The organism is Sphingobium cloacae, assembly GCF_002355855.1.
GTDB classification, from domain to species: domain Bacteria; phylum Pseudomonadota; class Alphaproteobacteria; order Sphingomonadales; family Sphingomonadaceae; genus Sphingobium; species Sphingobium cloacae.
Window position 1 is genome coordinate 2,153,256 of record NZ_AP017655.1, and the last position, 111,459, is coordinate 2,264,714.

A 111,459-nucleotide genomic window follows, 5' to 3' on the forward strand; every position below is an offset into this window, starting at 1 on the left:
AGCGGCATGACGCCCAGCCACGGCCCGCGTTGATGGCCGACGACGGCCAGCCGCACGTCATGGCCATTCCCGGCATGGCGGAGCGCCGCGTCCATGAACCAGTCCTGCGCGAATATGTTGGCGGCGCCGGCCTGGGCGGAGAGCGCCGCCCAGCACGCCCGGTCGCCTGCCGTCAGATCGGCGTGACGCAGCATCCGCACAAGGGGCCGCCGGGCGCCGGCCGCCGCCCATGCGTCACCATCGCCGATCCGGAACGCGCCGTGGGACAGAAAGGTCACAGCAGCCGCGCCTTGCGAGCCATGCGGCACCCGAGCGAGCGCCATTTCGAAGCCCTGGGCCATGCGGGCACGCCGCTGGCCGGCAGACCCCAGCGCCGCAGGATCGGATCGATCCGCATGGCGTCGCCCACCGACTGGCTCCAGCGGCTCTGCCAGGTGATCGACAGCGAGATGGAGGGCTCCGCGCCCGCCTTCACCCAATGCGGCGACGCGAAGGGGACGAACAGCGCATCGCCGGGCCGCAGGTGGTGGACGTTCGCTTCCTCCTCATAGGCGTCGTTCCAGGGCAGCAGATTTTCCGCCCCGCTATAATAGGCCTCGTGCCGGTCGTGCGGCAGCCAGGGCGGCGCGGGCGGATAGGTCGCGAAATGCTTGTCGCCCGCGATCTGGAACAGGATGTTATATTCGCAGTCGAAGTGAAACGGGGTCAGCGTGCCGGGCGAGGAAATGAAGATGAACCCCCTGACCGTCAGACCCGGGCCGGTCGCGGGCATGATCGCGGGCCCGATCTGATCCATCAACCCGTCCAGCAGGTCGCGATAGGCGGGCAATTGCTCGACGAAGCGAAGCATGACCCAGTTGCCGCGGCTCCGGATCGACCGGATGACGGTGGCGGCATCGCTGTCGTCCGACCGGTCCATCGCGAATTCGCCGCCGTTGACGGCATGGGCGATCCGGCGCTCCACAAATTGCGGCGGCATTTCGAGCGCCGCTTCCGCCAGCGCCTCGAAAGACAGGAGCGGATGGCCGGCCATGCCGTGCCGCAACATCGTGGGCGACAGGGGATAGGCGCTGGCGAGAGGTCCCAGGCTGGACGAGGCGAGGAAGGACATGGCGGCGACTCTTCAGCGGCGAACGGGCGATCGCCTCACCGTTGCCGTTGAAGGTTGAAAATCCCGTTAAATAAGGGACGGATAGTCTGCAACAGCCACCGAAACGGCCCGTTTTCCGTGAACCGGACGAACCATTCCGCCCGCCGCATGACAGAAAATGGTCGAGGATAGGAGCGAACCGTCGCGACGCGGACACGGACGGGCATCCCTGTTTGCGCGCCCGTTTGCGCGCCACCTGTGCCCCGAACATATATGAGAGGGGCCGCCGGGCGCAACGCCCGACGGCCCGTCATTGACATGGTCAGCGGCCGGATGTGCCGCCCAAAAGGTGACGTTGTTCGCGCTTGTCGTCCGGTGGAGACGGGGGGCGGCCTGTCTGTCGGCTCCCCTCAAGTCCCTGCTGTCCGGAAAGGTCGACGCCGGTGGCGTCTCTCAGCGGCGCGTTCCCCGAATGGACTTGACCGACCCCATTGCTGAACCATGAGACATCGGATCACCTCCTTTCGCTTGTTGAAGCCCGCGTGGCTGGTCGAACCGGCCACGAAGCGATTTGTGAATCAGACCGGGCGAAGGATCAAGGCTTGTATTATTCTTTTTTCGAATCATACTCGTTCGTCCGCGCCGAAAACCGGACGGCGCGGACCATCAGCGCAAATCCCTGACAATTCAGCCGCGGCAATCCTCGATCACGCGGGAGACTTCCGCCCAGTTGGGCAGGATGAGCGGCGGCTGGCCCGCCACCTCCACCGCAAACTTGCCCCGGCTGTAGGCGATCTGGTCGAGCGCGGGATCGCTGGCGGCGCGGATCGCGACCGTCTGCGGCGTGACGGTGGTGGAAGGCTGCGCGGGCCACGCCATCGCGCCATAGCTGGTGCGGATCGTCATCGTCCCCTGCGCCGCGCCGGGACGGGCGACGCTGATCCGCCGGGACGCGGTGTCGCAGCGGATGGAGAGGAAGGGCGCGGCTCCCCCCGCGCCATAGGCGGCGAGGGTGCCGCCCGTTTCGGGGCGATACGTCCAGTTGCCGGGCGTCACGGGGCGGTCGTGCCATTCCATCGCGGCGGGCGCGGGGGCCGGTTCGGGCGCAGGCGCGGGAGGGGGCGCGGGAGCAGGCGCGGGCGGCTGTTGCGGCGGCGCGACGCAGGAGGCCAGCAGGACGAGGAAGGGCGCGGCGGCGGGAAAGGAGGGATGAAGGCGCATCGTTCCTCCATGCCCGAGGCGGGCTTTGGGCTCAAGTCCCCTCGCGGACGCGCGCGCAGGAACGCGGCGCTTGCCGAAAAGAGGCGGCGGGGGTCGAGCGGAGCTTTGCGTCCGGCCGCAAATCCGCTTATGACGGGCTTCACGATGCCAATGCCAAGGACACCCATGAAATCGGCTTTTCTACAGGGCGCGGTCGCGCTCGGCGCGCTTGCGCTCATTCCCGCCACCACCGCCGCGCTCGCCGATGCCGACGCCAGCAGCTACAAGGCGCTCGACGAATTCATGGACGTGTTCCAGAAAGTCCGCACCGACTATGTCGAGAAGGTGGACGACGAAAAGCTCATCAAGGGCGCGATCGACGGGATGCTGGCCAGCCTCGATCCGCATAGCAGTTTCCTCGACGCGCGGGACTTCCAGAATCTGCGGACGCAGACGGAAGGAAGCTATGGGGGCCTGGGCCTCTCGGTCACGCAGGAGGACGGCGCGGTCAAGGTGATCGCGCCGACGCAGGATACCCCGGCCTGGCGCGCGGGGATCAAGGCGGGCGACTATATCACCCATCTGGACGGCGCGCTGATCTATGGCGGCACGCTGGACGAGGCGGTCGACAAGATGCGGGGCGCGCCGGGCACGCAGATCAAGCTCACCATCGTGCGCCCCGGCCGCGACAAGCCCATCGACCTCACCCTGACGCGCGAGATCATCCAGCTCAAGCCCGTGAAGTGGGAAGTGAAGAACGGCGTCGGCATCATCAACATCATCAGCTTTTCCGCCAATACCGGCGCGGACGTGCGGCAGGCCTTCCGCAGCATCGACACGTCGCTGGGGCATAAGCCGACCGGCTATATCCTGGACCTGCGATCCAATCCGGGCGGCTTGCTGGACGAGGCGGTGGCCGTCAGCGATTCCTTCCTGGAGCGCGGCGAGATCGTGTCGCAGCGCGGCCGGGCCAAGGGCGACATCGAACGCTATTACGCCAAGCCGGGCGACGACGCGAAGGGGCTGCCGGTGATCGTGCTGGTGGACGCGGGATCGGCTTCGGCCTCGGAGATCGTGGCGGGGGCGTTGCAGGACCAGCATCGCGCGCTGGTGATGGGCGAGCGGAGCTTCGGCAAGGGGAGCGTGCAGACGATGCTGCCGCTGTCCAACACCACCGCGCTCAAGCTGACGACGGCGCGTTATTACACGCCTTCCGGCCGGTCGGTGCAGGAAGGCGGGATCGAGCCGGACATCAAGGTGCCGCAGCTTTCCGACCCCGACTACAAGAACCGGCCGAAATTCCGCGAGAGCGACCTGCGCCGTCACCTGATCAACGAGATCAAGACGGACAATGCCGCGCTGGAGGAAGACATCAAGGACGATCCCCGCTTCACCGCGACGGCGGAGGAACTGAAGAAGAAGGGGATCGAGGACTTCCAGCTCGACTATGCGCTCAAGACGATCGCGCGGCTGGCGGCTTCCCCGCACACCGCCATCGCGCAGGCGCAGGCGGCGGCGGCGGGAAAGAAGCCGGGAACGCGGTGAGATGGGGGCCGGAGCGCCCAGGGCGGGCGTTTTCGACATGATCCAGCGTCACCGCTGAAAAAAGCGGCACGGCTTTCACCGGCGGCCCCATCCGCCAACCGGGCCCCCCTGTTTCGAGAATATCATGCCAAGATTGAAGGACAAGATTTGCGTCATCACCGGTGCCGCGCGGGGCATCGGCCACGCCATCGCCGCGCGATTCCATGAGGAAGGCGCATCCGTCATCGTCACCGACCTGGAAGAAGCGTCCGGCACGGCGGCGGCGGCGGAGATCGGGTGCCGGTTCGAGAAGCTCGACGTGCGCGAGGAAGCCGACTGGCGGAGGCTGGCGGAAATGGTGCCCGCCGCCGACGTGGTGGTCAACAATGCGGGCGTGACGGGTTTCGAGCGGGGGATGGCCGCCCACGATCCCGAACATGCCAGCCTTGCCGACTGGCGCGAGGTTCATCGCGTCAATCTGGACGGCACATTTCTGGGCTGCCGCTACGCGATCGGGGCGATGAAGGCGCGGGGCGCCGGGTCCATCATCAATATTTCCTCACGCTCCGGACTGGTCGGGATTCCGGGCGCGGCCGCCTATGCCTCGTCCAAGGCGGCGATCCGCAATCACAGCAAGACCGTCGCCCTGTATTGCGCGCAGCAGGGCTGGAAGATCCGATGCAATTCCATCCACCCCGCCGCCATATGGACGCCCATCTGGGAACCGATGCTGGGCAACGGCCCTGACCGGGAGGCGCGGATGCAGGCTTTGGTGGCCGATACGCCGCTGAAACGATTCGGGATGCCGGAGGAAGTGGCCGCCCTTGCCGTGACGCTCGCGTCCGACGAGGCCGGCTATGTCACCGGGACGGAAGTGCATATCGACGGCGGGTTGCTGGCGGGGTCGTCGGCCTCGCCGGGCTGAGATTTGTCCATGACCATCACGCAAGTTCAGCATGACGAAAGGCGCGCCACGGTTTAAGCGGGGCTCATGAAGTTTCTGCCTCTCGCCCGCGCGCTGGCGCTGATCGTTCCCGTCCTGTTGCTCGGCGGGGCCTATGCCTCGCAATATGCGGGCGGGCTGCATCCGTGCGAGATGTGCTGGTGGCAGCGTTATCCGCATATGGCGGCGATCGTGCTGGCGCTGATCGCCTTTGCCGCCAGGGGACGGCCGGGCGTCAGCGCGGCCTTCGTGGCGCTCGCCGCGCTCGCCATCGGGGCCAGCGGCGGCATCGGCGTCTTTCATGCGGGGGTCGAATATGGCTGGTGGCAGGGGCTGACGGCCTGTTCCACCAGTCCGGGGGGCGGGAGTTCGGCCGACATCATGGACCGGATCATGGCCGCGCCGATCACGCGATGCGACGTCGCGCCGTGGAGCCTCTTCGGCATTTCGCTCGCCGGGTATAACGGGCTCTTGTCGCTGGCAGCGATGGTCGCCATCTTGGGACTGTTGAGCCGCAAGGGAGCGACGGCATGAGCGCAGCGAAGGATTTCCCCCGCCCCGGCCGGAAGGTGAGCGATAAGGCGCGCGCCTCCATGCTGCGCGTGGATCAGGCGGGCGAGTTCGGCGCGACGCGCATCTATGCCGGGCAACTGGCGGTGATGGGCGACCGGCATCCCGACGCCCGGCTGATCGCGGGCATGGCCGCGCAGGAGGAACGCCACCGCAGGACATTCGACGCGATGATCGCGCAGAGGGGCGTGCGGCCGACGATGCTGGCGCCGGTCTGGGACGCGGCGGGATTCGCGCTGGGCGCGGTGACGGCGGCGATCGGGCCGCGCGCCGCCATGGCCTGCACCGCCGCCATCGAGACCGAGATCGACCTGCATTATGCGGAACAGTTGCGGCAATTGGGCGGGGACGACCCGGAACTCTCCACGCTCATCGCGGATTTTCAGGCGGAGGAGGCCGAGCATCGCGACACGGCTCTGGCCCATGGCGCGGAGCAGGCGCCGGCCTATCCCCTCTTGTCGGGCGCCATCCGCCTGGGCTGCCGTGCCGCCATCGCGCTGTCGAAGCGCATCTGAGAAGGACGCTGATACGATGATGAAGACGCCGATGTTCGCCCTTGCCGCGCTGACGATGGCAAGCACCGCCATGGCGCAGAGCGGCCCCGCCGATCAGGCCGCGCCCGCCGCCGCGCCGGACAATGAGAAAGTGAACCTGGTCATCGTCTATGGCGACGACCCCTGCCCGCAAAGTTCCGGCAGCGACATCGTGGTGTGCGCGCGCAAGGGCGAGGAGGAACGCTATCGCATCCCCGAACCGCTGCGCGGCGATCCGAACCAGCCGAGCCATCAGGCGTGGGGCGAGCGGGTGCGGTCGATGGAATATGTGGGTCGCAGCGGCACGGAAAGCTGCTCGCCGGTCGGCGGCGGCGGCGCGACGGGATGCTTCGCGCAGCTGGCGCGGCTGGCCAAGGCCGAGCGGCAGCAGGCGGACAATGCGAGCTGGAAGGACCTGGTCGAGGCGGAGCGCGCGCGGCGGCTTTCCACCATCGACGCGGACAGCAAGGCGATAGAGGAACAGGCCGTGGCGGAGGAAAAGGCGCGCGCGGCGGACACGGCCGGGGAACCGACGGGCGGCGCGCCGGACCGGCCCTGAGGCGGCGGCCCTGACGGGAGCGGCGGGACCGCGCCGTCACAGGACGGCTTCCTCCATGGGGCGTAGAGGGAAAGACAGGGGCGTAATGGAAGGATTTGCGTGATGCGTTTTCGTGCCCTGTGGCCCTCCCTCCTGCTGATGGCGGGGACAGCCGCGCAGGCGGCCCCTCCCCCGCCCCCGGTGCCCGCCGATCCCCCGCAAAAGATATTCAACCTGATCGTCTATGGCGACGATCCCTGCCCCAAGGGCGAGGGCGACGAGATCGTCGTGTGCGCGCGCAAGCCGGAATCCGAACGCTATCGCATCCCCAAGAAGATGCGGGAAAAGCCCGCTCCGGCGGGCGGCCCCGGCTGGGGCAGCCAGGTCGCGACGATGGAGCAGGTGCAGCGGCAGACCCTGCCGGGAAGCTGCTCGGCGATCGGCAGCAACGGCTTTACCGGCTGCACCGCCAAGATGCTGGAGCAATGGTTCGCCGAACGGCGGATGCGGGAGTCCAAGGGGGAACCTTGAGGGGGGAGGTCGGTCAAGAGGGGACATTCAATCTCCGTTCGGGCTGGGCGAAGTAGAATCTTTCCACCGAACGAAGTGAGGTGTTGCCTTCGACTTCGCTCAGGCTGACCCTTCGACAAGCTCAGGGCGAACGGGGGTTGGCATCTAAGCCGCGACAGTCCGCTAACCACCCAAAAGCCGCCATCCCGTCCCGCCGGGCGCGAAAATCTTCTTGCGACAGGCGCGGATCGGGCACAGAATCGCGCTGGAAGGACGCGGCGGGAGATCGCGCCCGAAGAGGAGGAGCCCGACCCATGAGCAGGCTGGTCCACCATCTGACGCTCTACGCGGCCTATCACCGCCATCCCCATAATGTCGCGACGCACATGGTCGGCATCCCGATGATCGTGATGGGCGTCGACATCCTGCTGTCGCGGCCGGTGCTGCCCGCCGATCCGATCCCGCTGACGCCCGCCATCGCGATTTCGACGCTGGCGGCCTTCTATTATCTGCGGCTCGACGCCATGCTGGGGGCGATCATGACCGCGCTGCTGGCGGTCGGCTGCTGGGTGGGGCTGGAGGCCGCCCGGATGCCGACGGGACCGTGGCTGGCGGCGGGCGGCGGGCTGTTCGTCGCGGGATGGGCGCTGCAACTGGTCGGCCATGGCTATGAAGGACGCAAGCCCGCCTTTCTGGACGACATGAGGGGGCTCATCATCGGGCCGCTGTTCATCGTGGCGGAAATCGTCTTTGCCCTGGGCGCGCGGCGGGCCGTCAGGCAGGCCGTCGAAAAGCGGCTGGCGAAACCCGCCGAACGACGCTTGCCACAGTGACGCCGCTGCCCTAAAGACGCTTGCGTCATCTGGGGAGTAGCCAGCCGTTGCGGATGCAGCGGGCCGTTCGTCAACATATTCGGTCGAGAGGCCGTGGCGGACGGGACAAGCGGGACAGGGTTTCCCGCCTGTCGGGCGAGACCAATGGCATCGCATCTTCCCTGTCCGGCCGGGCGGGAGGAGGCGGTGGCATTGCGTCTTTCACTTTCGCCCGGCCCCGGAAAGATCGAATGGACGCTCTTCTTACTTCCTCCGCGCTGGTGGCGCTCGCCGAAATGGGCGACAAGACGCAGTTGCTGGCGATGCTGCTCGCCACGCGGTTCCGCAAGCCGGTGCCGATCATCCTGGGCATCCTCTTCGCGACGATGGCCAATCATTTCCTGGCCGCGCTGCTCGGGCACTCGATCGCGGGCGTGCTGACGCAGGACTGGTTCCGCTATGCGGTGGCGGCGAGCTTCATCGCGATGGCGGCCTGGACGCTGATCCCCGACAAGATCGACGAGGACGCGCCGCTCAAGGCGCCGTCGAAGGCGGGCGTGTTCGTGACGACGCTGGTGGCGTTCTTCCTGGTCGAGATGGGCGACAAGACGCAGGTCGCGACGGTGGCGCTGGGCGCGCGCTTCGACAGCCTGCTGGCGGTGACGGCGGGGACGACGCTGGGCATGATGATCGCCAACGTGCCCGCCGTGCTGTTCGGCGAGGTGCTGGCGAAGAAGGTGCCGATGCGCGCGCTTCAGATCGGGGCGGCGCTGCTGTTCCTGTTGCTGGGCCTGTGGATGATCGCGGATTTGCAGGGGTGGATCTAGGAGGGGTCGCCCTGCGCGAGGTCGAAGGGCACGGCCGACCGTAGGGAAGCCCCTTCTACAAGCTCAGGACAGGCTTCGACTTCGCTCAGCCCGAACGGGGTGAAGGAACGGCAACAACTGCCTCAAACCCGCCCTCGCGCCATCCGTTTCGACACCGGCGGGGAGCCGAGCGGGCGGGCGGGTTTGCGCCGGATGCCGCAAAGGCGGTTGTCAGCGGGCGGCGGCTGATGCAAGGGGAGGATGAGCAATCTTCCCCCACTTCAGACAGACATGGGACGCGTGATGAAGGACAGTCTGGTTACCCTGTTCGGCGGCGGCGGCTTTCTGGGCCGCCAGGTGGCGCAGGCCTTGCTGGAGCGCGGCGCGCGGGTGCGCGTGGCGCAGCGCGACCTGGCGGGCGCGATGCGGGTGAAGCCGCTGGGCGGGCTTGGCCAGACGCAGTTCGTCGCGGCCGACATCCGCAAGCCCAAAAGCGTCGCGCTGGCCGTGGCGGGCAGCGATATCGTCGTGAACCTCGTCGGCATCCTCAAGGGCGATTTCGACGCGGTGCACCGGCAGGGCGCGGAAAATGTGGCGAAGGCGGCGGCGGAGGCCGGCGTCAAGGCGCTGGTCCATGTGTCGGCCATCGGCGCGGACGCGCACAGCCCTTCGGCCTATGGCCGGTCCAAGGCGGCGGGCGAAGCGGCGGTGAAGGCGGCTTTCCCGAACGCGACGATCCTCCGGCCCTCGATCGTCTTCGGGCCCGAGGACCAGTTCCTCAACCGCTTCGCCGATCTGATCCGCATGGCCCCGGTCGTGCCGGTGATCGGCGCGGAGACGAAGTTCCAGCCGGTGTTCGTCACCGATGTCGCCAACGCCATCGCCCATGCGGCGGCGGAGCCGGGCGTGCATGGCGGCAAGACCTATGAGCTGGGCGGGCCGCAGGTGCTGAGCATGATGGAACTGAACGCGTGGATCGCCAGGGCCATCGGGCGGGAGCGCAATCTGGTGGCGGTGCCCGCGCCGGTCGCCTCGCTGATCGCGGCCTTCGGCTTCCTGCCGGGCGCGCCCATCACGAAGGACCAATATGCGATGTTGCAGAAGGACAATGTGGTGGCGCCGGGCGCGGAAGGGCTGGCGGCGCTGGGCGTTGCGCCGACGCCGATGGCCGCGGTCGCGGAAGGCTGGCTGGTGCGCTATCGCCGCCACGGCCGCTTCGCCGGGCGCGCGAAGGCCTGAACCGCCACCGTCGACGGAGCGAAAGCCGCGCGCGACCGGCCGCCCGCCGGGCGCTTTGCGGGCGGCGCGGTCTGCGGCAAGGTGCGCGGCGCACCATCATCCTGCCCTTTCCCCAAGAAACGCATCTGATCGAGGACCATAGCGCCCCATGGACATGCATTATCTGACGGTCATCCTGCTCGGCATCGTCGAGGGGCTGACCGAATTCCTGCCCGTGTCCTCGACCGGGCACCTGATATTGGCGAGCGAGCTGCTGGGCTATGACGCATCGACATGGGCGATGTTCAACGTCGTCATCCAGCTGGGCGCGATCCTGGCGGTGGTGGTGCTGTACTGGCGGACATTCTGGGCGGTCGCCACGGGACTGCTGCGGCGGGAGCCGGTCAGTTGGCGGTTCGTGCGCAACCTGCTGATCGCCTTCATCCCGTCCGCCGCGATCGGGCTGGCGCTGCACGACTATATCGAGGTGCTGCTGGGCGCGCCCAAGGTGGTGGCCTGGGCGCTGATCGTGGGCGGCGTCGCGATCCTGTTGATCGAGCGGATGGTGAAGACGCCGCGCTATCACGGCATCGCGGACATTCCGGTGATGCAGGTGATCGGCATCGGCTTCATCCAGTGCATTTCGATGATCCCCGGCGTCAGCCGGTCGGGCGCGACGATCATGGGCGCGCTGACGCTGGGCGTCGAGCGGCGGACGGCGGCGGAGTTCAGCTTCTTCCTCGCCATCCCCACCATGCTGGGGGCGAGCACGCTGGAACTGCTGAAGAAAGGTGACCAGATCACCAGCGGCGCCGTGGGATGGGGCAGCATCGCGCTGGGCTTCGCGGTGTCCTTCATCGTCGCGCTGCTGGTCATCAAATGGTTCGTCGGGCTGGTGTCGCGGCACGGCTTCGCGCCCTTCGCCTGGTATCGAATCGTGGCGGGCGCGGCGGCGCTGGTCTGGCTGGGGATGAGATAGGACCGATACGGAACTAAAATCCTGTCCCATCTTGCGATAGGTTCTCATTAAAGACCGATAACGGGGATTTTTAGGTAACATAAGCTGACCTATATACCAGAATCCGCGTGACTTCGCGCGGCGATGCGCCTATGTGCGCCCCTGAACCACTTTCCAGGGGCGACTTATGGGTGACAATCCGATGCTGAAGTTCGTGGGGACGGGCCAGGCCTATCCCGAAAAGCGGACGGCCCAGGATCGCGCGGACGATTTCATGGAAATCAGCCGCAGCTTCATTCTGGACAGGGCCGAGGAACAGGCGTCGCGCTGCTCGCAATGCGGCGTGCCCTATTGCTCGACCCATTGCCCGCTGCACAACCATATCCCCGACTGGCTGCGCCTGACGGCCGAGGGACGGCTGCGCGAAGCCTATGAGCTTTCCAACCTCACCTCCACCATGCCGGAAATCTGCGGCCGCATCTGTCCGCAGGACCGCCTGTGCGAAGGCAATTGCGTCATCGAATTTTCCGGTCATGGCGCGGTCACCATCGGCAGCGTCGAGAAATTCATCACCGACACGGCGTGGAAGGAAGGCTGGGTCGAACCGATCGTCCCCGGCGCGCCCACCGGCCAGTCGGTCGGCGTGATCGGCGCGGGTCCGGCGGGGCTGACGACGGCGGAATATCTGCGCGTCGCGGGTTATGAAGTGCATGTCTACGACCGGCACGACCGGGCGGGCGGGCTGCTGACCTACGGCATCCCCGGCTTCAAGCTGGAAAAGGACGTGGTGATGCGCCGCATCCAGCGGCTGAAGGACGGCGGCATCGTCTTCCACCAGAATTTCGAGGTGGGGCGCGACGCTTCGCTGGAGGAATTGCGGCACAGGCATGACGCGATCCTGATCGCGACCGGCGTCTACAAGCCGCGCGGCATCAAGGCGCCGGGCGTGGGCGCGCCGGGCGTGGTGAAGGCGCTGGATTACCTGACCGCCTCCAACCGGGCGGGCTTCGGCGACGCGGTGCCGGGCCATGAGGACGGGTCACTGCTGGCGACGGGCAAGAATGTCGTCGTCATCGGCGGCGGCGACACGGCGATGGACTGCGTGCGCACCGCCATCCGCCAGGGCGCGAAGTCGGTGAAGTGCCTTTATCGCCGCGACCGGGACAATATGCCCGGTTCCCGGCGCGAGGTGGCCAATGCCGAGGAGGAAGGCGTCGAGTTCGTGTGGCTGACCGCGCCGCTGGCGTTCGAGGGCACGGAACAGGTCACCGGCGTCAAGGTGACGAAGATGCGGCTGGGATCGCCCGACGCATCGGGCCGCCGCGCGCCGGAGCCGGACCCCGGCAGCGAGCATGTGCTGGAGGCCGATCTGGTCATCAAGGCGCTGGGCTACGACCCGGAAGAACTGCCCCGGCTGTTCGGCGCGGAGGACCTGTCGGTCACGCGCTGGGGCACGCTGCGCGTCGATCACCGCACGATGATGACCAGCGTGGACGGCGTGTTCGCGGCGGGCGACATCGTGCGGGGCGCTTCGCTGGTCGTCTGGGCGATCCGCGACGGGCGCGACGTGACGGAACATATGCACCGCTACCTCAAGGCGCAGGCCAAGGTCGCGGCGGGGGAAAGGGTCGCGGCATGAGGAAGATATCGTTCTGGATCGCCGGGGCGGCGCTCGCTCTTGTCTCCCCCGTCCTTGCGCAGGAACCGGCGGCGGCCGATCCCGCGCGGGTCGCGGCGGCGCGGCCGGTGGTGGACAAGGTGTTTCCCGTCGGCACCTATCGCCGGATGATGGGCGAAACCATGTCCAAGATGATGGACAGCATGATGGACGGCGTCATGAAGATGCCGCTCGCCCAGCTCGCCCGCATCGGCGGCGTGCCGCAGGAGAAGCTGGCGGACCTGAGCGACGCTTCCATGGCGGAGATCGGCGCGATCCTCGACCCGCATTTCCGCGAGCGCACGAAGAAGGGCATGGACGCGATGATGGCGTCCATGGCGGACATGATGAACGGCATCGAGCCGCAGGTGCGCGACGCGCTGACCCGCGCCTATGCCCGCAAGTTCGACGGACGGCAGCTGGGCGAGATCAACGCGTTCTTCGCGACGCCGACCGGCGACCTCTACGCCCGCGAGTCCATGATGATGTTCATGGACCCGGAGATCATGCGCGAGATGCAGGCCTTCATGCCTGAGATGATGAAGAAGATGCCCGACATCGCGGCGAAGGCGGAAGCGGCCACCAAGGACCTGCCCCCTCCCCGCACGATCGCCGACCTGTCGCCCGCCGAGCGCGACCGGCTGGCGAAGCTGTTGGGCGTGAAGGCGGGCGACCTGCATGACGGCGCCGCCCCCGCAAGCGACGAAGGGACCGAATGATGACCGACCAGACCCGCTTCATGGCGAGCCCGCAAGAGCGCGCGCGCATCGCTGCCGAGGGCATGTACCATCCGGAGATGGAAGGCGACGCGTGCGGCGTGGGCCTGGTCGCGGCGACCGATGGCCGTCCCAGCCGCCGCGTGGTGGTGAGCGCGATCGACGCGCTGAAGGCCGTGTGGCATCGCGGCGCGGTGGACGCGGACGGCAAGACCGGCGACGGCGCGGGCATCCATGTCGACCTGCCGGTGCGCTTCTTCGACGACGCCATTGCGGATTCGGGCCACAAGCCGCTGCCCAACCGGTTGGCGGTCGGCATGATCTTCCTGCCCCGCACCGACCTGTCGGCGCAGGAAACCTGCCGCACCATCGTGGAAAGCGAGATCATCGAGGCGGGCTACACCATCTATGGCTGGCGCCAGGTGCCGGTGGACGTGTCCGTCATCGGCGAGAAGGCGCAGCGCACCCGCCCGGAAATCGAGCAGATCATGATCGCCGGGCCGATGCCCGAGGAACGCGACCAGGGCGAGTTCGAAAAGGACCTCTACCTCATCCGCCGCCGGATCGAGAAGAAGGTGATCGCCGCGCAGATCCAGGATTTCTACGTGTGCAGCCTGTCGTGCCGGTCGATCATCTACAAGGGGCTGTTCCTGGCGGAATCGCTGTCGGTCTTTTACCCCGACCTCACCGACGAGCGGTTCGAGAGCCGGGTCGCGATCTTCCACCAGCGCTATTCGACCAACACCTTCCCGCAATGGTGGCTGGCCCAGCCCTTCCGCACGCTGGCCCATAATGGCGAGATCAACACGATCCGCGGCAACCAGAACTGGATGAAGAGCCACGAGATCAAGATGGCCGCGCTGGCCTTTGGCGAGCATAGCGAGGACATCAAGCCGGTGATCCCGGCGGGCGCTTCGGACACCGCCGCGCTCGACGCCGTGTTCGAGGCGATCTGCCGCGCCGGACGCGACGCGCCGACCGCCAAGCTGATGCTGGTCCCCGAGGCATGGCAGAAGGACAAGGGCGACCTGCCCCAGGCCCATGTCGACATGTATGAATATCTCGCTTCCGTGATGGAGCCGTGGGACGGTCCCGCCGCGCTCGCCATGACGGACGGACGCTGGGTCGTGGCCGGCGTGGACCGCAATGCGCTGCGGCCGCTGCGCTATACGCTGACGGGCGACAACCTGCTGATCGTGGGTTCGGAAACGGGCATGGTCGTGGTCCCCGAAACCACCATCGTCAAGAAGGGCCGCATGGGCCCCGGCCAGATGATCGCCGTCGACCTGCTGGAAGGCGAAATCTACGACGACCGCGCGATCAAGGACAAGATCGCGGGCGAACGGCCCTATGGCGAACTGATCAAGGATTTCATGGCGGTCGGCGACCTGCCGGACGCGCCGGACGCCCTGCCCGCCTGGGACAAGGCGGACCTGACGCGGCGGCAGGTCGCGGCCAACATGACGCTGGAGGACATGGAACTGATCCTCAGCCCCATGGTCGAGGATGCGAAGGAAGCCATCGGCTCCATGGGCGACGACACGCCGCTGGCCGTCATTTCCGACAAGCCGCGCACGGTCAGCCATTTCTTCCGCCAGAATTTCAGCCAGGTCACCAACCCGCCGATCGATTCGCTGCGCGAACGGCATGTGATGAGCCTGAAGACGCGCTTTTCCAACCTGAACAACATCCTGGAGGAAGGCGCGCAGAAGAATAACGTGCTGGTGCTGGATTCGCCGGTGCTGACCGCTTCGGAATGGGCGCGGCTGAAGGCGCATTTCGGCCCCGCCGTGGCGGAGATCGACTGCACCTTCCCGGCGGAGGGCGGACAGGAGCAGCTTCGCGCCGCGATCGCCCGCATCCGCGAGGAAGCCGAGCAGGCCGTGCGCGAAGGCCGGACCGAGATATTCCTGACGGACGAACATGTCCGCGCGGACCGCATCGCCATAGCAGGCGTGCTGGCGGCGGCGGCGGTGCACACCCATCTGGTCCGCAAGGGGCTGCGCAGCTACGCATCGATCAACATACGCTGCGCCGAAGCGCTCGACACCCATTATTTCGCGGTGCTGATCGGCGTGGGCGCGACCACGGTGAACGCCTATCTGGCCGAAGCCAGCATCGCCGACCGCCATGCGCGCGGCCTGTTCGGCGACCTGGCGCTGAAAGATTGTTTCGAGCGTTACCGGGTCGCCATCAACGAAGGCCTGCTGAAGATCATGTCCAAGATGGGCATCGCGGTCATCAGCAGCTATCGCGGCGGCTATAATTTCGAGGCGGTCGGCCTGTCCCGCGCGCTGGTGAACGACCTGTTCCCCGGCATGCCCGCCAAGATTTCGGGCGAAGGCTATCAATCGCTGCATTACAGCGCGAAGCTGCGGCACGAGGCGGCCTATGACGCCGCGGTGGTGCGGCTGCCGGTGGGCGGCTTCTACCGCCAGCGCAACGGGGGGGAGAGCCATGCCTATTCGGCGCAGCTCATGCACCTGTTGCAGACATCGGTCGCGACCGACAGCTATTCGACCTATCTGCAATTCTCGCGCGGGGTGCGGGACTTGCCGCCGGTCTATCTACGCGACCTGCTGGAGTTCAACTTCGCCCGCGAGGCGGTGCCGATCGACGAGGTGGAAGCCACCACCGAAATCCGCAAGCGCTTCGTGACGCCGGGCATGTCGCTGGGCGCGCTCAGCCCCGAGGCGCATGAAACGCTGGCCATCGCCATGAACCGCATCGGCGCGAAGGCCGTCAGCGGCGAAGGCGGCGAGGACGCGAACCGCTTCAAGCCCTATGAGAATGGCGACAATGCGAACAGCGTCATCAAGCAGATCGCGTCCGGCCGCTTCGGCGTCCATGCCGAATATCTGGGGTCGGCCGAGGAGATCGAGATCAAGGTCGCGCAAGGCGCCAAGCCCGGCGAGGGCGGCCAGCTCCCCGGCTTCAAGGTGACGGAGTTCATCGCGAAGCTGCGCCATTCGACGCCGGGGGTGACGCTGATCTCCCCGCCGCCGCACCACGACATCTATTCGATCGAGGATCTGGCGCAGCTCATCTACGACTGCAAGCAGATCAACCCGCGCGCGCGGGTGTGCGTGAAGCTGGTCAGCCAGGCGGGCATCGGCACCGTCGCGGCGGGCGTGGCGAAGGCCCATGCCGACGTCATCCTGGTCGCGGGGCATGTCGGCGGGACCGGCGCGTCGCCGCAGACTTCCATCAAATATGCGGGCACGCCTTGGGAAATGGGTCTGTCGGAAGCCAATCAGGTGCTGACGCTGAACGGCCTGCGCCATCGGGTGAAGCTGCGGACGGACGGCGGGCTCAAGACCGGGCGCGACATCGTGATCGCCGCGATCCTGGGCGCGGAGGAATTCGGCATCGGCACGCTCAGCCTCGTCGCCATGGGCTGCATCATGGTGCGCCAGTGCCACAGCAACACATGCCCCGTGGGCGTGTGCGTGCAGGACGAGCGGCTGCGGGCGAAGTTCACCGGCACGCCGGAGAAGGTCATCAACCTCATGACCTTCATCGCCGAGGAAGTGCGCGAGATATTGGCGCGGCTGGGCTTCCGCAGCCTCGATGAAGTGATCGGGCGGACGGAGCTTCTGAAGCAGGTCAATCGCGGCGCGGAGCATCTGGACGACCTCGATCTGAACCCGATCCTCGCCAAGGTGGATGCGCCCGACGAGCAGCGGCGCTTCAGCCTCGGCGCATGGCGGAACGAGGTGCCCGACAGCCTCGACGCGCAGATGATGAAGGACGCCCGCGCCGTGTTCGAACGGGGCGAGAAGATGCAGCTCACCTACACGGTGCGCAACACGCATCGCGCCGTGGGCACGCGGCTGTCGGCGAAGATCACCGAGAAGTTCGGCATGTCGGCGCTGGCGGACGGGCACCTGACCGTGCGCCTGCGGGGCAGCGCGGGGCAATCGCTGGGCGCGTTCCTGTGCAAGGGCATCACGCTGGAGGTCTTCGGCGACGCCAACGACTATGTGGGCAAGGGCCTGTCGGGCGGCACCATCGTGGTGCGCACGACCGTCTCCAGCCCGCTGTCGAGCAAGGACAACACCATCATCGGCAACACCGTCCTCTATGGCGCGACCAGCGGCAGGCTGTTCGCGGCGGGTCAGGCGGGCGAGCGTTTCGCGGTGCGCAATTCGGGCGCGCAGGTCGTGGTCGAGGGCTGCGGCGCGAACGGCTGCGAATATATGACCGGCGGCACGGCGGTGATTCTGGGCAGGACCGGCGCGAATTTCGGCGCGGGCATGACGGGCGGCATGGCCTTCATCCTGGACGAGGACGGCAGCTTCCCGGATCAGGCGAACCCGGAAAGCATCGTGTGGCAACGACTGGAAAGCGCCCATTGGGAAGCGGAGCTGAAGGCGCTGATCGCGCAGCATGCGGTGGCGACCGACAGCAAATGGTCGAACACGGTGCTGGACGACTGGGACCGCTGGCGGCGCGCCTTCTGGCAGGTGTGCCCGAAGGAAATGGTGAGCCGCCTCGCCCATCCGCTGAGCGACGCGCCAGCCGAGGTGGTTGCGGCGGAGTGAGGCTTCAGGGCTGACCGGCGACGGCCGGGGCCAGGGTCGGGCGGACCCTGACCGGAAGCGATTCCGGGGATGCGGCGGGCGAAGGTTCTTCTCCCGCCGCGAATCTTTCCGCCGCGCGCGCCAGGCGGCGCGCGGGCGACGGCGGCGTTTGGACCGGCGGGACGGCGGCGTCATCGGACGCCATATAGTCCTGCACGACGGGATCGCTGCTGCCGTGGATCATGCCGTCCGGGTCCCATGCGCCCTGATCCGCCCTCATCTGCCGCTCGGCCAGAGTGGGGCCGCAGCCGGTGCAGCGAATCACCTCCGGCCCCTTTTCGGTTTCGGCCGCGAGCGGGCTGTCGAGCGTGTCGGGGAGCTCCGATGCCTGGGCCTCCGCCAGCGCCGGCGATCCCGGCGGCGTGGCGGCGAAATGGCCCAGTCCCATGCCCAGCAGGACCGCCGCGCCGATGGCGCCGCCGCCCGCTATCCAGAAGCCTCCCGCCATCGTCGCACCTTCCCGTCGCCTGCTTCCGCCAATCGTAACGCTTATGCAGATCGGTTGTTGCATGGGAACAAAGCCTTTGCTAATGGCCGCCTCCTACCAAGGCACCGGCCCCGCCGGTTCCCCGGAAATGTGCGGTCGTGGCGGAATTGGTAGACGCGCAACGTTGAGGTCGTTGTGGCCGAAAGGCCGTGGAAGTTCGAGTCTTCTCGACCGCACCAGCATCCTTTGAAAACAAAGGATAATTCCGGGGGTTTTCGCCAATTTGGCACACTGCCATCTGCGGACCGTTTCATAGCTGCGACTGATAGCCGGCGAAGCGGTTTACTGCTCACCTCATTTGGCGCGATTTGGCGCGGGCGGCCGCCCCTCCCCGGCGACGGCTCACTGCTCGTTTGTGATTTGGTCGCCAGGCCTCGGCTTCACCCTTGGTGTCGAAGGTCGCTGTTGCTGGTAAGGTCCGTGGACAATAGGGATTGTCCTATTGGCTGGGTTGTGATTCCAGCTTCCCTGGTTCGCCGTGGCACGATCTGTCCTGCGGGTTTGGCAACGGGAGCAGCGCCTTCAGACGGTTTCGGCGCTGGGTGCGGGTGGCGTGTCCGGCCGGCTTCAGAAATGCTCTCAGCGAACGGACGGCACGCCGCCCGCAACGCCGATCGACGCCGAAAATAGCGAGGCCCGGTCCTGCGCGAGCAGTCCGGGCCTCATTCCCTCTCCAAAGCGTAAACGGGTCAGCCGTCGTAGTCGCCGCCGATATTCTGGTTGCGCGGCGGCGCGGCGGCGGTCAGGCGCAGGGCCTCCGCCGACTGGGCGATGGAACCGATTTCGTCCGGCGTGTCGTCATCGTCGATCTGCACCTTTTGCAGCGAACCGACGAGCGAATCCTGAAGATCCACGGGCAGGACGGTTTCCTCCGCGATCTCGCGCAGGGCGACGACCGGATTCTTGTCGCGGTCGCGATCGAGGGTCAGTTCCGCGCCGCCGGAAATCTCGCGCGCGCGCTGCGCGGCGAGAAGGACGAGATCAAAACGGTTGGTAACCTTGTCGACGCAATCTTCGACGGTAACTCGGGCCAACAGGGCCTCCTGAACAAGGAATGAGAGTCGTGAAAGGCGCGCCTAACAGCCTGCCGCGCCGGAGTCAATGAAAGCGTGGCGCGGCTCATGGCGCGGCGGGACCAGCCGACCGCCGTTTCCGGCGATTTGCGGACAAACGGCGGGCGGGTGTCTGGAACAACCTATCATGAAAGTGCGCCGTCCGAGCCCCCTTCCCCCCTCTCAGGAGCCGTCGCGCGACCCCGCCGCTCTGGCCAAGCGCGGCGAATGGGGGCATGAAGGCGGCATGGCGACCCACCAGCACGCCCCGCCCGCGCAGGACATGGACGGCATCCGCCTGACGCTGGACGGCAATCAACTGCGCGTGATCGACCAGGGTCCGGCGCTGCGCGATGCGCTGGTCGCGTTGATCGACGGCGCGCGCGCCAGCCTGAAGCTCTATTATTATATCTTCGCGACGGACGGGAGCGGGCGGCTCGTGCTGGAGCGGCTGGTCGCGGCGCGCGCACGGGGCGTGGCCGTGACGCTGATGATCGACGCCTTCGGGTCGAGCGGCACGCCGACCGCCTTTTTCGCGCCGCTGGTCGAGGCGGGCGGACGCTTCGGATGGTTCGGCGCGCGGCGCTCCACCCGCTACCTGATCCGCAACCATCAGAAGATGGCGATCGCCGACGACCGGCGGCTGCTGATCGGCGGCTTCAACGTGGAGGACAGCTATTTCGGGCTGCCGCAGGAGGATTGCTGGCACGATCTGGGCCTGATGATCGAAGGGCCGCAGACCGAGGCGATGGTGCGGTGGTACGGCCAGCTGTGGCGATGGGTGTCGACCCGCAAGCAGAGCTTCCGCCTGCTGCGCGGGCTGGTGCGCCATTGGGGCAAGCGGTCGCGGCGGCAGGACGGATCGCCTTTCCACTGGCTGATCGGCGGGCCGACGCAGCGGCTGAGCCCCTGGGCCACGGTGGTGAAGCGCGATCTGGAGACGGCGCAACGGGTGGACATGGTGGAAGCCTATTTCTCGCCGGGCCGCGGGATGCTGAAACGGATCGCCCGGGCGGCGCGGCGCAAGGGCGCGCGGATCGTCCTGCCTTCCCGGTCGGACAATGGCGCGACGGTCGCGGCGGCGCGGCTGCTCTATGGACCGCTGCTGCGCCGGGGGGTGGAGATTTTCGAATATCAGCCGTGCAAGCTGCACATGAAGCTGATCGTGATCGACGACGCGGTCTATATCGGGTCGGCCAATTTCGACATGCGCAGCCTGTTCCTCAATCTGGAGGTCATGCTGAAGGTCGAGCATGCGCCCTTCGCCGAGGCGATGCGCGGCTTCATAGCGCGGCGGACGCAGGACAGCCGCCGCATCACGCTGGAAAGCCACAAGGCGCAGCGCGGGCTGCTGACGCTGGCGAAACAGTGGATCAGCTATCTGCTGGTGGGCGTGCTCGACTATACGGTGACGCGGCGGCTCAATTTCCGCGACCCGAACGCGGATTGACCCCCGTCAGCCCAGCGCCTCCGTCGCGGGCGTGTAGGGCAGGTCGAGATCGTCGGCCACGGCCCGATAGGTCACCTTCCCGTCCCAGACATTGAGGCCCGCGAGCAGATGGGGATCGCGGCGCATCGCTTCCCGCCAGCCGAGATCGGCGATCCGCAGCGCATGGGGCAGCGTCACGTTGTTGAGCGCATAGGTGCTGGTGCGCGCCACCGCGCCGGGCATGTTGGCGACGCAATAATGGACGATGCCGTCGATCACATAGGTCGGTTCGGCATGGGTGGTCGGGCGGCTGGTTTCGAAGCAGCCGCCCTGATCGATGGCGACGTCGACCAGCACCGCGCCCTTCTTCATGGTCTTGAGCATTTCGGCCGACACCAGCTTGGGCGCGGCGGCGCCGGGGATGAGCACCGCGCCGATCACCAGATCCGCGTCCGCCACGCATTCGGCGAGATTGGCGCGGTTGGAAAAGCGCGTCTTCGCCCGCGCTTCGAAATATGTGCCCAGCCGTTCGAGCACCTGCGGATCGCGATCGAGCACGGTGACGTCCGCGCCCAGCCCCGCCGCCATCTGCGCCGCGTTGAAGCCGACCACGCCGCCGCCGATCACCGCGACCTTGGCCGGAAGCACGCCCGGCACGCCGCCCAGCAGCACCCCGCGCCCGCCATGCGCCTTTTCCAGCGCGGTCGCGCCCGCCTGGATCGACATGCGCCCGGCGACCTGGCTCATGGGCTTGAGCAGCGGAAGGCCGCCGCCGCCGTCGGTCACCGTTTCATAGGCGATGCAGACCGCCCCCGACGCCATGAGATCGCGGGTCTGTTCCGGGTCGGGCGCGAGGTGGAGATAGGTGTAGAGGATCTGGCCGGGGCGCAGCATGGCGCGCTCGTCCGGTTGCGGTTCCTTGACCTTCACGATCATCTCCGCCGCGGCGAAGATGTCGGCGGCATCGGAAACGATGCGCCCGCCTGCCCGTTCATAGAGCACGTCATGCGCGCCGATGCCCTCGCCCGCGCCGCTTTCCACCAGCACGTCATGGCCGTGGGCGGTCAGTTCATGCACGCTTTCCGGCGTGAGGCCGACGCGATATTCGTGATTCTTGATTTCCCTGACGGTGCCGACGATCATGACCTTGCTCTCCGCTTTCCCGGCATGGACCATGCCGGACCTGCCGCGCATATAACGCAAAAAGCGGGGGCCGATCGATTCAATATCGGCTGGCGGCGGCGCCGGGGCCGATGAGGCCGGCGGCGCCCTGCGGAAAGACGGCCTTCATCCCCGGCCGGCCATTCTCCGTTGCTGCGCCGCCTGCGGCGCGGCGTGCAGGATGCGCGCATAGCGATGGCCGAGGCGCGTCAGTATTTCATAGGAAATGGTGCCCGCGTCCCGCGCCACATCCTCGATCCCCTGATGCGGGCCGAGCAGTTCGACGGGCGCGCCGGGATAGAGATGCTCTTCGGGCACGTCGGTCACGTCCAGCGTGATGCTGTCCATCGACACGCGCCCGGCGATCGGCGCGCGATGCCCGGCGATGAAGGCGCTGCCCTTGCCGGAAAGATGGCGGGGCCAGCCATCGGCATAGCCGACCGGGATCGTCGCGATGCGGGTCGGGCGATCCGCGACGAAGCTGAGGCCATAGCCGACGCCGGCCCCCGGCGGGATGGTCCGCAGCTGGACGATGCGGGTGTCCAGCGTCACGACCGGGCGCATCGGATTGACGGCATGCTCGTGCGGCGCGCCGCCATAGAGGGCGATTCCCGGACGCGCGATGTCGAAATGGGCGGGACGGCGCTGCATCGCGCCGCCCGAATTGTCGAGCGAGCGGGGCAGGCCGGGGAAAAGCGCGCCGATCCGTTCGAACGCCGCGAGCTGGCTGCCGTTGGCGGGAGCATCCGGATCGTCGGCGCAGGCCAGATGGCTCATGAGGAGGACGGGCTCGACGCCCTCCAACCGTTGCGGCTGCGCGATCAGCGTCTGGACCTCATCGGGGGAAAGGCCAAGACGCGACATGCCGGTGTCCACCTGAAGCGCGGCGCGCCATGTCCGGCCCGTGGCCCTGGCGAACGCAGCCCAGCCTTCGATCTGCGCAAGGCAGTTGAGGACCGGCACGGCGCCGATGGCGGCGCAGGCCGGCTCCCCGCCCGGCATGAGGCCGTTGAGAATGTAGAGTTGCGCGTCGGGTGGCAGGATGCCCGCTTCGCGGATCGCCTCCGCCTCGCCCAGATGGGCCACGAAGAAATGACGGCATCCCGCGTCCGCCAGCGCCTGCGTCACCGGAACCGCGCCCAGGCCATAGGCATCCGCCTTCACCACCGCTCCGGCGGTGGCGGGCGATACCGCGGCGCCGATCGTCCTCCAGTTCGCGACCAGCGCGTCCAGGTCGATATGCAGCGTCGCATAGGCATGATCTGGGGTCTGTTCCGGCACGGCCATTCCGATTCCTTCCTCGACCAGCAGGATAGGTGAAAGATCGTCGAATGAATACGCGATCTGCTGGACGATGTAGCGCTTATCCCTATAGGATCGATCGCTATCCGATTTTTCTGGAGAATTTCCATGGAGCTTGACGGGAAGGACCGCGCCATCCTGCGCCTGCTGCAACTCAATGCGCGGCTGACCCATGCGGAGATCGGGGAAAAGATCGGCCTGTCCCCCTCCGCCTGCCACCGGCGCGTCAAGCTGATGGAGGCGAACGGCGTGATCCGCGGCTATACCATCGTCACCGGCGGGACAGGCGACAGCGACGGCAAGGTCAATGTCCTGGTGCAGGTGACGCTGGAGCGGCAGACCGAGGATTATCTGTCGCGCTTCGAACGGGCGGTGCGGGAGTGCCCGGAAATCCGCGAATGTTTCCTGATGGCGGGATCGGTCGATTACTGGCTGCGGGTCGAGGCCGTCAACGCCACGGCCTATGAGCGCATCCATGGCGAGATATTGTCGCGCCTGCCGGGCGTGACGCGGATCAATTCCAGCTTCGCGATGCGCGACGCGCTCCGCCACCGGCGGGACGGCGGTTGATCCAGATCAGCGAGATTCCTGCGGAACGTCCGCGCCCCCGCATCGTTCTAACCATGCTCATCCGGCACCGAGGAACGGACAGACAGGACCCTGCGTCCCGGTCGCGATTTCCGGCGCGGGGGGCATGAACGGTTTCCCACGAAACTGGCCGGAGTCGAATATCGGATCATAGCATCAGCCAGCGATCGTCCGCCCCCGGCTTTCCCGATGGAAAGCCGCCGCGGATGGCGTCGGCCAGGGGCCGCTATCGACGACGGGCCAGGAATGTTCCTGTGAGGATTTCTGGATGAAGATCGCGCAAATCGCTCCTCTGGCCGAAAGCGTCCCGCCGAAACTTTATGGGGGGACGGAACGGATCGTATCCTATCTGACCGAAGAACTGGTGCGGCAGGGCCATGACGTCACCCTGTTCGCCAGCGGGGATTCGTTGACCGCCGCTGAACTTGTCCCCATCACGCCCATGGCGCTGCGGCTGAACGGCAAGGTCGTCGATCCCATCCCCTATCATATGATGCTGCTGGAAGCGGTGATGCGCCGCGCCGACACGTTCGACGCGCTGCATTTCCACATCGACATCCTGCACATGCCGATGGTGCGGGACTGTCTGGAGCGGACGGTGACGACGCTGCACGGGCGGCTGGACCTGCCGGACCTGCCCGCTTTCTACCGCACCTTCCCGCACCATCCGCTGGTGTCGATTTCCGATCACCAGCGGTTGCCGATGCCGCCCGTCAACTGGGCGCGCACCATCCATCACGGCCTGCCCGCCGACCTGCTGCCGCCGTCATGGGGGCCGGGCGAGGGCTATCTGGCGTTTCTGGGGCGCATTTCGCCCGAAAAGCGCCCCGACCGCGCGATCCGCATCGCCGCCCGGTCCGGCCTGCCGCTGCGCATCGCGGCGAAGATCGACAATGTGGACCGGGCCTATTGGGAAAAGGAGATCGCGCCCCTGGTCGAGCGCTACCCCAATGTCCGCTTCATCGGCGAGATCAACGAACGGCAGAAGGCGCAATTCCTGGGACAGGCGCGGGCGCTGGTCTTCCCGATCGACTGGCCCGAACCCTTCGGCCTCGTCATGATCGAGGCCATGGCCTGCGCCACGCCGGTCATCGCCTTCCGCTGCGGATCGGTGCCCGAGATCATCGAGCACGGCGTGTCCGGCTTCATCGTCGAGAGCGAGGACGAGGCGGTCGCGGCGGTCGCGCGGCTGGACGATCTGGACCGCCGGCGGGTCCGCGCCGCATTTGATGCACGTTTCACTGCGCAGCGCATGGCGAGCGACTATATATCGCTCTATCGTGGCCTACCCGGCGCCCGGATGGAAACGCCCCCCCTGTGGCGGCCGCGCGGGGAGGAAGCCGGTCTGCAAATCGTCGCATGAGGAAAAGCCATGGCATCATCCGTCCAGCCGCAAACCGATGACAGGATGAAGGCGGGGCTGGAACAAAGCCTGTCGCAGATGAACACCCAGTTCTTCATTCCCGCCACCGCTTCGCTGCACGAACGCCGTCCGCGCACATTGAAGCATGGCGACAGCTTCGCCGTGTTCGACCATAGCGGAGACGCGATTTCCGGGCCGGGCAGTCCGGAGGGCCTCTATCATCGCGACACGCGCCACCTGTCCCACCTGTTCCTGACGGTGAACGGGCAGCGCCCGATCCTGCTGAGTTCGAGCCTGCGGGACGACAATACGATGCTGACCTGCGACCTCGCCAACCCCGACTTCATCGGGCCGGACGGCGCGGTGGAGGTCGAGCATGACCTCATCCACCTGCGCCGCAGCCGCTTCCTGTGGAAGAGCGCGGTCTATGAGCGCATCACCATCCGCAATTTCGACAAGCAGGCCCGCGGCATGACCGTGGGGATCGGCTTCGACGCCGATTTCCGCGACCTGTTCGAAATCCGCGGAACCGTGCGCCTGCGGCGCGGCACGATGCTGGAGCCGGAGATACAGGCCGATACCGTGTGCCTGCGCTATCGCGGACGCGACGAGCTGGAGCGGGTGACGCAGATCGAGTTCGATCCCCTGCCCCAATCGCTGACGGCGGGCGAAGCCCTGTTCGACATCGCCCTGTCGCCGGGGGAACGGTGCGCCATCTTCATGCGGATCGGCTGCATCGCCGAACAGGCGGAAGAGGAGCTTCCCAAGCGCTTCCTCAAATCCCTGCGCGAAGCGATGCAGGGATCGCGGCAGGCGCTGACGCGCGGAGCCTCCATCCGGTCGTCCAACCAGCTGTTCAACGAAGTGACGCGCCGGGCCGTCGCGGACATCGCCATGCTGTCGACGGATACGGAATACGGCCCCTATCCCTATGCCGGGATTCCGTGGTTCAGCACGATCTTCGGCCGCGACGCGATCATCACCGCGATCCAGACGCTCTGGCTCGATCCGGCGATCAGCCGGGGCGTTCTGGGCTATCTGGCGGCGCACCAGGCGACGGGCTTCGATCCGGCGGCCGATGCCGAACCGGGCAAGATCCTGCATGAAGTGCGCCATGGCGAAATGGCGGAACTGGGCGAGGTGCCGTTCCGCCATTATTATGGCAGCATCGATTCGACGCCGCTCTTCGTGATGCTGGCGGGCGCCTATCTGGAGCGGACGGACGACCTGTCCTTCCTCCGGACGATCCGGGATCATATCGACGCGGCGCTGAACTGGATCGACGCCTATGGCGACAGGGACGGCGACGGCTTCGTCGAATATGGCCGGCTGACCGACGAGGGCCTGGTCAACCAGGGCTGGAAGGACAGCCATGATTCCATCTTCCACGCCGATGGAACCATCGCGCAGGGGCCGATCGCGCTGGCGGAGGTGCAGGCCTATGTCTTCGGCGCATGGAACGCGGCCGCGCTGATCTTCGGCCGGCTGGGGGATGCGGAACGGGCGGAGCATTACAGGGAACGCGCGCAATGGATGCGCGAGGCGTTCGATACGGCCTTTTTCGACGAGGCGCTGGGCACCTATGTGCTGGCGCTCGACGGGCAGAAGCGGCCCTGCCGGGTCCGATCTTCCAATGCCGGGCATGTGCTCTTCGCGGGGCTGGCGCGGAAGGATCGGGCGGCCGACGTGGTGCGATCGCTCATGGCCCCGGCCTCCTTTTCCGGCTGGGGCATCCGCACCATCGCCTCGACCGAAGCGCGCTACAATCCGATGAGCTATCATAACGGATCGATCTGGCCGCATGACAATGCGCTGATCGCGGCGGGCTTTTCGCGCTATGGCCATCGGCAGGAGGCGGCGCGGATCTTCGAGGGGCTGTTCGCCGCCGCCACCTATGTCGACCAGATGCGGCTGCCCGAACTCTTCTGCGGCTTTCCCCGCAGGCGGTCGCAGGGGCCGACCTTCTATCCGGTCGCATGCAGCCCGCAGGCCTGGTCGGCCGCCGCCCCGCTGTTCCTCATCCAGGCGAGCCTGGGGCTGCGCTTCGACACCGACGCGCATCAGGTGCGGCTGATCGAGCCGACGCTGCCGGGTTTCCTCGACACGCTGACGCTGCGCGGCCTGCCGGTGGGCGAAGCGAAGATCGACATCGAATGCGTGAACATGGCGGGCAATGTCGTCGTCAAATCCTCCCACGGCGCGGACGCCAGGGTACTGGTGCTGACCTGAGCCGCGGCGTCGCGGCGCTCACGCGCTCCTGCGCGATGGCCTCGCGACAGTCCGGTACACCTGCATCAGCCGGTCGAAATGCGCGTCCTCGTCGAACCGCGATTGGACATCCGCATAGGCGGCCTTGCCAAGAGCGCGGCACAGTTGCGGATCATCCCACATGCGCCGCAGCTGCCGCGCCAGATCGGCGGCGTCGCCCGGCCTGAAATGCAGGCCGGTCTCCCCTTCCCGCACCGTGTCGGTCAGGGCCCCGATGCGGGACGCGATGACCGGCACGCCATGCGCCATGGCTTCGGCGGCGACGATCGCAAAGGTTTCGAACCAGAGGCTCGGCACCACCAGCGCGCGGGCGCCGCGATAGACCTGCGCCAGCATGTCGGCGTCCCGCGTGATCGTCGCCGGAACCCCCTGCCGCACCAGCGGGGCCGGATCGCAGCCGGCCGGGCCCGCGACATGAACGGGCACCTGCGCCATGCGGGCCGCTTCCAGAAGGATGTCGAGACCCTTTTCCGGGACGAAGCGGCCGGCAAAGGCGAAATATCCTCCCTTCGCCGGATCGACCGGGCGCGGCGCGGCGGGGATGACGCATTCGTTGATGCTGATCCGGTCGAGGGGGATATGGGCGCGTTCATGCAGCCAGTCCCGGCTGAACGGGGTCAGGACGATGAACCGGCTGACATGACGGCGATAGAAATCGCGCCGGGCCGCGAGGGCATGGCGCAAGGCGAAGGCGGCGCTTTCCAGCGGATTGTTCCGGCAGTCGCGCAGCAGCGCATGGTGCGCCCCGCGATCGGTGCAGCGGGTGCACAGGGTTCGTCCGTCATGATGCGTGGCGACCGCGCAGGTGATGCGGAAGTCGTAGCAGCTATGGACGACCGGGATTCCCGCGCGCGCGCAGAGTTCGAATATCCACGGGCCGATGAGCGGATAGAGTTCATGCGTATGCACGATGTCGGGCCGGTCCCGGTCCAGCCGCGCGGCGAAGGACCGCAGCGCGCCCGGCGCGTACAGGCCGTTGGCGAAGGCCGTCAGCCGGCCGCGAATCCCGGGCGGCAGCGCGCGGCTGTCCCGTTCGAAGCAGTCGACCGACAGGCCGCGCCGCCGCGACAGGGCGATGGTGGAGTCCCACGCATTGTCCGAGCCCCCGCCGCCCCGGTGGCGGTTGAAGACATGCAGGATCTTCATGCCGTCCTTGCAGGGAGGTCCGGGGATGCAGCGAACCGGTCGGGCCGGTACATTTCGCCGATCCGGTCGGATGACGGGCGGGTCCGCGACGCCTTGAGGTCGAGCATCCGCCGGAACAGGCCCGCATAGCCATCCACCACCGCATCCCAGCGGAAGGCCGCCTCCGCGCGGGCCTGCGCGGCGCGGCCCAGGGCGGCGCGCCTGTCGGGGCGGGCGTCCAGATCGGCGAGGATGGCGGCGAGGTGACCGCGCGCCTTGCTGAAATAGGGATTGTCCGGGCCGACATTTTCCCGATGGAACACCACGTCGATGGGGACGCAGGGCGCCCCCCAGTGCATCGCGCGCAACAGGCTGGGATTGGTGCCGCCGACCTCATGCCCGTGCAGATAGGCGGCGCAATGGCGGTAGAGCGCGTTGAGCGCGGCGGATTCGAAGACGCCGCCGACGCAGCGCACCTGTCCGTCATCCTCGGCCGCGACGGCACGGGCATAATCGCTTTCATAGGGGACCGATCCCACCACGACCAGCGGATGCTTCACACCCGACAGGCGATATTCGCGGATGATATGGTCGACATTGTTTTCCGGCTCCATCCGGGCGACCACCAGATAATATTGGCCGGGCGTCACGCCGAACCGGGCGAGCGCCGCAAGGTCCGGCGCATCGCCGACTTCGCCGGAATAGGGAATATAGGTGGAGCCGGCCCGATATTCATCGCGATAGTAAAGCTGCATCGCCCGGGAATCGGTGACCAGCCATGACGCCAGCCGCGCGCTCACCCATTCCGACCATTTATAATAGCGCTGTTGCAGCGGACTCCATTTGCGCCTTTGCCAGCCCAGCCCGTCGGTGTGGATCAGGACAGGGACGCCGCGCAGCCTGAGCGGCACGATGAAGGGACCGTTGCCGGGGTCCACCACGAAGACCAGATCGAAACGGCGCAGGCTGGCGTCCAGAACGGCGAGATTGCTGTGGACGATGCTTTCGAAGCTCTTGCCGCCGGGCGCGGGCAGGTAACGGCATCGCACGCCTTTGAAACGCGCGGGCCTTTCCTCATAATATTGGTTCCGGCAGTAGACGGTGACGTCCATGCCGTGATCGCGCACCAGCCCGACGGCCAGTTCCTCCACCAGCGTGCTGAAACCGCTGTAGCGGGCGGGGATGCCGCGATCGCCGATGATCGCGATGCGGAGCGGGCGGGATGCGTCAGTCATGGGGCTTGAACCCCAGCCAGACATCCTGCGTCATGTCCGCGGCGGCATCGGGCGGAACCTGCTCCACCTGTTTGAAGCCGGCCAGCAGCGTGTTCCGCACATAGGCGGGCGGATGGATGGCGAAGAACCATTTCTTCCCTTCCCTGAACCGCCTTTGCGTGACGATCCGGCCGCTATCATAGGCGTCGGCCTCGTCCCTGCGCGTGAGCAGATAGCGATAATGGTCGCCATGGGTGGTCGCGATCATCATGCCGCCGGGCTTGAGCACCCGATAGAGTTCGCGCGCCCAGGCTTCGTGCATTTCCTCCGACAAATGGGTGAAGACCGAGAAATTATAGGTCGCGTCGAAACTGTTGTCCGGAAAGGGCAAGGGCGGGGCGAGGCCGTTCAGCGCGAACTCGATGTCGGGAAGGTGGTCGCGGCACCAGTCGATCGTCGCCGGATTGTAATCGGTGCCGACGATGCGCGGCGCCCGGTCCGGCATCAGCGCCGCCATGTGCCGGATCAAACGGCCGGGACCGCAGCCCCATTCCAGGATGGCGGGCGCGGGATGGGCGGGCAGCCTTTCCCGGATGAGCCGCGCGAACAGCCCCGCATGGCGCAGCCCCATATCGTGATAGTCCGCCCAGTCCACCTTGTTATAGGCGTCGAAGGCCAGGTCGGCGGGCGGCACCGCGAAGTCGGGGCGGCTCGCCAGGAAAGCGCGATTGCCGCGCGCCGCCTTCGCGCTCTTGTGCAGGAAGGTCATGCGATCGAGCACCGGCAACAGGCCGAGAGACCGGGTGGCGCTGATGATGTGATATTTCATGAAAGGACGCCTTTCTTCTGGAAAGAACCGATCATTGTTCGAACAGCCGCCGCGCATGGGCGCGATCCTGTTCGACGATGGCGAGGAGCGGGAAGGGAGAATCGGGCTGCGTCAGCCGGAAGCGGTTGGCGCGGTTCTGGAGGAGGTCGAGCACGACCGCCGAGGCGATGCCCGATCCGATCCCGACGACGATGGCGGCGACCAGCAGCAGCTTGGTCCGGGGCGCGTCGGGCTTGTCGGGCAGGGACGCGCCTTCCACCACCTGGATGGCGGACGGCGCGGACTGGGCCGTCGCCGCCGTCACCGCCGCCGTCATCAGCTTGTCCTGCAACGCCAGATAGGTCTTTTCCAATATGTCATGGGCGCGGCTGAGGTCGTGGCTGTCCTTCATCTTCTGCGGGATGCGGTCGATCTGCTGGCGGCGCGCCTCGACTTCGGCGGAAAGCGCGACCAGGCCCGCCTTGTCCGCCGCCAGCTTCGCTTCCAGCGCGGCCTTGCGGGCGCGCAACGCGTCATGGCCGCTGTTGCGGGCGATGTTGGTTTGCTGCACGCCCTGTTGCGGCTCGGCCGCAAGCTGCTTTTCGATGGCAGCGATCTGGTCGTTCATGTCGCGCACGTCCGGGGAGTCCGGACGGTAGCGGAGCAGCATGGAATCGCGCGCCGCGACCAGCTTCGCCCTTTCCTGCCGCAGCGCGGCGGCGACCGGATTGTCCTGCACCAGCCGCGATGCGACGATGGTGCTGCCTTCGCGCGCCAGCTGCCCCGCGACGACCGACAGTTCCCGCTGGGTTTCGGCGATGGCGACGCGTTTGTCGTCGACGCCCTGCTGCTGCTGGAGGAGCTGGCCGACCTCGATCTTGTCCTTCTCGAACATCAGCAGCATGTCGTTCTGCGTGTAGTAACGCTCCATCCGCTGTTCGAGCGCGCGCAGGTCGCGGTGCGCCCGTTCCGTTTCCGCTTGCAGGGCGGCATAGGCCTGATGCGCTTCGTCGGCGAAGCGGCGGCGGCGCTGGGCGATGTAGGTGGCGGCGACCTTGTCCGCGATCTCAGCGACGCGGGGCGAAGGGCCGCGCACCGTCAGCAGGCCGATATTGCTGTCGGCCACCGGGATCATCGCGACGCCGGTGCGGAAATCGTCGAGCGTGCGCGCGCGGTCGACCTCTTCCTGCGTGGGGACATAGCGGGACGGTTGGCGCGGGCGCAGGAAATCCTTGGTCGCGCGCCACGCCTGCCCCGGCCAGGACTGCGTCCACAGATAGGTGAGGTAGCGCAGCGGCGGATGGTAGACATCCTCATAGCGCAGATCGAGATCGGATATGACCTGCTTCAACACCGGGCCGGAGGTCAGCAGCACCCTCTCGTCCTTGAGCGCGTTGCGGCGGAAGACCGCCCAGCTGTCGTAGAAGCTCTCGCGCTGGCGGTCGTCGTCCGGCACGGCGGACAGCGTGACGCTGGCCGAATAGACCGGCGGCCAGACGAGGATGTAGAGCGTCACCAGCGCCAGCGTCAGCGCCGTCACCGCCACGATCAGCCGCCGGTGCCCCGCCATCGCCAGCCGCACGATCCGCCCCGCGCGGCGGAAGTCGAAACTGTCCGCTTCCGGGCGGTAGGGCACGGCTTCGGCATGTGGCGCGGAGGCCATCGGCAGGGCATGCGGATCAGTCACGGTTGATTTCCTGCAACAGCCGCAACTGCACATAGGGCGCAATGAGCTGAGTCAGGCCGCCCAAGGGCGCGTTGACATAATTCTGGATGAAGCGGCCGAACCGCGCGGCGCCGCTTTCCTGCACGACGATCACGTCGTCGGGTTGCAGCGGCAGGTTCTGGAGCGTGAAGAGCAGGCCCGCATGGCCCTTCGCCTGCGTGTGCAGGATATGGGCGGTCAGATGCCCCGCATCGTCCAGCCGGATGAGCGCGACATTGCCATGCGCGGCGGCCTTGCCCAGATCGCCCGCCAGCACGATCGCCTGCGCGGCGGTGGGCGCGTCGCGCAGGGGAACCGCGCCGGGGCGGTTCACTTCCCCGGCGACGAAGACACGGGCCTCGCGCGGATTGGTGACCGCCACCGTGACCTGCGGATCGATGACCCGTGGCAGCAGCGCCTGCCGCACCGACCGGGCCGCGTCCATCGGCGCAAGCCCGGCAAGGCGGATGTCCCCCGTCTTGGGCAGCGTCACCATGCCGTCCGGGCGGATGGTGGCGGTGCGGGACAGTTCGGGCATCCGGTCGACCAGCACCTCCACCATGTCGCCCGGCGCGAGGAGATAGGCCCGCTCATAACGCGCTGTAGAGCGGATGACATCGGGCGCGGCGGCGACGGTGCGCGCTTCCTTCAGGCTGCCCGCGCAGGCGCACAGCAGCATCAGCGGCGCGGCAAGGACAAGATGTTTCAAGACGACGTTCCTTCCGTGGGAAAGGCGCGGGGCGGGCGGAGGGAAAGGCGCGCGCGCATCCACCAGGCGCGGGGGGACAGCGGATTGACGGCGCAGGCGTGGCGCACGGCCTGCCGCGCCGCGCGGACATCGCCCTCTTCCAGCCGCATCTGCGCCCAGGCGCGGTGCAGCCGGGCGACGATGGCGCGCCGCCGCCGTTCGGGCGCGCCCCGATAGCGCCGCCGTTCCAGGATGCGCAGCATCGTCCCCACGACCGCCGGATTGTGCATCAGGCCCAGCGTGTTGCGGAGCGACCCCGCATGAAAGCGGAAACCGACGAGCAGGTCGGGATCGAACCAGCCCGTCGCCCCGACATCCCCCAGCCGCGTGAAGATATTGAGTTCGAACGGGAAATTGCCGTGGCAATCGGCATCGACGAAACCGGACGCATGCAGCGCCGCCGTGCGGAACAGCGTGCCGGAAATGGGGGTGAAGCCGCTTTCCATATGGGTGTCGAGCACCGGGAAGGGTCCTGCTTCGCGGCGGCACCGGCCGTGCCGGCGGTGATAGTCCATCGTCTGCGGCTGGGACGCGCGGCCCGTCTCGTCCAGCAGCCAGGGATTGGCGACGAACAGCGCGCAGCCGGGCGAAGCGTCCAGCGCCGCCACCGCCCGTTGCAGATAATAGGGGGCGAGCAGGTCGTCGTCGTGGAGGATGCAGAAATATTCGGCGTTCCCCGCCGCCGCCAGCAGATAGCGGCCCTGCCCATATTCGCCGCGATTTTCCGGCTGCTGCACGAAGCGGAAGCGCGGATCGCCCAGGCCCTCCACGAAGGCGCGGACCTCTTCCCCCGCGCCGCCCGGAGAGCAATTGTCGCTGACGACGGCGCGGAACCAGGCGAAGGATTGGATACGCAGGCTTTCCACCGCGTCCCGCACGAAATCGGGGCGGTTATAGGTGGGGATGCCGACGAAGACGCGCTCAGAAAAAATGGCGGTGGTCCCTGTACCAGAGGAAGGTCTGCCGGAGCCGTTCGTCCAGCCGCGCGGCCGGCGCCCAGCCGAGCTTTTCCGCCGCGAGGTCGGACGAGAGATATTGCGCCTGGATCTCGCCATGGGCGTTGTTGCGGACATCGGGTTCCAGATCGGCCCGCCCCGCCGCCGCCAGCGTCCGCCGGGTAAGGTCGAGCACGCTGACCGGCTCGCCCGTGCCGAAGTTGAAGGCGCGCCCGACGATCCCCGCGTCGCCCATATGCTCGCCCAGCAGCAGATAGGCGCGCACGATGTCCTCCACGAACACATAGTCGCGCACCGGCGACCCGTCCGAGCGGATCACCGGGCGCTCCCCGTCGATGGCGGCGAGGCAGGTGCCCGGCACGATGCGGTTGACGTTGAGGTCGCCCGGCCCGAACAGGTTGCCGCATCGCGTGATGGTGACGGGCAGGCGGTAGCTCTGCGCGTAGGACAGCGCGATCAGGTCGGCGCAGCTTTTCGACACGTCATAGGGATGCCGCCCCTGCAAGGCGAAGTCCTCCCGATAGGGCAGGACTTCATGGTCGCCATAGGCCTTGTCGGAGGAGGCGACGACGATGCGCTCGACGGTCCCCACGCGCCGGCACGCCTCCAGCAGCACCCATGTCCCCTTGATGTTCGCCTCGAAGGTGGAGAGGGGATTGCGGTTCGCCACGCCCACGATCGCCTGCGCGCCGAGGTGGAAGACGGTGTCCACGGCATATTCGTTGATCGCGCGCTCGATCACGTCATAATCCTCCAGCGCGCCGCGCACGACCTTGGCCCGGCCGGCGAGATCGGTCGACTGGAAGCGGGACTGGGGCACCATGTCGCGGACCAGCGCGACGACCTCCGCCCCCTGCGCCAGCAGTTCGGCGACCAGCGATCCGCCCAGAAAGCCGGTCGCGCCGGTGACGAGGCAGGTCTTGCCCTTCCAGAAGCTCATGCCGCGCGCTCCTGCATCGGGGCCGCGATCCATGGCAGCGGCTGGCCTTCCGCGATGACCTCGTCCATTTCGACCACGTCCTTGTAGAAGTCGAAGGACTTGAAGAAACCGTCATGGCGATAGGTGAAGGCTTCGCGCCGGGCGATCATCGGCGGGATGATGTCCCGCTCCAGATTTTCGCCGTTCCAGTCGTCGAAGATCGCCGGCTCCATCACCATGAAGCCCGCGTTGATCCAGTAATCCTGGATCAGCGGCTTTTCGACGAAGCGGTCGATGGCCCCGTCCTCCGCGACCGACAGCACGCCATATTGCGAATACATGGGGACGGAGGTGATCGTCAGCCGCGCGCCATGGCCGCGGTGGAAGGCGATGACATCGTGCAGCGACACGTCCGACAGCCCGTCGCCATAAGTGGCGATGAACGGACCGTCGATCAGGTGGCGGCAATTATAGATGCGGCGGCCGGTATCGGCTTCCTCACCGGTATCCACGATCTCGATATGGGCGCCGATGTCCTTCCCCTCGAAATAATCGTGGAGGACATCCTGCCGGTATCCTGCCGCCAGGATGAATTCATGAAAGCCCTGCCGGATGAAATTCTTGATGACATGCACCAGCACGGGCGTTCCGCCGAGCGGCAGCATCGGCTTGGGCAGATAGGTGGTGAAGGGGAAGGCCCGGATGCCTTGGCCCCCGCAGAGTATGACAACCTTCATCTGGCGGTTCCTTTCATGGTGCGATCGAACTGTTCGAGGGGAAGGGTGGCGATGCCGATGCCGAATTCCGGGCCGCTGAAGCCGCGCCGGATCAGCGGCGCGAGCTTTGCGTTCGCCACATGGCCCGCGAACCAGAGTTGCAGGTCGGTTCCGTCGACCAGCGGCGCGGGCGCGAGAATCTCGCCATCCGTCCAGTCCGTGCTTCGCCGGGTGAGGACGGGCGCCTTGTCCTCCACGAACGGCGCGTCGCCATCCGCCGAGCGGGCATGATGGATCGCCGCCTGCTGCCATTCGGGGTCCGCGCCCTTGCGGACATGGGCGACCGAATAGAAGAGGTCGATGCCGCCGTCCCGCGCCAGCGCGGCGGGGGAGGAATAGCCCGCATAGCCCTGCGCCGCCGGATAGAGCGGCCCCTGCCGCAGCACCTGGCGCGGCGCGCTGAACCGGACGCCGTCGGTCGAGGTGACAAGGCCGATGGACTGGAGCGGCGGCCCGCCTCCCTCGCGCCCGCCCACGGCGGAGAAATAGAGGAACAGCCGATCGCCCAGCACCGCCAGCCCCGGCTCGCCCACCAGATAGCCGTTCCAGTCGGTCGCGCCGCCCGATGCCCGGAGCAGCGTCCATTGCGCGATCCGCCAGTCGATGCCGTCCGGCGATATGGCGAGGCCGATGGCCATGGGCGAAGGATCGGGATCGGGGTAGATGCCGGTGAAGGCCATCCAGTAACGCCCGCGAAAGCGCGCGACGCTGGGCGTTTCGATGCTGGCATAGGGGCCGCCCTCCGGCGACAGCAGCGGCGTCGCGGGCGAGAGGGTCCAGCGCCGCCCGTCGGGCGAGGTGGCGCGGAACGGCAGGACGGGCGGCTTGAACGGCTCGCCGGTGCTGCTGGTCATGTAGAGGACATAGCCCTCGTCCGTCCGCAACAGGCTGGGATCGTTCCACAGCGCTTGCGGACGCAGCGATCCGGCCGGGATCACCGGCGCATGGCGGCTGACCGTCCATCCCGCCGCGGCGGGCGGCGGTTCCGGCGCGGGATCGGCCGCGCCGCAGCCGGCCAGCAGCGCCGCGAGGGCAAGGGAGACACGGCCGCGCATCAGAAGGCGTTCCGGTCGGCAAAGGGCACCAGCACGGTGCGGGCGAGGATCTTGAGGTCGAGCCAGAGCGACCAGCGGCGCAGATATTCGATGTCGTGGACGACCCGCTGCTCCATCTTGTCGAGCGTTTCGGTCTCGCCGCGCCAGCCGTTGATCTGGGCCAGGCCGGTGATGCCCGGCTTGATCTTGTGCCGCACCGAATAGCGGCGGATGACCGGGCGGAAGGATTCGTCGAGCGCGATGGGGTGCGGGCGCGGCCCGATGACGGACATATTGCCCCGCAGCACGTTCAGGAATTGCGGCAGCTCGTCGATCGAGGTCCGGCGCAGGAAGCCGCCGACCCGCGTGATCCGGTTGTCGCCGCGCCGCGCCTGCACGAAATGGTCGCTGTCCGACACATGCATGCTGCGGAACTTCCAGATGCGGAAAGGCTTGCCGTCGAGGCCGTAGCGAAGCTGGCGGTAGAAGACGGGCCCCGGCGAATCGAGCTTGATCGCGACGGCGACGATGGCCGTGACGGTCAGGAGGAACGGCAGCGCCAGCAGGGTCAGCGCGATGTCCTCGATCCGCTTGACGATGCGCGAATAGCCTTCGAACGGGGATTCGACGACGCTGACGACGGGCTGGCCGTACACATCGTCCCAGCGCGCGCCCACCAGGTCCAGCCGGAACAGCGGCGGGCAATAATAGATGGAGGCGGTGGTGTCGCCGAAACGGTCGATAATGGCCTTGATGCGCTGTTCGGCCGCCATGGGCAGGGTGACGTAGATGCGGCTCACCGCGCCCTGCCGCGCCAGATCGTAGAGCGCGTCGACCGACCCGCGCATCTGGTCGGCCGGGATGGCGGCCGTCCGGTCGTCGCCCGGCTGCCGGTCGTCGAACACGCCCAGCGAGCGGATGCCCATCCAGCGTTGCCGCGCGAAGACCGCTTGCAGGCGTTCGGCGGTCTCGGTCGCGCCGATGAAGGCGGCGTTGCGGTGGTCGTGACCGAAGGCGCGATAATAGCGCAGCCCCATGCGAACGGCGAGATGGAACAGGATAATGGCGGCCAGCGCGGCGGCATACCAGGCCGTCATGACCGGCAGCCATTCGGAAATCCGCGCGAAGGGAAGGTCGCCCAGCAGCCAGAACAGGCCCAGCAGGGCGAGGAAGCTGATCGTCCAGTAGGAGCCGAGGTCCGCGATCTCGTGCCGGAGGCGCACGACCCGCCAGGACCGGCTGAGATGGAAGAAGGAGGCGGTGAATTCCAGCACCGCGACGCATAGCAGCGCATCCACCACGGCTTCGCGCGGAGAGGGCCAGACCGCCCGCACGCACAGCAGCATCGCCAGCACGATGAGCAGCGTGTCCACGATCCGGCACAGCCGGACGAGGATCGCTCCATATTGCTGGAATATCCCGCTCGTCCTGAAATCCGCGTCCGACCCCTGTATCGGCATCCCTCAACCACTCCCAGACGTACCTTTTGCGTAATCGAGTACATAAAATATGTATTTTACGCAAAATATAGGTGAGAAACTCTGATAATATTCATAACTGAATTTTCGAATCACATTCTCATCTTACCTCACACCAGAAGCTAAAACACATTTAGTAACCATATTCTTACCGAGTGTCCGTTTTTGACACATTCGTTTTTACATGTGTTGATCGGTAAGAATGCGGAAAGTAATATATCCTATCCCATCAATACTTGATTCGACGAGTATTCGTCATTTCCGCCTTGGTTAAAGCGCGGAATAAAGCGTGAAAGGGAGCGTCGATCCCCATGTTATGTGCGTTGGGCCTGCACCGGGTGAACCCCGCGGTCGTGTGGAATGAAGGCGTCGGATTTTCCCGCTGCCTGCATTGCAGCCGCGAACTCGTGCGCCGTGCGGACACGCCATGGTCGCGGGTGCCGCGCGGCTACAGGATCGTGTGGCGCGCCGCGCGGGCAGCAGGAGCGGCCCGCGATCCGCTGCGCGCGAACGCGAATTTTCATGCCGCCGCCTGGCGCGGCGCGGCATCGCGGAAACCATCCGCGCGCCCCGCCGCCACCGATTCGCGCGATCGGACCCCGCCGCGAATCATCCGCCGCGCGCTGGGAGCCGGCGCGGCCCTTATGCGGAAAATACGAAAAATCGGAACGGCGGCGGACCGTTCGCTGGGGGCGCTGGCCCCGCCGCGGGAGGTGGCGTCGCGCAGCTATCGCTATCTGGTGCGGCGCGTCGCGGGGGAAAGGCGCGGCACACCGCTCCGCACGCTGCTCGTCAGCGCGGTGTGCGGCATGGGCACCGCCAATGAAGCGATGCTGATGCTGTCCGCGATCATGCAGGACGAGCTGGGCGGAAGGCTGCTGATCGTCGACGCCACGCTGGCCGAGGACGGGATCGGCACGGTGCTGGGCGTGGATGGGCAGCCCGGCCTGTCGGAGGCCTGCGCGCACGACCAGTGGGCGACGCTGGAGATGATCCATGCGCTGAGCCGCCCTTCCCTGTTCATCCTGGGAGCGGGACTGCGCCCCGGCGCGAGCCGTCCGGAGGACATGGCCGCCATCCTCCCCTTCCTGGCGGAGCGTTTCGACCATGTGCTGATCCAGCAGCGCGCGATCACCGCCGATACGCGCAACCTCGCCATGGCGGCCCGCGCCGATTTCGTGCTGGTGCTGGCGGAGGAAGGGCGGTCGCGCATGGACAGCCTTTCCGCCGCGCGCACCGCCTTCCGGTCGAACGGCATCCACGATCTGGGCCTGATCCTGACCGTGCCGCCCGCGCCGGGCGACGACAGTCGGCAAGGGGGACGGCATGACGCCTGACGGGCGCGCGCTTTTCCTGTCCCACGACCGTTCCGGGCGACGACAGTCGGCAAGGGGGGCGGCGGTCATCGCCTGCCTGGCGGCGGGCGCCGGCGCGCTGACGATCGTGGCGGGGGCGACGGCCGGGCGGGGACCCGCGCTGATGGCGTTCGCCGCGGCCGGAGGAACGGCGGCGCTGTGGGCGTGCGGCAATCTGCGCCTCGCCTGCCTGTGGGGCGTGGGCCTCACCGCGCCGCTGGGCATCGCCAAGCGCTTCCACCCCATGCCGCACATGGGCGGCGCGGGCGCCTATTCCATCGAGATCGTCGACTTCTTCCTCGTCGCCCTGGCCCTCTTCCAACTGCGCGACCGGATGCGGGGCGAAGGGCGGCTGCGCTTTCCGCCCGTGGCCGCGTGGTGGAGCGCGATGATCGCGCTGGGCCTGCTGTCCGCCGTCGTCGCGCCGATGCGGCAACTGGCGCTGATGGAGACGGCGCAGATGGCGAAATCGCTCGCCCTGTTCCTGCTGCTGGTGAACGAGCTGGTGCGGGTGCGCAAGTTCCTGCACCTCTTCGCCGCCCTGTGCTGCGGCCTGCTGCTGCAATCGGCGGTCGGCATCCTGCAATTCGCGAAGAAGGGCGACATCGGCCTTCAGATGCTGGGCGAGGCGACGATGACCACGCTCGAATATGCGAACAAGGCCACGTATATGGACGGCGGCGCGACCTTCCGCATCGGCGGGCTGCTGGGCCATCCCAACATGCTGGCGGGGTTTATCGCCCTCGTCGCGCCGATGCTGCTGGCCATGCTGATGACGCGCCTTTCGCCGCCCCGCAAGCTGGCGGTGGCGGGGGTGCTGGGGACGGCGCTGCTGGCATTGCTGCTGACCCTGTCGCGGTCGGGCTGGCTGTCCTTCGCGCTGGCCGCGCCCATCGTCATCTTCCTCATGCTGCGCGACCGGCGGTCGCGGCGGCGCGCGATGGCGACGGCGGCGGGGACGCTCGTGCTGGGCCTGGCCGCCGCGCTGGCGGCCGCGCCCGCCATCGTGCGCCGCTTCACCCAGAGCGATCCCGGCGCGGTCGATTTCCGCTGGGAATGGATGGGCGTCGCCTGGGGCATGGTGAAGGACCATCCGCTGCTGGGCGTGGGCCTCAACAGCTTCGTCTATCATCTGCCCGGACGCACCGAATATGGCGGCGCGGAAGGGCTGACCCGGACCTTCGGCGCGAACTGGCCGGTGGTGCACGACATCTATCTACTCATATGGGCGGAACAGGGCACGATCGGCCTCGCCTGCTTCCTCGCCATGCTGGCGACGGTGCTGCTGACGGGCCTGCGCAATGCGCGGGATTGCGCCGACCCGCTGCTTCACGCGCTCAGCATCGGGGCGATGGCGGGCATCTGCGCCAATATGGTCGACGGCTTCGGCAGCTTCTTCCTGCGCCAGATGCCCGGCGCGCGGCTGTTCTGGATCGCCGCGGCGATCATCGCCGCCGCCCGCTGCTGGCAGCGGATGAACGGACCGCGCGGCGGGGCAGGGGCAAGGCCATGAGCGGAGCCAGCCTTTTCCGCAACAGCGCCGCGCTGGTGGCGGGACGCATCGCCCTCTCGCTGCTGCGCATGGTCGCGGCGCTCTGCGTGGCGCGGCTCGCGGGGGCGGAAAGCTTCGGCGCCTATGCCCTGCTGCTCGGCATCGTCGCCCTGTTCGAATGGCTGGTGGATTTCGGCCAGACCGATATCGCGGTGCGGGACGCGGCCCGCGATCCGGACCGGCGCGATACGCTGCTGGCGGCCCTGTCCCGCGCGAAGCGGATGCAGGGGCTGGCCGGGGCGGCGGCGCTGCCGCTGATCCTTGCCGTCATGGGCTATGACGGGCCGGTGATCCTGGCGGGCTGCGCGGGAAGCGTGGCGATCGGGGCGAGCGCCCTGCTGCAACCGGCCCGCGCGGCGCTCCGCCTCGCCCTGCGTCCGGACCGGGACATGGCGGCGGAGCTGGCGGGCACGGCGGCGATGCTGCCGCTGCTGGCGCTGGCGAGCCTGATGCGGGCGCCCCTGCCCGTCCTCATCGCGACCTTCGCGCTGGCGCGGCTGGCGCAGGCCGCGCTGGCGATCCATTGGGCGCCGCCATGCCGCGCCGCAGCGCCCGCATCGGCGCGGCATCTGGCGCGCAGCGCGCTGCCGCTGGGCGTCGCGGGCCTGCTGGTGGTGCTCTATGACGCGCTCGCGCCGCTGTTGCTGGCCCATCTGCTCGATCTCAAGGCCGTCGCGATCTATGCGGCGGCGGCGCGGTTCATCTTTCCCATCCTGATCGCCGTGCAGGCCATCAACACCGCCTTCTTCCCCGTGATCGCCCATGGCTGGCGGCGCGATCCCGCCGGAATGGAGCGGACGCAGCAGGCCGCGCTGCTGCTTTCCGTCGCCGTCTCCGCGCCGCTGTTCGCGGGCATCCATGGCGGGGCGGACTTCCTGATGAGCCTGATGGGCGGCGATTTCCGGAGCGGCGCGCCGCTGCTGCGGCTGATGGCTTGGGTGCTGCTGGCGCGGGCGGTCACCACCGCCATGTCGCCGCTGATCGTCGTCGCGGGGCGGCAGGGGCGGGCCATGCTGCTGACCCTTGCGTCGCTTGCGGCGCAGGTCGTCGCGCTGTTCGTGCTGGTCCCGCGCCTTGGCGTGATCGGCGCGGGCGTCGGCTATCTGCTGGTCGAACTGCTGCTGGGCAGCCTGGCGGTCTCCTGGATGGGACAGGCGGTTTCGGGCGCGCGGATCGACTGGCGGCCGGTCGCCGCCCTGCTGGCCGCAGCGGCGCTGGCGGTCCGGCTCGTCGACGCCACGCCGCTGGCGGGCAGCTTCCCCGGCGGCGTCGCGGCGGGGACGCTTTCGCTGGGCTTCATCCTCCTGCTCGCGCGGCTGATGCGGCGGAGGATGGCGCCGGTCTGGCGGGACCTGCGGCGGCGTCGCAGCCTGGCGGGAGACGGCGCATGAGCCCCCCTGCCCTTCCGCGCATCGCCATCGCCTGTCCCGGCGTCGGGCTGGTCCAGCGCGGGTTCGAGCGCCTGTTCCGCGACCTGTTCGACGAGATGCGCGGCGAATTTCCCATGACCCTGTTCAAGGGCGGGGGCGATCGGACGGCGGAGGAGGTCGTCCTTCCCTTCCTCGCGCGCGGGGGGCGGGCGATCCGCTATCTGCCGCTGCACCGGCTGATGGGGCGCACGCCCATGCATGCTGAATGCCTGACCTTCGCGCTGGCGATGCTGCCGCATATCGCCACAGGCCGCCATGACATCGTTCATGTGATCGACCCGCCGCTGGCGCGTGTCCTGTTCCATCTGCGCCGGGCGCTGAGGCTGAAATTCCGCATGCTCTATACGGAGGGGACGGCGATGCCCCCCGCCGACTATCCCCCCTGCGATCATCTGCACCAGATTTCGCGGGCCACGCTGGCCGACGCCGTGGCGAAGGGGCACCCGTCCGATCATATGAGCCTCGTCCCCTGCGGCTACCGGCCGGAGCGGTTCGCGACATCGCTCGACCGCCGCGCCCTGCGCGCGCGGCACGGCATAGCACCCGACCGCTTCGTCATCCTGTCGGTCGCCGCGCTCAATCGCGGGCACAAGCGGACGCACCATCTGATCGACGAGGTGGCGCGGATGAAGGGCGATCCGCTGCTGTGGCTCGACGGCAGCCTCGACCATGGCGATCCCGACCTGCCGGATTATGCCCGCACGCGGCTGGGGGAAAGGGTGCGGGTCACCCATGTGCCTTCGGGCGAGGTGGGCGCATTGTTCGCGCTGGCCGACGTCATGCCCCACGCCGCGACGTTCGAGGCGTTCGGCCTCGCCCTTGTGGAGGCGGCGGCGGCGGGCCTGCCGGTCATCACCCATGACGCGCCGCATTTCCGCTGGCTGCTCCCCAATCCCGCCTGCTGGATCGACATGCGGCGACCCGGCGCGCTGACGGCGCTGCTGGAGCGGCTGGCCGCCGATCCCGACGAACGCGCCCGCCGCGTGATGCGCGACCATGCGCAGGCCCGCTATCGCTGGTCCGCGCTCCGCCCCGCCTATGCCGATCTCTACCGGAGCCTGATGCCATGACCGCCCCGCGCCTCGCCATCGTCATCGTCAACTGGAATGTGCGCGACCTGCTGCGCGATTGCCTGAACGCCATCGCCGCCAGCGAGGGGCTGGAGCCGGGCGAGGTCGAGACCATCGTCGTCGACAATGCCTCCGCCGACGGCAGCGCGGCGATGGTGGCGCGGGAGTTCCCCTGGGTCCGCCTGATCGAGAGCGGCGGCAATCTGGGCTTCGCGAACGGATGCCAGCTTGGGTACGAAGCGACGGACGCGCCGTTCGTCATGCTGCTCAACCCCGACACGGAGGCGGACCCGGACGCCATCGCGTCGATGCTGGCGACGATCGGCGGCGATCGCGGCATCGGCATCGTGGGATCGCGGCTTCGCAACAGCGACGGCAGCTTCCAGCGCGCATCGGGCGGCGCCTTCCCGACGCTGCGCAACCTGGCGTGGAACTATCTGTTCCTGGGGCTGATGCTGCCCCGACGCTGCGCGCCGCCCGCCGTCTATCTGGACGACGATCCGCCCGGCGTCCGGCGCATCGACTGGGTGTCGGGCGCGTCGCTCACCTTCCGGCGGGAGGCGGTGGGGCCGCGCATCTTCCATCCCGAATTCTTCATGTTCGGCGAGGATATGGAACTGTGCCACCGCGTCGCGCGCGAAGGCTGGCAGGTGCTCTATTCGGCCCGGCAGACGATCACCCATCATCACGGCCAGAGCTTCGCGCGCCAGCGCTCCATGGAGGTGCTGGCCAGCGTCTACAAGGGGCCGCGCTTCTTCTTCCGCCGGGAGCGCGGCGTGGCGGCGCGCATCGCCTATGACGCGATCCTCTTCACCGGCTACGCCAGCCGCTGGGCGATCTTCAGCCTGCTCGCGCTGGTCCGGCCGGGGCGCGACTATGGCGCGATGGCGCGCTTTTCCCGCCGCTATCTGGGCGCGATGGCCCGCACGATCCTCAACGAACGTCTCGATCTCCAAGGAAAGGAATGGGCGCGATGAACAAGGGAGTGAAACGAATCCTCGTGACCGGCGGGGCAGGATTCCTGGGGTCGCACCTGTGCGACCGGCTGGTCGCCGACGGGCATGAAGTGCTGTGCGTCGACAATCTCTTCACCGGATCGAAGAGCAACCTCACCGGCCTGCTGGGGCGGGACCGCTTCGAATTCATGCGGCACGACGTCACCATCCCGCTCTATGTCGAGGTGGACGAGATCTACAATCTCGCCTGTCCCGCGTCGCCGCTGCAATACAGCATCAACCCGGTGCAGACGACCAAGACCAGCGTGCATGGCGCGATCAACATGCTGGGCCTCGCCAAGCGCACGGGCGCCAAGATCCTCCAGGCGTCCACCAGCGAGGTCTATGGCGACCCGGATGTCCACCCCCAACCGGAGGAATATTGGGGTCATGTGAACCCCATCGGACCGCGCGCCTGCTATGACGAGGGCAAGCGCTGCGCCGAAACGCTGTTCTTCGACTATCATCGCGAAGGCAGCGTGCGGATCAAGGTCGCCCGCATCTTCAACACCTACGGCCCGCGCATGGACCCGGCGGACGGGCGCGTCGTGTCCAACTTCATCATGCAGGCATTGGCGGGCCAGCCGATCACCATCTATGGCGACGGCCAGCAGACGCGATCCTTCTGCTATGTGGACGATCTGGTCGACGGGCTGGTGCGGCTGATGGACAGCGGCGAAGCGGTCACCGGCCCCATCAACATCGGCAATCCCGGCGAGTTCACCATATTGGAGCTGGCCGAGACGATCCTGCAACTCACCGGATCGCGATCCCCGCTGGTGCGCAAGCCCCTGCCGATGGACGATCCCCGCCAGCGCCGCCCCGACATCCGCCGCGCGCAGGCCGATCTGGACTGGGCGCCATCGGTCACCCTGACAGAGGGGCTGAAGCGGACGATCGACTATTTCGCGGCACTGGCCGCGGCCCCGGAGGTCCGGCGGATCGTGGCGGCGGACACGATGCCGCCGGCCGCGATGGGCGACATCCTCCTTCCCGTGGCGCGGCCCGAAACGCCGCCCGCCGTCTGGACCCGCTGATGGAGCGCCGTTTCATGGACATGACCGTGCCAAGCCTGATCCCGGCGGTCCGGCGGAGCGACGCCCGCGGCTGGTTCGCCGAGACTTATTCGGAGGCCGCCTTCGACCGTCTGGGCATTTCCTGCCGGTTCGTGCAGGACAATCATTCCTTCTCGCGCGCCGCCTACACGCTGCGCGGCCTGCATTTCCAGGCGCCGCCCCACGCGCAGGCGAAACTCGTCCGGTGCATCAGGGGCCGCATCTTCGACGTGGCGGTGGACATCAGGACCGGATCGCCCAGCTACGGACAATGGCTGGGCGCGGAACTGAGCGCGCGCAACGGCCACCAGCTTTTCGTGCCCGCCGGTTTCGCCCACGGCTTCCTGACGCTGGAGGAAGATTGCGAGATCACCTACAAGGTGTCGGACATCTATGCGCCCGATTGCGAAGGCGGGATCGGCTGGGACGACCCCGCCATCGCGATCGACTGGCCGATGCCCGCCGGGATCATGCCCTATCTGTCGCCCAGGGACGCCTTCCTTCCGCCCCTGTCCGAAATCGCGACGCCCTTCTTCTTCGACGGCGGCGCGCCGCTGGCGCAGAACGGCGTCGTGCACGGACCCCGGCAAGGGAGCGGCCCATGCGTATCCTTGTAACCGGGGGCGCGGGCTTCATCGGATCGGCGCTCATCCGCCACCTGATCGCGAACAGCGGGCATGAGGTGCTCAATCTCGACAAGCTCACCTATGCCGGGACGCTTTCGACGGTGGCGGGGGTCGCCGCCAATCCGCGATACCGCTTCGTCCAGGCCGATATATGCGACGGCGCGAAGGTGGCGGAGGCGATGGCGTCCTTCCGCCCCGACATCGTCACGCATCTGGCGGCGGAAAGCCATGTCGATCGATCCATCGACGGGCCCGACGCCTTCATCCGCACCAATATCGTCGGCACGTTCCGGATGCTGGCCGCCGCGCGCGATTACTGGAGCGCCCTCAAGGGCGAGGAGCGGGATCGCTTCCGTTTCCATCACATCTCCACGGACGAGGTCTACGGCTCGCTGGGCGATACCGGCCTGTTCACCGAGGACACCGCCTATGATCCGCGCTCGCCCTATTCCGCGTCGAAGGCCGGCGCGGACCATCTGGTGAGCGCATGGGGCCACACCTATGGCCTGCCGGTCCTCATCACCAACTGCTCCAACAATTACGGCCCCTATCATTTCCCGGAGAAGCTGATCCCGCTCATGATCGTCAAGGCGCTCGCGGGGGAAGCGCTGCCGGTCTATGGCGCGGGCGATCAGGTGCGCGACTGGCTGTATGTCGACGATCATGTCCGCGCGTTGCAGGCCGTGTTCGAACGGGGGACGCCGGGGCACACCTATAATGTGGGCGGCGACAGCGAGAGGCGGAATATCGAGGTGGTGCGCGCGGTCTGCGCGATCCTCGACCGGCTGCGGCCCGGGCCGGACGGCAGCCATGCCGACCGGATCGTCCATGTGGCCGACCGTCCGGGGCACGACCGGCGCTACGCCATCGACGCCGCCCGCATCCGGCGCGAGCTGGGCTGGGAACCGCTGGAGAGCTTCGAAAGCGGGCTGGAAAAGACCGTGCGCTGGTATCTGGCCCATGAGGAGTGGTGGCGCGCCATCGTGCGGGACCGCGATTCCGGGCGCCGGCGCGGGCTGGCGGCCTGAGGGGGGAGGAGGCAGCGACGATGCGGACCATCCTCGTCACCGGCGGCGCGGGGCAGCTGGGCACCGCGCTGCGCGCCCTGCCCCTGCCGCAGGGCTGGTCGATCCATGCGGCGGACCGGACGACGCTCGACCTGCGGGACAGCGACGCGATCGGCCGCTTCATCGCGCGGGGCCACCACGCCGCCGTCATCAATGCGGGCGCCTATACCGACGTGGACGGGGCCGAAACCGACGTGGTGGAAGCATGGCGCATCAATGCCCTGGCCCCCGCCGCGCTGGCGGCGGCCTGCGCGGAGGCGGGCATCCCGCTCGTCCATGTGTCGACCGACTATGTTTTCGACGGCGACGGGGACCGGATGCGCCAGCCGCACGATCCGGTGCGGCCGCTCGGCGTCTATGGCGCTTCGAAGGCGGCGGGGGAAATGGCGGTCACAACGGCCGGGGGGCAGCATGCGATCGTGCGGACGGCGTGGCTCGTCTCCGCCCATGGCCATAATTTCGTGCGGACGATGCTGCGCCTCGCCGCCGAAAGGGACAGCATCGGCGTCGTTTCCGACCAGCGGGGCAGCCCGACCTCCGCCGCCGATCTGGCGCGGGCGCTTGCCGCCATCGCCATGGGGCTGGCGCTCGATCCGGAGGCGCCCGCGGGCATCTATCATTTCAGCAACCGTGGCGCGGTCAGCTGGGCCGATTTCGCCCGCGTCATCCTGGCGGGATCGGCGGCACGCGGCGGTCCCCGCGCAAGGATCGAGAATATCGCTTCGTCCGCCTATCCCATGCGCGCGCGCCGTCCCGCCCGTTCGCTGCTCTGCACGCAGGCGATCGAGCGGGATTACGGCATCGTGCCGCGTCCGTGGGAGGAGGCGCTGGACGAGATATTGGATCAACTGATGGGGAAGAAGCTATGAAGGGCATCATTCTGGCCGGCGGATCGGGCACGCGGCTCTACCCGGCCACCCTCGCGGTGAACAAGCAGCTGCTGCCCGTCTATGACAAGCCGATGATCTATTATCCGCTGTCCGTGCTCATGCTGGCGGGGATACGCGACATCCTCCTCATCTCCTCGCCGGACTATCTGGACAGCTACCGCCGCCTCTTCGGCGACGGCACGACATGGGGGCTCCACATTCATTATGCCGAACAGCCCAGGCCGGAAGGGCTGGCGCAGGCGTTCCTGATCGGGGCCGACTTCATCGGCGACGATCCGGTCGCGCTGGTCCTGGGCGACAACATCTTCTTCGGCGCGCATCTGACCACGCTGCTGCGCAATGCGATGGCGCGAACGCACGGCGCCACGGTGTTTTCCTACAGGGTCGACGATCCGGAACGCTATGGCGTCGTCGAATTGGGTCCGGACGGCCGCGCGCTCAGCATCGAGGAAAAGCCCGCACATCCCAAGTCGAACTGCGCGGTTACGGGCCTTTATTTCTACGACAATCGGGTCGTCGATTTCGCGCGCCGCCTCATCCCTTCCGAGCGGGGCGAACTGGAGATCAGCGACATCAACCGCCTCTACATGGAAACGGGCGATCTCCATGTCGAGCAGATGGGCCGCGGTTATGCCTGGCTCGACACAGGCACGCATGACAGCCTGATCGAAGCGTCCGAATTCGTCCGCACCGTCCAGAATCGGCAGGGCATCCAGATCGCCTGTCTGGAGGAGATCGCCTATCAGCAAGGATTCATCGACAGGGCGCAGGCCATCGCGCGCGGCGAAGCCTTCGCCAAGACCGCCTATGGCCAAGCCATCATCATGGCCGCCCAGGGTCGATGAACCGGTCCTCGGAACGCGAGGATGGCGTCGCCATGCGCGCCGGTCCTTTGACGCAAGGGGCCGCGAAAAGACGGGCGTCAGCGGCAGCCGATATATCCGGCCCCTTGCCGAGCCTCAAAACGACCAGGTCAGCGCGGCGCGCGCCACGCTGTCCCGGGCGCCGCGCGGCAATGCGCCGCTATAGCCCAGGTTCAGGCGGAGAGCGGGAGTCAAGGCGGCGTCCAGGCTCAGTTCGCCGACCAGACTGTCCTGCGCGATCCGCGCGCCGGTGATGGTGAACCGCCTGCCGCCCAGCGCGGCCTCGATCATGCCGGTTCGATCCCCGAAGGCATGCTGCCAGGCTGCCGAAGCCCGCAGCGAGAGCGAGGCGCCGCCGAGCGGGATGGCCGTCCGGCCGCGAACGCCCATCGTCGTGTAGCTGGTGCGCAACCTGTCCCGCGCCAGATCCAGCGCGGCGACATTGCCGGCTTCCCGGCTGCTGCCGACGCTGAGCGCGACATGGGTCAGGCCGACAAAGGGCTCCAGCGCGCCCTCGTCGAAATCGACGCGATAAGCGGCTTCGGCAAAGGCCTGCATCGTCGTGGCGCGATAGCGCGACTGCACCCCTTCCTGAAATCCGTTGAAGGTCACGAGGCGTTGCGCCGCCACATCCTGCCAGCCGAATATCAGCCCGCCGCCAAACCCCAGCGGGCCGCTGGCGCCACCGGCATAGACGCCGGCATGATAGCCATCGATGTCCGCATTGCCGCGCCCGTGCAGTGCGTCGCGGTGGTGGCCGCCGAGCATGCCGATGCGGAAACCGCCGGGCGTCTGGGCCTCGACACCGGCGAGCGTCCCCATCATGTCCCCCGCGAGCGTCGAAACGCCGGAATGGCCCGTCCAGTGCCGCGAGCTATCCAGCACCTGCCCCCACATGGCAAGGCCCGGAGCCGTCCGGCGGGTGCGCAACTGGTCGAGCGTGGCTTCGCGGGAAAGCCGGCTGTTTTCGATCAGGGCGGTCCGCAACGAGGCATGAAACTCACCGGAGAGACTGTCGAACGCCTGACGGGCGGTGGCGGCGTCGGCCGTCACCACGGCATCATAGGCCCCGTTGTCCGACGACAGCGATTCCAGCGCGGCCGCGGTCGCACGCTGGTTGTCGGTGGCGGCGACCTGATCGAAGCGGACGTCGTTGCGCTCCAGCGTCAGCGTGACGGCATGGGGCGTGTAGCCAAGGCTGGGCGTCAGGAAGGCGAAGGTCGACCTCACATCGTCGAACCGGCCCTCTATGCCGCCCCGGGCGGTGAGGATCGTGTAAGTGGCGCGCGGACGGTAGGCGCCGTTCGGGCCGACATGGGCGACCGTGCCGGCCAGCGTGGCTTTCCCCAGCACATCGATGCGATCGCTGGCGGCGCCGGTCGGATCGACTTCGACCTCGTAGCGCGCGCCGGACGCGATCAGGAGGTCACCCTGCACCGTGAGCGTGCGGATCGACGGTCCCGGCGCGATGCGGCCGCCCGGATCGACGCGGACGGAACCCATGCTGCCATATCCGGCCAGCGCCGCATCGGCCGCGACCGTCAGCCTGCCCCGGATGGCGCCTTCCACCGTCAGCGATCCGGCGCGAACCAGCGTGTCGCCCGTGAAGCCCCGGGAATCCGTGCCCAGCGCCAGATTGCCCGCCCCTGCCTTGACGAACCGCCCCGATCCCGCAAGCCTGCCGAGATAACGCGTGTTGGAGGCGCTCGCAAATTCGATCGATCCCTTCGGATGGAGCGTCGCATCGCCGATGAACCGGCCCGCATTGGTGAGAAGGCGTCCCTCCTCGACCGTCCAGTCGAGGCTGCTCCTGCCCGTCAGCGTGAGATCGCCGGCCCCGCGCTTCACGAGGGAGCCCGCCACGCCGTCCAGCGAGGCGATGTCGCTCCTGAAGGTGCCGTTTCCGCGCTGGTCGAAAATCACGGTCCCGGCGTTGGACAGGTCGCCGCGGATGGAGCGCGCGTCGCCGACGAGGGAGCCCGCCTCGACATCGATACCGAATGTCCGGTCATTGTCGCCCGACAGGATCAGCGTGCCGGCATCGCGCTTCACCAGAACGCCGCCGCCGGTGATCCGGGAGGCGATCTCCACCGTGACGCCCGACGAAGCGGCACTGCCGTCGCCGACGCGGATCACGGTGCGCCGGCCGCCCGACAGCGTCAATGGATCGCCCGACAGCCGGTAGCCGGACGTGGCGAACTGCATCCCGCCGGTCGAGACCGCGCCGTTCGCGTCATCGATCAGCACATGCCCGCCCCGGCCGGCGAAGATGGCGAAGTCGCCCGGCCCGGCCGGATCGTTATGCGCGCCGTCCGAGCCGGTCCAGCCCAACGTGCCGTTGGCCCAGACGCCGGGGCCGCCATCGACCACGCCATTGCCGTAGCGGGTGGCGTCGCCGCCGTCCCAGAAACGGAGCGCACGGTCGCCGGTCGCGGCCACGATATTCACTTGCCCCGGCGTCGCGGTCTGAACCGAAAGCGTGCCGCTCCCCTGACCGGGCGGCAGCGCACCGATTTGCAGCCCATTGTCCGTCAATTGCCCGCCATAGCTGAACAAGCGGTAGACGCCCTGGCCGAGCGGCAGGTTGCCGCCGATATTGAGCGTGCCGTCCAACGTCAGATCGCCTTCCACGGCGAATAGCGGCGGCGCGTCCGTCCCGGCGAAAACGGCGTCGATGACCGCGCCCGGACCCAGCGTCAGGCTGGAGAAGCCGAGCGTGCCGCCAGCCGAGCCGACGAGGCGTCCGCCGGAATCGACCCTGGCCGCGCCCACCCGGCCCGCACCGGAAAGCACCCCATGGGAGCCGACCGAAAGACTGCCGCCCAACGCGCCGTCGACGCGGAGCGCCGCGCCCGCCACCCGCGTCTGTCCCGTGAAGCCGCCGGACTGGCCGGTGAGGACGACCATGCCTTCTCCCGCCAGATCGAGGGCGCCGCTTCCCGACAGGGCATAGTGATAGGCCGCCTCCGTGTCGGACGGGCCGCCGGTGAGCGTCAGCTTTCCGGCGGCTCCGATGGCCATGTTGCCGCCCAGCCTCGCGGCCGGCGAGACGAGCCGCCCTTCCTCGATCCGCCAGTCGAGGCTGCTGCCGCCGATCGTGAGCGCGCCCTGGCCGCGCTTGACCATCAGGCCCCAGCTGCTGAACAAGCCGCCGATGCCGCCGGTGAAGGTGCCGTCCTCCTTCTGGTCGAAAATCACGGTGCCGGCATTTTCCAGCTCGCCGCGGATCGATCGGGTGTCGCCGATCAACGTCCCGGCATCGACGCGCGTGCCGCCCGTATAGCTGTTGTCGCCGGTCAGGATCAGCGTGCCGAAATCGTTGAACAGCAACCCGCTGTCGCCGGTCAGTTCCGCGTCTATCCGGGTCGTCACGCCCGGACCGGGACGGATCGACGTATAGGCTCCGCCGTCGAGCCGCAGCCGGCCGCCCGTCAGGCGATAGCCATCCGTCAGGAACTGCATGCCGGTGATGGACGGCGCCGTCAGGGAATCGTCGATCGTCACGGTTCCCGCGGCGCCCTGGAACAGGACGAAGGCCGGCACCGGCCGCATAGGGCCATTGACGGCGCCCTGGGCATCGGTCCAGCTGGGATCATGGGCATTCCAGCGCCCCGATCCGCCGTCGACGACGCCATTCTCGTGCAGGGCGGGATCGCTCCCATCCCAGAAGCGGAGCGATGGCCCCGCGCCAGCCTGCGCCTCGATCGTCTGGGCGCCCACGGGGACGGCCATGACCGCCAGACCGATTCCGATACAATATAGACCGGAACAGGCACGATGACCTGCGGCGTTCCGGTCAGCTGTCCAAGCGCGATTCCCCTGCGTCACGAGCGCCCCCCCTCTTGTGGGAGGCACACAAGGCGTCCTGGACGCGTCTCCACTCAATTCATTTGCGTCGAAACGTTAAGCAGATGGGCGCGATGGTGAGGGCATCGGGCGATCCCCCGGCGGTAAGCGCCGCCACTTCCGCCGCGCCATCGCGGCAACGCCGAACCGGGGCATGACGGATCAACGCCGCGAACCCGTGATGTAGTCCGACCGATTTCAGGGAGAAATGGTGCTGCCGGTGAGGATTGAACTCACGACCTCAGCCTTACCAAGGATGCGCTCTACCACTGAGCTACGGCAGCACTTAATCGTCGCGCGGCCCCTTATCGGACGGCGGAGCCGGGCCTATGGCCGTGCGTGGGCGGCTTGTCAAGGCGGCTTGCGGCGCGCGGGGCAATTTGCTTAAGCGCCGGTCATGAGCAACGGACAGGACGAACGCAAGGCGCGATTGGCGCAGGCGCTGCGCGACAATCTGCGCCGCCGCAAGGCGCAGGCGCGCGCCGGGACCGCCGCCTCAAGGCCAGCCGATCGCGACCGCGACGGCGATGCCCAGCGCCACGACGAAACCGACTGACAGGGCGGACCTGTTCATAACGGCGCGCAGGCGGCCTCCAGCCAGTCGAGCGCCGCGCCGTCCAGTTGCGGCCCGACCACCTCCAGCACCTTCGCATGATAGGCGTCGATCCAGCCGCGCTCCTCGCCGCTCAGCATGTCCGTCGCGATCAGGTTGCGGTCGATGGGCGCGAAGGTCAGCGTCTCGAAACCCAGCACTTCCTTTTCCGCGCCGGGCACTGCGCGTTCCTCGACCAGCACCAGATTTTCGATGCGGATGCCATATTCGCCGGTCTTGTAATAGCCCGGCTCGTTGGAAAGGATCATGCCCGCCTGCAACGGCTCGTCGCCGCCGCCGAAGGTCGCGATCCGCTGCGGCCCTTCATGCACCGACAGGAAGCTGCCGACGCCATGGCCGGTGCCATGGGCATAATCCAGCCCCTCCGCCCAGAGATATTGCCGCGCCAGCGTGTCGAGCTGCCCGCCGCGCGTCCCCTTGGGGAAGACCGCGCGGGCGAGCGCGACATGGCCCTTCAGCACCAGCGTGAAGCGGCGCTTCATCTCCTCGCTGGGCGTGCCGATGGCGACGGTGCGGGTCACGTCGGTCGTGCCGTCGCGATATTGCCCGCCCGAATCGACCAGATAGAGCGAATCGCGCTCGATGGGCCGGTTGGTCTTTTCCTCGACGCGGTAATGCACCACCGCGCCGTTCGGCCCCGCGCCGCTGATCGTGTCGAAGGACAGGTCCTGCAATTCGCCGGTGTCGCGGCGGAACGACTCCAGCTTCGCCGCCGCGCCCAGTTCATCGACGCCGCCCCTGGGCGCTTCCACCGCGATCCAGTGCAGGAAGCGCGACAGCGCCGCCCCGTCGCGGCGTTGCGCGGCCTTGTGCCCGGCGATCTCGACCGGATTCTTGATCGCCTTGGGCAGCACGGCCGGATCGCGCAGCGCCAGCACCTGCGCGCCGGCTTCCTCCAGCCCTTCGAAGATCGCCGCCACCGCCCGTTCGGGATCGGCCACCACCGTCCTGCCCGCAAAGCCTTTCAGCGCATCGGGAAAAGCGGCGCGGTCATGCACCCGCACGGCGTTGCCCAGATGCTTGACCACCGCCTCGTCGATCTTCTCCGGTGCGACATAAAGGTCGGCGGTCGCATCGGCGTTCACGACGGCATAAGCCAGCGCGACCGGCGTATGGTCCACATCCCGCCCGCGGATGTTGAAGGTCCATGCAATCGAATCGAGCGCGGAGAGCACCACGGCATCGGCCCGTTTCGACGCGAGCCAGTCCGCCATCTCCTGCCGCTTCTCCGCCGCGCTCTTCCCGGCATGACGGTCCTCATGCACCACCAGCCTCGCGGCGCTGGGCGCGGGGCGGTCGGGCCAGACGGCATCGACCGGATTGCTGTCCACCGCCACCAGTTCCGCGCCGCGCTCCGCCAGCGCCTCGCTCGCCGCCTTCACCCAGGCGCGGGTGTGCAGCCACGGGTCGTAGCCGATGCGCCCGCCCTGCGCGGCGTGCTGGCCCAGCCATTCCGCGACGGACGTCTGCGGCACGCTTTCATATTGCCAATACGCGCCGTCCACCTGCTCGCGCACCTGCAAGGTATAGCGCCCGTCGACGAAGATCGCCGCTTCCTCCGGCAGCACCACGGCGCTGCCCGCCGACCCCTGAAAGCCGGTCAGCCAGGCGAGGCGCTGGGCATAGGCGCCGACATATTCGCTCATATGCTCGTCGGTCAGCGGCACGACGAAACCGTCCAGCCGGTCGCGCGCCAGTTGCGCGCGCAGGGCGTTGAGACGGTCTTCATAGGTGGACATTGCAGCTTCCTCGTCTATCGGCCCTTGGCAGAGGCCGCAAAGCCGACAACATAGAGGGCGGCGGGCGCTTATGCCAGCATCCGCCGCCGCAACGAAGAAGATGGAAGCTGAATGACCACGACCACGCAGCCCGCCCCCATGCCCCCTCTCGCCGCCCGCCGCCCGCACAGCTTCACCCGCCACGGCGTCACGGTGGAGGATGATTGGGCTTGGCTGCGCGATCCGGGCTATCCCGATGTGAAGGACAAGGATGTCCTCGCCTATCTGGAGGCGGAGAACGGATATTTCGAGCAGGCCATGGCCCCGCACAAGCCGCTGACCGACGCCCTCTTCGCGGAGATGAAGGGGCGCATCAAGGAGGATGACAGCTCCGTCCCGCAGAAGGACGGGGATTATATCTACTGGCGCGCGTTCGAGGTCGGGGCGCAATATCGCAAATGGTATCGCAAGCCCGTCGCGGGCGGCGCGGACCAGTTGATCCTCGACGAACCCGCGCTGGCGGAGGGGCATGACTATTTCCGCCTTGGCGCGATGTCGGTCAGCCCGGACGGACGCTATCTCGCCTATGCCATCGACAATGACGGCTCCGAACGGTTCGAGGCGCGGATCAAGGACCTTACCACCGGCGAAATCCTGCCCGAAGTGATCCCCGGCACGCTTTCCTCGCTCGTCTGGACCAGCGACAGCAGGGGGCTGCTCTACGGCCTCGCCAATGAGAATTGGCGGACGGACAATGCGCGGCTGCACTGGCTGGGGCAGGACGTGGAAAGCGACATCGAACTTTTCCATGAGGATGACGAAGGCTTCCGCGTGTCGGTGGGCCTCACGTCCTCGGAAAAATGGATCGTCATCGCGACCGGCGACCATGTGACGACCGAAGCATGGCTGCTCCCCGCCGACGATCCGACCGCCAGGCCCCTATTGGTATCGGCGCGCAAGCCCGGCCGCGAATATGATGTCGATGAGCATGAAGGCACGCTCTACATCCGCACCAACGACGCCCATCCCAATTTCCGGCTGGCGAAGGCGACCCTTGCCGCGCCCGACCAGTGGGAAGAGGTGATCGCGCCGGACGATCATTTCTACCTGACCGACTTCACGCTGTTCAAAAACTTCTACGTCACCGAAGGGCGGCAGGACGGCCTCGACCAGATCGAACTGCGCGATTACGCCACCCACGCGCCCCGACGAATCCCCTTCCCGGAGGCGAGCTATTCCGCCTCGCTCGACGACAATCCCGAATATGACGTGACCAAGCTGCGGATCGGCTATGAATCGATGGTCACGCCCGACACCATCTACGACTATCATCTGGCGACCGGCGACCTCGAAGTCCTGAAGGTTCAGGAAATCCCGTCGGGCTATGACGCGGCCCGCTACGAGACCGAGCGCCTCATGATCCCCGCGCGGGACGGGACGCCGATCCCCGTCTCCATCGTCTATCCCAGGGGGCTGCCCCGCGACGGCAGCGCGCCGCTGCACCTCTATGGCTATGGCGCTTACGGCATCGCGATGGAGCCGGGTTTCTCCACCACGCGGCTATCGCTGCTGGACCGGGGCTTCGCCTTCGCGCTGGCCCATATCCGGGGCGGGGACGATCTGGGCCAGCAATGGTATCTCGACGGCAAGCTCGACAAGCGGACCAACACGTTCAACGATTTCGTGGACGTGGCCAGGGGCCTCATCGAACGCGGCTATACCGCCAAGGGCCGGATCGGCATCTCCGGCGGATCGGCGGGCGGCGAGCTGATGGGCGCGGTCATCAACTCCGATCCGGATCTCTGGGGCGCGGTGGTGGCGCATGTGCCCTTCGTCGACGTGCTCAACACCATGCTGGACGAGACGCTGCCGCTGACGCCCGGCGAATGGCCCGAATGGGGCAACCCCGTAGAGGACAAGGCGGCGTTCGAGACGATCCGCGCCTATGATCCCTATGGCAATGTCCGCGCGCAGGACTATCCGCCGCTGATGGTGACGGCGGGCCTCAACGATCCGCGCGTCACCTATTGGGAACCGGCCAAATGGGTGGCGAAGCTGCGCGCGGCGAAGACCGACAGCAACCTCCTCATCCTCAAGACAAACATGGGCGCGGGCCATGGCGGCAAGTCGGGCCGCTTCGAAAGCCTGCACGAAACGGCGGAGGAATTCGCCTTCATCCTCTGGCAACTGGGCGTGGCGGAGCGGTGAGCGCCTTGCCCTTTTCTCCGTTCGGGCCGAGCCTGTCGAAGCCCCGTCCCGCGCTTGCCGAAGAGCCCAGGACGAACGGAGAAATCTGATGTCCTCCACCTACACCACGCAGATCACCGCGCTCGCCGAGCATATCGACATGCTCGGCCATGTGAACAACGCGGTCTGGGTGCAGTGGATGGAGCAGGTCGCGACCGAGCATTGGACGCGCGACGCCGATCCCGCCCATCTCGACGCCTATGTCTGGGTGGTGACCCGGCATGAGATCGACTATCGCGGCAATGTGAAGGAGGGGGAGGTCGTCACCGTCCGCACCTGGATAGCCGAACCGCCGCGCGGCGCGCGCTTCGACCGGCTGATGGAATTCACCGGCCCGGACGGCAAGGTGAAGGTCGCCGCCAGATCCACCTGGGCGATCATCGACAGGGAAAGCGGCCGCATCCTGCGGGTCCCGCCGGAAGTCGCCGCGCCCTTTCTCGATTAGGGAAGCGTGACGGAAAAAGCGTCCTCGATCGTCCGTTCCGTCGCCACATCCTCCCGTTCGGCGGCCTGCCGCGCCCACATGGCGGCGTAGAGTCCGTCCGCGCGCACCAGATCGGCATGGCGGCCCCGCTCGACGATGCGGCCCTGATCCAGCACGACGATCTCCTCCGCATCCACCACGGTCGAAAGCCGGTGCGCCACGATCAGCGTCGTGCGGCGGCGGGCGATGGAGCGGAGCACTTCCTGTATCTCCGTCTCCGTCCGGCTGTCGAGCGCGCTGGTCGCCTCGTCCAGCACCAGCACCGGCGGGTCCTTCAGCAAGGTGCGCGCGATGGCCACGCGCTGTTTTTCGCCGCCGGAAAGCTTGAGGCCGCGTTCCCCAACCCGCGTGTCATAGCCCTGCGGCAGGCCCATGATGAAATCGTGGATGGAGGCCGCCCTCGCCGCCGCCTCGATCTCTTCCTGCGTCGCGCCTTCCCGGCCATAGCCGATATTGTAACCGACCGTGTCGTTGAACAGCACCATGTCCTGCGGCACGATGCCGATGGCGGCGCGCAGGCTCTGCTGCGTCACCCCGGCGATGTCCTGCCCGTCGATGGAGATACGCCCGCCCTGTATGTCGTAGAAGCGGAACAGCAGCCGCGCGATGGTCGACTTGCCCGCGCCCGAAGGCCCGACGATGGCGAGCGTGTGCCCGGCGGGCACGGTGAAGCTGACGCCGTGCAATATCTCCCGTTCCGGGTCGTAGCCGAAGCGGACCTGATCGAAGCGCACCTCGCCCGCCTCGACATGCAGCATCGGCGCGCCGGGCGCGTCGGCGATCTCCGCCTGCGTGTCGATCAGCCTGTACATTGCCTCCATGTCTATGAGGCCCTGCCGGATCGTGCGATAGACCATGCCGAGCAGGTCCAGCGGGCGGAAAAGCTGGCTGAGCAGCGTGTTCACCAGCACCACGTCGCCGGTCGTGAACTGCCCCTTGCTCCATCCCCAGACGGTATAGCCCATCGCCCCCGCCATCATCAGATTGGTGATGAGCGACTGGCCGATATTGAGCCAGGCGAGGCTGTTCTCGCTCTTGACCGCCGCATTGGCATAGCGGCGCATGGCGGTGGCGTAGCGGCTGGCCTCGCGATCCTCCGCGCCGAAATATTTGACCGTCTCGAAATTCAGCAGGCTGTCGACCGCATGGGCGACGGCATTGGTGTCGAGGTCCACCATGTCCCGGCGAAGCTGGCTGCGCCATTCGGTGATGATCCGCGTGAACCAGATGTAAAGCCCGACCATGACCAGCGTCGCGACCACCAGCCCCGGCCCGAACTTCACGAAGAAGATGATGCAGACCGCCGCCAGCTCCAGCACCGTGGGCGCGATGTTGAAGAGCAGGAAATAGAGCATCGTGTCGATGCTTTTCGTGCCGCGCTCCACGATCTTGGTGACGGCCCCGGTCCGCCGGTCGAGATGGAAGCGCAGCGACAGGCGGTGGAGATGGACGAACACGTCGTCGGACAGGCGGCGGCCCGCTTCCTGCCCCACGCGTTCGAACACGGCGTTGCGCAGATTGTCGAACAGGACGGACCCGAAACGCGCGCCCGCATAGGCGGCAACCAGCGCGACGGCGAGCCCCGCCGCCGGTTCCATGCCGGGCACCATGCGGTCGATCGCGGCCTTGTAGGCGAAGGGCATGGCGAGGCTGACCAGCTTCGCCACCAGCACCAGCGACAGGGCGATGGCGACACGGCGGCGCAGCGCGGGCGCGTCGGCGGGCCAGAGATAGGGCAGGAAGCGGCGCAGCGTGGCCCAGACGGGCGGGACAGGCGTGGCGCTATCGGGAGAAGAGGGAGGCATTGGCTGCTATGTAGGATGAAATGCGCGCCGGTCCAGTGAAGAAGCCGGATTCAGGGCGTGGCGCCCGTCCCTGCCCTGCCTGCCGCGTGCCCGGAATGATGCGTCAGCGCTGCTCGCCCTGCGGGCACTGGCCGGAACGGCTTTCTTCCTTGCCCGCGGTGAACCAGCGCGTCTTGTCGGTGGCGGCCGCTTCATCGAAATAGCAGACCTGCGCCGCGCCGGTGACAGGGTCGATCAGCGTCACCCATTGATGCGGGCCGCAATTATGCGTCTCGCACGTCCATGCCGCGACCCTGCCGTCGATCATCTCGATCGGGCTGGACGGCCCTTCGGCGGCGAGCACCCATTTGCGGACCTTGGCGTCAGGCACCGCCGCTTCGATGGCGGACTTGACGGCGGGATCATCGTTCCAGCTATGCGCTCCTACCTTGTCGAACGGATATTTGCCGACATAGCGGGAGAATGTGTCCGCCGCCGGAGCCGTCGCGCTTTCGTTGGCGGCGGCGACGGCATTGACGACCTCGGCCCCGGCCATGTTCACGGCATTGGCGGCCGTGTTTTCCGGCGCCTTTTCTCCGCCCGAACAGGCGGCGAGCAAGGCCGTGATGGCCAGAAGTCCGGTAAGGATCGTGCTGCGGTTCATGGACGCTTCCCCCTGTCTGTCGCTGCACGATGATGCGCATTCGCGATGGGCGAGGCAAGAGGGACCGTGGCGTCAGGACGAAATATGCGCGCGGAACCAGTCGGCCAGTTCTTCCTCGGACAGATCGCCCGCAGCCAGTTCCATGAAGGCGACGACCAGTTCGGCATCTGTAGCGTCCAGCACATAGCCGTTCAGCATCAGGAAGGTTTCGCTGACGACCGCCGCGATTCGCTTGTTGCCATCGACAAAGGCATGGTTGCGCGCAAGACCATAGGCATAAGCCGCCGCAAGGGCAGCGACATCCGGATCACCATAGGCCGTCAGATGTTGCGGCCGGGCCATGGCGCTTTCGAACAGACCTTGATCGCGGATCGCATCGCCACCGCCGCCATGTTCGGCGATCTGTTCGGCATGGGCTGCGCGCGCCACGGCGAGCGTGACCCAGATCCAATCGACCTGCGCCATTATTTCGCGAGTTCGCGAAGGGCCCGCTTGCGGCGCGCCATGACTTCGCGCGCGGCTGCCATCTGCGCCTCGAAATCCGGCTCGGCGGCAGAAAGTTCGATGCCGCGCGCTGTGAGCACGACAGAAAGACTCTCGCCCACCCCGGCATGGAGATGGGCGAGGAGTTCCTTGGGCAGGATGACCCCGGCGCTGTTGCCGACCTTGGTGATCTTGAGCGGAATGTTCATACCGAAGTTATAACATATTTTCCGCCCCGATCAATCATGCTCCCGCCCGCCGGCGCCCATATAGAGTTCGCTGCCGGTCTCGCGGAAGATTTCGCTCATTTCCTTCATGCCTGCCTCGGCTTCTTCCGCCGCGAGGAAGGTCGTCGCGGGCTGGTTCTGCTTCGCCGCGAAGTCACGCACTTCCTGCGTGATCTTCATCGAACAGAATTTCGGCCCGCACATGGAGCAGAAATGCGCGCTCTTCGCTCCCTCGGCCGGAAGCGTCTGGTCATGATATTTCTCCGCCGTGTCGGGGTCCAGCGACAGGTTGAACTGGTCGCGCCAGCGGAACTCGAACCGCGCGCGGCTCAATGCATCGTCGCGGACCTTGGCGGCGGGATGGCCCTTGGCAAGGTCGGCGGCGTGGGCGGCGAGTTTGTAGGTCACCACGCCCACCTTCACATCGTCGCGGTCGGGCAGGCCCAGATGCTCCTTGGGCGTGACATAGCAGAGCATCGCCGTGCCGTACCAGCCGATCATCGCCGCGCCGATGCCGCTCGTGATATGGTCATATCCCGGCGCGATGTCGGTGGTGAGCGGCCCCAGCGTATAGAAGGGCGCTTCGCCGCAGGCTTCGAGCTGCTTGTCCATATTCTGCTTGATCTTGTGCATGGGCACATGGCCCGGCCCTTCGATCATGACCTGCACATCCTGTTCCCAGGCGCGCTTGGTGAGTTCGCCCAGCGTGTAGAGTTCGGCGAACTGCGCCTCGTCATTGGCGTCGGCGATGGAGCCGGGACGCAGGCCGTCGCCCAGCGAATAGGCGATGTCATAGGCCTTCATGATCTCGGTGATCTCGTCGAAATGCTCGTAGAGGAACGATTCCCTGTGATGGGCGAGGCACCATTTCGCCATGATCGACCCGCCGCGCGACACGATGCCGGTGACGCGCTTCGCCGTCATCGGGATATAGGGCAGGCGCACGCCCGCATGGATGGTAAAATAATCCACGCCCTGCTCGGCCTGCTCGATCAGCGTGTCGCGGAAGATGTCCCAGGTCAGGTCCTCGGCGATGCCGCCGACCTTCTCCAGCGCCTGATAGATGGGGACGGTGCCGATCGGCACGGGCGAGTTGCGGATGATCCATTCGCGCGTGTCGTGGATGTTGCGGCCGGTCGAAAGGTCCATCACCGTGTCCGCGCCCCAGCGGATCGACCAGACCAGCTTGTCGACTTCGCTCGCCACGTCCGAGGCGACCGCCGAATTGCCGATATTGGCGTTGATCTTGACCAGGAAGTTGCGGCCGATGGCCATCGGCTCCGATTCCGGATGGTTGATGTTGGACGGGATGATGGCGCGGCCGCGCGCGACTTCCTCGCGCACGAATTCCGGCGTCACATAGTCGGGGATGGACGCGCCCCAGTCCTGCCCGTCGCGGACATATTCGGCGAGGCGGGCGCGGCCCAGATTCTCGCGCTCGGCGACATATTCCATCTCCGGCGTGACGATGCCGCGGCGGGCATAGTGCATCTGGGAGACGTTCGCGCCGGGCCTGGCGCGCAGAGGGCGCTGGACGAGATTGGGGAAGGGCTGGACGCCGCCGCTGCGATCCGGCCCCTTGAGGCCGTTATCTTCGGGCTTGATCTCCCGCGCGTCATATTCCTCCACATCGCCGCGCCCCACGATCCAGTCGCGGCGCAGCGCGGGCAGGCCCGTCATGATGTCGATGCGGGCATCGGGATCGGTGTAAGGGCCGGAAGTGTCGTAAACACGGACCGGCGGCTCGCCGCTGCCCGGCTCCAGGTCGATCTCGCGCATGGCGACCTTGAGCGGGCCGACATGGATCTTGCGGCTGCCGCGAATGGGTCCGGTGGTGACGCGCATTTCCGTGCGGGCGGGTATGTCGGCCATATGTGTTCCTTTCAGACGAGGACGGTCGCGCGGCCGGTGAGGCCCGCGTAGAAGAGCAGGATGCCCAGGATCAGCGCGAAGGCCGCCCAGGCGCGGGTGAAACGGAAGGACCAGTCGCCGACTTTCATCAACGGGCCGGGCACCGCGATCAGCAGCGCGCCCTTGATGAGCGCGATATAGCCGACCAGCGTGACGATGATGCTCAAAGGATCGGCGAAGGCGCGATGGACCATGACGATGGTCGCGCCCAGCGCGAAGGCGACGAGGCCGGTGACCAGAGTAAGAGCGGGCGATCGGTTCAGTTCCTCTATCGCGCCACGCCAGCGTCCGGGCGAGGCAAGGCCGCTGATGCCGATCAGGATCAGATAGAGGCCGATGGCCTCGGCGAGGCGCAAGGTCAGGATGGAGGTGGTGTCCATGACGTCCTTCTCTTCCTCTCATGGGCGAAGGACGGGCCGCGGACTGCCGGTAGCGCACCGCTCCCTCCCTACGCCGGTCTTATCCGGATCAGGTTCAGCGGGTCGCGGCCACGTCAGCCGCCTCTCAACCGCTTGTGAGCGGTCCCCCGGGGATGCTGGACAGGATAGGGGCGAAGCGGCACAAGGTCCAGAGCCTATGTTCAACCATCCCCCCCCCGACCTTTCCACCAAGGCAGGCCGCAAGGCGTGGCGGCATGAAATGCGGATGGTGGCCGTGCGTCCGCGCCGCTATGGGCTGTGGCTGTTGACGATCGGCATGTTACTGATCGTCATGCCGTCCGCGCTGGGCATATACAGCCTGTTCGGGCTGTGGCCGCCCTTTCTGGGCGCGGCGGCGATGTTGTCATCGGCCCCGCTTCTCATCGCGGGCGTGGCGCTCAGGCGGCGCTATCGACGGATGCGGATGGCGGGACGGAGTGATGTTGCATGAAAAGGATATGGACCTTGGTTTCCGCTGCTTTGCTGACCGGCGCGGGCGCGCCTTCCCCTGCGCCCGCCGACGATCCCTATGTCTGGCTGGAGGACTGGACCGGCCCGCGCGCGATGCAATGGGTGGAGGCGGAGAACAAGGCGACCGTCACCACGCTTCAGGGCGATGCGCGCTATGCGGGCTATTATCGCGACGCGCTCGCCATTGCATCGGCCAGGGACCGGATCGCCATGCCGATGCTGATCGACGGGCGCGTGTTCAATTTCTGGCGCGATGCCGATCATCCGCAGGGCATATGGCGCTTCACCAGCGAGGCGGACTATGCCTCCGCCGATCCCGAATGGACGACCGTGCTGGACCTCGATGCGCTGTCGAAGGCCGACGGGAAGAAATGGGTCTGGAAGGGCGCCACCCTGCTCGATCCCGATGAGAAGCGGGCGCTCATCAACCTGTCGGACGGGGGCGAGGACGCCGTTTCCCTGCGCGAGTTCGACCTGACCACCGGCCAGTTCGTGCCGGGCGGGTTCGATATTCCGACATCCAAGCAGAATGAGGCGTGGCTGGACCCGGATACGATCCTGCTGGCACGCGACTGGGGCGAAGGCACGATGACGGCTTCGGGCTATCCCTTCGTGGTCAAGGCGGTGAAGCGCGGCGAGCCTCTGGCGGCGGCGAAGGAGATCTATCGCGGCGAGGCGTCCGATCAGGTCGGCGTCCATCCGATGCTGCTGTCCGACGGGCAAGGGAACCGGGCGGCGTTCCTCTATCGCGGCGTGACCTTCTTCGGGAACCAGACCTTCCTGCTGACGGCGCAGGGGCCGAAGAAACTGCCTCTGCCGACGCGGAGCAATGTGCAGGGCATGATCGACGGGCAGGTGCTGATCCAGACCAGCGAGGACTGGACCAGCGGCGGCGTGGACGTGCCCGCCGGGTCGCTGGCGGCGGTGCCGCTGAAGGCGCTGGAGAGCGGCGAGACATTGAAGCCCGCCATCCTCTTCGCCCCTGATGCACGACAGTCGATCGACGGCGTGGCGGCGACGAAGAGCCGCGTGATCCTGTCGATCAACGACAATGTGCGCGGGCGGGTGCTGGTGCTGACGCCGGGGGAGAAGGGATGGGCTTCGCAGGCCGTCGCCTTGCCGGACAATGCGACGATCGGCATCGCGGCGGCGACGGACCGGAACGACAAGGCCTATCTGGCGGTGGCGGGCTTCCTTGCGCCGACGACGCTCTGGGCGCTGGACGCGGCGAACCCCAGACCTACGCAGGTGAAGGCCATGCCCGCGCGTTTCGATGCCAAGGGGCTGGTGGTGGAGCAATATGAGGCGACCTCCACCGACGGGACGAAAATCCCTTATTTCATCGTCCATCGCAAGGATATGAAGAAGGACGGCTCAACCCCCACGATCATGACGGCCTATGGCGGGTTCGAAGTGCCGATGACGCCCAGCTATGCCGCGATCACCGGCAAGCTGTGGCTGGAGCGGGGGAACAGCTTCGTCCTCGCCAACATCCGGGGCGGCGGCGAGTTCGGCCCGGCCTGGCATGAGGCAGGGCGCAAGACGAAGCGGCAGATCATCTATGACGATTTCGCGGCGGTGGCGAAGGACATTTTCGCGCGCGGCTTCTCCTCGCCCCGGCGCTTCGGCATTTATGGCGGATCCAATGGCGGGCTGCTGATGGGGGTGGCGTTCAACCAGCATCCCGACCTCTGGAACGCCGTCACCATCCAGGTGCCGCTGCTCGACATGATGCGTTATGAACAGATCGCGGCGGGCGCGTCATGGGTGGACGAATATGGCAGCGTTTCCGTGCCGGAAGAGAAAGCGTTCCTGGAAAAGATCTCGCCCTATGCGAATATCCGCAAAGGCGTGAAATATCCCACGCCCTATATCTGGACCACGACCAAGGACGACCGCGTCGGCCCGCAACATGCGCGCAAGTTCGCGGCGCGGCTCAAGGAATATGGGCTGCCCTATCTGTTCTACGAGGATACCGCCGGCGGCCATTCGGGCGATGCGGACATCGAACAGGGCGCGCGGTTGCAGGCGATGCAGATGGTCTATTTCTCGCGGGCCTTGGAGGGCGACTGACGCCTTCCAGGCCGCGCGGGCCTATTCGTGCGGCATCAGCGCCTTGTTCAGCCGGTCCATGACTTCGGCGATCGGTTCGGTGACGGTGACGCTGCGCCCTTCGCCGAAGCGGATGCGCGTGCCGTCCGTCACGGAGGAGACGAAGGTGACCTGACCGGCATTGACCGCGGTCTCGGACCGATCCGCACCCACGAACATGACCATCATCGCGATCTCTCCTGCTATTTCATGGATCGCCAGCTTAGCCGCTCGCGCCGAACAGGCCAGCATTTTCGTTTCGGACGGGGTATGGCGGACTTCTAACCGTCCACATCGCCGAACATGAGCGTCATGCCCGTCCTCGGCCGGATGGTGAGGCGGCTGATCGGTTCCGGCTTGAAGCCCCGTGGCACCGACAGGCGGTAACGGCGCAGGACGGCGGCGATCATCGTCGTCACCTCCTGCTGGGCGAAACCCGCGCCGATGCAGACGCGGGGCCCCCGGCCGAAGGGGAACCATGCCTGTTTCGCCATCTCCGCATTGGCCGGGTCGTCGAAGCGGTCCGGGTCGAAGCCATGGGGACAGGCCCAATGATCCTTGTTGCGCTGCGTGAGCCAGGGGGCGACGACCAGCATCGCGCCCTGCTCCAGATGCTTGTCGCGCATGTCCATGGGACAGGGCACCTCGCGCGGGAAGAAGGCGACCGGCGGATAGAGGCGCAGCGTCTCGCGGAAGATGTTCCGCACCTGCCCCATTTCCTTGAGCATCGCGGCGGTGAGCGGCTCGTCCCCCGCCGCGCGCCGGACCTCCGCGCGGGCGGCGCTCTGGACGTGCGGGCATTCCGCGAGCAGATAGAGCGCCCATGTCATCGTGCCCGCCGATGTCTCATGCCCCGCGAGGAAGATCGTGGACACCTGATCCATCACCTGCGCCAAGGTGAAGGGCGCGCCGGTTTCGGGATGCTTCGCCTCGACCAGCGATTGCAATATGTCGCGATGCGGGGATTCGCCGCGCCGGTGATAGTCGTCGAAACGGGCCTCCACGATAGGCCGGAACACGGCGTGGATCGCCTCGGCGGGTCTCAGCGACCGCTTCTCGAACCAGCGGGCGGGCAGGCCGTAGAGGCGCAGCATGGAAGCGCTGTGCGCGAGCCGCTGGAACTGGCCGAACGCTGTGTGGATGATGTTGGAGCGATGCGCGTCCAGCGTCTGCGAAAAGAGCGTGCGGAAGATGATGTCGGCGGCCACATGGGTCATCATCGGGTCGATGTCGACAGGCTTCGTCCGGTCGGCGGCGTCGATGCGGGCGAGGAAATCGTCCACCGCCGCGGCCATCAGCGGCATGGACCGGTTGAGCGCGGTATGGGCGAAGGCGGGATTCACCATCGCCCGCTGGCTTTCCCAATCCTCTCCGTTGGCGGAAAAGACGCTGTTGCCGATCAGCGGCTCCAGATTGCGGACCAGTTCGCGATGCTTGGGGAAGGCCGTGCCGCCGCGCAATATCCTGTCCACCAGCGGCAGTTCGTTGGCGATGTACATGGTCTGGCCGGGCATCCGGATTTCGCCCATCTTCATCGTGTAGCTCTTTTCGAAGAGCACATGGATCCAGCTATGCCAGCCGCGCAGGAACCGCTTGACAAGGCCACGGCGGCTCTTGGGCGGTTCGGGATAGGGCGGGATGAAGGGGTCCGTCACGGGATCGTCCTGAAGGCGGCGATGGCTTCGTCGACGGTGCGGCGGCCCGCGGTCAGGCTCAGATAGTCGACCGGTGACAGGCGGTCGCCCACGCGCAGATAGTCGAAATGCGCCTCATATTTGTTGGACCAGCCGCCATGGTAGTTTTCCGGCTCGTAGAAGAGATGAAAGCGCGGCGAAAGCAGATCGACGCGGGCGGCGCATCGGTCCGAGACGAGACGGATCGGATGCACGTCATAATAGGCCGCGCCGTCCGGTGGGGAGGAGAAGTCGACCAGACGGAAATGTTTGTCGTCCAGCGCCTTCAGGTCGGCATGATACCAGCGGGCGTCCTTGCGGAGCGCGATGACCGGAACGACCTGCCCCAGCGTCAGCACGATGAAATTCGCGGGCAGGCCGGGCCGCTTTTCGAGGATGCGGCGCAGGATGCTCATCGCATAGTTGGTGCCGTTGCTGTGCGAGGCGAAGATCACTTCGTCATAGGGACCGTCCATCTCGGCAAGGATGCGGTCGGCGAAGAGATCCAGCCGGGCGTCCATCTCCGGCCCCGGTCCCTGCGCGGCGACCGTGTGGTTGTAATACATGAAGCGCAGCAGCCATGGCACGATCAGCTTGTTGAGCAGGCGGCCTGACAGGAGCGCGCTCACCCCTACGCCGCCAAGAGCCGCTGCCCAGAAAGGCAGGAAGGCCCACAGCAGCAACGCCGTCAGCAGCGCAAGGCCCAGCGGGATGAGGACGGCCAGGACCGGGGGATAGAGGATGGTGATGACGGGACCGCGCCGGAGTTTCCGCATCCGGCGGAACTGCATGAAGCGGGCGTGCGCGCTGTAGGTGGCGATGGAGCGCCAGGCGAGAAGCAGCGGGTTCCTGATCCATACCTTGCCGACCAGATCTTCCCAGCGGAGGAACTCATAGTCCGTCTCGACATGCGCCGTCCGGTTGGTGACGGTCCAGATGGCGGAGGAAGCGGGACCGGAACGGCGCGCGCTCACCTCCACCTGCTCGCCGGACAGGCGCGCATATTTCTCGGCCTGCTCGCGATAAAGCTGGTGATAGAAACGCACCCCGCGCGGATCGAAACCGCCAAGGTAAAAGACTTTCCGCTTGAACTTTTCCATGGCCCCTGTCCACATCGGGCCATGATGACACCCGAACGCGACTACTGCTATTTCATAGACCACCGGAAATACAACCGAAACATCGGCTGCCGGAAGCATGACAACGCCTATGGCATCAACGGAGGCGGTTCGGAACGGGACCGCTGGCGGGCGGATTTCGCCTTCTACCGGCATATGAAAAACGAAGGCGATCCGATGGCGATACCCTCCTTGCTCGCCTGCCTCGCCTTTGGCTGGTTCTGCTGGAATTATCATGCCGGCAAGGGGCTGTGGCGCGGTCAGCTCTTGCGGCGCTTCGTGAAAGCGCCGAAGTGAGCGGGATGACAACAGCCAAGCATGTTCAGGTGGGTCCGGTGGCGATCGGCAACGACCTGCCCTTCGTCCTGATTTCCGGTCCCTGCCAGATCGAGAGCCGCGACCATGCGCTGTCCATGGCGGAGGCGTTGAAGAAAGCGGCGGAGAAGGCGGGGGTGCCGTTCGTCTTCAAATCCTCGTTCGACAAGGCGAACCGGACTTCGGTTTCGGGCAGGCGCGGCGTGGGGATCGACGCGGGGCTGGCGATCCTGGCCGATGTGAAGGCGGCGATGGGCTGCCCGGTGCTGACCGACGTGCATGAGGCCGCGCAGGTGGAGGCGGCGGCGCAGGCGGTGGACATCCTCCAGATCCCGGCCTTTCTCTGCCGCCAGACGGACCTTCTCGTCGCGGCGGGCAAGACCGGCGCGGTGGTGAATGTGAAGAAGGGCCAGTTCCTCGCGCCATGGGACATGGCGGCGGTAGCGCAGAAGGTCGCGTCGACCGGGAACGGGCGCATCCTGCTGACCGAGCGGGGGGCGAGTTTCGGCTACAACACATTGGTGAGCGACATGCGCGCGCTGCCGGTGATGGCGCAGACGGGGTATCCGGTGGTGTTCGATGCGACGCATTCGGTGCAGCAGCCCGGCGGCCTGGGGTCCGCTTCGGGCGGGCAGCGGGAGTTCGCGCCGGTGCTGGCGCGGAGCGCGGTGGCGGCCGGCGTCGCGGCGGTCTTTGCCGAGGCGCATGACGATCCCGACCATGCGCCGTCCGATGGACCGGTGATGCTGCCGCTGGAATGGATGGGGCCGATGCTGGAGCGGTTGAAGGCGATCGACGCGGTGGTGAAGGGGTGAACCTTCGCTATCCCATGAACGAGATGGCGAAGTGTTGAAGGTCATGGGGAACCGATGTTGGATTCCTATTCCGGGGAACAGGGGAATCAGGGCCGGGTCTGGCCCGTGCCGCGCACCAGCCATTTATAGGTGGTGAGCCCCTCCAGCGCGACCGGGCCGCGGGCGTGGAGGCGGCCGGTGGAGATGCCGATTTCCGCGCCGAGGCCAAATTCGCCGCCGTCGGCGAACTGGGTCGAGGCGTTCCACATGACGATGGCGCTGTCGACCGCATTCAGGAAGCGCTCGGCCTTTTCCGCGTCCCCGGTCACGATGGCGTCGGTGTGGCCGCTGGCATGGGCGGCGATGTGCGCCAAGGCGTCGTCCAGACCGTCGACGATGCGGACCGATGCGATGGCATCGAGATATTCGGTGTCCCAATCCTCGTCGCTGGCGGGCGTGACGCGGGGGTCCATCGCCTGCGCCGCCGCGTCGCCGCGCACGGCGCATTGCGCGTCGAGCAGCGCCTTCACCAGCGCGGGCGCGGCGGGATAGGCACGGTCGATCAGCACCGTTTCGGTCGCGCCGCAAATGCCGGTGCGGCGCATCTTGGCGTTCACCACCAGCTTTTGCGCCATGTCGGGATCGGCCGCGCCGTCCACATAGCTGTGGTTGATGCCGTCGAGATGCGCGAGCACGGGAACGCGCGCCTCTTCCTGCACGCGGGCGACGAGGCTCTTGCCGCCGCGCGGCACGATGAGGTCGACGAACTCCGCCGCCTTGAGCAGCGCGCCCACGGCGGCGCGGTCGGTGGTGGGGACGAGCTGCACCGCGTCGGCGGGCAGGCCCGCGGCGGCGATCCCTTCGGCCATGGCGGCGTGGATGGCGCGGTTGCTCTCCTTCGCCTCGCTGCCGCCGCGCAGGATCACGGCGTTGCCCGCGCGCAAGCAGAGCGCGGCGGCGTCCGCCGTCACATTGGGGCGGCTTTCATAGATGATGCCGATGACGCCCAGCGGCACACGGACGCGGGAAAGCTCCATGCCGTTGGGACGCACCTGCCTGTCGATGACGCTGCCCAGCGGATTGTCGAGGCCGGCGACCTGATCGACGCCCGCCGCCGTCGCCTCCACCCGCGCTTCGTCCAGCTTCAGCCGGTCGAGCATGGCGGGGGACAGGCCGTTGGCGGCGGCATTTTCCATGTCGCGCGCATTGGCGGCGATGATCTGCGCCGACTGGTCGCGCAGCGCCTGCGCGGCGCGGCGGAGCGCGTCGGCCTTCCGCGCGTCGTCGGCACCGGCGAGCAAGGCGGCGGCACGGCGCGCGCGCGCGCCCAGCGTGGCGATCAGCATTTCGGGAGTCTGGGTCAGGTCGTTCATCATGAGTCTCGCCACTTTCGTCGGCGAGCCCCTTAGCATGAAAGCATCGCCCGGCGGAACCCGTGCCATGACGCCATCCAGCCGGAGCCGACGGCCGGATCATGGGTCGCATATGAACCGGCCGCCAGCGGCATGAAGCCGTCCGCTCCCTACAGGGCCGCCGATGCCGGCGCATATCCCGATCGGGGTATGCGCCTTAAAAATATCATTTCGAATCCGTTACATATAAAGCAGGCTGACCATGCGCACCAGTTGGGATTCGCGCGTGCATCCGGTCTTTTCATAAATGTTGCGCAGCTGGGCCTTGAGGGTTCCGGCCGAGACGCCGCGCGCCGCCGCGATGTGCGGCCGCGACATGCCGGAGGCGAGGCGAACGGCGATGTCGGCCTCGGCGGGCGTGAGTTTATAGCCTTCCATCAACATGTGCGCCTGATACGCCGTGGAAGGGGCCTTGCGCCCCACCACCAGGGCGCGCGGCGCGAAGGCCATCGCCCAATCGCGGGCAGGCAGGGGATGAAACTCCAGCAGGAGCGCGGGCCCTTCCCCCTGTTCCAGCAGGACCGGCGGCGCGGGCTGCGCCGGGCGGGCGACGACCGCGCGGATGCCGCGAAGGATGGCGCGGCTTTCCTCCGCCCGTCCGCTGCACAGCCAGCCGTCGCTGACCCGCGCGCTTCCCGCCAGCAGAAGCGCTTCGGCGCGCGGCGTCATGGCGCGGACCCGGCCGCCCCAGTCCAGCAGCCAGCAGGCCCGGTCCATCGCCTCGAACGTGCCGTTGAGAAGCGCGAAGCCCTGTTGCTCGATCGCCCGTTGCAGGCGGACCGCGATGCGCGCATGTCCGGCGAGGCGGGCGAAAAGGTCCCGCTGCTCCTGGCTGGTCCGGCCATCCTTGCGCCCGCGCAGCAGCGCCAGGCCGATCATCGCCCCATCCTCCACCATGAGGCGGGCATGGCAGCCGTCGGCGATGTCCAGCTCCGCGCAGAGATCGAGATAGTCGCTATTCCCGATCCTCTGCCGGGCGATGTCGTAATGCGCTTCGTGGACGATATCGTCGCCGCCCGCCATGGCGTCCGCCATCAGCCGGAAATTGAGTTCGGGCCTGTGCAGCGCCTGCACGTCGGAACGGTCCAGCAGGCCCGGGTCGATGTCGGTGATCCGGTTGAAGATGGCGCTGTCCGGGCCGAAGCCGACCAGCTGGCCACGGCGCGATCCCGTCGCGGCCGCCATCGCGCCCAGCGCATCGTCCCAGAGCGGCGGCTCCAGCGCCGCCGCGAGGAAGCGATCCGCCCATTCATCGCCGCCATCGGCGCGCGCCGCCATATACGCTTCCCCCGCGTCCCTCGGCGGGAAGGTGGGCAAATATCAGGGAGGAGTCAATGACCTGCCGGTATCCCCGGGAAGGATGGCGATCAGGCCGCCTCCGCCAGCGCTTCCGCCCGCAGCGCGCGGAAGATGCGGCAGGGGGGGATGTTGCGCCACACCGTCCTTTCCGCGATCTGCGCGAAGATCGGCGCCAGCAGGCGGCGGACATAAGCCGAATATTGATAGACGAGGAAAGCGCCGCCCGGCCGCAGGGCCGCGGCGGTCTCCGCGCAGATGGCGGGGCCCACCCCGTCGGGAAGCGTGGAAAAGGGAATGCCCGAAAGGATATAGTCCGCTTCGGAAAAACCGGCTTCCTTGATGAAGCGGCGCACGTCCGCCGCCGATCCATGCACCACGCGCAAGCGCGGATCGACCAGTTCGGCCTCCAGATAGGCGACGAAATCGAGATTGAGGTCGATGGCGATCAGCCGCGCATCGGGATGCATCCGCCGAAGGATGTCCTGCGTGAAGGTGCCGACGCCCGGCCCATATTCGACGAACAGGCGCGTCCGGTCCCAATCCACCTCGTCCAGCATCGCGTCCACCAGCGCCTGCGTCGAGGGGATGACGGACCCTATCATGCCCGGATGCTTCACGAACTGGCGGAAGAACATCCCCCATTGCCGCATGAACCTGCCCCATCCTGCGGGGCGCGCGCCATCATGATCTTTCTTCAGCGGGATGGTGGCCATCAATTATTCGCCCCGTGCTTGTTTCGGTCCAGCGGTTGCAAATCCTGCCGCCGCTTGCAAGCGGCTTTGCAATATCCGCCCCGTCAACGCACGGGCGGCGGGATGAGTTCACCCGCCGCCCGCAGCTTTCGCGCGGTCAATCCCGCCTTTCGCGCTGGCGCAGCATCCCCGGCGCGACGAAACCGATGGGATCGATCTGCATCACGCTTTGCTTGAGCGTCGCCTGGATCTGCTCATATTCGCGCTCCATTTCGGGCGTGACGGAGGCGCGGGTTTCCTCCAGCGCGGCCTCGAACTGGGCCATGCCGACTTTCTCGACGGAGAGCGATCCGCGCAGCGCGATCAGGCCCGCGCGGCGCACCAGATCCTCCAGGTCCGCGCCGGTGAAACGCTCCGTCCGCGCCGCGAGCGCGTCCAGATCGACATCGTCGGCCAGCGGCATCTTCTTGGTGTGGATCGACAGGATGTGCCGCCGTCCCGCCTCGTCGGGAACGGGCACGTAGATCAGTTCGTCGAAGCGGCCGGGGCGCAGCAAGGCCGGGTCGACCAGCGTCGGGCGGTTGGTCGCGCCGATGACGACGACCGACTGAAGCTCCTCCAGCCCGTCCATCTCGGCGAGGATGGTGTTGACCACCCGCTCCGTCACGGCCGGTTCGCCAAGGCCGCCGCCGCGCGCGGGGACGAGGCTGTCCAGTTCGTCGATGAAGATCACGGTCGGCGCCACCTGCCGCGCGCGGGCGAAGAGGCGGGCGATCTGCTGCTCGCTCTCGCCATACCATTTGCTGAGCAGGTCGCTGGACTTGGTGGCGATGAAGTTCGCCTCCGCCTCGCGCGCGACCGCCTTGGCCAGCAGGGTCTTGCCGGTGCCGGGCGGACCGTAGAGCAGGAAGCCCTTGGCCGGGCGGATGCCGATGCGGCGGAAGGCGTCGGGGTCCTTGAGCGGCAGTTCCACCCCTTCCTTGAGGCGCATCTGCGCGTCGCCCAGCCCACCAATGTCGGACCAGCCGATATTGGGAGCCTGCACCATCACCTCGCGCATGGCGGACGGCTGGACGCGCTTGATCGCGGCCATGAAATCCTCCCGCGCGACGGAGAGTTCCTCCAGCACGTCGGGCGGGATCGTCCCTTCCTCCAGGTTGAGGCGCGGCATGAAGCGGCGCACCGTCTCGATCGCGGCCTCGCGGGTCAGGGCGGCCAGGTCCGCGCCGACGAAGCCATAGGTCATGCGCGCCAGTTCGGCGAGGTCCACGCCCTCGCCCAGCGGCATGCCGCGCGTGTGGATGCCCAGGATTTCCCGCCGGCCACGCTCGTCCGGGACGCCGACGATGATCTCGCGGTCGAAGCGGCCGGGGCGGCGCAGCGCCTCGTCGATGGCTTCGGGACGGTTGGTCGCGGCGATGACCACCAGGTTGGTGCGCGGCTCGAGGCCGTCCATCAGCGTCAGCAGTTGGGCGACGAGGCGCTTTTCCGTCTCGCCCGTCACATTGCCGCGCTTGGGGGCGATGGAGTCGATCTCGTCGATGAAGAGAATCGACGGGGCGGACTTGGCCGCCGCCTCGAAGATCTCGCGAAGCTGCTTTTCCGATTCGCCATAGGCCGAGCCCATGATCTCCGGGCCGTTGATGAGGAAGAACTCCGCTTCCGATTCATTGGCGACGGCGCGGGCGAGCCGGGTCTTGCCCGTGCCCGGCGGGCCATGGAGCAACACGCCCTTGGGCGGATCGACGCCCAGCCGTTCGAACAGTTCAGGATAGCGCAGCGGCAGCTCCACCATCTCGCGCAGCTGGTCGATGGCGTCGGCCATGCCGCCCACATCGTCATAGGTCACGTCGGCGCGGCGCAGGTCGCGCGGTTCTTCATATTCGGCGCGCAGTTCGACTTCGGTGTCGGCGTCGATATGGACGAAGCCCTTGGGGATCGTCGACACGACCACCAGCCGGATTTCCTGCAAGGCATAGGCAGGGGCGGCCAGCATCTGCCGGAGCTGGGGCGGCATGTCGCCGGGCGGCACCTGCTGCTGGCCGGAGGTCGCGACGACATCGCCCGCCGTCAGGGGCCGTTGGTAGAAAACGCGCTTCAGGGCATCGGGATTGCCTTGCAGGCGGAGATTGCTTTGCGCGGGCGCGAAGATCACGCGCTGGGCGGGGCGCGGCTCCACCTTGCGGATGTGGACGAAATCGCCCGACCCCACGCCCGCATTGGCGCGCTGCAACCCGTCGAGGCGCAGCACGTCGAGCCCTTCATCCTCCTTATAGGGCCGCACCACCCGCGCGGGAGTGGGCCGCTTGCCCGCGATCTCGACCACGTCGCCCTCGGCCAGACCCAGTTCCGCCATCACCGCCAGCGGGAGGCGGGCCAATCCGCGCCCGGCATCTTCGGGCCGCGCGTTCGCCACCTGAATCCTGCGTCCTTCGTTGTCCTGATCGGCCATCGCCATCCTCGCTCCTGTTGCTGGCGTAACCAGATAGGAAATGCGCGTGCGGAGGAAAAGGGCGCATCGCCCCGCCGGCGAAACGAAAAAAAGGGCCGGCCCGAAGGCCAGCCCGGAAAGTTTATAGGAGAGGATGCCTGAAAGGCCTTTCCTATGTGCGGTGCAGCAGTTATTTTTGCAAGTGCGAAGGAAATCGAGCGAGTTGCAAAAAATGCATCTTGCCTCATTGACGGATTTTGCCGATCATTGAATGGAGGATGCCGAAAGCCGCCGGCGCGCCGCCCGGAAAATGACATGACGCGGTGCAACGGCGGGAATTTCTGGATTTTGACCGATTATGCGCAGACTGCCGCCTCTTACGGCCCTGGAGGCCTTCGTTCAGGTCGCCCGCCTCGGCTCGGTCAAGGCGGCGGCGGAGGAACTCGCGCTGTCCACCCCGGCCTTGAGCCGCCGGGTGCAGGCGCTGGAACGCTTCATCGGCCGCCCGCTGTTCGACCGCAAGCACCAGGCGCTGGAGATGAACGCGGACGGCCAGCGGCTGCTGGACGACATCGCGCCCGCGCTGGATTCGCTCAGCCAGGCGCTGGAGAATATCCAGAGCGGCGGCAACCAGTTGCGCCTGCGCCTGGCGGTCATGCCGCTGTTCGCGACCCAGCGGCTGTTCCCGCGGCTGGGCGAACTGCGCCAGATGCACCCGCAGCTTCATATCGACATCGAGACCACGCCCTATGCCGTGGCGCGGCTGGGCGAAGGGCTGGACGCGGCCATCGTGCTGGCGAAGGACATCGACCCGGCGCTCTACGCGCATGAACTGGATCATGACGAGGTCTACCTGATCGGGCGCAAGGCGCTGCTGGAACCGCCCCATGCGCTCAGCGCGCCGGAGGAACTGTCGCAGCACACGATATTGCTGCACCGCGACATGGCGCTGGCGTTCGACGCATGGAAGGAAGCGGTCGGCCTGCCGGACCTGCAACCGCTGGCGATCGACAATTATGATTCGGGCCAGTTGATGCTGGAGGCCGCCGCGCAGGGGCTGGGCGTCGCCGTGATGCACGCCAGCCATTTCCAGCAGGCGGCGGACGGCCGGCTGGTCCGCCTGTTCCCGGTCAGGGTGGAAAGCCCCTATCGCTATTTCTTCGTCTGCCGTCCCCGCGCATTGCAGACGCGCGCGGTCCGCATCTTCCGCGACTGGCTGGTTTCCGCCGACATCTGACCGCGATTCCAGCGGCGTTCGCGAAATTTGTTTGATGCCGGCTTAACCCTGATCGCGGGCGGCCGTTCTTCATGGCATGAACGCGACGTCCCCCTCCTCCGCCAGCCCACAGCATGGGCTTACCGACCGCCTGACGCGATGGGCCCGCGGCCTGTCGGGCAAGGGAGAGGAGGAGGAACAGCCCGCGCCCGAACGGCGGGCCCGCGCCAGCACGGCCGCCAACCGGGAAATCACGCGCCGCCGCAAGCTCTATGACGATATCGGCGATTTCCTGTTCGCCCATGACCTGGACCTGACGCCGATCAATTTTTCCGTCGCCCTCGATTATCTGACGGGCGCGAACATCGGCATCGAAAAGGCGGTGCAGGCGGTCATGATGGAACGCGGCCAGGTCAGCAACGGCTGGGTCGAAGCCGTCGTCGCCGAACAGCGCGCCGACGACATCACGCCCGAAGCGCTGGCCACGATGCTGGACAAGGTGGAGGAAAGCCTGAAGCTGTTCACCGGCCTGATGCATGAATCGCGCAGCAGCGCCAAGGATTACGGCGCGGCGTTGCAGGAACAGGCCAAGGATCTGGCGGCCGGCGGCGACGCGGACGCGGTGCTCGCCCGGCTGGTCAACCTGACCCGTTCGATGGTGGAGAAGACGCGGCAGGTCGAAACCCAGCTTCGCGACAACCAGAAGCAGACCCAGGCGCTCCAATCCAGCCTGGAAAGCGCGCGCAAGGCGGCGGAGCATGATTTCCTGACCGGCCTGCCCAATCGCCGCGCCTTCGAAGGCGCGCTGCGCGATGAGCTGGCGCTGGCGCGCGAGCAGGGCGAGCCGCTGGCCATCGCCTTTTGCGACATCGACCATTTCAAGACGATCAACGATACCCATGGCCATGACACGGGCGACCGGGTGCTGAAATTCGTCGCCGGGCTGCTGACGAAGATTTCCAACGACCGCTGCCATGTGGCGCGCCATGGCGGGGAGGAGTTCGTCATGCTGTTCCGCGGCAAGACGGCGCTCGAAGCCTGCGCGCTGGTGAACAAGGTGCGCGAGGATCTGGCGGGACGCAGCCTCGTCAACCGCGCCAATGGCGAGAAGATGGAGCAGGTCACCTTTTCGGGCGGGGTCGCGGACATGCTGGAATATGAGAACTCCCGCGCCGCGCTGAGAGCCGCGGACCGGGCGCTCTACCTGGCCAAGGAGCATGGCCGCAATCGCGTCTACCTGGCGGCGGAGGCCGACTAGGGGCCGCCAGGCGCCTACGTTGAGAACCTATACACCTGTTTGATATTATGAGATAAATATCCTGTCTCTGTGAGTTTGTGCAGGAGAGAGTATGTCACGCCATCTGTTTTGGCTGTCGGATGAGGCAGGGTTAGCGATTGAGCCACATCTGCCGCATGGCAAAGCTGGCAAGCCGAGAGTTGACGATCGAACGGTGATTTCGGGCATCCTGCACGTGCTCAAGACAGGCTGCCGCTGGCGCGACGTACCCGCCGCTTATGGGCCGCCCACAACGATCTATAACCGCTACAACCGCTGGTCTCAGCGGCGCATCTGGCAGCGCCTTTTCGAGAAGGTCGCGGCATCGGGGCCTGTGCCGAAAGAACTGTCGATAGATAGCAGCCACGTCAAAGCCCACCGTTCGGCGGCAGGCTCAAAAAGGGGGAGTATGAAGAAGCGGTCGGTCGCTCACGGGGCGGCAGGACGTGCAAGATCCACTGCCTGGCCGACGATCGCGGCCGACCGGTCGCCATCACCCTGACACCCGGCAACATCGCAGACATCAGCATCGCCATTCCGCTACTCGGTACGGTCGCTCCACCAAGGCGTCTCCTCGCCGACAAAGCCTATGACGCCGACAGCTTGCGCAACTGGCTGACCGCCCGAAACGTCAAAGCCGTGATCCCTTCAACTGCTTCGCGCCGAACACCATATCCTCTCGACCGGCGTATCTATCGAAGGAGAAACGTCATCGAGAGGCTCTTCGGACGCCTCAAAAACTGGCGGCGCATCGCCACCAGATATGACCGACACGCCCAAAACTATCTCGCCGCTATCGCTCTCGTCGCCGTCGTCGCAGAGTGGAGCAAATGAGTCCCCAACCTAGAAGTCGGGCTTTTCATAATGGGGCGGAGGCACGATCACCTCCATCCGTTCCGACAGCAGCGGGCGGAAGGAGGGACGCGACTTGAAGCCGGCATACCAGCGCTTCACCGTCTCATGGCCGGTCCAGTCGATGCCGCCCAGATAATCCGCCACCGACAGGTGCGCCGCCGCCGCGATGTCGGCAAGGCTGAGCGTCCCGCCCGCCATCCAGGCGCGATGGTCGAGCAGATAGTCCATATAGTCCATATGGTTGTTCGCCCGCCGCATCGCTTCGCGCAGGACGCGGGCGTCGGGCGGCGTGCGCTCGATCAGGCGCTTCTTCATCCGTTCGTGGATCAGCGGGCCCACCACGTCGCCATAGAAATTCTGGTCGAAAAAGGCGGTCAGCCGCCGCACTTCCGCCCGGCCCGTCGCCGTGCCGGAAATCAGCGGGAACTTCTCCACCGTCTCCTCGAAATATTCGCAGATCGCCTGGCTGTCGATCAGGGTCAGGCCCTTTTCCGCGTCCACCATGACGGGCGTGGTTCCCGCCGGGTTGAGATCGAGGAACTCGTCGCGCGCCTCCCACGGCGATTCGCGCACGAGGTCGTAGCCCACGCCCTTCTCGCCCAGCAGAAGGCGCACCTTGCGGGAGAAGGGACAGAGCGGGAATTGGTAAAGCTGCCACATGTCCCTGTCTGTTAGGCCCGCGCACGGCATTGGGAAAGCGGCAAAATGGGGAAATCCCGTGGCGTTTGCGAAACGACAGGCCGGAAAAGCCGGATCAAGCCATCTTCCGGTTTCGCCCGCCGCGCCCTAGGGTATGGCACGGCGACAAGCCGTCACAAGGAAAGGATGCCCGATGTCTGACGATTTCTTCCCGGTTCCCGCGGTCTGGGCGAAGAACGCGCTGCTGGACCTGGAGGGACGGGCGGCGGATTACAAGCGCTCGATCGAGGACGGCCATGCCTATTGGCTGGAGCGGGCGAAGCGGCTGGACTGGATCACGCCGCCGACGAAAACCGACGAAAGCAGCTTCGAGGAGGCGGATTTCGGCGTCCAATGGTTCGCGGACGGGGAATTGAACGTCAGCGCCAACTGCATCGACCGGCATCTGGCGACGCGCGGCGATCAGGTCGCGATCCTGTGGGAACCCGATTCCCCGGAAGAGGAGCCGCGCCGCTACACCTACAGGCAGGTGCATGAGGAAGTCTGCCGCTTCGCCAATGTGCTGAAGGGCGCGGGCGCGAAGAAGGGCGACCGCATCACCGTCTATATGCCGATGATCCCCGAAGCGGCCTTCGCCCTGCTGGCCTGCGCGCGGATCGGGGCGATCCACAGCGTCGTCTTCGGCGGCTTTTCGCCCGAGGCGCTGGCCGGGCGGATCATCGACTGCGATTCGAATATCGTCATCACCGCCGACGAAGGACGGCGCGCGGGCAGGAAGGTGCCGCTCAAGGCCAATGTCGACGCGGCGCTGGACGAATGCACCAGCGTGAAGCAGGTGATCGTGGTGAAGGCGACCGGCGGGCAGGTCGCGATGAAGGACGGGCGCGACCTGTGGCTGCATGAGGAGGCGGCGCGGGTGCCGGCCGACTGCCCGCCCGAACGCATGAACGCCGAAGACCCGCTGTTCATCCTCTACACCTCCGGTTCGACGGGAAAGCCCAAGGGGGTGCTGCATACGAGCGGAGGCTATCTGCTCTGGGCCGCGCTCACCCATGAGTTGTGCTTCGATTACCGGCCGGGCGACATCTGGTGGTGCGCGGCCGACATCGGCTGGGTGACGGGGCACAGCTATATCGTCTACGGACCGCTGGCGAACGGGGCGACCACGCTGATGTATGAGGGCGTTCCCCACTGGCCGACGCCCAGCCGCATATGGGAAGTGGTGGACCGGCATCAGGTGCACACGATCTTCACCGCGCCCACGGCGCTGCGCGCGCTGATGCGGGAGGGCGACGAGTTCGTCACGCGCACCAGCCGACAGTCGCTGCGCCTGCTGGGCACGGTGGGCGAACCGATCAATCCCGAGGCGTGGCGCTGGTATCATCATGTCGTGGGCGAGGACCGCTGCCCGATCATCGACACATGGTGGCAGACCGAGACGGGCGCGGCGATGATCGCGCCGATGCCCGGCGCCACGGACCTGAAGCCCGGTTCCGCGACGCTGCCCCTGCCCGGCGTCGTGCCGCAGATCGTGGACGGCGAGGGCCAGGTGCTGCATGGCGCGGCCGAGGGCAATCTGGTCATCGCGCAAAGCTGGCCGGGACAGATGCGGACTGTCTGGGGCGATCATGCGCGCTTCTTCCAGACCTATTTCACGACCTTTCCCGGCAAATACACGACCGGCGACGGCGCGCGGCGGGACGCGGACGGCTATTACTGGATCACGGGGCGCGTGGACGACGTCATCAACGTGTCCGGCCACCGCATGGGCACGGCGGAGGTCGAAAGCGCGCTGGTGCTCCACGAAAGCGTGGCCGAAGCGGCGGTGGTCGGCTTCCCGCACGACATCAAGGGACAGGGCATCTACGCCTATGTGACGCTCAACGCCCATGACGAGCCGAGCGAGGAGCTTCGCAAGGCGCTCACCGCATGGGTGCGGACCGAGATCGGCCCCATCGCGACGCCCGACGTGATCCAGTTCGCGCCCGGCCTGCCCAAGACCCGCTCCGGCAAGATCATGCGCCGCATCCTGCGCAAGATCGCCGAAGGAGAGGTATCGCCGCAGGCATTGGGCGACACCAGCACGCTGGCCGATCCGTCCGTGGTGGAGCATCTGGTGGCGAACCGGGCAGGGTAAGGAGAAGAGTCGCCGCGTCCGGTCGGATAAGGCCGGTTTCGGCCATTTTGCGGACATCCCATCTCCGTTCGGGCTGAGCCCTTCGACTTCGCTCAGGGCGAACGGAATGAGGAAAGCGGACCGTCGCCAATCCACTCATAAGGGACAGGCCCGGCACGACCGCCATGCCACGGGAAGGTCGGCGGATGTGGCGCCTTAAACCATCTCGCCCGTCAGCAACTTTGGCAGGGCGCCGGATTCGCCGCGCGCTTCGGCCATGAAGCGGTTCTTGAGGAGCGAGGTGCGCTGCACCGCCGCCAGTCCCGCGCGGCGGACGAGCGAGGGGAGGCGGCCGGGGATGTCGAACAGCCGGACGAGGCCGTCCATCGCCACGCTGACCGAGAGCGAATCCAGCCCCCGCCACCGCTGGTAGCGCGCCAGAAGCTGCGCGTCGCCGGGATCGAGGCCGAGGCGCATGCCCTCCACCAGGACCTCCACCAGCGCGGCGACGTCGCGGAAACCGAGGTTGAGGCCCTGGCCGGCGATGGGATGGATCGCATGGGCGCTATCCCCCACCAGCGCGAGACGGGTGTCGGTGATCCGCGCCGCATGGTGGAAACCGAGCGGATAGGAGGAGCGCGGCCCCGCCAGCGATATGTCGCCCAGGAAACCGCCCATGCGCTTTTGCGCTTCGGCGAGCCATGCGCGTTCGGAAAGCTTCATCATCGCGGGCGCCTGCTCGGTCGGCACCGTCCACACGATCGCCGAACGCGTGCCCGGCAGCATCGGCAGCAGCGCGAAGGGGCCGCCGACATAGAAAATCTCATAGGCGGTGTTGGCATGCGGCACGTCATGGTCGATGGCCGTCACCATGGCGGTGTGCTGATATTGCCAGCGGGTCGTGCGGATGCCCGCCGCCTCGCGCGTCGGGCTGTTGCGCCCTTCGGCCGCGACCAGCAACGCGCCGTGGAGCTGCGCCCCGCCAGCCAGCGTCAGGGTCACCCCGTCGGCGTGACGATCCACGGCCAGGGCGCGGTCGGGCTGGAAGCGGGTGAGGTTCTCCGCCTCCTCCGCCGCTTGCGCGAGCGCCACGCGCAGGTCGCGATTGGGGAACATGATCCCCATCACGCCGTCATCCTCGTCAGGCGCGAAGTCCAGCGCGCCCGGCTGCAACCCGTCGCTGACCCATATGCGGTCGATGGGACAGCCCTTGCCTTCCAGCCGATCGGCGACGCCGATGGCGGACAGCATGGCATGGCTGGTCGAGGATATGGCCGACACGCGACCGTCGAAACCGGCGGCGGTGGTTTCCACAGGGTCGGCGGGATCGATCACGGCGCAGCGCACGCCATGGCCCGAAAGAGCGATGCCAAGGGTGAGGCCGACGAGGCCCCCGCCCAGAATCACGACGTCGAAGCGTTGCATGGCGGGCATGTCTAGGCCGTTGGGTTGAGGAAGGGAAGCGGCGGGGCGAGGAAAGCGATGGCGGCGATGAGATTGTTCGCCGTGGGCGATGGCTGGTTTCGGACAGAAGGGGATGTTCCTTCCTCCGTTCGGGCTGAGCCCTTCGCTAAGCGAAGCGAAGGGGCCTCCCTACGACCGGCCGTGCCCTTCGACTTCGCTCAGGGCGAACGGAATGAGGAAAGCGGACCGTCGTCAATCCACCCAGGTCAAGCAGCAACCGGCCTTATGGAGCACGGCCTTCCTACAGCCGGTGCACCCAGTTCGCGGGGTCGGCCACGGTGCCGCGCTGGATGCCGGTGAGGTCGGCGCGCAGGGCTTCGGTCACCATGCCGCCATCGCCATTGCCGATCGTGAAGTCGCCTTCCGCGCTCTTCACCGTGCCGATGGCCGTCACCACCGCCGCCGTGCCGCAGGCGAAGGCTTCGCGCAGCCTGCCGCTCGCCGCGTCGGCGCGCCACTGGGCGAAGCTGTAGGGCTGCTCGCGCACGTCATGGCCCTTGGCGCGGGCCAGCGCCATGATGCTGTCGCGGGTGATGCCGGGCAGGATCGTGCCGAGCGGCGGCGTGACGATGGACCCGTCCTCCATCACGAAGAAGATGTTCATGCCGCCCAGTTCCTCGACCCACCGATGTTCGGCGGCGTCCAGGAAGACGACCTGGTCGCAGCCATGCCTGCTGGCTTCGGCCTGCGCGATCAGCGAGGCGGCATAGTTGCCGCCGCATTTGGCCGCGCCCGTGCCGCCGGGAGCCGCGCGGGTATAATGTTCCGAGACCCAGAGGCTGACCGCCTTCTTCCCGCCCTTGAAATAGGCGCCGGCGGGCGAGGCGATCACGCAGAAGATATATTCGTTCGCCGGGCGCACGCCCAGAAAGGCTTCGCTCGCGAACATGAAGGGGCGGATGTAGAGGCTGCCCTCCCCGCCCGGAATCCAGCCCGCGTCGATCTTCACCAGTTGCTCGACCGCTTCGAGGAACAGGTCTTCGGGCATGGCGGGCATCGCCATGCGCGCCGCCGATTCGTTGAAGCGGCGGGCATTTTCCCGCGGCCGGAACATGGCGACGCTGCCGTCGGCGAGGCGATAGGCCTTCATGCCTTCGAAGATTTCCTGCGCATAATGCAGCACGGCGCAGGCGGGATCGAGCTGGAACGGTTCGCGCGGGCCAAGGGTGTGGCTGTGCCAGCCCTGCCCTTCGGTATAGCGGATCGTCACCATATGGTCGGTGTGCAGGCGTCCAAAGCCGGGATCTTCCAGCAATACGGCGCGCCGGTCAGCCGCTACAGCCTTGCTGTTGGGGATGACGGTGAAGCGCGATGTCTGCTGGACATCCATGACGGTGACTCCTTCGGCTTGAATGCCGGCCCTATGTCATAAAGCAGAGGGCGAAACAATGTTGCGCGGCATGTTTGAGGCCATTGATAGACAAATGGCCCTCCCCCCCTGCTTGCGCTTTGGAGGCGGCGGGCTATCCCGCTTGCCATGCAGTTTTTTTCCGACAATGCGACGCCTGTCTGCCCATCCGTCATGGCCGCGATCGCGGCGGCGGACCGGGAGGACCATGGCTATGACGGCGATGCGTGGACCGCGCGGCTGGACGGGGCCTTTTCCGACCTGTTCGGCGCGCCGGCCAAGGCGATGTGGGTGTCGACCGGCACGGCGGCGAACAGCATCGCGCTGGCCTGCCTTTGCCCGCCCTATGGCGGCGTCGTCGCGCAGGAGGAAGCCCATATCGCCGTGGACGAATGCGGCGCGCCCGCCTTCTTCACCCATGGCGCGAGCCTGATGACGCTGCCGGGCGAGGGCGGGAAATTGCCGCCGGAGGCGGTACGAGAACGGGTCGAAGCGATCCGCCCCGACGTGCACCAGATCCCCGCCCGCGCGATCAGCATCACCAACGCGACCGAATATGGCCTTGCCTACACGCCCGATGAAGTCGCGGCGCTGGGCGCGGTGGCGAACGATCATGGCCTGGGCTTCCATATGGACGGCGCGCGATTCGCCAATGCCGTGGCGCATCTGGGCTGCCATCCGGGCGATGTCACATGGCGGGCGGGCGTGGACGCGCTGAGCTTCGGCTGCGTCAAGAATGGCGGCATGGTGGGCGAGGCGCTGGTCTTCTTCGGGGCGCAGGCGGAAGCGCGCGCGGCGGAGGCGGAGCGCTGGCGCAAGCGGTCGGGGCATCTTTTTTCCAAAGGGCGCTATCTGGCGGCGCAGCTATTGGCGATGCTGGAGGACGGCCTGTGGCTCGCCAACGCCCGCGCCGCCAATGCGGCGGCGCGGGCGTTGGCGGAAAGCGCGAACGGGCGGCTGATGCATCCGGTGCAGGCCAATGAGCTGTTCCTGCGGCTGACGGCGGCGGAGGCGGCCAGCCTGCGCGCACGAGGATTCGGATTCCACGACTGGGGCGAGGGCGCGGCGCGGATCGTCACCAACTGGTCGCAGGACGCGGCGGGCGTCGCGCCGCTGGCGGACGCGCTGCGGGCGCTCGGCTGATGGAAGGATCGCGGGAAAGGGGCGGCGTCATCCTGCCCTTCCTCCTCGTCACGATCATCTGGAGCTCGACCTGGATCGTGATCCGGGACCAGCTTTCGGCGGTCCCGCCCAGCTGGTCGGTCTGCTATCGCTTTCTGGTGGCCGGGGTCGGCATGGCCCTGTTGGCCGCAGCCCGCCGCGTGCCGCTGCGCCTGCCGCCGGAGGGCATCGCCTTCGCCGCTCTGCTGGGGCTCGCGCAGTTCGTGCTCAATTTCAACTTCGTCTATCGCGCGGAGCATTATCTGACATCCGGGGTGGTCGCCACCGTCTATGCGATGCTGCTGATCCCCAACAGCATCCTCGCCTGGATCGCGTTCCGCCAGCCGGTGAGCCGCGCCTTCATGGCGGGATCGGCCGTCGCCATCGCGGGCATCGCGCTGCTGCTGGTGAAGGAATATCGCGCCGCCGCCATCGCGCCCGAGGCGGTGTTGCTGGGCGTGGCGCTCAGCATCGCGGGGCTGTTCAGCGCTTCGGCGGCGAACATCATGCAAGGGATGCGGATCGCGCGGCGGTTGCCGATGATCGCGGTGCTGAGCTGGGCCATGCTGATCGGCGCCGCGATGGATGCGGCCTATGCCTGGATCACGGCGGGGCCACCGGTGATGGAATGGCGCGCCCGATATGTGATGGGCATAGCGTGGCTGGGGATCGCCGGGTCGGTCGTCACCTTCCCCCTCTATTTCCAGCTGATCCAGCGCATCGGCGCGGCGCGGGCGGCCTATAGCAGCGTGCTGATCCCGGTGATCGCCATGCTGATCTCCACGGCGGTGGAAGGCTATCGCTGGACCGCGCTGTCCGTGACGGGAGCCATGCTGGCGGTCATCGGCATGGCGGTCGCGCTTCGGGCGAAGGAAGCCTAGGGCGAATCGCTAGCGGCGCGCGCCCGGTCCGGTGCAGCGCCGCGCCGCATCGACGCGGGCGAGCAGGCTGGCGATGGATTCGGGCTGGCGCGGCGCGCGGGCGGGCATGGGCAGGCGCGCCATCCGGTGGCTGAGCGCGGCGAAAGCTGTTTCGATTGAGTCCATCTGTCCGATCCCGTGGCGGTGAGGTCACCGCTTTCGGACCATCATGGTTAAGGATTGGTAACCATGACCGGCACGATGCGGCGAGCCGTTCCCGCCTCTTCGCAAAGACAGGCGGCCAGCCCTTCGCGATAGGTCGGATGAAGCGGCTTCCAGCCCAGCAGCCGCTTCGCCCGCCCGTTCGCGACGCGGCGATTTTCCGCGTAGAAGGCGCGGGCCATGGGAGAGAGATTCGCTTGCTCCAGCGTCACGAGCGGCGGCGGAGGGAGGCCGAGCAGGCCGCAGGCCGCCTCCGTCACCGCATTTTGCGGCGCGGGCAGGTCGTCGGCGAGATTATAGACGCCCGGCGGTCCGTCGAAGGAGGCGATGACGCCCGCCACGATGTCATCCACATGGATGCGGCTGAAAACCTGTCCGGGCAGGTCGATGCGATACGCCTTTCCTTCCCGTACCCGGTCCAGCGCGCTGCGGCCCGGGCCGTAGATGCCGGGCAGGCGGAAGCGACGCATGTCCGGCCGGAGCGCGCCCCACGCCAGGTCGGCGTCCGCGCGAGCCGTGCGGCGGCCCCGGCCCACGGGACTGGCTTCGTCCACCCAGGCGCCCGCCGCATCGCCATACACGCCGGTGGAGGACAGATAGCCGACCCACGAGGCGGGCGCGGCGGCGATGGCCCCGCCATAGCGGGCGAGGACGGGATCGCCATCGCCTTCTGGCGGGACGGAGGAGAGGATATGCGTGGCGCCGTCGATGGCGGCAAGGACGGCGGCGTCATCGTCGAAAGCCAGCATGTCGGGGCCAGCGGCGCGGCGCACGCCGGTGACCTGCCACCCCCGCGCACGCAACCGCATGGCCAGGCGCGAGGCGGTGTAGCCCAGCCCCAGGATCAGCATAAGGGGCACGGCAGCCCCGTCAGACCGTGAAGCTCTCGCCGCAGCCGCAGCTTCCCTTGGCGTTGGGGTTGTTGAAGACGAACCCGGCGGTGAAGTCGTCCTCCACCCAGTCCATCGTCGATCCCACCAGATAGAGCACCGACGCCCCGTCGATGTAGAAGGTGCCGCCGGGCGTTTCGATCTTTTCGTCGAACTTCGCTTCCTCGGTCACATAGTCGACCGAATAGGCGAGGCCCGAACAGCCGCGCCGGGGCGTGGAGAGCTTGACGCCGATCGCGCCCAGGGGCGCCTGCGCCATCAGGTCGGCGATGCGCTGCTGCGCGCTGGGCGTCAGGATGACGGCGGCGGGACGGGCGCGGACTTTGGTTTCCGTGGTCATCAGAGCATCCCCAGTTCCAGCTTGGCCTCGTCGGACATCTTGCCGGGATCCCATGGCGGGTCCCAGACGAGGTTCACCTCGACATCGCCCACGCCCGGCACCGCGCCGACGCGCAGTTCGACCTCGCCCGGCATGGATTCGGCGACCGGGCAATGCGGCGTCGTCAAGGTCATGGTGACGATGGCATGGCCGCCGTCCGTCACGTCCACCCCGTAGACGAGGCCCAGATCGTAGATATTGACCGGGATTTCCGGATCGTAGATTTCCTTCAGCGCATCGATGATCGCGTCATACAGGTCGCCGCCCGGCTCGCCCGCCGGCGTTTCCGCGGGTTTTTGCGACAGGAATCCTTCCAGATAATCGCGCTGGCGCGGCGCGGCGCTGGCCGCATCGTCCACGCGCGACCTGGGCGGCGCTTCCACCGCGTCCACTTCCTCGACCATGATCTTCCGCTCTTCGCTCATCCGAAGATCTTCCTCACTCTTTCAATCCCGCGAACCAGCGCATCCACATCGCTTTCGTCGCTATAGAGGCCAAAGCTCGCCCGCGCGGTCGCCTCGACGCCCAGATGGCGCATCAGCGGCTGGGCGCAATGATGCCCGGCGCGGATCGCGACACCCGTTTCGTCCAATATGGTGCCGACATCGTGCGGATGCACCCCCTCCACTTCAAAGGACAGGATGCCCGCCGAATCGTCGGGGCCAAAGGCGCGCACGGAGTTCATCGTCTCCAGCGCCGCGCGCGCGCGCCCCACCAGCGCGCATTCATGGGCGTGGATCGCCTCCAGGCCGACGGCCTGCACATAATCGATGGCGGCCGACAGACCGACCACGCCGACGATATGAGGCGTTCCCGCTTCGAACCGCGTCGGCGCGGGGGCGTAGGTCGTCTTTTCGAACGTCACCTTGTCGATCATCGATCCGCCCCCCTGATAGGGCGGCATGGCGTCGAGCAGTTCCCGACGCGCCCACAATATGCCGATGCCGGTGGGGCCATAGAGCTTGTGCGCGGAAAAGACGTAGAAGTCGCAATCCAGCGCCCGCACATCGACGGCAAGGCGCGGCACGGCCTGGCAGCCGTCGATCAGGATCTTCGCGCCGACGGCATGGGCGATGTCGGCCGCGCGGCGCACGTCGAGCACGCTGCCCAGCACGTTGGACACATGGGCGAGCGCGACCAGCCTGTGTTCGGGCCGGATCATCGCCTGCATCGCGTCGAGGTCGATCTTGCCGTCCATAGTCAGCGGCACGACATCGATCTGCGCGCCGGTTTTCTCCGCCGCCATCTGCCAGGGCACGATATTGCTGTGATGCTCCAGCATGGAGAGCAGGATGCGGTCGCCCGCCTTCAGTTGCTCGGCCGCCCAGCATTGCGCGACGAGGTTGATGCCCTCGGTCGCGCCGCGCACATAGACGATCTCCGCGTCGCAAGCCGCGCCGATGAAGCCCGCCACCTTCCGCCGGGCCGCCTCATAGGCCAGCGTCATGTTCGCCGACCGTTCATAGACACCGCGATGGACGGTCGCATAATCGGGGCCATAGGCGCGCGCGATGGCGTCGATCACGGCCTGGGGCTTTTGCGCGGTGGCGGCGCTGTCCAGATAGTGCCAGTCGCCCACGCCGGGGAAATCGTCCCTCAGCCGCAGACCGCCGCCGGAGGAGCCCGTCATACCAGCGCCTCCAGCCTGGCGAGCGCGGCGGCTTCGAAACGCTCGCGCAGCGCCTCGTCCGGCATGTCGTCGAACACGCCCGCGACGAAGGCCTTCAACAGCAGCGTCTTGGCCGTCGCCGGGTCCATCCCGCGTGACGCCATGTAGAACAGGGCCTGCCTGTCGAGTTCGCCCACCGTCGCGCCATGGGCGCATTTCACGTCGTCGGCGTAGATTTCCAGTTCCGGCTTGGCATTGGCGGTCGCGGTCCGATCCAGCAGCATCGCCTTGACGGACTGGAAGGCGTCGGTCCGCTGCGCATCGCGCGCGACGTTGATGCCGCCCAGATAGCTGCCGGTCGCATGGCCGCCCAGAATCGAACGGATCGTCTGCCCGCTCGTGGCGTCCGGTTCCGCATGGGTGACAGAGGTGACAATCTCCAGCACCTGATGGCCGCCGCCGATGATCGCCCCGTTCAATTCGAAATGCGATCCCTTGCCGAGTGTGACGGCGAAGGTGACCCGGCCCAGCTTGCCGCCGATGTTGAGGAGATGGAAGTCGCACCGCGCTCCATCCGCGACCGTGATGACATAATCATGCACCGCCGCCATATCATCGCCGGCATCCTGCAACAGGTGATGATGGACGCTTTCGCCCGCCGCCACGACGATCGGGGTCGGCGCGGGCACGGGCCAGATCGCGGCCAGCGCATCGAGGTCGCTATAGCGCCATTCTTCCTGACGGCGCGTGGGAAGGGCAAGCGCGGTCACGCGGAGAGCACCTCGGCATAGCCTTCGCGTTCCAGCTCCAGCGCCAGTTCCGGCCCGCCCGACTTCACGATCCGCCCGGCGGCGAGCACATGCACGAAGTCCGGCTTCACATAATCGAGCAGCCGCTGATAATGGGTGATGAGCAGCACGGCCTTGTCCGGCCGCCGCATGATCGCGTTGATCCCGGCGCCCACCGTCTTGAGCGCGTCGATGTCGAGGCCGCTGTCGGTTTCGTCGAGAATCGCCAGCCGGGGATCGAGGATGCCCATCTGCACCATTTCGGCGCGCTTCTTCTCGCCGCCTGAAAAGCCGACATTCACGGGACGCTTGAGCATCTCCATGTCGAGGCCCAGCAGCGCCGCCTTTTCCTTGGCCAGCTTGATGAACTCCCCGCCCGACAGCGGGTCCTGCCCGCGCGCCTTGCGCTGGCTGTTGAGGCTTTCGCGCAGGAATTGGAGGTTGGAGACGCCGGGGATCTCGACCGGATACTGGAAGCCCAGGAACAGCCCCGCCGCGGCCCGCTCATAGGGTTCCATGTCGAACAGGTCGCGCCCCTGGAAGGTCGCGCTGCCGCCCGTCACCTCATAGCCCGGACGGCCGCCCAGCGTGTAGGCCAGCGTCGACTTGCCCGCGCCGTTCGGGCCCATGATCGCATGGACCTCCCCCGCGTCGATGGTCAACGACAGCCCCTTGAGGATCGCCTTGCCGTCGATTTCGTTCGAAAGATTATCGATGGTCAGCATGGCTTATCCCCTGTGCGCGCGCTGGAGCGTCCGCGCCGTCCAGAAGGCCATGTCGCGCACGTCGCCCGGCGCGGGGAAGAGCGTGTCGATATGGCGCCTGATCGGCATATAGGGCCACCAGTCGGCATCCGGTTCCGGCGCGCCCTTTTCCAGAATGCCGCTCACAAATTCGGTCACCGGGCCCATGCGGGCGAGGTTCGGCGCCTTCGCCTTGTGGAACGCCTTGTCGGTCCTCAAGCGCTCGGCGAAGGCCGCGTCGCCCTTTTCCAGCGCGGCCCGGCATTCGGCCTGATAGGCGTCGAGATCGCCGAAATCCTTGGCCGCGCGCGCCTGCAACTCGCCTTCTTCCAGTTCATAATCTTCGGTCAGGATGCGGATCGCGGCGGTCCACGCCTGCCCGTTGCCGACATCCTCCGCGAAATCGGCGAGGGCATCCTGAATATCGTCTTCGTCGCTCAAAAATCTGGTCCTTGATATATTGGGAAGGGCTTCAGCCCACCGATCCTTCGAGAGAAATACCGAGCAGTTTCTGCGCTTCGACGGCGAACTCCATGGGGAGTTGCTGCAAGACCTCGCGCGCGAAGCCGTTGACGATGAGGCCGACGGCCGCTTCCTGATCCAGCCCGCGCTGCATCGCGTAGAAAAGCTGGTCGTCGCTGATCTTGCTGGTCGTCGCCTCATGCTCGATCTGCGCGCCGGGGTTGCGCACTTCGATATAGGGGACGGTATGCGCGCCGCACCGGTCGCCCAGCAGCAGGCTGTCGCACTGGGTGAAGTTGCGCACCCCCTCCGCGCCCGGCGCGACGCGCACCAGACCGCGATAGGTGTTGTTGCTGCGCCCCGCGCTGATCCCCTTGGACACGATGGTCGAGCGCGATCCCTTGCCGTTGTGGATCATCTTGGTGCCGGTGTCGGCCTGTTGCAGATTGTTGGTGAGCGCCACCGAATAGAATTCGCCCACGCTGTTCTCGCCGTTCAGCACGCAGGAGGGATATTTCCATGTAATCGCCGAGCCGGTTTCCACCTGCGTCCACGAAACCTTGGAATTGCGGCCCTGGCAGAGCGCCCGCTTGGTCACGAAGTTATAGATGCCGCCCTTGCCCTGCTCGTCGCCGGGATACCAGTTCTGGACGGTCGAATATTTGATCTCGGCATCGTCCAGCGCGACCAGTTCCACCACGGCCGCATGCAACTGGTTCTCATCGCGCATCGGCGCGGTGCACCCTTCGAGATAGCTCACATAAGAGCCTTCGTCTGCGACGATCAACGTCCGCTCGAACTGGCCGGTATTTTCCGCGTTGATGCGGAAATAGGTGGACAGCTCCATCGGGCAGCGCACGCCCTTGGGGATGTAGACGAAGGTGCCGTCCGAAAAGACGGCGCAATTCAGGGTGGCGAAATAATTGTCGTGCATCGGCACGACCTTGCCCATCCACTTCTTCACCAGATCGGGATATTCGCGCACCGCTTCGCTGATCGAGCGGAAGATGACGCCGGCTTCCTCCAGTTCCTTGCGGAAGGTGGTGGCGACGGACACGCTGTCGAACACGGCGTCGACGGCGACCTTGCGGCTGCCCTTCACCCCGGCGAGCACTTCCTGCTCGGCGATCGGGATGCCCAGCTTCTCGTAAGTCGCGCGGATTTCCGGATCGAGTTCATCCAGCGATTCCAGCTCCGCCTTCTTCTTCGGCTCGGCGTAATAATAGGCGTCCTGATAGTCGATGGGCGGAATGGCGAGCTTGGCCCAGTCGGGCGCTTCCATATCCTGCCACATGCGGAAGGCCTTCAGCCGCCATTCCAGCAGCCATTCCGGCTCCTTCTTCTTGGCGGAGATGAAGCGGACGGTGTCCTCGTTCAGCCCCTTGGGCGCGAAATCCTGTTCGATGGCGGAAGACCAGCCATGCTCATAGGCGGAAGCGCGCTCGGCGGCTTCCAGGGCTTCCTGGTTGCGGATGGTGATGCTTTCCTCGGTCATGCCAATTCCCGTGTCAGGCTGGCGATCGTCACGCCGGCCAGCGCCGCGCGGATCACGTTGTTCGCTGCATTCATGTGCGGACGGATGCGGCAGTCCTGCTCCAGCGAGCAGTCATGCGCGCCCATCTCCGCGCAGGCGGTCATGGCGATGGGGCCTTCCACCGCCTCCACCACGTCCGCCAGCGTGATCGCGGCGGGCGGGCGAGCCAGACGCACCCCGCCGCCGGTGCCCCGGCTCGATTCGAGCAGGCCCGCCGCCGACAAGCGGCTCACCAGCTTCTGCGCGGTCGGCAGCGGAATACCCGTTTCCGCCGACAGCGTGGTCGCGTTCATCTTCGCGGCGCCGCAATGACGCGCGGCGGCGGACATCAGCACCACGGCATAGTCAGCAAAGCTCGACAGTTTCATTGCGCGTCCAGTTGCGAACCATTCTCAAATCGGATCGAATCAATCCGATTGGGCATGTGGCCCCGCAAGCAGGGTTTATCAAGGCTTTTTCTTGAGCGCCCCGATTCAGCTCATGCGGTTCATGGCGGCCACGTCTCCGCCCAGCGTACGGCGGAGCAGCGTCAGTTGCGCGACGGCGGTCGGTTCGTTCTGCAATTGCTGCGGGGTGAGGCCGATGAAATGCTTGATCTCGCGAATGAAGTGGGACTGGTCGTAGAATCCGCCTTCGTCGCACAGCACCTGCCAGCTTTCCCGGTCCAGCGCGATCCGCGCGCTGCACCGGAGCGCGCGATATTTGCGCGCCAGCAGCTTGGGCGGCGCGCCATAATAGCGGTTGGTGATCCGCGCCAGTTGCCGGGGGGACAGCCCCGTGCGCTCCACCAGCGTTTCGATGCGCGGCGATCCCTCGTCCATGAGCCAGCCGTCCACCGTCTCCAGCATCCGCCACGTGGCGTCGCCCAGGGGCTTGATCCGCTGTTGGAGGAAAGACCAGCACAGCGCCGCCATCGCGTCCGGATCGTCCAGACGCCGCAACCGCCGCAACAACAGTTCATAGTCGGCATCGCATGTCGCCATGTCGAAGGCGCTGTCAGCCATGGCGCTGGCGTCATCGCCGTAAAGCGCCACCCAGCCCGCGGGCAGCAGGGATACACCCAGGACGCGCACAGGCTGATCGAGCCGGAACCGCGTCGCGCCGAAGGTGGGGCCCAGCAGGCACACCTCCGGCGTGGACATCACCATGCCGTCCTGGAAGATATATTCGCCGCCGCGCCCTTCCAGCCGGAAGCGCAACTGGGGGACGTCGGCGCGCGTCACGTCCGCATAGCCGGGGGACGAGGCGCTGAAGAGATAGAGGGAACCGAAATAGGCGCATAGGGATTCGGGCGGAACGAAATAGCGCAGCCTTACCGGACCTTGCGCCGCTTCGACGGTGTAGGAGAGCGATACGCCGCCTTCCGCGGCAGCCATGCCTGCCGTGCGCCCGGATATGTGCTGAGGACGCAACCCCATATTTCAAACCCCCGCCAACCAATATCCCCCTTCGCCGCGGCGGCGCAAGGAAATTTGGTTGAAATCGGGAAAGCATCCAGTGTCATACATAAGACACATGAATAAAAATTGGCCCGGCGACTTTCACCACCGGGCCAGGAAAGGTCTCGTTCGGCCATATGGCCTTGGAGCCTTCGGGTCGCAACCATGCTTTACGCCCGAATCCGGCAGGCTTTATTGGATGGATCGGACATCGGCCGACCGAAAATGACCCAAATTATGTCGTTTTCCGCCATGGAAATATGATCCAGATCAACTGTTGCCCCATCACCACAGCGACTCGACGGACGCAGCGGCCGCTGGCATAGGGGCCGCCATGTCCTATCGTCTGATCCGGCCGCTGTTTTTCGCCCTCGATGCCGAGCGCGCCCACCATATGTCCATCGCCCTGCTGCGGATGATGCCGACGCCGCCAGTCCCCCGTCCCGACCCGGTGCTGACGCAGACGGTGGCGGGGCTGCGCTTTCCCAATCCGGTGGGCCTGGCGGCCGGTTATGACAAGGAAGGGCTGGTCGCGCACAAGATGCATGGCCTGGGCTTCGGCTTCGCCGAACTGGGGACGCTGACCCCCCTGCCGCAGCCGGGCAATCCCCTGCCCCGCCTGTTCCGGCTGGAGGAGGACCGGGCCGTCATCAACCGCATGGGCTTCAACAATGGCGGGCAGGCGGCGGCGGCGGAACGGGTCGCCAGGCGGCGGCGGCCGGGCGGCCCCGTGATCGGCATCAATATCGGCGCCAACAAGGACGCCGCGGACCGCATCGCCGACTATGCGACCGGCGTCACCTGCATGGCGCCGCTCGCCGACTATCTGACGGTCAACATCTCCTCTCCCAACACGCCGGGCCTGCGCGCGTTGCAGGACCGGGCGGCGCTCGACCGGTTGCTGGGCGTGGTCATGGCGGCGCGGGGGACGGGCCGCACGCCGATTTTCCTCAAGGTCGCGCCCGATCTCGAACCGGCGGATGTGGAGGACATCGCGGCGGCCTGCATCGACCATCGCATCGACGGGTTGATCGTGTCCAACACCACCCTCTCGCGGCCCGCCCTGCGATCGCCCCATGCGGGCGAGACGGGCGGCCTGTCGGGCGCACCGCTGCATGACCTGTCGCTGCAACGCCTGCGCGACTTCCGCCGGCTGCTGGGCGCGCGTCTGCCCTTGATCGGGGTGGGCGGCATATCCAGCGCCGGGCAGGCCTATGCGCGCATCCGCGCGGGCGCGAGCCTGATCCAGCTTTACAGCGCGCTGGTCTATGAAGGGCCGTATCTGGCAAAGCGCATCAACGCGGGGCTCAAGACACTGCTCGCGAGGGATGGCTTCCAGACAGTGGGAGACGCGGTGGGCGCGGACGCCTGATGGGACGGACAGGCTTGCGGCGAAAAAAGCAGGCGATAGGGTGAGTGCCATGACTCCCCGCCTGTTCGGCCTGCTGGCCCCGATCGCCCTTGTCGCCCTGTCTCCCGCGCCATTGCCGGCGCGTGAGCCGGTCCCGGTCAATGCCACCGTTTCCGCCGCCGATCCGCGCGCGGCGCAGGCCGGGCAGGAGATCCTGCGCAAGGGCGGCAGCGCCACCGACGCCGCCATCGCGATGATGCTGGCGCTCAATGTCGTGGAACCGCACAATAGCGGGATCGGCGGCGGCGGCTTCCTGATGCATCATGACGGCGCGACCGGCGCGCTCGAATCCATCGACGGGCGGGAAACCGCCCCCGCCGCCGCCCGCCCCGACCGCTTCATGGGCGCGGACGGGCAGCCCCTTTCCTTCCGGGATGCCTGGCCGGGCGGTTATTCGGTCGGCGTGCCGGGCAATCTGCGCCTGGCATGGGACGCCCATCGCAAATGGGGCAAGCTCCCCTGGGCCGACCTGTTCCAGCCCGCCATCCGCCTGGCCGAAGAGGGGTTCGAAGTCCGCCAGCGGCTGGACAGCGCGATGAAGGCGGTCGCGCCGGTCTGGGCCGACTTCCCTGAAATCCGGAAATATTTCTGGATCGACGGCAAGCCCGCGCCCATCGGCACGATCCTCAGGAATCCGCCGCTCGCCGCGCTGTTCCGGCGCATCGCCGCCGAAGGGCCGGACGCCTTTTATCTGGGCGACAATGCGAAGGCGATCGCGCAGACCGTCACCCACGCGCCGAAAAACCCCGTGCCGATGACGCAGGCCGACCTTGCCGCCTATCAGGCCAAGCCGCGCAAGCCGGTATGCGGTCCTTATCGCGTCTATACCGTCTGCGGCATGGGTCCGGCATCGGCGGGCGGCGTCACCGTGTTGCAGCTTCTGGGCATGGTGGAACGCTTCCCGCTTTCCCGATGGGGCAAGGAGGATGTCCGGTCCTGGCATGTGATCGGCGAGGCGATGCAGCTGGCCTATGCCGATCGCGACACATGGCTGGGCGATCCGGATTTCGTGTCCGTGCCCATCGCGAGCCTGATCGATCCCGCCTATCTGAAGCAGCGTTCCGCCCTCATTTCCCCGCGCAAGGCCCGGAACGACTACCAGCCCGGCCAACCGCAGGGCGCGCAGCCGCGCACGGCCTCCCTCCCCCAGCCGGAATCGGGCACCAGCCATTTCGTCGCCGTGGACCGCCAGGGGGACATCGCCGCCTGGACCTCCACCATCGAAAGCTTCTTCGGCAGCCAGTTGATCGCCAACGGCGTGATCCTGAACAATGAACTCACCGATTTCAGCTTCACGCCGGAAAAGAACGGCGCGCCCGTCGCCAATCGCGTGGAGCCGGGCAAGCGGCCGCTCTCCTCCATGTCGCCCACCATCGTCTATGACGCGGCGGGCACGCCCATCTTCACGGTGGGCGCCGCCGGGGGCAGGACCATCATCATGCAGGTTGCCAAGGCGCTGATCGCGCATCTCGACTGGGGGCTTTCCGCGCAGGATTCGATCGCACTCGGCCTTGAATATTTCAACGGCGATGGGCTGGTGCTGGAGCAGGGCACCGCGCTGGAGGCGATGAAAGCCCCGCTGGAGCGTATGGGCCACCGCGTCACCATCTCGCGCCTCGGCCTCAAGGCCAATGCGGCGCAGCGGCTCCCGGACGGCCGCTGGGTCGGAGCCGCCGATCCGCGCAGCCCCGGCGTATCCTTGCAGGAGTGAGGATCAGCCCTTGAGGTCCAGCCCTTCCACGTTGAACCGGAAGGGAAAGGTCTGGTCGTCCTTGCCCACGGCCAGGTCGACCTTCACCGTCCTGGATTTCGCGATGGCTTCATAGGCGTTTTGCGAAGGCATGATCTCGATCCCGTCATTGGTGTCGGCCATGCGCCCTTTCCAGCGATGTTCCTTGCCGTCGTCCGTCGTCGCCGTCACCGCGCAATCGGACAGGTCGCAGCGGAACGGCGCGCCGACGAGCTTCACGGTCACATTCTTCTCGCCGTTCGACATGGGCTGCACCAGCAGCACGGAGAAGGTGTCGGGGGCGGTCATGGTCTGCACCGTGTTGATGCTGCCGATATAGGCGACCTTCGCCTTGCCGCCCTCGCCGCCACTTTCATATTTCCACGTCTGGCCGATCTGCTCGCGCTGGGTCGGCTCCTTGTCGCCGGATGAGCAGGCCGCCATCAGCCCAAGGGCCGCACCGAGGGTCGTCAAAGTCACGAAGGCGCGCATCGCCTTTCTCCTTCCGTTATCCTGTTACGGAAGGCCAACGTCCGGGCGGAATGCGCGGTTTCGGGGATCAGCCGCCGTAGCGACGAGCCGTTTCCCTGATGAGAGCAATCATGTTCGGAATGCCCTGCGTCCGGTTGGAGCTGAGCTGGTTGCGCAGGTCGAACGGGGCCAGCGCGCCTTCGATGTCCGTCGCGCCGATGTCCTGCGGCGTCCGGTCCTGCACGGTCAGCAGGACGAGCGCGATGATCCCCTTGGTGATCGCCGCGTTGCTGTCCGCCAGGAAGTGCAGCCGCCCGTCTTCGCGGACCGTGGGATAGACCCACACCGCCGCGGAACAGCCGCGGACCAGCGTGGCGTCGGTCTTGAGCGGATCGGGCATCGGTTCGAGTTCGCGGCCGAGATCGATCAGCAGGCGGTAGCGGTCGTCGGCGTCGAGGAAATCATATTCTTCGTAAAGATCGGCGAGGGCGCGCATTTCGGTCATGCCCGCCATATAGGGGGAAAAGCGGATGGGGAAACCCGCTTTTCCCTGCCGGTCACAGATCGACGCCCGCCGCGATGGCTTCCAGCTTGCGAATGCGTTCCTTGAGGTCGGCGACCTCGATCCGGGTGGCGGCCGAGGGCGGCGCGGCCTCATGGTTCCCCTGCGCCAGTTCCGCGCGCTTGAGGTCCAGCCAGCCGTTCCAGCCGCGCAGCGCCGTCGCCGCGACGATGACGAGGCCGGCCAGGCCCGCGGCCGCCATGCTCATGTAGAAAAGGGGGTCCTGCATATCGTCCTCCCTGTGGTCCCTCCGGGCCGCTTTTTCAGTCGCGGTCCCGCAATTTGTCGAATTCGCGCTCCAGCGCGGTGGAGCTGTCGGTCGCGAGCCGCTCCAGCACGGCCACGCGATCCTTGAGCGCCTTGACCTCCGCGCGCAGCCTTTCGGCCTCCGGGTCCGGGCCGCGATGGACGAAGGCTTCGCCCCTGCCGCGGCGCAGGACGCCATATTTGGCGCGGATGACGCTGGCGATGGCGGTGATCGCGACGATGGCGACGACCATTTCAAACGGATTCATGACGACTTCCCCTTGCATGTCAGGACGGCGCGGATTTCCGATTCCCTTCCCTGCGGCAGGATCGCGCGGCTATCCCGATCTTCCTCTCGTTTCCTTTTCCCGGTCGCGCAGGGCGATTTTCGACCGGCGGCGGCTCCCGTTCGATGAACGGTGTCAGCGCAGGCGGTCGATCTCGTCCGCCAGGCGGGTGTTGCGGCTGGTATAATAGATTTCGATGTCGGCCAGGCGACGGTCGATGTCGCGGAACTTGGAGCGCACGTCGCGGGTGGAGCGCGCCGGATTGGTGCGCACGCCCTGCCAGAATTTCTCGTCGTCCCGGTCGGCATAGAGGCCCGTCGGCTTGTCGTCGGCCATCCAGGCGGCGAGGAAATAGGCGATCAGCGTCCAGGGGAAGGCCCCCATCAGCGTCACCAGCACCGCGACGATCCGGATCCAGATCACGTCGATCCCGGTATAGTCGGCGATCCCGGCACAGACGCCCAGCCATTTGCCGTTCTGCTTGTCGAGGTAGAATTTGGTGCGGCGGGCGCTCATCTTACGGTCCTCCGGTCGAAATCATAATCCTCGTCCTGCGACGGACGGACGGGGCGGAAATCGGGATTGTCGGCGGCAACGATCCGTTCGACCGTCTGCAACCTTTCCTCCAACCGCCGGGCGAGCAGGTGAAGCTCGTCCAGCAGCTTCTCATCCTCGTCGGTGATCTTGGGCGCCTGCTTCCACTTGGTCACATAATGGAAGATCAGCCAGGGCATGCCGATGAACAGCATCCCGACGATGACGATGGGAAGGAAGACATCTTCCATGGCGTCATTCCCCCTTGTTCATGCTGGCCTTGAGGGCGGCCAGTTCGGCGTCCACCTTGTCGGACGAGCGCAATTCCGCGATCTCCTCCTCCAGCGTCTTGGGGACCTGGCCCAGCGCCATGGCGTCGGCGCGGCCTTCGGCCATGTCCACGCGGCGCTCCAGCATGTCGAAGCGGGCAAAGGCTTCGTTGACCTTCTCGCCGGCATAGGCTTCGCGGACGCGCAGGCGGTTCTGGGCGCTTTCCATGCGCGCGGCCAGGCTGTTCTGGCGGGCGCGGGCCTCGCGCAGCTTGGCCTGCAATTTCGCGATGTCCTCTTCCGAAGCCCTGAGCGCCTCGTCCAGGGTCTCGATCTCATGGGTCATCTGCTCGGCCATGTCGGCGGCCTTCTGCTTTTCGACGAGGGCGGCCTTGGCCAGATCCTCGCGACCCTTGCTGAGCGCGAGTTGCGCCTTTTCGGTCCAGCTTTCCTGCAAGGCATCGAGCTTGGCGATATGGCGGCGCATCTCCTTCTGGTCGGCGATGGTCCGGGCGGCCGACGCGCGCACCTCGACCAGCGTCTCCTCCATTTCGAGGATGATCATGCGGATCATCTTCGCCGGGTCTTCCGCCCGGTCGAGCAGGTCGGTCACATTGGCGGCGATGATGTCGCGGGTGCGGGAGAAAATACCCATCTGAACGTCACTCCTGGTCAAAACTTTGCCGGGGCGGGCGAGGGGGGCTTCCCGCCCCGGCCGGGGTCTTGCGGTCCTTACGCCAGATAGCGCAGGGCCGCGGGGGTATCGGTGGCCGCGAGCATCGGGGCTTCGCTGGCGCGGGCCGGGCCGACAGCCGACAGGATCACGGTCGATCCGAACAGCATGGCGCCCATGGCGACCGACAGCAATTGACCGATTTCGCGGACTTCGTTGCTCTTCTTTTCCATCTTCTTACTCCCTGAACTCTGGCCTTCAAAGGTGCCGGCTGTCTCGGCAGCGGCTTCCCTCCCGGCATTGCAGAAGCCGTGCCAATTTGCGGGAAGGGCGGAAAAGCATGGGTTTGGCGGCACATGCCGGAAATTGCCCTTGCGGAATATTGGGAAATTTCGCCATAAGTTGGGAATGGAGAAGAATACGCAGTTCGTCGGGCAATCGCTGGCCTTCCTCGACGCGGTGGAGCAGGCGGGGCGCGCCGCCGAACTCAACCGCCCGGTGCTGGTGATCGGCGAGCGCGGCACCGGCAAGGAGCTGGTGGCCGAGCGGCTGCATCGCCTGTCGCGCCGCTGGGGCGAGCCGCTCATCATCATGAATTGCGCGGCATTGCCGGAGACGCTGATCGAAGCGGAACTGTTCGGCCATGAGCAGGGCGCCTTCACCGGCGCGACCCGCGCGCGGCCCGGCCGGTTCGAGGAAGCGGACGGCGGCACCTTGTTCCTCGACGAGTTGGGCACGCTTTCCATGGCGGCGCAGGAGCGATTGCTGCGCGTCATCGAATATGGCGAGGTGACCCGCATCGGCGCGTCCCGCCCGGTGACGGTGGACGTGCGGATCGTCGCCGCGACCAATGAGGACCTGCCCGCCGCCGCGGATGCGGGCCGATTTCGCCCGGACCTGCTGGATCGGCTGAGTTTCGAGGTCATCACCCTGCCGCCGCTCCGCGCGCGGGAGGGTGATGTGGCGGTGCTGGCGGATCATTTCGGGCGGCGCATGGCGGCGGAACTGGAATGGCCGCAATGGCCGGGCTTTTCCGCCGCCTGCATGGCCGAACTGGAGGCGCATGGCTGGCCCGGCAATGTGCGCGAGCTTCGCAATGTGGTGGAGCGGGCGGTCTATCGCTGGGACAATCCGGCACGGGCGGTCAGCCGGATCGTGTTCGATCCGTTCGATTCGCCGTGGAAGCCACAGCCGATGACGCCCGCCGCCCCGGCCTTTCATGACGATGCGCGGCCCGCGCCCCTCCCCTCGCCCGATCTCGATTCTATCACCGATCTGAAAGCGGCGGTGGAAGCGCATGAAGCCGCCATCGTCCGCGCGGCGCTGCAACGCTATCGCTATAATCAGCGCGCGACGGCGAAGGGGTTGGGCCTCAGCTACGACCAGCTGCGGCATTGCATGAAGAAACATGGGTTGTCGGCGAGCTGACCTACACCGGCAGCGCCGTCGTATATTTCGTCATCGACAGCGCGAAATGTGACGCCGCGCCCTGCACGGACGGATGGGACAGCACCACGTTCATCAGGAAATCATTATAATCCGCCACGTCCGCCACGACGATCCGCAGCAGATAGTCCCATTCGCCGGACATGGAGAAACACTCCACGATCTCCGGCCGCCCGTCTACGAATTGCTCGAAGGAGGCGCGGGCGTCGCGGGCGTGGCTGCGCATCCGGATGTTGCAGAGTACGTTCACCTGCCGCTCGACGCTGGCCGGATCGACCAGCCGGACGGCTTTCAGCAGCACGCCCGCCTGCTCCAGCGCCTTGATCCGCCGCCAGCAGGACGCCGCCGACGCGCCTACCCGTTCGGCCAGGTCCGCATGGCTGATCGAGGCATCGGCCTGCAACAGGGCGACGATCCGCCGGTCGACCGCATCGAGTTGACGCTCCTGTTTCATAAGATGGATATATCCGAAACTTCATTTCACGATAACCCTTTTCATCCAGAAGTTTGAAACGATTTTTCCGCGATTTCGTGAAATACTCCTCGCCATGGCCCATATCCATGCGCGCCCACCCGAAGGCGCCGCCGCAGACTGGACGATCCCGCAGGACTGGAGCGCCTATACGCCCCAGGATCATGGCGTATGGGACCGGCTCTTCGCGCGGCAGGCGGCGATGCTGCCGGGCCGGGTGGTGCCGGAGTTCCTGGAGGGGCTCGACATGCTGCGCATGACGAAGCCGGGCGTCCCGGACTTCGAGGAATTGTCGGAGCGGCTGATGCGACGCACCGGCTGGCAGGTGGTGGCTGTGCCCGGCCTGGTTCCCGACCGGGTCTTCTTCAAGCATCTCGCCAACCGGCGCTTCGTCGCGGGGCGCTTCATCCGCACGCCCGAACAGCTCGATTATCTGGAGGAGCCGGACGTTTTCCACGACGTGTTCGGCCATGTGCCGCTGCTCGCGCACCCGGTTTTCGCCGATTATATGCAAGCCTATGGCGAGGGCGGGCTGCGCGCCGAGCGGATGGGCGCGATCGAGCGGCTCGCGCGGCTTTACTGGTATACGGTGGAGTTCGGACTGATCCGGCAGGACGGCGAATTGCGCCTTTATGGCGCGGGCATCGTGTCGTCGCATGGGGAGTCGATCTTCGCGCTGGACGATCCTTCGCCCAACCGGCTGGGTTTCGACCTCCGGCGGCTGATGCGCACCCAATATCGCATCGACGATTATCAGCAGAGCTATTTCGTCATCGACAGTTTCGAGGACCTGCTGCGCCAGACCGTCGAGACGGACTTCGCGCCGCTCTACCGCGAGCTGGAGGGCACGGACGATCTGGAGGCCGATGCCGTGCTTCCCGAAGACCGCGTCTACACGCTGGGCACGCAAGAGAGGACCGCCCCATGACCGCCACGCCGCATCATCCGCCCGAAAATCCGCTGGGCCTCAACGGCTTCGAATTCGTCGAGTTCACCTCGCCCGATCCGCAGGCCATGGCCGCGCAGTTCGAACAGCTCGGCTTCGTGCCGACGCACCGCCACCCGGCGAAGAACATCACCCGCTACAAGCAGGGGCGCATCAACCTGATGCTGAACCGCGACGATGCCGGGCGGGTGGCGGCCTTCCGGGGCGAGCATGGCCCGTCGGCCAGCGCCATGGCCTTTCGCGTCGCCGACCCTGACGCCGCGATGCGCTGGGCGCTCGACCATGGCGCGAAGCCGACGGACGAGGACGATACCGTCATCCAGGGGATCGGCGGCTCCTATCTCTATTTCGTCAGGGATGGGGAGGACCTCTATGCCGACTGGGCGGAATTTCCCGGCTGGCGCGAGGCGGAGGCGGAAAACAGCGTGGGCCTCGACCTGCTCGACCACCTCACGCACAATGTCCGGCGGGGGCAGATGCGGGTGTGGAGCGAGTTCTATCGAACCCTCTTCCACTTCGAGGAACAGAAATATTTCGACATCAAGGGACAGGCGACCGGGCTTTTCAGCCAGGCGATGATCGCGCCGGACCATGCGATCCGCATCCCCCTCAATGAAAGCCAGGACGACAAGAGCCAGATCGAGGAATTCATCCGAGAATATCATGGCGAAGGCATCCAGCACCTCGCCCTCACCACCCCCGACATCCACGCCACGGTGGAGAAACTGCGCGCGCGCGGGGTGCGGTTGCAGGATACGATCGAGACCTATTACGAACTGGTCGACAAGCGCGTCCCCGGCCATGGCGAGGATCTGGAGCGGCTGAAGAAGAACCGCATCCTGATCGACGGCAGCGTGGAGACGGGCGAAGGCATATTGCTCCAGATCTTCACCGAGCCGATGTTCGGGCCGATCTTCTTCGAGATCATCCAGCGCAAGGGCAATGAAGGCTTTGGCAACGGCAATTTCCAGGCTCTGTTCGAGAGCATCGAACTGGACCAGATAAGGCGCGGCGTCATTTCGGTCGACGCCTGAGCGCCCGGCCCGTGCGGCACGGCTCCCCCCTCGCGCTGCATGGGCCGCCTTTCTATCCTCCGTTCGTCCTGAGCCTGTCGAAGGACGAACGGATTTGGGGAAAAGTCGCTGATCTCAATCGACCTCACCGCGTAGGAACAGGCTCCGGCCCCGAATAGTCGTAGAAGCCCTTGCCGGTCTTGCGGCCGTACCAGCCCGCCTCGACATATTTGACCAGCATCGGCGCCGGGCGGAATTTGGGATCACCCGTGGTCGAATAGAGCACCTTGCAGATTTCGAGACAGGTATCCAGCCCCACGAAATCCGCCAATGTCAGCGGACCCATCGGATGGTTGAGGCCCAACTGGATCGCGGTGTCGATGTCCTTCACATTGGCGACGCCCTCGCCCAGCGCGAAGCAGGCTTCGTTCAGCATCGGCAGCAGGATGCGGTTGACGATGAAGCCCGGCGCGTCGAACGCATGGACCACCTGCTTGCCCAGCTTCACGGCATAGGCCTCGATCGCCGCCACGGTTTCAGGCGCGGTGGCGAGGCCGCGGATGATCTCGATCAGGGCCATGACCGGCACCGGATTGAAGAAATGCACGCCCACGAAGCGCGCGGCGTCGGGCGCGGCCTGCGCCAGCCGCGTGATCGGGATGGAGGAGGTGTTGGACGCCAGGATCGCGTCCGCGCCCAGCAGCGGCCCGACATTGCCGAAGATCGCGCGCTTGATGTCCTCGCGCTCGGTCGCCGCTTCGATCACCAGTTGCGCATCGGCCAGCGGAGCCACGTCGCCCGCGGGCTTGATCCGGGCCAGCGCGGCGTCGGCGTCGACCTGCGCGATCTTGCCCTTTTCCACGCCCTTCGCCAGCAGCTTCGCGATCCCCGCAAGACCTTTTTCCGCGCGGGCGAGGTCGATGTCGGACAGGATCACGTCATAGCCCGCCTGCGCCGAAACCTGCGCGATGCCCGCGCCCATCTGCCCGGCGCCGATGACGCCCACGGTGCGAATATCCGTCATGATTGCCTCAAATCCTTCCGCCTGAATCAGCCTGTCGCCATTCCCCTAGAGCGTTTTCCCATGAGTGAAAACGCTCCGGTCTTTCCATGCCGCATTTTCCGAGCCGTCGACCGTAAACGGCCGACTTGAAAATGCTCTGGCGCGAAGGAAGCAGGACGGACAGCCCCATGGCGCGGGCGGGACGGGGGGGCGGCGGCATTTTCCTGCTTTGCGCCGCCCGCCGATGATGGTTAAAGGCTGGACATGATTTCCGACGCGCCCGATGCGCCTTCCCTGTCCGCGCCTGCGTCCGGCCGTTTCGCCGCTGGAGAGCATCGCTTTCCCCTGCGCGTCTATTTCGAGGATACGGACCTGTCGGGCCTGGTCTACCACGCCAATTATCTGCGCTACATGGAGCGCGCCCGGTCCGACATGCTGCGGATCGCGGGCATCGGCCAGCGGGCCGCGCTGGAGGAGGGCGAAGGCGTCTATGCCGTCACCGACCTGCATATCCGCTACCGCCGCCCCGCGCGCCTGGACGACGACCTGACCGTGGTGAGCCGCGTGGCGGACGTCAGCGCCGCCACCTGCTCCATTCAGCAGACAGTCATGCGGGGCGAGGAAATATTGACGCAGGGCGATGTGTCCGTCGCCTTCCTGACGCCCCAGGGCCGCCCGCGCAGGCAGCCCAAGCCCTGGACCGACATTTTCAGCCGCCTGATGAGAGGGGAAGACATCCACCCATGAGCCTTGCCATGCCCGCCGTCGGCGCAATGGGCGCCGTTGCCGCCAACGCCACCATATCGCCGCTCCATCTGTTCCTTCAGGCCGACATCGTCGTGAAGGGGGTGATGGTCGGCCTGCTGCTGGCCAGCATCTGGACCTGGGCGATGATCATCGGGTTCAGCTTCACCCTGCGAAGGGCGAGCAAGCAGAGCAACGCCTTCGAAAGCGATTTCTGGAAGGCGGAGGATATCGACCGCTTCTACGAAGCGCGCGGCAAGGCGGAGTTCCCCGCCGCCAAGGTGATGGCGGCAGGCGTTTCCGAGTGGCGCCGCTCCACCGCGCAGAAGGTGATCGACCGCGACGGAACGCGCGACCGGCTGCACACGGCGATGAACAGCACCATCGCGGCGGAAGTGGACCGGCTGTCGGACCGGCTCAATATCCTCGCCACCATCGGATCGGTCGCGCCGTTCGTCGGACTGTTCGGCACGGTGTGGGGCATCATGCGCGCCTTCACCGCCATCGCGGCGGAGCAGCAGAGCAGCTTGGCCGTGGTCGCGCCGGGCATTGCGGAGGCGCTGTTCGCCACCGCCATCGGCCTGTTCGCGGCGATCCCGGCGGTCATCGCCTACAACCGGTTCAGCCATGGCATCAACCGGCTGGAAACCCGCCTGTCGCGCTTCGCGGACGGCTTCTATTCGACGCTGAGCCGTGAACTGGAGACGCAGCGGTGAGATATGTCCCGGATGCTATTCTGAAAAGAGGAGCGCGCTGATGGCCATGTCCGGTCCATCCAGCCGCCGGGGGCGCGGGCGCGCGCCGATGGCGGACATCAATGTGACGCCGCTGGTCGACGTCATGCTGGTGCTGCTCATCATCTTCATGGTGACCGCGCCGCTACTGGTGACGGGCGTGCCGGTGAACCTGCCCGAAACCCGCGCCAAGGGGCTGGATCAGGACGCCAAGCCGACGGTCGTGTCCATCGACCGCGACGGCGGGCTCTATATCGACGAAACGCAGATCAGCGACGCCGACCTTCCGGGCCGCCTTGCCGAGATCATGTCCGCCCATGCGGGCCAGCCGGAGCCGCCGCAGATCTTCCTGCGCGCCGACACGGCGCTCGATTACGGACGGGTGATGCGGGTGATGGGCGAGCTGAACCGGGCGGGATTGAACAAGGTCGCGCTGGTCAGCACCGGCGCGGAGAATGGCGGCAACGCGCCGGCGGATGTCAGCGACGGTTCAGAATAGGGTTCATAGGTTCTCAAGGGATGGAGCGCGCGGAAAAAATCGGCCTGGGCGTCGCGACGGCGGGACATGTCCTGCTGTTCGGCCTGCTGTCGGCCGGTTTCCTGGCCACGCCCAATCCGCTCAAGCTCAATTCCCCGCCGATGGACGTGAGCCTGGTGGACGAGGTGGCGCTGCAATCGACCGCGCCGCGCATCTCGACCGAGCCGCCTCCGCCCAGCGAGGCGCCGGAAAAGGGCCCGACCGAGGACGCCGCTCCCGCGCCGGAGCCTGAACCCGCGCCTGCGCCCGAACCCACGCCCGCGCCGCCCAAGCCCGCGCCGACGCCTCCGAAGAAGGAAACGCCCAAGCCCGCTCCGGTTCCCAAGCCTGCACCGCCCAAGAAGGACGTGCCCAAGGCCGCGCCCAAACCGAAGCCCGCGCCCGAAAAGCCCGCGCCCGCCAAGGCAAAGCCCGCTCCGGCCAAGCCCAGCAAACCGGCGGCCGCTTCTTCCACGCCGAAAAAGAGCGATGCTCCGCCCAAGAAGGACGCGCCCGCCCGCGCGTCGGGCAGCGGCAAGGCGGACAAGCCCAAGGGGTCGCTGCTGGGGAACGACTTCCTCAAGGGCATCGACACCTCTTCCGAAACCCGGTCGCGTCCCAGCGCGCCCGCCGCTTCCGCCATGGGGCCGCAGCAGAAGGCGGCGCTCGACGCGGAACTGCGCCGCCAGTTGAAGCCGCATTGGCGTCCGCCTTCGGGCGCGGACGCGGATCAGTTGGTGACGCTGCTCGAAGTGCGGCTGGACAAGAATGGCCGGGTGATCGGCACGCCGGAGGTGATCGACCAGTTGGGCGTCACCGCGAGCAACCGTCCGCAGGCGCAGCTCCACGCCGAGCGCGCCATCCAGGCGGTGAAGCTGGCGTCGCCCTTCAAGAACCTGCCGCCCGAATATTATGAACAGTGGAAATGGCTGAAGCCACTCCGCTTTGACGCGAGGCTTAACCGATGATGACGACCCTGATGCGCCGCCTCAGCATGGCGGCGGCCACGCTGCTCGCTTTCACCGCCGCGCCCGCGCTGGCACAGCTTTCGGTCGACGTGACCGGCGAGATCGAGAGCAATCTCAAGATCGCCGTCCCCGCCCTCCCCGCGCAGACCGAAGTGTCCACGCCCGCCGGTTCCTCCAACGAACTGGGGCGCAAGATCGCGGAGGTGATCGCGTCGGACCTCAAGGGCTCCGGCCTGTTCGACCCTTCGGGTCCGGGCGGCCTGCCCGCCGTGGGCTTTTCCGAAGTCACCTTTCCCCAATATGAGAAATGGGGGGCGTGGCAGGCGCTGGTGCAGGGCTTCGTGCGGACCACGGGCGGAGAGGCGGACATCACCGTCGGCTGCTATCTCTACGACGTGGCATTGAAGCAGGAACTGACGCGGCAGGGCTATGTCGTCGCGCCGCGCGACTGGCGGCGCGCCGCGCATAAATGCGCCGACGCCATCTATGCGCGCCTGTCGGGCGAAAGCCCCTTCTTCGACAGCCGGATCGCCTATATCGCGGAAAGCGGACCCAAGGGGAACCGGACCAAGCGGCTCGCCATCATGGATTCGGACGGCGCGAACCACCGCTTCATCACCAACGGCCAGTCGATCGCGCTGACCCCGCGCTTCTCGCCCGACTACAAGTCGATCGTCTATGTGAGCTATCTGGGCAGCCGGGTACGCATCTACATCTACGACATCGGCACGGGCAAGCAGCGGCTGGTGACGGAAAGCAACAACCCGACCTTCGCGCCGCGCTGGTCGCCCGACGGCCGCAACATCCTCTTTTCCATGGCGGTGGCGGGTAATACCGACATCTATCGCGTGTCGGCCAATGGCGGCACGCCGGTGCGCCTCACCAACACGCCCGGCATCGATGTGGGCGGCAGCTATTCCCCGGACGGGCGGCAGATCGTGTTCGAAAGCGACCGTTCGGGCGGGCAGCAGATCTATGTCATGAACGCGGACGGATCGGGCCAGCGCCGGATCAGCCATGGGGGCGGCCGTTATGCGACGCCCGAATGGAGCCCGCGCGGCGACCTCATCGCCTTCACCAAGCTGTCGGGCGGCTTCAAGATCGCGGTGATGACGCCCAATGGCGACAATGAGCGCATCCTGACGAACGGCTGGCAGGACGAACAGCCCACATGGTCGCCCAACGGCCGCGTGCTGCAATTCTTCCGCACCACGGCGGGCCGTCAGGGCACCAGTCAGGTGTGGCAGGTCGACCTGACCGGGGTCAACGAACGCCGCATCCCGACGCCGCTCAGCGGGTCCGACCCGGCTTGGGGACCTTTGCTCCCCTGAGCAATTTTCTGTGGATAACGGAACCGCATCGTCTTGACAGCGTAACGAAGTTCACCAAGCATGACGCCTGCCTTCGCGGGTGGTTTAAACGACTGAGGAGACCCCGATGAAACTGTCCCGGCCCCTTTTGATGGCGACCGCCGTCATCGCGCTTGCCGCCTGCTCCAAGAAACCCCCGGCAGAACTGCCGCCCGCGCCCGGCGGCGATACGGGCGCGACGGGTCCGGCCACGCCGGGCGGTCCGGTCAAGGGCAGCCAGGAGGACTTCATCGCCTCGGTTTCCTCCGACCGCATCTTCTTCGGGCTCGACCAATATGATGTCGATGCGGAAGACCAGGCGACGCTGCAAAGCCAGGCGGCGTGGTTGCAGCAGAACCCCAATGTGCGCGTGACGATCGAGGGACATGCCGACGAACGCGGCACCCGCGACTATAATATCGCGCTGGGCGAGCGCCGCGCCAATGCCGCGAAGAATTACCTCGCCTCGCTGGGCATCGATCCCGGCCGCATCACGACCGTCAGCTATGGCAAGGAACGTCCCGCCGCACTGGGTTCGGACGAATCCGCATGGGCCCAGAACCGCCGCGCGGTGACTGTCACCGTGCAATATTGAAGCCTTTGGGTCGCACCTTAGCTTCAGGCCCGCCGGTCATCGGATCGGCGGGCTTTTTCTTTGAGGGGGTATGTCGCCGTCCTGCGATGGCGGGTTTCGGTATTCGCCGACACCCATTCCCGCGTTCGGGCTGAGCCCTTCGACTGACTGCTTGCAGCAGTCCGCAGGCGGCGTCGAAGGGCCTTCTACCGAACGAAAGGAGACGCAGAGCTTTCGACAAGCTCAGGGCGAACGGGGGTGGGTATCTGGAACACCTATAATTAAGGTACGCCGTGAAAAAGCAGACCGTCCGCTAACCACCCAAGAACGTCATGGGCGTGCGGCTTGCAAGCTCCGCAACCCTCAAAAGAAAAAGGGCCGCCGGGCAGGCGACCCTTTTCTCATTTTCCATCCTGACGGCAGGATGACGAAGCGTCAGTCGGCCTTCGTTTGCAGGTTCACCGCCGCATATTTGCCGCGACGATCGACTTCCAGTTCGAAGTCGAGACGGTCGCCTTCGTTGAGGGCGGCCATGCCTGCGCGTTCGACCGCGCTGATGTGCACGAAGGCGTCGGGCTGACCGTCATCGCGCTGGATGAAGCCGAAGCCCTTCATCGCGTTGAAGAATTTGACCGTACCGCTGGCGCGCTCGCCAGTGAGCTGGCGCTGCGGGCCGCGGTCGCCGCCGCGATCACCGCCGAAGCCGCCGGCGCGCGGTTCGCGCGGGGCGCGTTCCTCGACCGGAAGAGGCTCGCCTTCGATCTTGAGGTCGGTCGCCGACACCTTGCCGCCGCGATCGACGAGAGTGAAGCCGAGCGGCTGTCCTTCGGCCAGACCGGTGAGG

General features: G+C 66.8%; 108 protein-coding genes, 2 tRNA genes and 1 riboswitch (2 of these 111 running past the window's edge). Of the genes, 52 read left to right on the forward strand and 58 right to left on the reverse strand.

Going from position 1 to position 111,459, the window contains the following annotated elements; translation table 11 throughout:
• The 3 genes from SCLO_RS10775 to SCLO_RS10785 all read right to left on the reverse strand — a co-directional run.
• Positions 1-278, reverse strand: partial view of a GNAT family N-acetyltransferase gene (locus tag SCLO_RS10775; RefSeq protein WP_231923217.1) — the start only. Its footprint begins 907 nt before the window's first position; 278 of the gene's 1,185 nt are visible here — the first part of the coding sequence; it begins with the start codon at positions 276-278; the stop codon falls past the left edge of the window.
• Positions 275-1,111: a cupin domain-containing protein gene (locus SCLO_RS10780; protein WP_066520479.1), complete on the reverse strand. Its 837-nt coding sequence runs from the start codon at positions 1,109-1,111 to the stop codon at positions 275-277. The genes SCLO_RS10775 and SCLO_RS10780 overlap by 4 nt, the downstream gene beginning before the upstream one ends.
• Positions 1,112-1,777: 666 nt before the next feature.
• Entirely contained in the window at positions 1,778-2,311 is a 534-nt protein-coding gene (locus SCLO_RS10785) for a hypothetical protein (protein ID WP_066520482.1), read from the reverse strand.
• Between the two features lie 165 nt (positions 2,312-2,476).
• Here SCLO_RS10785 and SCLO_RS10790 point away from each other — a divergent pair, with 165 nt between their 5' ends.
• The 13 genes from SCLO_RS10790 (at position 2,477) to gltB (ending at position 17,619) form a co-directional block, all read left to right on the forward strand.
• Entirely contained in the window at positions 2,477-3,835 is a 1,359-nt protein-coding gene (locus tag SCLO_RS10790) for a S41 family peptidase (RefSeq protein ID WP_066520487.1), read from the forward strand.
• 124 nt (positions 3,836-3,959) lie between these two features.
• The gene (locus tag SCLO_RS10795) at positions 3,960-4,739 is read left to right on the forward strand and encodes an SDR family oxidoreductase (protein ID WP_066520489.1); all 780 of its coding nucleotides are present in this window, start codon (positions 3,960-3,962) and stop codon (positions 4,737-4,739) included.
• Positions 4,740-4,805: 66 nt separating this feature from the next.
• Positions 4,806-5,291 (forward strand): disulfide bond formation protein B, encoded by a 486-nt coding sequence (locus tag SCLO_RS10800; protein ID WP_066520490.1) that lies wholly within the window; start codon positions 4,806-4,808, stop codon positions 5,289-5,291.
• Entirely contained in the window at positions 5,288-5,842 is a 555-nt protein-coding gene (locus SCLO_RS10805; protein WP_066520492.1) for a demethoxyubiquinone hydroxylase family protein, read from the forward strand. Before SCLO_RS10800 ends, SCLO_RS10805 begins: the two co-directional genes overlap by 4 nt.
• Before the next feature lie 16 nt (positions 5,843-5,858).
• The gene (locus tag SCLO_RS10810) at positions 5,859-6,419 is read left to right on the forward strand and encodes a hypothetical protein (protein WP_066520495.1); all 561 of its coding nucleotides are present in this window, start codon (positions 5,859-5,861) and stop codon (positions 6,417-6,419) included.
• 138 nt (positions 6,420-6,557) lie between these two features.
• Positions 6,558-6,929, forward strand: coding sequence for a hypothetical protein (locus SCLO_RS10815; RefSeq protein WP_066520512.1), 372 nt, complete (start codon positions 6,558-6,560; stop codon positions 6,927-6,929).
• 293 nt (positions 6,930-7,222) lie between these two features.
• Positions 7,223-7,741 (forward strand): Mpo1 family 2-hydroxy fatty acid dioxygenase, encoded by a 519-nt coding sequence (locus tag SCLO_RS10820; RefSeq protein ID WP_066517936.1) that lies wholly within the window; start codon positions 7,223-7,225, stop codon positions 7,739-7,741.
• A 230-nt stretch (positions 7,742-7,971) separates the two neighbouring features.
• A complete protein-coding gene (locus SCLO_RS10825; RefSeq protein WP_066517943.1) occupies positions 7,972-8,547 on the forward strand; it encodes a TMEM165/GDT1 family protein in 576 nt (191 codons plus the stop codon).
• Between the two features lie 270 nt (positions 8,548-8,817).
• The gene (locus SCLO_RS10830) at positions 8,818-9,765 is read left to right on the forward strand and encodes a complex I NDUFA9 subunit family protein (protein WP_066517946.1); all 948 of its coding nucleotides are present in this window, start codon (positions 8,818-8,820) and stop codon (positions 9,763-9,765) included.
• A 148-nt stretch (positions 9,766-9,913) separates the two neighbouring features.
• A complete protein-coding gene (locus SCLO_RS10840; protein ID WP_066517955.1) occupies positions 9,914-10,723 on the forward strand; it encodes an undecaprenyl-diphosphate phosphatase in 810 nt (269 codons plus the stop codon).
• Between the two features lie 166 nt (positions 10,724-10,889).
• A complete protein-coding gene (locus SCLO_RS10845) occupies positions 10,890-12,341 on the forward strand; it encodes an NAD(P)-dependent oxidoreductase (RefSeq protein ID WP_066517956.1) in 1,452 nt (483 codons plus the stop codon).
• On the forward strand, positions 12,338-13,078 hold the full coding sequence (locus tag SCLO_RS10850; protein WP_066517958.1) for a DUF2059 domain-containing protein: 741 nt from the start codon (positions 12,338-12,340) through the stop codon (positions 13,076-13,078). Before SCLO_RS10845 ends, SCLO_RS10850 begins: the two co-directional genes overlap by 4 nt.
• Entirely contained in the window at positions 13,078-17,619 is a 4,542-nt protein-coding gene (gltB, locus tag SCLO_RS10855) for a glutamate synthase large subunit (protein WP_066517960.1), read from the forward strand. The genes SCLO_RS10850 and gltB overlap by 1 nt, the downstream gene beginning before the upstream one ends.
• Before the next feature lie 4 nt (positions 17,620-17,623).
• Here the strand turns inward: gltB and SCLO_RS10860 are convergent, their stop codons facing one another.
• Positions 17,624-18,106 carry a hypothetical protein gene (locus SCLO_RS10860; protein WP_066517962.1) on the reverse strand — a complete coding sequence of 161 codons (483 nt, stop codon included), beginning with the start codon at positions 18,104-18,106 and terminating at the stop codon, positions 17,624-17,626.
• A gap of 131 nt (positions 18,107-18,237) precedes the next feature.
• Between SCLO_RS10860 and SCLO_RS10865 the strand changes: the two genes are divergently transcribed.
• Positions 18,238-18,324 (forward strand) — tRNA-Leu (locus SCLO_RS10865).
• Positions 18,325-18,834: 510 nt separating this feature from the next.
• Here the strand turns inward: SCLO_RS10865 and rpoZ are convergent.
• Positions 18,835-19,179, reverse strand: coding sequence for a DNA-directed RNA polymerase subunit omega (gene rpoZ, locus SCLO_RS10870; protein WP_062061553.1), 345 nt, complete (start codon positions 19,177-19,179; stop codon positions 18,835-18,837).
• A 265-nt stretch (positions 19,180-19,444) separates the two neighbouring features.
• Here rpoZ and SCLO_RS10875 point away from each other — a divergent pair, with 265 nt between their 5' ends.
• Positions 19,445-20,647: a phospholipase D-like domain-containing protein gene (locus SCLO_RS10875; protein WP_407695332.1), complete on the forward strand. Its 1,203-nt coding sequence runs from the start codon at positions 19,445-19,447 to the stop codon at positions 20,645-20,647.
• Positions 20,648-20,653: 6 nt separating this feature from the next.
• Here SCLO_RS10875 and ald read toward each other — a convergent pair whose 3' ends face one another.
• Both ald and alr read right to left on the reverse strand, forming a co-directional pair.
• Positions 20,654-21,769, reverse strand: a complete 1,116-nt coding sequence (gene ald / locus SCLO_RS10880) for an alanine dehydrogenase (protein ID WP_066518060.1) — start codon at positions 21,767-21,769, stop codon at positions 20,654-20,656.
• Positions 21,770-21,913: 144 nt separating this feature from the next.
• Positions 21,914-23,074: an alanine racemase gene (gene alr, locus SCLO_RS10885; protein WP_066517964.1), complete on the reverse strand. Its 1,161-nt coding sequence runs from the start codon at positions 23,072-23,074 to the stop codon at positions 21,914-21,916.
• A gap of 123 nt (positions 23,075-23,197) precedes the next feature.
• On the opposite strand from alr, the gene SCLO_RS10890 reads away from it, so the two are divergent.
• From SCLO_RS10890 to SCLO_RS10900, 3 genes are all read left to right on the forward strand, one after another.
• Complete coding sequence (locus tag SCLO_RS10890) at positions 23,198-23,659, forward strand: Lrp/AsnC family transcriptional regulator (RefSeq protein WP_066517967.1); 462 nt, start codon at positions 23,198-23,200, stop codon at positions 23,657-23,659.
• Between the two features lie 286 nt (positions 23,660-23,945).
• Entirely contained in the window at positions 23,946-25,040 is a 1,095-nt protein-coding gene (locus tag SCLO_RS10895; RefSeq protein ID WP_066517970.1) for a glycosyltransferase family 4 protein, read from the forward strand.
• A gap of 9 nt (positions 25,041-25,049) precedes the next feature.
• Positions 25,050-27,269: an amylo-alpha-1,6-glucosidase gene (locus SCLO_RS10900; RefSeq protein WP_066517973.1), complete on the forward strand. Its 2,220-nt coding sequence runs from the start codon at positions 25,050-25,052 to the stop codon at positions 27,267-27,269.
• Positions 27,270-27,287: 18 nt separating this feature from the next.
• Here SCLO_RS10900 and SCLO_RS10905 read toward each other — a convergent pair whose 3' ends face one another.
• The 10 genes from SCLO_RS10905 to SCLO_RS10945 are packed head-to-tail and all read right to left on the reverse strand — an operon-like array spanning position 27,288 to position 38,053.
• A complete protein-coding gene (locus SCLO_RS10905; RefSeq protein WP_066517975.1) occupies positions 27,288-28,454 on the reverse strand; it encodes a glycosyltransferase family 4 protein in 1,167 nt (388 codons plus the stop codon).
• Complete coding sequence (locus tag SCLO_RS10910; protein WP_066517977.1) at positions 28,451-29,668, reverse strand: DUF1972 domain-containing protein; 1,218 nt, start codon at positions 29,666-29,668, stop codon at positions 28,451-28,453. The genes SCLO_RS10905 and SCLO_RS10910 overlap by 4 nt, the downstream gene beginning before the upstream one ends.
• Positions 29,661-30,476 carry a class I SAM-dependent methyltransferase gene (locus tag SCLO_RS10915; RefSeq protein ID WP_066517979.1) on the reverse strand — a complete coding sequence of 272 codons (816 nt, stop codon included), beginning with the start codon at positions 30,474-30,476 and terminating at the stop codon, positions 29,661-29,663. The genes SCLO_RS10910 and SCLO_RS10915 overlap by 8 nt, the downstream gene beginning before the upstream one ends.
• A 31-nt stretch (positions 30,477-30,507) precedes the next feature.
• Complete coding sequence (locus SCLO_RS10920; protein WP_066517981.1) at positions 30,508-32,142, reverse strand: GumC family protein; 1,635 nt, start codon at positions 32,140-32,142, stop codon at positions 30,508-30,510.
• Positions 32,135-32,869, reverse strand: a complete 735-nt coding sequence (locus SCLO_RS10925; RefSeq protein WP_066517983.1) for a polysaccharide biosynthesis/export family protein — start codon at positions 32,867-32,869, stop codon at positions 32,135-32,137. The genes SCLO_RS10920 and SCLO_RS10925 overlap by 8 nt, the downstream gene beginning before the upstream one ends.
• Entirely contained in the window at positions 32,866-33,786 is a 921-nt protein-coding gene (locus tag SCLO_RS10930) for a glycosyltransferase (RefSeq protein ID WP_066517985.1), read from the reverse strand. Before SCLO_RS10930 ends, SCLO_RS10925 begins: the two co-directional genes overlap by 4 nt.
• A 43-nt stretch (positions 33,787-33,829) precedes the next feature.
• Positions 33,830-34,804, reverse strand: coding sequence for an NAD-dependent epimerase/dehydratase family protein (locus tag SCLO_RS10935; protein WP_066518062.1), 975 nt, complete (start codon positions 34,802-34,804; stop codon positions 33,830-33,832).
• On the reverse strand, positions 34,801-35,520 hold the full coding sequence (locus SCLO_RS23350) for a nucleotidyltransferase family protein (protein ID WP_066517987.1): 720 nt from the start codon (positions 35,518-35,520) through the stop codon (positions 34,801-34,803). Before SCLO_RS23350 ends, SCLO_RS10935 begins: the two co-directional genes overlap by 4 nt.
• The gene (locus SCLO_RS23355) at positions 35,517-36,614 is read right to left on the reverse strand and encodes a glycoside hydrolase family protein (RefSeq protein ID WP_066517988.1); all 1,098 of its coding nucleotides are present in this window, start codon (positions 36,612-36,614) and stop codon (positions 35,517-35,519) included. The genes SCLO_RS23350 and SCLO_RS23355 overlap by 4 nt, the downstream gene beginning before the upstream one ends.
• On the reverse strand, positions 36,614-38,053 hold the full coding sequence (locus SCLO_RS10945) for an undecaprenyl-phosphate glucose phosphotransferase (protein WP_066517989.1): 1,440 nt from the start codon (positions 38,051-38,053) through the stop codon (positions 36,614-36,616). Before SCLO_RS10945 ends, SCLO_RS23355 begins: the two co-directional genes overlap by 1 nt.
• Before the next feature lie 329 nt (positions 38,054-38,382).
• On the opposite strand from SCLO_RS10945, the gene SCLO_RS10950 reads away from it, so the two are divergent.
• Genes SCLO_RS10950 through rfbA form a run of 10 tightly spaced genes read left to right on the forward strand, consistent with a single transcriptional unit; the run spans position 38,383 to position 48,956 of the window.
• Complete coding sequence (locus tag SCLO_RS10950) at positions 38,383-39,408, forward strand: tyrosine-protein kinase family protein (RefSeq protein ID WP_123905481.1); 1,026 nt, start codon at positions 38,383-38,385, stop codon at positions 39,406-39,408.
• On the forward strand, positions 39,398-40,939 hold the full coding sequence (locus SCLO_RS10955; RefSeq protein ID WP_066517992.1) for an O-antigen ligase family protein: 1,542 nt from the start codon (positions 39,398-39,400) through the stop codon (positions 40,937-40,939). Before SCLO_RS10950 ends, SCLO_RS10955 begins: the two co-directional genes overlap by 11 nt.
• Entirely contained in the window at positions 40,936-42,369 is a 1,434-nt protein-coding gene (locus SCLO_RS10960; RefSeq protein ID WP_066517994.1) for a lipopolysaccharide biosynthesis protein, read from the forward strand. The genes SCLO_RS10955 and SCLO_RS10960 overlap by 4 nt, the downstream gene beginning before the upstream one ends.
• The gene (locus SCLO_RS10965; RefSeq protein ID WP_066517995.1) at positions 42,366-43,478 is read left to right on the forward strand and encodes a glycosyltransferase family 4 protein; all 1,113 of its coding nucleotides are present in this window, start codon (positions 42,366-42,368) and stop codon (positions 43,476-43,478) included. The genes SCLO_RS10960 and SCLO_RS10965 overlap by 4 nt, the downstream gene beginning before the upstream one ends.
• Positions 43,475-44,455: a glycosyltransferase family 2 protein gene (locus SCLO_RS10970; protein ID WP_066518000.1), complete on the forward strand. Its 981-nt coding sequence runs from the start codon at positions 43,475-43,477 to the stop codon at positions 44,453-44,455. The genes SCLO_RS10965 and SCLO_RS10970 overlap by 4 nt, the downstream gene beginning before the upstream one ends.
• Entirely contained in the window at positions 44,452-45,510 is a 1,059-nt protein-coding gene (locus SCLO_RS10975; RefSeq protein WP_083949104.1) for a UDP-glucuronic acid decarboxylase family protein, read from the forward strand. The genes SCLO_RS10970 and SCLO_RS10975 overlap by 4 nt, the downstream gene beginning before the upstream one ends.
• Before the next feature lie 14 nt (positions 45,511-45,524).
• Positions 45,525-46,145, forward strand: a complete 621-nt coding sequence (gene rfbC / locus SCLO_RS10980; protein ID WP_123905482.1) for a dTDP-4-dehydrorhamnose 3,5-epimerase — start codon at positions 45,525-45,527, stop codon at positions 46,143-46,145.
• The gene (rfbB, locus tag SCLO_RS10985; protein WP_066518002.1) at positions 46,130-47,182 is read left to right on the forward strand and encodes a dTDP-glucose 4,6-dehydratase; all 1,053 of its coding nucleotides are present in this window, start codon (positions 46,130-46,132) and stop codon (positions 47,180-47,182) included. Before rfbC ends, rfbB begins: the two co-directional genes overlap by 16 nt.
• Positions 47,183-47,202: 20 nt before the next feature.
• Positions 47,203-48,090: a dTDP-4-dehydrorhamnose reductase gene (gene rfbD, locus SCLO_RS10990; protein ID WP_066518067.1), complete on the forward strand. Its 888-nt coding sequence runs from the start codon at positions 47,203-47,205 to the stop codon at positions 48,088-48,090.
• Positions 48,087-48,956, forward strand: a complete 870-nt coding sequence (rfbA, locus tag SCLO_RS10995) for a glucose-1-phosphate thymidylyltransferase RfbA (protein ID WP_066518003.1) — start codon at positions 48,087-48,089, stop codon at positions 48,954-48,956. Before rfbD ends, rfbA begins: the two co-directional genes overlap by 4 nt.
• A gap of 114 nt (positions 48,957-49,070) precedes the next feature.
• Here rfbA and SCLO_RS11000 read toward each other — a convergent pair whose 3' ends face one another.
• Positions 49,071-52,706 (reverse strand): autotransporter outer membrane beta-barrel domain-containing protein, encoded by a 3,636-nt coding sequence (locus tag SCLO_RS11000; protein ID WP_066518005.1) that lies wholly within the window; start codon positions 52,704-52,706, stop codon positions 49,071-49,073.
• Positions 52,707-53,029: 323 nt separating this feature from the next.
• Positions 53,030-53,104: transfer RNA gene (locus SCLO_RS11005), tRNA-Thr, on the reverse strand.
• Between the two features lie 113 nt (positions 53,105-53,217).
• Here SCLO_RS11005 and SCLO_RS23360 point away from each other — a divergent pair.
• The gene (locus SCLO_RS23360; protein WP_169800562.1) at positions 53,218-53,376 is read left to right on the forward strand and encodes a hypothetical protein; all 159 of its coding nucleotides are present in this window, start codon (positions 53,218-53,220) and stop codon (positions 53,374-53,376) included.
• Positions 53,377-53,390: 14 nt separating this feature from the next.
• Here SCLO_RS23360 and SCLO_RS11010 read toward each other — a convergent pair whose 3' ends face one another.
• Positions 53,391-55,172, reverse strand: a complete 1,782-nt coding sequence (locus SCLO_RS11010; protein WP_066518013.1) for an aminopeptidase P family protein — start codon at positions 55,170-55,172, stop codon at positions 53,391-53,393.
• A 111-nt stretch (positions 55,173-55,283) separates the two neighbouring features.
• Between SCLO_RS11010 and SCLO_RS11015 the strand changes: the two genes are divergently transcribed.
• Both SCLO_RS11015 and SCLO_RS11020 read left to right on the forward strand, forming a co-directional pair.
• On the forward strand, positions 55,284-57,359 hold the full coding sequence (locus SCLO_RS11015; RefSeq protein WP_066518016.1) for a S9 family peptidase: 2,076 nt from the start codon (positions 55,284-55,286) through the stop codon (positions 57,357-57,359).
• Between the two features lie 88 nt (positions 57,360-57,447).
• Positions 57,448-57,843: an acyl-CoA thioesterase gene (locus SCLO_RS11020; RefSeq protein ID WP_066518018.1), complete on the forward strand. Its 396-nt coding sequence runs from the start codon at positions 57,448-57,450 to the stop codon at positions 57,841-57,843.
• Here the strand turns inward: SCLO_RS11020 and SCLO_RS11025 are convergent.
• The 6 genes from SCLO_RS11025 to SCLO_RS11050 all read right to left on the reverse strand — a co-directional run bounded on the left by SCLO_RS11025 (position 57,840) and on the right by SCLO_RS11050 (position 63,331).
• Complete coding sequence (locus SCLO_RS11025) at positions 57,840-59,687, reverse strand: ABCB family ABC transporter ATP-binding protein/permease (RefSeq protein ID WP_066518021.1); 1,848 nt, start codon at positions 59,685-59,687, stop codon at positions 57,840-57,842. The genes SCLO_RS11020 and SCLO_RS11025 overlap by 4 nt on opposite strands.
• A 103-nt stretch (positions 59,688-59,790) precedes the next feature.
• The gene (locus tag SCLO_RS11030) at positions 59,791-60,330 is read right to left on the reverse strand and encodes an Ivy family c-type lysozyme inhibitor (protein WP_066518022.1); all 540 of its coding nucleotides are present in this window, start codon (positions 60,328-60,330) and stop codon (positions 59,791-59,793) included.
• A gap of 72 nt (positions 60,331-60,402) precedes the next feature.
• Positions 60,403-60,795 (reverse strand): type II toxin-antitoxin system death-on-curing family toxin, encoded by a 393-nt coding sequence (locus tag SCLO_RS11035; protein WP_066518023.1) that lies wholly within the window; start codon positions 60,793-60,795, stop codon positions 60,403-60,405.
• Positions 60,795-61,022 carry an AbrB/MazE/SpoVT family DNA-binding domain-containing protein gene (locus SCLO_RS11040; RefSeq protein ID WP_066518025.1) on the reverse strand — a complete coding sequence of 76 codons (228 nt, stop codon included), beginning with the start codon at positions 61,020-61,022 and terminating at the stop codon, positions 60,795-60,797. The genes SCLO_RS11035 and SCLO_RS11040 overlap by 1 nt, the downstream gene beginning before the upstream one ends.
• A 30-nt stretch (positions 61,023-61,052) precedes the next feature.
• On the reverse strand, positions 61,053-62,912 hold the full coding sequence (gene thiC / locus SCLO_RS11045) for a phosphomethylpyrimidine synthase ThiC (protein WP_066518027.1): 1,860 nt from the start codon (positions 62,910-62,912) through the stop codon (positions 61,053-61,055).
• An 11-nt stretch (positions 62,913-62,923) separates the two neighbouring features.
• Positions 62,924-63,331 (reverse strand): DUF2065 family protein, encoded by a 408-nt coding sequence (locus SCLO_RS11050; protein WP_066518029.1) that lies wholly within the window; start codon positions 63,329-63,331, stop codon positions 62,924-62,926.
• Positions 63,332-63,379: 48 nt separating this feature from the next.
• Positions 63,380-63,490: riboswitch (TPP riboswitch) on the reverse strand.
• Between the two features lie 37 nt (positions 63,491-63,527).
• Between SCLO_RS11050 and SCLO_RS11055 the strand changes: the two genes are divergently transcribed.
• Positions 63,528-63,821 (forward strand): hypothetical protein, encoded by a 294-nt coding sequence (locus SCLO_RS11055; RefSeq protein ID WP_066518030.1) that lies wholly within the window; start codon positions 63,528-63,530, stop codon positions 63,819-63,821.
• Positions 63,818-65,914 carry a prolyl oligopeptidase family serine peptidase gene (locus tag SCLO_RS11060; protein ID WP_066518032.1) on the forward strand — a complete coding sequence of 699 codons (2,097 nt, stop codon included), beginning with the start codon at positions 63,818-63,820 and terminating at the stop codon, positions 65,912-65,914. Before SCLO_RS11055 ends, SCLO_RS11060 begins: the two co-directional genes overlap by 4 nt.
• A gap of 21 nt (positions 65,915-65,935) precedes the next feature.
• Here SCLO_RS11060 and SCLO_RS11065 read toward each other — a convergent pair whose 3' ends face one another.
• The 3 genes from SCLO_RS11065 to SCLO_RS11075 all read right to left on the reverse strand — a co-directional run bounded on the left by SCLO_RS11065 (position 65,936) and on the right by SCLO_RS11075 (position 68,705).
• Positions 65,936-66,121, reverse strand: a complete 186-nt coding sequence (locus tag SCLO_RS11065; RefSeq protein ID WP_066518069.1) for a hypothetical protein — start codon at positions 66,119-66,121, stop codon at positions 65,936-65,938.
• Positions 66,122-66,213: 92 nt separating this feature from the next.
• Positions 66,214-67,587, reverse strand: a complete 1,374-nt coding sequence (locus tag SCLO_RS11070) for a cytochrome P450 (protein WP_066518034.1) — start codon at positions 67,585-67,587, stop codon at positions 66,214-66,216.
• Positions 67,584-68,705 (reverse strand): hypothetical protein, encoded by a 1,122-nt coding sequence (locus SCLO_RS11075; protein ID WP_066518036.1) that lies wholly within the window; start codon positions 68,703-68,705, stop codon positions 67,584-67,586. The genes SCLO_RS11070 and SCLO_RS11075 overlap by 4 nt, the downstream gene beginning before the upstream one ends.
• 21 nt (positions 68,706-68,726) lie before the next feature.
• On the opposite strand from SCLO_RS11075, the gene SCLO_RS11080 reads away from it, so the two are divergent.
• Together SCLO_RS11080 and kdsA are read left to right on the forward strand one after the other, a co-directional pair.
• The gene (locus tag SCLO_RS11080; RefSeq protein ID WP_066518037.1) at positions 68,727-69,020 is read left to right on the forward strand and encodes a hypothetical protein; all 294 of its coding nucleotides are present in this window, start codon (positions 68,727-68,729) and stop codon (positions 69,018-69,020) included.
• A 5-nt stretch (positions 69,021-69,025) separates the two neighbouring features.
• The gene (gene kdsA / locus SCLO_RS11085; protein WP_066518039.1) at positions 69,026-69,853 is read left to right on the forward strand and encodes a 3-deoxy-8-phosphooctulonate synthase; all 828 of its coding nucleotides are present in this window, start codon (positions 69,026-69,028) and stop codon (positions 69,851-69,853) included.
• Positions 69,854-69,939: 86 nt separating this feature from the next.
• On the opposite strand, the gene SCLO_RS11090 is transcribed toward kdsA, so the two are convergent.
• From SCLO_RS11090 to SCLO_RS11105, 4 genes are all read right to left on the reverse strand, one after another.
• A complete protein-coding gene (locus tag SCLO_RS11090; protein WP_066518070.1) occupies positions 69,940-71,205 on the reverse strand; it encodes a glutamate-5-semialdehyde dehydrogenase in 1,266 nt (421 codons plus the stop codon).
• A 219-nt stretch (positions 71,206-71,424) separates the two neighbouring features.
• Entirely contained in the window at positions 71,425-72,522 is a 1,098-nt protein-coding gene (locus SCLO_RS11095) for a helix-turn-helix transcriptional regulator (RefSeq protein WP_066518042.1), read from the reverse strand.
• Between the two features lie 89 nt (positions 72,523-72,611).
• Positions 72,612-73,256 (reverse strand): class I SAM-dependent methyltransferase, encoded by a 645-nt coding sequence (locus SCLO_RS11100; RefSeq protein ID WP_066518044.1) that lies wholly within the window; start codon positions 73,254-73,256, stop codon positions 72,612-72,614.
• Positions 73,257-73,392: 136 nt separating this feature from the next.
• Positions 73,393-75,687 carry a CDC48 family AAA ATPase gene (locus SCLO_RS11105; protein WP_174521965.1) on the reverse strand — a complete coding sequence of 765 codons (2,295 nt, stop codon included), beginning with the start codon at positions 75,685-75,687 and terminating at the stop codon, positions 73,393-73,395.
• Positions 75,688-76,024: 337 nt separating this feature from the next.
• Between SCLO_RS11105 and SCLO_RS11110 the strand changes: the two genes are divergently transcribed.
• From SCLO_RS11110 to SCLO_RS11120, 3 genes are all read left to right on the forward strand, one after another.
• Positions 76,025-76,903, forward strand: coding sequence for a LysR substrate-binding domain-containing protein (locus SCLO_RS11110; protein WP_066518053.1), 879 nt, complete (start codon positions 76,025-76,027; stop codon positions 76,901-76,903).
• A 76-nt stretch (positions 76,904-76,979) separates the two neighbouring features.
• Positions 76,980-78,140 carry a GGDEF domain-containing protein gene (locus SCLO_RS11115; RefSeq protein ID WP_066518055.1) on the forward strand — a complete coding sequence of 387 codons (1,161 nt, stop codon included), beginning with the start codon at positions 76,980-76,982 and terminating at the stop codon, positions 78,138-78,140.
• A 91-nt stretch (positions 78,141-78,231) separates the two neighbouring features.
• Positions 78,232-78,992 (forward strand): IS5 family transposase gene (locus SCLO_RS11120; RefSeq protein WP_407695306.1). Its coding sequence is split into 2 segments (ribosomal slippage): positions 78,232-78,555 and positions 78,558-78,992, totalling 759 coding nucleotides; the frame shifts between segments, so codons are not numbered across the junction.
• Positions 78,993-79,001: 9 nt separating this feature from the next.
• Here SCLO_RS11120 and SCLO_RS11125 read toward each other — a convergent pair.
• Positions 79,002-79,673, reverse strand: coding sequence for a glutathione S-transferase family protein (locus tag SCLO_RS11125; RefSeq protein WP_066516762.1), 672 nt, complete (start codon positions 79,671-79,673; stop codon positions 79,002-79,004).
• A gap of 172 nt (positions 79,674-79,845) precedes the next feature.
• Here SCLO_RS11125 and acs point away from each other — a divergent pair, with 172 nt between their 5' ends.
• Positions 79,846-81,789: an acetate--CoA ligase gene (acs, locus tag SCLO_RS11130; RefSeq protein ID WP_066516763.1), complete on the forward strand. Its 1,944-nt coding sequence runs from the start codon at positions 79,846-79,848 to the stop codon at positions 81,787-81,789.
• A 195-nt stretch (positions 81,790-81,984) separates the two neighbouring features.
• Here the strand turns inward: acs and SCLO_RS11135 are convergent, their stop codons facing one another.
• Together SCLO_RS11135 and SCLO_RS11140 are read right to left on the reverse strand one after the other, a co-directional pair.
• Positions 81,985-83,193 carry an FAD-dependent monooxygenase gene (locus tag SCLO_RS11135; RefSeq protein ID WP_066516917.1) on the reverse strand — a complete coding sequence of 403 codons (1,209 nt, stop codon included), beginning with the start codon at positions 83,191-83,193 and terminating at the stop codon, positions 81,985-81,987.
• Positions 83,194-83,473: 280 nt separating this feature from the next.
• Entirely contained in the window at positions 83,474-84,562 is a 1,089-nt protein-coding gene (locus SCLO_RS11140) for a branched-chain amino acid aminotransferase (protein WP_066516764.1), read from the reverse strand.
• A gap of 147 nt (positions 84,563-84,709) precedes the next feature.
• Here SCLO_RS11140 and SCLO_RS11145 point away from each other — a divergent pair, with 147 nt between their 5' ends.
• Both SCLO_RS11145 and SCLO_RS11150 read left to right on the forward strand, forming a co-directional pair.
• Positions 84,710-85,723, forward strand: coding sequence for a threonine aldolase family protein (locus SCLO_RS11145; RefSeq protein ID WP_066516765.1), 1,014 nt, complete (start codon positions 84,710-84,712; stop codon positions 85,721-85,723).
• A complete protein-coding gene (locus SCLO_RS11150) occupies positions 85,723-86,622 on the forward strand; it encodes a DMT family transporter (protein WP_066516768.1) in 900 nt (299 codons plus the stop codon). Before SCLO_RS11145 ends, SCLO_RS11150 begins: the two co-directional genes overlap by 1 nt.
• A 9-nt stretch (positions 86,623-86,631) precedes the next feature.
• On the opposite strand, the gene SCLO_RS23365 is transcribed toward SCLO_RS11150, so the two are convergent.
• From SCLO_RS23365 to SCLO_RS11200, 11 genes are all read right to left on the reverse strand, one after another.
• Positions 86,632-86,787 (reverse strand): hypothetical protein, encoded by a 156-nt coding sequence (locus tag SCLO_RS23365; protein WP_157080307.1) that lies wholly within the window; start codon positions 86,785-86,787, stop codon positions 86,632-86,634.
• A gap of 47 nt (positions 86,788-86,834) precedes the next feature.
• Positions 86,835-87,674 carry a Rossmann-fold NAD(P)-binding domain-containing protein gene (locus tag SCLO_RS11155; protein ID WP_066516769.1) on the reverse strand — a complete coding sequence of 280 codons (840 nt, stop codon included), beginning with the start codon at positions 87,672-87,674 and terminating at the stop codon, positions 86,835-86,837.
• Between the two features lie 19 nt (positions 87,675-87,693).
• Entirely contained in the window at positions 87,694-88,053 is a 360-nt protein-coding gene (locus tag SCLO_RS11160; protein WP_066516770.1) for a HesB/IscA family protein, read from the reverse strand.
• Positions 88,053-88,517 (reverse strand): SUF system Fe-S cluster assembly protein, encoded by a 465-nt coding sequence (locus SCLO_RS11165; protein WP_066516771.1) that lies wholly within the window; start codon positions 88,515-88,517, stop codon positions 88,053-88,055. Before SCLO_RS11165 ends, SCLO_RS11160 begins: the two co-directional genes overlap by 1 nt.
• Positions 88,514-89,722, reverse strand: a complete 1,209-nt coding sequence (locus SCLO_RS11170; protein ID WP_066516772.1) for an aminotransferase class V-fold PLP-dependent enzyme — start codon at positions 89,720-89,722, stop codon at positions 88,514-88,516. The genes SCLO_RS11165 and SCLO_RS11170 overlap by 4 nt, the downstream gene beginning before the upstream one ends.
• Complete coding sequence (locus SCLO_RS11175; protein WP_066516773.1) at positions 89,719-90,471, reverse strand: SufD family Fe-S cluster assembly protein; 753 nt, start codon at positions 90,469-90,471, stop codon at positions 89,719-89,721. Before SCLO_RS11175 ends, SCLO_RS11170 begins: the two co-directional genes overlap by 4 nt.
• A complete protein-coding gene (sufC, locus tag SCLO_RS11180; RefSeq protein WP_066516774.1) occupies positions 90,468-91,214 on the reverse strand; it encodes a Fe-S cluster assembly ATPase SufC in 747 nt (248 codons plus the stop codon). Before sufC ends, SCLO_RS11175 begins: the two co-directional genes overlap by 4 nt.
• Before the next feature lie 3 nt (positions 91,215-91,217).
• Positions 91,218-91,673 carry a hypothetical protein gene (locus SCLO_RS11185; protein WP_066516777.1) on the reverse strand — a complete coding sequence of 152 codons (456 nt, stop codon included), beginning with the start codon at positions 91,671-91,673 and terminating at the stop codon, positions 91,218-91,220.
• A 31-nt stretch (positions 91,674-91,704) separates the two neighbouring features.
• Positions 91,705-93,189 carry a Fe-S cluster assembly protein SufB gene (sufB, locus tag SCLO_RS11190; protein WP_066516779.1) on the reverse strand — a complete coding sequence of 495 codons (1,485 nt, stop codon included), beginning with the start codon at positions 93,187-93,189 and terminating at the stop codon, positions 91,705-91,707.
• Positions 93,186-93,596, reverse strand: a complete 411-nt coding sequence (locus SCLO_RS11195) for an RrF2 family transcriptional regulator (RefSeq protein ID WP_066516781.1) — start codon at positions 93,594-93,596, stop codon at positions 93,186-93,188. The genes sufB and SCLO_RS11195 overlap by 4 nt, the downstream gene beginning before the upstream one ends.
• A 105-nt stretch (positions 93,597-93,701) precedes the next feature.
• Positions 93,702-94,604, reverse strand: coding sequence for a helix-turn-helix domain-containing protein (locus SCLO_RS11200; RefSeq protein ID WP_096362222.1), 903 nt, complete (start codon positions 94,602-94,604; stop codon positions 93,702-93,704).
• A gap of 397 nt (positions 94,605-95,001) precedes the next feature.
• On the opposite strand from SCLO_RS11200, the gene SCLO_RS11205 reads away from it, so the two are divergent.
• Both SCLO_RS11205 and ggt read left to right on the forward strand, forming a co-directional pair.
• Positions 95,002-96,039 (forward strand): quinone-dependent dihydroorotate dehydrogenase, encoded by a 1,038-nt coding sequence (locus SCLO_RS11205; RefSeq protein ID WP_066516784.1) that lies wholly within the window; start codon positions 95,002-95,004, stop codon positions 96,037-96,039.
• Positions 96,040-96,088: 49 nt separating this feature from the next.
• Positions 96,089-97,789 (forward strand): gamma-glutamyltransferase, encoded by a 1,701-nt coding sequence (gene ggt / locus SCLO_RS11210; protein WP_066516785.1) that lies wholly within the window; start codon positions 96,089-96,091, stop codon positions 97,787-97,789.
• A 3-nt stretch (positions 97,790-97,792) separates the two neighbouring features.
• Here ggt and SCLO_RS11215 read toward each other — a convergent pair whose 3' ends face one another.
• The 8 genes from SCLO_RS11215 to SCLO_RS23370 form a co-directional block, all read right to left on the reverse strand.
• Positions 97,793-98,299 carry a hypothetical protein gene (locus tag SCLO_RS11215; RefSeq protein ID WP_066516787.1) on the reverse strand — a complete coding sequence of 169 codons (507 nt, stop codon included), beginning with the start codon at positions 98,297-98,299 and terminating at the stop codon, positions 97,793-97,795.
• A gap of 67 nt (positions 98,300-98,366) precedes the next feature.
• Positions 98,367-98,783, reverse strand: coding sequence for a SufE family protein (locus tag SCLO_RS11220; RefSeq protein ID WP_066516918.1), 417 nt, complete (start codon positions 98,781-98,783; stop codon positions 98,367-98,369).
• 52 nt (positions 98,784-98,835) lie between these two features.
• Positions 98,836-99,069, reverse strand: a complete 234-nt coding sequence (locus SCLO_RS11225; protein WP_066516789.1) for a hypothetical protein — start codon at positions 99,067-99,069, stop codon at positions 98,836-98,838.
• A gap of 34 nt (positions 99,070-99,103) precedes the next feature.
• Positions 99,104-99,355: a hypothetical protein gene (locus tag SCLO_RS11230; RefSeq protein WP_066516919.1), complete on the reverse strand. Its 252-nt coding sequence runs from the start codon at positions 99,353-99,355 to the stop codon at positions 99,104-99,106.
• A gap of 153 nt (positions 99,356-99,508) precedes the next feature.
• Complete coding sequence (pspC, locus tag SCLO_RS11235) at positions 99,509-99,889, reverse strand: envelope stress response membrane protein PspC (protein ID WP_066516790.1); 381 nt, start codon at positions 99,887-99,889, stop codon at positions 99,509-99,511.
• Complete coding sequence (gene pspB / locus SCLO_RS11240; RefSeq protein ID WP_066516792.1) at positions 99,886-100,158, reverse strand: envelope stress response membrane protein PspB; 273 nt, start codon at positions 100,156-100,158, stop codon at positions 99,886-99,888. The genes pspC and pspB overlap by 4 nt, the downstream gene beginning before the upstream one ends.
• A gap of 4 nt (positions 100,159-100,162) precedes the next feature.
• Positions 100,163-100,831, reverse strand: a complete 669-nt coding sequence (gene pspA / locus SCLO_RS11245) for a phage shock protein PspA (RefSeq protein WP_066516793.1) — start codon at positions 100,829-100,831, stop codon at positions 100,163-100,165.
• Between the two features lie 77 nt (positions 100,832-100,908).
• Positions 100,909-101,082 (reverse strand): hypothetical protein, encoded by a 174-nt coding sequence (locus SCLO_RS23370; protein ID WP_169800555.1) that lies wholly within the window; start codon positions 101,080-101,082, stop codon positions 100,909-100,911.
• A 175-nt stretch (positions 101,083-101,257) separates the two neighbouring features.
• Here SCLO_RS23370 and pspF point away from each other — a divergent pair, with 175 nt between their 5' ends.
• A complete protein-coding gene (gene pspF / locus SCLO_RS11250) occupies positions 101,258-102,277 on the forward strand; it encodes a phage shock protein operon transcriptional activator (protein ID WP_066516795.1) in 1,020 nt (339 codons plus the stop codon).
• A 1-nt stretch (position 102,278) separates the two neighbouring features.
• On the opposite strand, the gene SCLO_RS11255 is transcribed toward pspF, so the two are convergent.
• Positions 102,279-102,749: an Lrp/AsnC family transcriptional regulator gene (locus tag SCLO_RS11255; RefSeq protein ID WP_066516796.1), complete on the reverse strand. Its 471-nt coding sequence runs from the start codon at positions 102,747-102,749 to the stop codon at positions 102,279-102,281.
• Between the two features lie 94 nt (positions 102,750-102,843).
• On the opposite strand from SCLO_RS11255, the gene phhA reads away from it, so the two are divergent.
• Together phhA and hppD are read left to right on the forward strand one after the other, a co-directional pair.
• A complete protein-coding gene (gene phhA / locus SCLO_RS11260; protein WP_066516797.1) occupies positions 102,844-103,695 on the forward strand; it encodes a phenylalanine 4-monooxygenase in 852 nt (283 codons plus the stop codon).
• A complete protein-coding gene (hppD, locus tag SCLO_RS11265; protein WP_066516798.1) occupies positions 103,692-104,747 on the forward strand; it encodes a 4-hydroxyphenylpyruvate dioxygenase in 1,056 nt (351 codons plus the stop codon). Before phhA ends, hppD begins: the two co-directional genes overlap by 4 nt.
• Positions 104,748-104,871: 124 nt before the next feature.
• On the opposite strand, the gene SCLO_RS11270 is transcribed toward hppD, so the two are convergent.
• Entirely contained in the window at positions 104,872-105,750 is an 879-nt protein-coding gene (locus SCLO_RS11270; RefSeq protein WP_066516799.1) for a 3-hydroxybutyryl-CoA dehydrogenase, read from the reverse strand.
• Positions 105,751-105,993: 243 nt separating this feature from the next.
• Here SCLO_RS11270 and ybgC point away from each other — a divergent pair, with 243 nt between their 5' ends.
• The 6 genes from ybgC (at position 105,994) to pal (ending at position 110,636) form a co-directional block, all read left to right on the forward strand.
• Positions 105,994-106,476 carry a tol-pal system-associated acyl-CoA thioesterase gene (gene ybgC, locus SCLO_RS11275; RefSeq protein ID WP_066516800.1) on the forward strand — a complete coding sequence of 161 codons (483 nt, stop codon included), beginning with the start codon at positions 105,994-105,996 and terminating at the stop codon, positions 106,474-106,476.
• The gene (tolQ, locus tag SCLO_RS11280; protein WP_066516804.1) at positions 106,473-107,189 is read left to right on the forward strand and encodes a protein TolQ; all 717 of its coding nucleotides are present in this window, start codon (positions 106,473-106,475) and stop codon (positions 107,187-107,189) included. The genes ybgC and tolQ overlap by 4 nt, the downstream gene beginning before the upstream one ends.
• Before the next feature lie 40 nt (positions 107,190-107,229).
• Positions 107,230-107,706 carry a protein TolR gene (gene tolR / locus SCLO_RS11285; protein WP_066516805.1) on the forward strand — a complete coding sequence of 159 codons (477 nt, stop codon included), beginning with the start codon at positions 107,230-107,232 and terminating at the stop codon, positions 107,704-107,706.
• A 20-nt stretch (positions 107,707-107,726) separates the two neighbouring features.
• Positions 107,727-108,692, forward strand: a complete 966-nt coding sequence (locus SCLO_RS11290; RefSeq protein WP_066516806.1) for a cell envelope biogenesis protein TolA — start codon at positions 107,727-107,729, stop codon at positions 108,690-108,692.
• Positions 108,689-110,023, forward strand: coding sequence for a Tol-Pal system beta propeller repeat protein TolB (tolB, locus tag SCLO_RS11295; RefSeq protein WP_066516809.1), 1,335 nt, complete (start codon positions 108,689-108,691; stop codon positions 110,021-110,023). The genes SCLO_RS11290 and tolB overlap by 4 nt, the downstream gene beginning before the upstream one ends.
• 106 nt (positions 110,024-110,129) lie before the next feature.
• Positions 110,130-110,636 (forward strand): peptidoglycan-associated lipoprotein Pal, encoded by a 507-nt coding sequence (gene pal, locus SCLO_RS11300; RefSeq protein ID WP_066516810.1) that lies wholly within the window; start codon positions 110,130-110,132, stop codon positions 110,634-110,636.
• Between the two features lie 414 nt (positions 110,637-111,050).
• On the opposite strand, the gene SCLO_RS24190 is transcribed toward pal, so the two are convergent.
• Positions 111,051-111,459, reverse strand: the 3' portion of a protein-coding gene (locus SCLO_RS24190; RefSeq protein ID WP_066516811.1) for a cold-shock protein. 380 nt of this gene lie beyond the right edge of the window; only the last 409 of its 789 coding nucleotides appear in the window; its start codon lies off the right edge, out of view; the stop codon is at positions 111,051-111,053.

Excerpts from the sequence above, each read along its gene's own strand:
- SCLO_RS10780 (WP_066520479.1), bottom strand. The coding sequence starts at position 1,111 with ATGTCCTTCCTCGCCTCGTCCAGCCTGGGACCTCTCGCCAGCGCCTAT.
- SCLO_RS10785 (WP_066520482.1), bottom strand. The coding sequence starts at position 2,311 with ATGCGCCTTCATCCCTCCTTTCCCGCCGCCGCGCCCTTCCTCGTCCTG.
- SCLO_RS10790 (WP_066520487.1), top strand. The coding sequence starts at position 2,477 with ATGAAATCGGCTTTTCTACAGGGCGCGGTCGCGCTCGGCGCGCTTGCG.
- SCLO_RS10795 (WP_066520489.1), top strand. The coding sequence starts at position 3,960 with ATGCCAAGATTGAAGGACAAGATTTGCGTCATCACCGGTGCCGCGCGG.
- SCLO_RS10800 (WP_066520490.1), top strand. The coding sequence starts at position 4,806 with ATGAAGTTTCTGCCTCTCGCCCGCGCGCTGGCGCTGATCGTTCCCGTC.
- SCLO_RS10805 (WP_066520492.1), top strand. The coding sequence starts at position 5,288 with ATGAGCGCAGCGAAGGATTTCCCCCGCCCCGGCCGGAAGGTGAGCGAT.
- SCLO_RS10810 (WP_066520495.1), top strand. The coding sequence starts at position 5,859 with ATGATGAAGACGCCGATGTTCGCCCTTGCCGCGCTGACGATGGCAAGC.
- SCLO_RS10815 (WP_066520512.1), top strand. The coding sequence starts at position 6,558 with ATGGCGGGGACAGCCGCGCAGGCGGCCCCTCCCCCGCCCCCGGTGCCC.
- SCLO_RS10820 (WP_066517936.1), top strand. The coding sequence starts at position 7,223 with ATGAGCAGGCTGGTCCACCATCTGACGCTCTACGCGGCCTATCACCGC.
- SCLO_RS10825 (WP_066517943.1), top strand. The coding sequence starts at position 7,972 with ATGGACGCTCTTCTTACTTCCTCCGCGCTGGTGGCGCTCGCCGAAATG.
- SCLO_RS10830 (WP_066517946.1), top strand. The coding sequence starts at position 8,818 with ATGGGACGCGTGATGAAGGACAGTCTGGTTACCCTGTTCGGCGGCGGC.
- SCLO_RS10840 (WP_066517955.1), top strand. The coding sequence starts at position 9,914 with ATGGACATGCATTATCTGACGGTCATCCTGCTCGGCATCGTCGAGGGG.
- SCLO_RS10845 (WP_066517956.1), top strand. The coding sequence starts at position 10,890 with ATGGGTGACAATCCGATGCTGAAGTTCGTGGGGACGGGCCAGGCCTAT.
- SCLO_RS10850 (WP_066517958.1), top strand. The coding sequence starts at position 12,338 with ATGAGGAAGATATCGTTCTGGATCGCCGGGGCGGCGCTCGCTCTTGTC.
- gltB (WP_066517960.1), top strand. The coding sequence starts at position 13,078 with ATGACCGACCAGACCCGCTTCATGGCGAGCCCGCAAGAGCGCGCGCGC.
- SCLO_RS10860 (WP_066517962.1), bottom strand. The coding sequence starts at position 18,106 with ATGGCGGGAGGCTTCTGGATAGCGGGCGGCGGCGCCATCGGCGCGGCG.
- SCLO_RS10875 (WP_407695332.1), top strand. The coding sequence starts at position 19,445 with ATGGCGACCCACCAGCACGCCCCGCCCGCGCAGGACATGGACGGCATC.
- ald (WP_066518060.1), bottom strand. The coding sequence starts at position 21,769 with ATGATCGTCGGCACCGTCAGGGAAATCAAGAATCACGAATATCGCGTC.
- alr (WP_066517964.1), bottom strand. The coding sequence starts at position 23,074 with ATGGCCGTGCCGGAACAGACCCCAGATCATGCCTATGCGACGCTGCAT.
- SCLO_RS10890 (WP_066517967.1), top strand. The coding sequence starts at position 23,198 with ATGGAGCTTGACGGGAAGGACCGCGCCATCCTGCGCCTGCTGCAACTC.
- SCLO_RS10895 (WP_066517970.1), top strand. The coding sequence starts at position 23,946 with ATGAAGATCGCGCAAATCGCTCCTCTGGCCGAAAGCGTCCCGCCGAAA.
- SCLO_RS10900 (WP_066517973.1), top strand. The coding sequence starts at position 25,050 with ATGGCATCATCCGTCCAGCCGCAAACCGATGACAGGATGAAGGCGGGG.
- SCLO_RS10905 (WP_066517975.1), bottom strand. The coding sequence starts at position 28,454 with ATGAAGATCCTGCATGTCTTCAACCGCCACCGGGGCGGCGGGGGCTCG.
- SCLO_RS10910 (WP_066517977.1), bottom strand. The coding sequence starts at position 29,668 with ATGACTGACGCATCCCGCCCGCTCCGCATCGCGATCATCGGCGATCGC.
- SCLO_RS10915 (WP_066517979.1), bottom strand. The coding sequence starts at position 30,476 with ATGAAATATCACATCATCAGCGCCACCCGGTCTCTCGGCCTGTTGCCG.
- SCLO_RS10935 (WP_066518062.1), bottom strand. The coding sequence starts at position 34,804 with ATGAGCTTCTGGAAGGGCAAGACCTGCCTCGTCACCGGCGCGACCGGC.
- SCLO_RS23350 (WP_066517987.1), bottom strand. The coding sequence starts at position 35,520 with ATGAAGGTTGTCATACTCTGCGGGGGCCAAGGCATCCGGGCCTTCCCC.
- SCLO_RS23355 (WP_066517988.1), bottom strand. The coding sequence starts at position 36,614 with ATGCGCGGCCGTGTCTCCCTTGCCCTCGCGGCGCTGCTGGCCGGCTGC.
- SCLO_RS10945 (WP_066517989.1), bottom strand. The coding sequence starts at position 38,053 with ATGCCGATACAGGGGTCGGACGCGGATTTCAGGACGAGCGGGATATTC.
- SCLO_RS10950 (WP_123905481.1), top strand. The coding sequence starts at position 38,383 with ATGTTATGTGCGTTGGGCCTGCACCGGGTGAACCCCGCGGTCGTGTGG.
- SCLO_RS10955 (WP_066517992.1), top strand. The coding sequence starts at position 39,398 with ATGACGCCTGACGGGCGCGCGCTTTTCCTGTCCCACGACCGTTCCGGG.
- SCLO_RS10960 (WP_066517994.1), top strand. The coding sequence starts at position 40,936 with ATGAGCGGAGCCAGCCTTTTCCGCAACAGCGCCGCGCTGGTGGCGGGA.
- SCLO_RS10965 (WP_066517995.1), top strand. The coding sequence starts at position 42,366 with ATGAGCCCCCCTGCCCTTCCGCGCATCGCCATCGCCTGTCCCGGCGTC.
- SCLO_RS10970 (WP_066518000.1), top strand. The coding sequence starts at position 43,475 with ATGACCGCCCCGCGCCTCGCCATCGTCATCGTCAACTGGAATGTGCGC.
- SCLO_RS10975 (WP_083949104.1), top strand. The coding sequence starts at position 44,452 with ATGAACAAGGGAGTGAAACGAATCCTCGTGACCGGCGGGGCAGGATTC.
- rfbC (WP_123905482.1), top strand. The coding sequence starts at position 45,525 with ATGGACATGACCGTGCCAAGCCTGATCCCGGCGGTCCGGCGGAGCGAC.
- rfbB (WP_066518002.1), top strand. The coding sequence starts at position 46,130 with ATGCGTATCCTTGTAACCGGGGGCGCGGGCTTCATCGGATCGGCGCTC.
- rfbD (WP_066518067.1), top strand. The coding sequence starts at position 47,203 with ATGCGGACCATCCTCGTCACCGGCGGCGCGGGGCAGCTGGGCACCGCG.
- rfbA (WP_066518003.1), top strand. The coding sequence starts at position 48,087 with ATGAAGGGCATCATTCTGGCCGGCGGATCGGGCACGCGGCTCTACCCG.
- SCLO_RS11000 (WP_066518005.1), bottom strand. The coding sequence starts at position 52,706 with ATGGCCGTCCCCGTGGGCGCCCAGACGATCGAGGCGCAGGCTGGCGCG.
- SCLO_RS23360 (WP_169800562.1), top strand. The coding sequence starts at position 53,218 with ATGAGCAACGGACAGGACGAACGCAAGGCGCGATTGGCGCAGGCGCTG.
- SCLO_RS11010 (WP_066518013.1), bottom strand. The coding sequence starts at position 55,172 with ATGTCCACCTATGAAGACCGTCTCAACGCCCTGCGCGCGCAACTGGCG.
- SCLO_RS11015 (WP_066518016.1), top strand. The coding sequence starts at position 55,284 with ATGACCACGACCACGCAGCCCGCCCCCATGCCCCCTCTCGCCGCCCGC.
- SCLO_RS11020 (WP_066518018.1), top strand. The coding sequence starts at position 57,448 with ATGTCCTCCACCTACACCACGCAGATCACCGCGCTCGCCGAGCATATC.
- SCLO_RS11025 (WP_066518021.1), bottom strand. The coding sequence starts at position 59,687 with ATGCCTCCCTCTTCTCCCGATAGCGCCACGCCTGTCCCGCCCGTCTGG.
- SCLO_RS11030 (WP_066518022.1), bottom strand. The coding sequence starts at position 60,330 with ATGAACCGCAGCACGATCCTTACCGGACTTCTGGCCATCACGGCCTTG.
- SCLO_RS11035 (WP_066518023.1), bottom strand. The coding sequence starts at position 60,795 with ATGGCGCAGGTCGATTGGATCTGGGTCACGCTCGCCGTGGCGCGCGCA.
- SCLO_RS11040 (WP_066518025.1), bottom strand. The coding sequence starts at position 61,022 with ATGAACATTCCGCTCAAGATCACCAAGGTCGGCAACAGCGCCGGGGTC.
- thiC (WP_066518027.1), bottom strand. The coding sequence starts at position 62,912 with ATGGCCGACATACCCGCCCGCACGGAAATGCGCGTCACCACCGGACCC.
- SCLO_RS11050 (WP_066518029.1), bottom strand. The coding sequence starts at position 63,331 with ATGGACACCACCTCCATCCTGACCTTGCGCCTCGCCGAGGCCATCGGC.
- SCLO_RS11055 (WP_066518030.1), top strand. The coding sequence starts at position 63,528 with ATGTTCAACCATCCCCCCCCCGACCTTTCCACCAAGGCAGGCCGCAAG.
- SCLO_RS11060 (WP_066518032.1), top strand. The coding sequence starts at position 63,818 with ATGAAAAGGATATGGACCTTGGTTTCCGCTGCTTTGCTGACCGGCGCG.
- SCLO_RS11065 (WP_066518069.1), bottom strand. The coding sequence starts at position 66,121 with ATGATGGTCATGTTCGTGGGTGCGGATCGGTCCGAGACCGCGGTCAAT.
- SCLO_RS11075 (WP_066518036.1), bottom strand. The coding sequence starts at position 68,705 with ATGGAAAAGTTCAAGCGGAAAGTCTTTTACCTTGGCGGTTTCGATCCG.
- SCLO_RS11080 (WP_066518037.1), top strand. The coding sequence starts at position 68,727 with ATGATGACACCCGAACGCGACTACTGCTATTTCATAGACCACCGGAAA.
- kdsA (WP_066518039.1), top strand. The coding sequence starts at position 69,026 with ATGACAACAGCCAAGCATGTTCAGGTGGGTCCGGTGGCGATCGGCAAC.
- SCLO_RS11090 (WP_066518070.1), bottom strand. The coding sequence starts at position 71,205 with ATGAACGACCTGACCCAGACTCCCGAAATGCTGATCGCCACGCTGGGC.
- SCLO_RS11095 (WP_066518042.1), bottom strand. The coding sequence starts at position 72,522 with ATGGCGGCGCGCGCCGATGGCGGCGATGAATGGGCGGATCGCTTCCTC.
- SCLO_RS11100 (WP_066518044.1), bottom strand. The coding sequence starts at position 73,256 with ATGGCCACCATCCCGCTGAAGAAAGATCATGATGGCGCGCGCCCCGCA.
- SCLO_RS11105 (WP_174521965.1), bottom strand. The coding sequence starts at position 75,687 with ATGGCCGATCAGGACAACGAAGGACGCAGGATTCAGGTGGCGAACGCG.
- SCLO_RS11110 (WP_066518053.1), top strand. The coding sequence starts at position 76,025 with ATGCGCAGACTGCCGCCTCTTACGGCCCTGGAGGCCTTCGTTCAGGTC.
- SCLO_RS11115 (WP_066518055.1), top strand. The coding sequence starts at position 76,980 with ATGAACGCGACGTCCCCCTCCTCCGCCAGCCCACAGCATGGGCTTACC.
- SCLO_RS11125 (WP_066516762.1), bottom strand. The coding sequence starts at position 79,673 with ATGTGGCAGCTTTACCAATTCCCGCTCTGTCCCTTCTCCCGCAAGGTG.
- acs (WP_066516763.1), top strand. The coding sequence starts at position 79,846 with ATGTCTGACGATTTCTTCCCGGTTCCCGCGGTCTGGGCGAAGAACGCG.
- SCLO_RS11135 (WP_066516917.1), bottom strand. The coding sequence starts at position 83,193 with ATGCAACGCTTCGACGTCGTGATTCTGGGCGGGGGCCTCGTCGGCCTC.
- SCLO_RS11140 (WP_066516764.1), bottom strand. The coding sequence starts at position 84,562 with ATGGATGTCCAGCAGACATCGCGCTTCACCGTCATCCCCAACAGCAAG.
- SCLO_RS11145 (WP_066516765.1), top strand. The coding sequence starts at position 84,710 with ATGCAGTTTTTTTCCGACAATGCGACGCCTGTCTGCCCATCCGTCATG.
- SCLO_RS11150 (WP_066516768.1), top strand. The coding sequence starts at position 85,723 with ATGGAAGGATCGCGGGAAAGGGGCGGCGTCATCCTGCCCTTCCTCCTC.
- SCLO_RS23365 (WP_157080307.1), bottom strand. The coding sequence starts at position 86,787 with ATGGACTCAATCGAAACAGCTTTCGCCGCGCTCAGCCACCGGATGGCG.
- SCLO_RS11155 (WP_066516769.1), bottom strand. The coding sequence starts at position 87,674 with ATGCTGATCCTGGGGCTGGGCTACACCGCCTCGCGCCTGGCCATGCGG.
- SCLO_RS11160 (WP_066516770.1), bottom strand. The coding sequence starts at position 88,053 with ATGACCACGGAAACCAAAGTCCGCGCCCGTCCCGCCGCCGTCATCCTG.
- SCLO_RS11165 (WP_066516771.1), bottom strand. The coding sequence starts at position 88,517 with ATGAGCGAAGAGCGGAAGATCATGGTCGAGGAAGTGGACGCGGTGGAA.
- SCLO_RS11170 (WP_066516772.1), bottom strand. The coding sequence starts at position 89,722 with ATGACGGGCTCCTCCGGCGGCGGTCTGCGGCTGAGGGACGATTTCCCC.
- sufC (WP_066516774.1), bottom strand. The coding sequence starts at position 91,214 with ATGCTGACCATCGATAATCTTTCGAACGAAATCGACGGCAAGGCGATC.
- sufB (WP_066516779.1), bottom strand. The coding sequence starts at position 93,189 with ATGACCGAGGAAAGCATCACCATCCGCAACCAGGAAGCCCTGGAAGCC.
- SCLO_RS11195 (WP_066516781.1), bottom strand. The coding sequence starts at position 93,596 with ATGAAACTGTCGAGCTTTGCTGACTATGCCGTGGTGCTGATGTCCGCC.
- SCLO_RS11200 (WP_096362222.1), bottom strand. The coding sequence starts at position 94,604 with ATGGCTGCCGCGGAAGGCGGCGTATCGCTCTCCTACACCGTCGAAGCG.
- SCLO_RS11205 (WP_066516784.1), top strand. The coding sequence starts at position 95,002 with ATGTCCTATCGTCTGATCCGGCCGCTGTTTTTCGCCCTCGATGCCGAG.
- ggt (WP_066516785.1), top strand. The coding sequence starts at position 96,089 with ATGACTCCCCGCCTGTTCGGCCTGCTGGCCCCGATCGCCCTTGTCGCC.
- SCLO_RS11215 (WP_066516787.1), bottom strand. The coding sequence starts at position 98,299 with ATGCGCGCCTTCGTGACTTTGACGACCCTCGGTGCGGCCCTTGGGCTG.
- SCLO_RS11220 (WP_066516918.1), bottom strand. The coding sequence starts at position 98,783 with ATGACCGAAATGCGCGCCCTCGCCGATCTTTACGAAGAATATGATTTC.
- SCLO_RS11225 (WP_066516789.1), bottom strand. The coding sequence starts at position 99,069 with ATGCAGGACCCCCTTTTCTACATGAGCATGGCGGCCGCGGGCCTGGCC.
- SCLO_RS11230 (WP_066516919.1), bottom strand. The coding sequence starts at position 99,355 with ATGAATCCGTTTGAAATGGTCGTCGCCATCGTCGCGATCACCGCCATC.
- pspC (WP_066516790.1), bottom strand. The coding sequence starts at position 99,889 with ATGAGCGCCCGCCGCACCAAATTCTACCTCGACAAGCAGAACGGCAAA.
- pspB (WP_066516792.1), bottom strand. The coding sequence starts at position 100,158 with ATGGAAGATGTCTTCCTTCCCATCGTCATCGTCGGGATGCTGTTCATC.
- pspA (WP_066516793.1), bottom strand. The coding sequence starts at position 100,831 with ATGGGTATTTTCTCCCGCACCCGCGACATCATCGCCGCCAATGTGACC.
- SCLO_RS23370 (WP_169800555.1), bottom strand. The coding sequence starts at position 101,082 with ATGGAAAAGAAGAGCAACGAAGTCCGCGAAATCGGTCAATTGCTGTCG.
- pspF (WP_066516795.1), top strand. The coding sequence starts at position 101,258 with ATGGAGAAGAATACGCAGTTCGTCGGGCAATCGCTGGCCTTCCTCGAC.
- SCLO_RS11255 (WP_066516796.1), bottom strand. The coding sequence starts at position 102,749 with ATGAAACAGGAGCGTCAACTCGATGCGGTCGACCGGCGGATCGTCGCC.
- phhA (WP_066516797.1), top strand. The coding sequence starts at position 102,844 with ATGGCCCATATCCATGCGCGCCCACCCGAAGGCGCCGCCGCAGACTGG.
- hppD (WP_066516798.1), top strand. The coding sequence starts at position 103,692 with ATGACCGCCACGCCGCATCATCCGCCCGAAAATCCGCTGGGCCTCAAC.
- SCLO_RS11270 (WP_066516799.1), bottom strand. The coding sequence starts at position 105,750 with ATGACGGATATTCGCACCGTGGGCGTCATCGGCGCCGGGCAGATGGGC.
- ybgC (WP_066516800.1), top strand. The coding sequence starts at position 105,994 with ATGATTTCCGACGCGCCCGATGCGCCTTCCCTGTCCGCGCCTGCGTCC.
- tolQ (WP_066516804.1), top strand. The coding sequence starts at position 106,473 with ATGAGCCTTGCCATGCCCGCCGTCGGCGCAATGGGCGCCGTTGCCGCC.
- tolR (WP_066516805.1), top strand. The coding sequence starts at position 107,230 with ATGGCCATGTCCGGTCCATCCAGCCGCCGGGGGCGCGGGCGCGCGCCG.
- SCLO_RS11290 (WP_066516806.1), top strand. The coding sequence starts at position 107,727 with ATGGAGCGCGCGGAAAAAATCGGCCTGGGCGTCGCGACGGCGGGACAT.
- tolB (WP_066516809.1), top strand. The coding sequence starts at position 108,689 with ATGATGACGACCCTGATGCGCCGCCTCAGCATGGCGGCGGCCACGCTG.
- pal (WP_066516810.1), top strand. The coding sequence starts at position 110,130 with ATGAAACTGTCCCGGCCCCTTTTGATGGCGACCGCCGTCATCGCGCTT.